102 protein-coding genes, 2 pseudogenes and 1 riboswitch (1 of these 105 running past the window's edge) are annotated in these 115,343 nt (G+C 36.0%); of the genes and pseudogenes, 31 read left to right on the top strand and 73 right to left on the bottom strand.

Annotation, left to right across the window (positions count from 1 at the left end; genetic code table 11):
* Positions 1 to 23: 23 nt before the first annotated feature.
* The 3 genes and pseudogenes from tnpA to CQZ94_RS12825 all read right to left on the bottom strand — a co-directional run bounded on the left by tnpA (position 24) and on the right by CQZ94_RS12825 (position 1,181).
* The gene (gene tnpA / locus CQZ94_RS12815) at positions 24 to 344 is read right to left on the bottom strand and encodes an IS66 family insertion sequence element accessory protein TnpA (RefSeq protein ID WP_105585688.1); all 321 of its coding nucleotides are present in this window, start codon (positions 342 to 344) and stop codon (positions 24 to 26) included.
* Between the two features lie 85 nt (positions 345 to 429).
* Positions 430 to 633: pseudogene (locus tag CQZ94_RS12820) on the bottom strand (PspA/IM30 family protein); the annotation flags it as partial.
* Positions 634 to 635: 2 nt separating this feature from the next.
* Positions 636 to 1,181, bottom strand: a complete 546-nt coding sequence (locus tag CQZ94_RS12825) for a hypothetical protein (protein ID WP_105585859.1) — start codon at positions 1,179 to 1,181, stop codon at positions 636 to 638.
* 389 nt (positions 1,182 to 1,570) lie between these two features.
* Between CQZ94_RS12825 and CQZ94_RS12830 the strand changes: the two genes are divergently transcribed.
* Positions 1,571 to 2,458: a DMT family transporter gene (locus tag CQZ94_RS12830; RefSeq protein WP_105585689.1), complete on the top strand. Its 888-nt coding sequence runs from the start codon at positions 1,571 to 1,573 to the stop codon at positions 2,456 to 2,458.
* Positions 2,459 to 2,592: 134 nt separating this feature from the next.
* Here the strand turns inward: CQZ94_RS12830 and CQZ94_RS12835 are convergent, their stop codons facing one another.
* The 10 genes from CQZ94_RS12835 to dcm form a co-directional block, all read right to left on the bottom strand.
* Positions 2,593 to 2,937: a DUF4064 domain-containing protein gene (locus CQZ94_RS12835; protein ID WP_105585690.1), complete on the bottom strand. Its 345-nt coding sequence runs from the start codon at positions 2,935 to 2,937 to the stop codon at positions 2,593 to 2,595.
* Positions 2,938 to 3,328: 391 nt separating this feature from the next.
* Positions 3,329 to 3,496: a MerR family transcriptional regulator gene (locus tag CQZ94_RS31205; protein WP_105585691.1), complete on the bottom strand. Its 168-nt coding sequence runs from the start codon at positions 3,494 to 3,496 to the stop codon at positions 3,329 to 3,331.
* A 36-nt stretch (positions 3,497 to 3,532) separates the two neighbouring features.
* Entirely contained in the window at positions 3,533 to 4,828 is a 1,296-nt protein-coding gene (gene dnaB, locus CQZ94_RS12845; protein ID WP_142395825.1) for a replicative DNA helicase, read from the bottom strand.
* Positions 4,825 to 5,682: a DnaD domain-containing protein gene (locus CQZ94_RS12850; RefSeq protein WP_105585693.1), complete on the bottom strand. Its 858-nt coding sequence runs from the start codon at positions 5,680 to 5,682 to the stop codon at positions 4,825 to 4,827. Before CQZ94_RS12850 ends, dnaB begins: the two co-directional genes overlap by 4 nt.
* 455 nt (positions 5,683 to 6,137) lie before the next feature.
* On the bottom strand, positions 6,138 to 8,408 hold the full coding sequence (locus tag CQZ94_RS12855; protein ID WP_105585694.1) for a PDDEXK family nuclease: 2,271 nt from the start codon (positions 8,406 to 8,408) through the stop codon (positions 6,138 to 6,140).
* A complete protein-coding gene (locus CQZ94_RS12860; protein WP_258166018.1) occupies positions 8,384 to 9,430 on the bottom strand; it encodes an FRG domain-containing protein in 1,047 nt (348 codons plus the stop codon). The genes CQZ94_RS12855 and CQZ94_RS12860 overlap by 25 nt, the downstream gene beginning before the upstream one ends.
* A gap of 465 nt (positions 9,431 to 9,895) precedes the next feature.
* Positions 9,896 to 14,983 carry a DNA phosphorothioation-dependent restriction protein DptH gene (gene dptH / locus CQZ94_RS12865; protein WP_105585696.1) on the bottom strand — a complete coding sequence of 1,696 codons (5,088 nt, stop codon included), beginning with the start codon at positions 14,981 to 14,983 and terminating at the stop codon, positions 9,896 to 9,898.
* Positions 14,964 to 16,349, bottom strand: a complete 1,386-nt coding sequence (gene dptG / locus CQZ94_RS12870) for a DNA phosphorothioation-dependent restriction protein DptG (RefSeq protein ID WP_105585697.1) — start codon at positions 16,347 to 16,349, stop codon at positions 14,964 to 14,966. The genes dptH and dptG overlap by 20 nt, the downstream gene beginning before the upstream one ends.
* A 3-nt stretch (positions 16,350 to 16,352) precedes the next feature.
* Positions 16,353 to 18,719 (bottom strand): DNA phosphorothioation-dependent restriction protein DptF, encoded by a 2,367-nt coding sequence (gene dptF, locus CQZ94_RS12875; protein ID WP_105585698.1) that lies wholly within the window; start codon positions 18,717 to 18,719, stop codon positions 16,353 to 16,355.
* A 258-nt stretch (positions 18,720 to 18,977) separates the two neighbouring features.
* A complete protein-coding gene (gene dcm / locus CQZ94_RS12880) occupies positions 18,978 to 20,261 on the bottom strand; it encodes a DNA (cytosine-5-)-methyltransferase (RefSeq protein WP_105585699.1) in 1,284 nt (427 codons plus the stop codon).
* A gap of 273 nt (positions 20,262 to 20,534) precedes the next feature.
* On the opposite strand from dcm, the gene CQZ94_RS12885 reads away from it, so the two are divergent.
* A complete protein-coding gene (locus tag CQZ94_RS12885; protein ID WP_105585700.1) occupies positions 20,535 to 21,932 on the top strand; it encodes a Sau3AI family type II restriction endonuclease in 1,398 nt (465 codons plus the stop codon).
* A 131-nt stretch (positions 21,933 to 22,063) separates the two neighbouring features.
* Here CQZ94_RS12885 and CQZ94_RS12890 read toward each other — a convergent pair whose 3' ends face one another.
* From CQZ94_RS12890 to CQZ94_RS12900, 3 genes are read right to left on the bottom strand one after another with little or no spacing between them, the layout of a single operon-like run.
* The gene (locus CQZ94_RS12890) at positions 22,064 to 23,038 is read right to left on the bottom strand and encodes a tripartite tricarboxylate transporter substrate binding protein (protein ID WP_142395826.1); all 975 of its coding nucleotides are present in this window, start codon (positions 23,036 to 23,038) and stop codon (positions 22,064 to 22,066) included.
* Positions 23,035 to 23,712, bottom strand: a complete 678-nt coding sequence (locus CQZ94_RS12895; protein ID WP_105585702.1) for a response regulator — start codon at positions 23,710 to 23,712, stop codon at positions 23,035 to 23,037. Before CQZ94_RS12895 ends, CQZ94_RS12890 begins: the two co-directional genes overlap by 4 nt.
* Positions 23,713 to 23,731: 19 nt before the next feature.
* Entirely contained in the window at positions 23,732 to 25,321 is a 1,590-nt protein-coding gene (locus CQZ94_RS12900; protein WP_105585703.1) for an ATP-binding protein, read from the bottom strand.
* 224 nt (positions 25,322 to 25,545) lie between these two features.
* Between CQZ94_RS12900 and CQZ94_RS12905 the strand changes: the two genes are divergently transcribed.
* Both CQZ94_RS12905 and blaIII read left to right on the top strand, forming a co-directional pair.
* Entirely contained in the window at positions 25,546 to 26,868 is a 1,323-nt protein-coding gene (locus CQZ94_RS12905; protein ID WP_105585704.1) for an MFS transporter, read from the top strand.
* Between the two features lie 563 nt (positions 26,869 to 27,431).
* Positions 27,432 to 28,379 carry a class A beta-lactamase BlaIII gene (gene blaIII, locus CQZ94_RS12915; RefSeq protein WP_105585706.1) on the top strand — a complete coding sequence of 316 codons (948 nt, stop codon included), beginning with the start codon at positions 27,432 to 27,434 and terminating at the stop codon, positions 28,377 to 28,379.
* Between the two features lie 218 nt (positions 28,380 to 28,597).
* On the opposite strand, the gene CQZ94_RS31210 is transcribed toward blaIII, so the two are convergent.
* The 8 genes from CQZ94_RS31210 to CQZ94_RS12945 form a co-directional block, all read right to left on the bottom strand.
* Positions 28,598 to 28,756, bottom strand: a complete 159-nt coding sequence (locus tag CQZ94_RS31210; RefSeq protein ID WP_000548946.1) for a hypothetical protein — start codon at positions 28,754 to 28,756, stop codon at positions 28,598 to 28,600.
* Positions 28,757 to 28,887: 131 nt separating this feature from the next.
* Entirely contained in the window at positions 28,888 to 29,049 is a 162-nt protein-coding gene (locus CQZ94_RS31215; protein WP_181149493.1) for a hypothetical protein, read from the bottom strand.
* 288 nt (positions 29,050 to 29,337) lie between these two features.
* Positions 29,338 to 29,742: an alpha-ketoglutarate permease gene (locus CQZ94_RS12920; RefSeq protein WP_105585707.1), complete on the bottom strand. Its 405-nt coding sequence runs from the start codon at positions 29,740 to 29,742 to the stop codon at positions 29,338 to 29,340.
* Between the two features lie 598 nt (positions 29,743 to 30,340).
* The gene (locus CQZ94_RS12925) at positions 30,341 to 31,312 is read right to left on the bottom strand and encodes an ABC transporter ATP-binding protein (protein WP_142395827.1); all 972 of its coding nucleotides are present in this window, start codon (positions 31,310 to 31,312) and stop codon (positions 30,341 to 30,343) included.
* A complete protein-coding gene (locus tag CQZ94_RS12930; protein ID WP_105585709.1) occupies positions 31,305 to 32,297 on the bottom strand; it encodes an ABC transporter ATP-binding protein in 993 nt (330 codons plus the stop codon). Before CQZ94_RS12930 ends, CQZ94_RS12925 begins: the two co-directional genes overlap by 8 nt.
* Positions 32,298 to 32,323: 26 nt before the next feature.
* Positions 32,324 to 33,175, bottom strand: a complete 852-nt coding sequence (locus tag CQZ94_RS12935) for an ABC transporter permease (RefSeq protein WP_105585710.1) — start codon at positions 33,173 to 33,175, stop codon at positions 32,324 to 32,326.
* A gap of 6 nt (positions 33,176 to 33,181) precedes the next feature.
* Positions 33,182 to 34,132: an ABC transporter permease gene (locus tag CQZ94_RS12940; RefSeq protein WP_105585711.1), complete on the bottom strand. Its 951-nt coding sequence runs from the start codon at positions 34,130 to 34,132 to the stop codon at positions 33,182 to 33,184.
* A 208-nt stretch (positions 34,133 to 34,340) separates the two neighbouring features.
* Entirely contained in the window at positions 34,341 to 35,930 is a 1,590-nt protein-coding gene (locus CQZ94_RS12945) for an ABC transporter substrate-binding protein (RefSeq protein ID WP_105585712.1), read from the bottom strand.
* 318 nt (positions 35,931 to 36,248) lie between these two features.
* Here CQZ94_RS12945 and CQZ94_RS12950 point away from each other — a divergent pair, with 318 nt between their 5' ends.
* Complete coding sequence (locus CQZ94_RS12950) at positions 36,249 to 36,587, top strand: hypothetical protein (RefSeq protein ID WP_105585713.1); 339 nt, start codon at positions 36,249 to 36,251, stop codon at positions 36,585 to 36,587.
* Positions 36,588 to 36,949: 362 nt separating this feature from the next.
* Here the strand turns inward: CQZ94_RS12950 and CQZ94_RS12955 are convergent, their stop codons facing one another.
* Genes CQZ94_RS12955 through CQZ94_RS30890 form a run of 4 tightly spaced genes read right to left on the bottom strand, consistent with a single transcriptional unit; the run spans position 36,950 to position 40,418 of the window.
* Positions 36,950 to 37,927 carry an ornithine cyclodeaminase family protein gene (locus CQZ94_RS12955; RefSeq protein WP_105585714.1) on the bottom strand — a complete coding sequence of 326 codons (978 nt, stop codon included), beginning with the start codon at positions 37,925 to 37,927 and terminating at the stop codon, positions 36,950 to 36,952.
* Positions 37,921 to 39,156, bottom strand: a complete 1,236-nt coding sequence (locus CQZ94_RS12960) for a dicarboxylate/amino acid:cation symporter (RefSeq protein ID WP_105585715.1) — start codon at positions 39,154 to 39,156, stop codon at positions 37,921 to 37,923. The genes CQZ94_RS12955 and CQZ94_RS12960 overlap by 7 nt, the downstream gene beginning before the upstream one ends.
* A 26-nt stretch (positions 39,157 to 39,182) precedes the next feature.
* Positions 39,183 to 40,187: a proline racemase family protein gene (locus CQZ94_RS12965; RefSeq protein ID WP_105585716.1), complete on the bottom strand. Its 1,005-nt coding sequence runs from the start codon at positions 40,185 to 40,187 to the stop codon at positions 39,183 to 39,185.
* Between the two features lie 21 nt (positions 40,188 to 40,208).
* Positions 40,209 to 40,418, bottom strand: coding sequence for a hypothetical protein (locus CQZ94_RS30890; protein WP_142395828.1), 210 nt, complete (start codon positions 40,416 to 40,418; stop codon positions 40,209 to 40,211).
* Positions 40,419 to 40,501: 83 nt separating this feature from the next.
* On the opposite strand from CQZ94_RS30890, the gene CQZ94_RS12970 reads away from it, so the two are divergent.
* The 7 genes from CQZ94_RS12970 (at position 40,502) to CQZ94_RS13000 (ending at position 45,734) form a co-directional block, all read left to right on the top strand.
* Positions 40,502 to 41,881 carry a sigma-54 interaction domain-containing protein gene (locus tag CQZ94_RS12970; RefSeq protein WP_105585717.1) on the top strand — a complete coding sequence of 460 codons (1,380 nt, stop codon included), beginning with the start codon at positions 40,502 to 40,504 and terminating at the stop codon, positions 41,879 to 41,881.
* 193 nt (positions 41,882 to 42,074) lie between these two features.
* Complete coding sequence (locus tag CQZ94_RS31725; RefSeq protein WP_258166019.1) at positions 42,075 to 42,320, top strand: hypothetical protein; 246 nt, start codon at positions 42,075 to 42,077, stop codon at positions 42,318 to 42,320.
* A 148-nt stretch (positions 42,321 to 42,468) separates the two neighbouring features.
* A complete protein-coding gene (locus tag CQZ94_RS12980) occupies positions 42,469 to 42,951 on the top strand; it encodes a DUF2975 domain-containing protein (protein WP_105585718.1) in 483 nt (160 codons plus the stop codon).
* 11 nt (positions 42,952 to 42,962) lie between these two features.
* Entirely contained in the window at positions 42,963 to 43,178 is a 216-nt protein-coding gene (locus CQZ94_RS12985; RefSeq protein ID WP_105585719.1) for a helix-turn-helix domain-containing protein, read from the top strand.
* Between the two features lie 47 nt (positions 43,179 to 43,225).
* Positions 43,226 to 44,473: a DUF4153 domain-containing protein gene (locus tag CQZ94_RS12990; protein WP_142395829.1), complete on the top strand. Its 1,248-nt coding sequence runs from the start codon at positions 43,226 to 43,228 to the stop codon at positions 44,471 to 44,473.
* 301 nt (positions 44,474 to 44,774) lie between these two features.
* Entirely contained in the window at positions 44,775 to 45,269 is a 495-nt protein-coding gene (locus CQZ94_RS12995; protein ID WP_105585721.1) for a DinB family protein, read from the top strand.
* Positions 45,270 to 45,488: 219 nt separating this feature from the next.
* Positions 45,489 to 45,734, top strand: a complete 246-nt coding sequence (locus tag CQZ94_RS13000; protein WP_105585722.1) for a glycine zipper domain-containing protein — start codon at positions 45,489 to 45,491, stop codon at positions 45,732 to 45,734.
* A gap of 952 nt (positions 45,735 to 46,686) precedes the next feature.
* On the opposite strand, the gene lhgO is transcribed toward CQZ94_RS13000, so the two are convergent.
* From lhgO to CQZ94_RS13035, 7 genes are all read right to left on the bottom strand, one after another.
* The gene (gene lhgO, locus CQZ94_RS13010) at positions 46,687 to 47,889 is read right to left on the bottom strand and encodes an L-2-hydroxyglutarate oxidase (protein WP_105585724.1); all 1,203 of its coding nucleotides are present in this window, start codon (positions 47,887 to 47,889) and stop codon (positions 46,687 to 46,689) included.
* A gap of 57 nt (positions 47,890 to 47,946) precedes the next feature.
* A complete protein-coding gene (glaH, locus tag CQZ94_RS13015; RefSeq protein ID WP_105585725.1) occupies positions 47,947 to 48,885 on the bottom strand; it encodes a glutarate dioxygenase GlaH in 939 nt (312 codons plus the stop codon).
* A gap of 309 nt (positions 48,886 to 49,194) precedes the next feature.
* Positions 49,195 to 49,323, bottom strand: coding sequence for a hypothetical protein (locus CQZ94_RS31730; protein WP_258166020.1), 129 nt, complete (start codon positions 49,321 to 49,323; stop codon positions 49,195 to 49,197).
* 90 nt (positions 49,324 to 49,413) lie between these two features.
* Positions 49,414 to 49,767, bottom strand: coding sequence for a DUF3870 domain-containing protein (locus tag CQZ94_RS13020; RefSeq protein ID WP_002134650.1), 354 nt, complete (start codon positions 49,765 to 49,767; stop codon positions 49,414 to 49,416).
* Between the two features lie 32 nt (positions 49,768 to 49,799).
* Positions 49,800 to 51,242: an aldehyde dehydrogenase family protein gene (locus tag CQZ94_RS13025; RefSeq protein WP_105585726.1), complete on the bottom strand. Its 1,443-nt coding sequence runs from the start codon at positions 51,240 to 51,242 to the stop codon at positions 49,800 to 49,802.
* A 19-nt stretch (positions 51,243 to 51,261) separates the two neighbouring features.
* Positions 51,262 to 52,590 carry a 4-aminobutyrate--2-oxoglutarate transaminase gene (gene gabT, locus CQZ94_RS13030; RefSeq protein ID WP_105585727.1) on the bottom strand — a complete coding sequence of 443 codons (1,329 nt, stop codon included), beginning with the start codon at positions 52,588 to 52,590 and terminating at the stop codon, positions 51,262 to 51,264.
* Positions 52,591 to 52,607: 17 nt separating this feature from the next.
* Positions 52,608 to 54,032, bottom strand: coding sequence for an amino acid permease (locus CQZ94_RS13035; RefSeq protein ID WP_105585728.1), 1,425 nt, complete (start codon positions 54,030 to 54,032; stop codon positions 52,608 to 52,610).
* Positions 54,033 to 54,340: 308 nt separating this feature from the next.
* Here CQZ94_RS13035 and CQZ94_RS13040 point away from each other — a divergent pair.
* A pseudogene (locus tag CQZ94_RS13040) lies at positions 54,341 to 54,557 on the top strand (YflJ family protein).
* A 219-nt stretch (positions 54,558 to 54,776) separates the two neighbouring features.
* Here the strand turns inward: CQZ94_RS13040 and CQZ94_RS13045 are convergent.
* The 6 genes from CQZ94_RS13045 to CQZ94_RS13070 all read right to left on the bottom strand — a co-directional run bounded on the left by CQZ94_RS13045 (position 54,777) and on the right by CQZ94_RS13070 (position 60,828).
* Entirely contained in the window at positions 54,777 to 55,730 is a 954-nt protein-coding gene (locus tag CQZ94_RS13045; protein ID WP_105585729.1) for a TRM11 family SAM-dependent methyltransferase, read from the bottom strand.
* 350 nt (positions 55,731 to 56,080) lie between these two features.
* Positions 56,081 to 57,655, bottom strand: coding sequence for an N-acetylmuramoyl-L-alanine amidase (locus tag CQZ94_RS13050; RefSeq protein WP_105585730.1), 1,575 nt, complete (start codon positions 57,653 to 57,655; stop codon positions 56,081 to 56,083).
* 219 nt (positions 57,656 to 57,874) lie between these two features.
* The gene (locus CQZ94_RS13055; RefSeq protein ID WP_105585731.1) at positions 57,875 to 58,924 is read right to left on the bottom strand and encodes a M42 family metallopeptidase; all 1,050 of its coding nucleotides are present in this window, start codon (positions 58,922 to 58,924) and stop codon (positions 57,875 to 57,877) included.
* 314 nt (positions 58,925 to 59,238) lie between these two features.
* Complete coding sequence (locus CQZ94_RS13060; RefSeq protein WP_105585732.1) at positions 59,239 to 59,565, bottom strand: nucleoside triphosphate pyrophosphohydrolase; 327 nt, start codon at positions 59,563 to 59,565, stop codon at positions 59,239 to 59,241.
* Between the two features lie 16 nt (positions 59,566 to 59,581).
* Positions 59,582 to 59,902, bottom strand: coding sequence for a hypothetical protein (locus CQZ94_RS13065; RefSeq protein ID WP_016103859.1), 321 nt, complete (start codon positions 59,900 to 59,902; stop codon positions 59,582 to 59,584).
* 137 nt (positions 59,903 to 60,039) lie between these two features.
* Positions 60,040 to 60,828, bottom strand: coding sequence for an enoyl-CoA hydratase (locus CQZ94_RS13070; RefSeq protein WP_105585733.1), 789 nt, complete (start codon positions 60,826 to 60,828; stop codon positions 60,040 to 60,042).
* 328 nt (positions 60,829 to 61,156) lie between these two features.
* Here CQZ94_RS13070 and CQZ94_RS13075 point away from each other — a divergent pair, with 328 nt between their 5' ends.
* On the top strand, positions 61,157 to 62,551 hold the full coding sequence (locus tag CQZ94_RS13075) for an O-antigen ligase family protein (RefSeq protein WP_105585734.1): 1,395 nt from the start codon (positions 61,157 to 61,159) through the stop codon (positions 62,549 to 62,551).
* 163 nt (positions 62,552 to 62,714) lie between these two features.
* Here CQZ94_RS13075 and CQZ94_RS13080 read toward each other — a convergent pair whose 3' ends face one another.
* Both CQZ94_RS13080 and CQZ94_RS13085 read right to left on the bottom strand, forming a co-directional pair.
* A complete protein-coding gene (locus tag CQZ94_RS13080) occupies positions 62,715 to 63,746 on the bottom strand; it encodes a hypothetical protein (protein ID WP_105585735.1) in 1,032 nt (343 codons plus the stop codon).
* 9 nt (positions 63,747 to 63,755) lie between these two features.
* Positions 63,756 to 65,213: an MBOAT family O-acyltransferase gene (locus CQZ94_RS13085; protein ID WP_105585736.1), complete on the bottom strand. Its 1,458-nt coding sequence runs from the start codon at positions 65,211 to 65,213 to the stop codon at positions 63,756 to 63,758.
* A 226-nt stretch (positions 65,214 to 65,439) separates the two neighbouring features.
* Here CQZ94_RS13085 and CQZ94_RS13090 point away from each other — a divergent pair, with 226 nt between their 5' ends.
* Together CQZ94_RS13090 and patB1 are read left to right on the top strand one after the other, a co-directional pair.
* Positions 65,440 to 66,855 (top strand): MBOAT family O-acyltransferase, encoded by a 1,416-nt coding sequence (locus CQZ94_RS13090; RefSeq protein WP_105585737.1) that lies wholly within the window; start codon positions 65,440 to 65,442, stop codon positions 66,853 to 66,855.
* A 24-nt stretch (positions 66,856 to 66,879) separates the two neighbouring features.
* Positions 66,880 to 68,070, top strand: coding sequence for a secondary cell wall polysaccharide O-acetyltransferase PatB1 (gene patB1, locus CQZ94_RS13095; protein ID WP_105585738.1), 1,191 nt, complete (start codon positions 66,880 to 66,882; stop codon positions 68,068 to 68,070).
* Between the two features lie 196 nt (positions 68,071 to 68,266).
* Here patB1 and csaB read toward each other — a convergent pair whose 3' ends face one another.
* The 3 genes from csaB to CQZ94_RS13110 all read right to left on the bottom strand — a co-directional run bounded on the left by csaB (position 68,267) and on the right by CQZ94_RS13110 (position 73,088).
* Positions 68,267 to 69,364, bottom strand: coding sequence for a polysaccharide pyruvyl transferase CsaB (csaB, locus tag CQZ94_RS13100; RefSeq protein WP_105585739.1), 1,098 nt, complete (start codon positions 69,362 to 69,364; stop codon positions 68,267 to 68,269).
* Positions 69,365 to 69,529: 165 nt separating this feature from the next.
* A complete protein-coding gene (locus tag CQZ94_RS13105; RefSeq protein WP_105585740.1) occupies positions 69,530 to 71,050 on the bottom strand; it encodes a putative polysaccharide biosynthesis protein in 1,521 nt (506 codons plus the stop codon).
* Positions 71,051 to 71,609: 559 nt separating this feature from the next.
* Complete coding sequence (locus tag CQZ94_RS13110) at positions 71,610 to 73,088, bottom strand: SulP family inorganic anion transporter (protein WP_105585741.1); 1,479 nt, start codon at positions 73,086 to 73,088, stop codon at positions 71,610 to 71,612.
* Positions 73,089 to 73,321: 233 nt separating this feature from the next.
* On the opposite strand from CQZ94_RS13110, the gene CQZ94_RS13115 reads away from it, so the two are divergent.
* Positions 73,322 to 73,792 carry a hypothetical protein gene (locus CQZ94_RS13115; RefSeq protein ID WP_016119669.1) on the top strand — a complete coding sequence of 157 codons (471 nt, stop codon included), beginning with the start codon at positions 73,322 to 73,324 and terminating at the stop codon, positions 73,790 to 73,792.
* Positions 73,793 to 73,984: 192 nt separating this feature from the next.
* On the opposite strand, the gene CQZ94_RS13120 is transcribed toward CQZ94_RS13115, so the two are convergent.
* Positions 73,985 to 74,803, bottom strand: coding sequence for a MerR family transcriptional regulator (locus CQZ94_RS13120; protein WP_105585742.1), 819 nt, complete (start codon positions 74,801 to 74,803; stop codon positions 73,985 to 73,987).
* Between the two features lie 108 nt (positions 74,804 to 74,911).
* Between CQZ94_RS13120 and CQZ94_RS13125 the strand changes: the two genes are divergently transcribed.
* Both CQZ94_RS13125 and CQZ94_RS13130 read left to right on the top strand, forming a co-directional pair.
* The gene (locus tag CQZ94_RS13125; RefSeq protein WP_105585743.1) at positions 74,912 to 75,544 is read left to right on the top strand and encodes a GNAT family N-acetyltransferase; all 633 of its coding nucleotides are present in this window, start codon (positions 74,912 to 74,914) and stop codon (positions 75,542 to 75,544) included.
* A gap of 199 nt (positions 75,545 to 75,743) precedes the next feature.
* Positions 75,744 to 76,349 (top strand): DedA family protein, encoded by a 606-nt coding sequence (locus tag CQZ94_RS13130; RefSeq protein WP_105585744.1) that lies wholly within the window; start codon positions 75,744 to 75,746, stop codon positions 76,347 to 76,349.
* A gap of 109 nt (positions 76,350 to 76,458) precedes the next feature.
* Here the strand turns inward: CQZ94_RS13130 and CQZ94_RS31735 are convergent, their stop codons facing one another.
* From CQZ94_RS31735 to CQZ94_RS13165, 7 genes are all read right to left on the bottom strand, one after another.
* A complete protein-coding gene (locus CQZ94_RS31735; RefSeq protein ID WP_105585745.1) occupies positions 76,459 to 76,725 on the bottom strand; it encodes an LPXTG cell wall anchor domain-containing protein in 267 nt (88 codons plus the stop codon).
* 18 nt (positions 76,726 to 76,743) lie between these two features.
* Positions 76,744 to 77,886 carry a Cna B-type domain-containing protein gene (locus tag CQZ94_RS31740; RefSeq protein WP_105585746.1) on the bottom strand — a complete coding sequence of 381 codons (1,143 nt, stop codon included), beginning with the start codon at positions 77,884 to 77,886 and terminating at the stop codon, positions 76,744 to 76,746.
* Positions 77,887 to 77,891: 5 nt separating this feature from the next.
* Positions 77,892 to 78,548, bottom strand: a complete 657-nt coding sequence (locus CQZ94_RS31745; RefSeq protein ID WP_258166021.1) for a prealbumin-like fold domain-containing protein — start codon at positions 78,546 to 78,548, stop codon at positions 77,892 to 77,894.
* Between the two features lie 37 nt (positions 78,549 to 78,585).
* Complete coding sequence (locus tag CQZ94_RS31750) at positions 78,586 to 79,053, bottom strand: Ig-like domain-containing protein (RefSeq protein ID WP_258166022.1); 468 nt, start codon at positions 79,051 to 79,053, stop codon at positions 78,586 to 78,588.
* A gap of 720 nt (positions 79,054 to 79,773) precedes the next feature.
* Positions 79,774 to 81,330 (bottom strand): fatty acid--CoA ligase, encoded by a 1,557-nt coding sequence (locus tag CQZ94_RS13155; protein ID WP_105585749.1) that lies wholly within the window; start codon positions 81,328 to 81,330, stop codon positions 79,774 to 79,776.
* A gap of 246 nt (positions 81,331 to 81,576) precedes the next feature.
* A complete protein-coding gene (locus CQZ94_RS13160) occupies positions 81,577 to 83,067 on the bottom strand; it encodes a coproporphyrinogen III oxidase (protein WP_142395830.1) in 1,491 nt (496 codons plus the stop codon).
* A 177-nt stretch (positions 83,068 to 83,244) separates the two neighbouring features.
* Positions 83,245 to 84,114, bottom strand: coding sequence for a Cof-type HAD-IIB family hydrolase (locus tag CQZ94_RS13165; RefSeq protein WP_105585751.1), 870 nt, complete (start codon positions 84,112 to 84,114; stop codon positions 83,245 to 83,247).
* 134 nt (positions 84,115 to 84,248) lie between these two features.
* On the opposite strand from CQZ94_RS13165, the gene CQZ94_RS13170 reads away from it, so the two are divergent.
* Both CQZ94_RS13170 and CQZ94_RS13175 read left to right on the top strand, forming a co-directional pair.
* The gene (locus tag CQZ94_RS13170; protein ID WP_105585752.1) at positions 84,249 to 84,863 is read left to right on the top strand and encodes a DNA-3-methyladenine glycosylase; all 615 of its coding nucleotides are present in this window, start codon (positions 84,249 to 84,251) and stop codon (positions 84,861 to 84,863) included.
* A 24-nt stretch (positions 84,864 to 84,887) separates the two neighbouring features.
* Positions 84,888 to 85,241, top strand: coding sequence for a hypothetical protein (locus CQZ94_RS13175; RefSeq protein WP_105585753.1), 354 nt, complete (start codon positions 84,888 to 84,890; stop codon positions 85,239 to 85,241).
* 37 nt (positions 85,242 to 85,278) lie between these two features.
* Here the strand turns inward: CQZ94_RS13175 and alsD are convergent, their stop codons facing one another.
* From alsD to CQZ94_RS13195, 4 genes are all read right to left on the bottom strand, one after another.
* The gene (gene alsD / locus CQZ94_RS13180) at positions 85,279 to 86,037 is read right to left on the bottom strand and encodes an alpha-acetolactate decarboxylase (protein ID WP_105585860.1); all 759 of its coding nucleotides are present in this window, start codon (positions 86,035 to 86,037) and stop codon (positions 85,279 to 85,281) included.
* 16 nt (positions 86,038 to 86,053) lie between these two features.
* Complete coding sequence (gene alsS, locus CQZ94_RS13185) at positions 86,054 to 87,742, bottom strand: acetolactate synthase AlsS (protein ID WP_105585754.1); 1,689 nt, start codon at positions 87,740 to 87,742, stop codon at positions 86,054 to 86,056.
* Between the two features lie 212 nt (positions 87,743 to 87,954).
* On the bottom strand, positions 87,955 to 88,311 hold the full coding sequence (locus CQZ94_RS13190; protein WP_105585755.1) for a YlbF/YmcA family competence regulator: 357 nt from the start codon (positions 88,309 to 88,311) through the stop codon (positions 87,955 to 87,957).
* Positions 88,312 to 88,453: 142 nt separating this feature from the next.
* A complete protein-coding gene (locus CQZ94_RS13195) occupies positions 88,454 to 89,599 on the bottom strand; it encodes a DUF445 domain-containing protein (protein WP_105585756.1) in 1,146 nt (381 codons plus the stop codon).
* Positions 89,600 to 89,724: 125 nt separating this feature from the next.
* On the opposite strand from CQZ94_RS13195, the gene CQZ94_RS13200 reads away from it, so the two are divergent.
* Together CQZ94_RS13200 and CQZ94_RS13205 are read left to right on the top strand one after the other, a co-directional pair.
* Positions 89,725 to 90,777, top strand: a complete 1,053-nt coding sequence (locus tag CQZ94_RS13200; RefSeq protein ID WP_142395831.1) for a YheC/YheD family protein — start codon at positions 89,725 to 89,727, stop codon at positions 90,775 to 90,777.
* A 19-nt stretch (positions 90,778 to 90,796) separates the two neighbouring features.
* A complete protein-coding gene (locus tag CQZ94_RS13205) occupies positions 90,797 to 92,257 on the top strand; it encodes a YheC/YheD family endospore coat-associated protein (RefSeq protein WP_105585758.1) in 1,461 nt (486 codons plus the stop codon).
* A 16-nt stretch (positions 92,258 to 92,273) separates the two neighbouring features.
* Here the strand turns inward: CQZ94_RS13205 and CQZ94_RS13210 are convergent, their stop codons facing one another.
* Positions 92,274 to 92,519 carry a hypothetical protein gene (locus CQZ94_RS13210; RefSeq protein ID WP_002159132.1) on the bottom strand — a complete coding sequence of 82 codons (246 nt, stop codon included), beginning with the start codon at positions 92,517 to 92,519 and terminating at the stop codon, positions 92,274 to 92,276.
* 750 nt (positions 92,520 to 93,269) lie between these two features.
* Here CQZ94_RS13210 and sasP point away from each other — a divergent pair.
* Complete coding sequence (sasP, locus tag CQZ94_RS13215) at positions 93,270 to 93,473, top strand: small acid-soluble spore protein, SasP family (protein WP_000013349.1); 204 nt, start codon at positions 93,270 to 93,272, stop codon at positions 93,471 to 93,473.
* Between the two features lie 51 nt (positions 93,474 to 93,524).
* Here the strand turns inward: sasP and CQZ94_RS13220 are convergent, their stop codons facing one another.
* The 5 genes from CQZ94_RS13220 to CQZ94_RS13240 form a co-directional block, all read right to left on the bottom strand.
* Positions 93,525 to 94,259, bottom strand: a complete 735-nt coding sequence (locus tag CQZ94_RS13220) for an amino acid ABC transporter ATP-binding protein (RefSeq protein WP_105585759.1) — start codon at positions 94,257 to 94,259, stop codon at positions 93,525 to 93,527.
* A 28-nt stretch (positions 94,260 to 94,287) separates the two neighbouring features.
* Positions 94,288 to 94,986, bottom strand: coding sequence for an amino acid ABC transporter permease (locus tag CQZ94_RS13225; protein WP_002116512.1), 699 nt, complete (start codon positions 94,984 to 94,986; stop codon positions 94,288 to 94,290).
* Positions 94,973 to 95,770, bottom strand: a complete 798-nt coding sequence (locus tag CQZ94_RS13230; RefSeq protein WP_105585760.1) for an amino acid ABC transporter substrate-binding protein — start codon at positions 95,768 to 95,770, stop codon at positions 94,973 to 94,975. The genes CQZ94_RS13225 and CQZ94_RS13230 overlap by 14 nt, the downstream gene beginning before the upstream one ends.
* A gap of 303 nt (positions 95,771 to 96,073) precedes the next feature.
* The gene (locus tag CQZ94_RS13235) at positions 96,074 to 98,074 is read right to left on the bottom strand and encodes an ABC transporter ATP-binding protein (protein ID WP_105585761.1); all 2,001 of its coding nucleotides are present in this window, start codon (positions 98,072 to 98,074) and stop codon (positions 96,074 to 96,076) included.
* On the bottom strand, positions 98,071 to 99,831 hold the full coding sequence (locus CQZ94_RS13240; RefSeq protein ID WP_105585762.1) for an ABC transporter ATP-binding protein: 1,761 nt from the start codon (positions 99,829 to 99,831) through the stop codon (positions 98,071 to 98,073). The genes CQZ94_RS13235 and CQZ94_RS13240 overlap by 4 nt, the downstream gene beginning before the upstream one ends.
* Before the next feature lie 636 nt (positions 99,832 to 100,467).
* Here CQZ94_RS13240 and gapN point away from each other — a divergent pair.
* The 3 genes from gapN (at position 100,468) to CQZ94_RS13270 (ending at position 105,128) form a co-directional block, all read left to right on the top strand.
* Positions 100,468 to 101,907 (top strand): NADP-dependent glyceraldehyde-3-phosphate dehydrogenase, encoded by a 1,440-nt coding sequence (gapN, locus tag CQZ94_RS13260; RefSeq protein WP_105585763.1) that lies wholly within the window; start codon positions 100,468 to 100,470, stop codon positions 101,905 to 101,907.
* A 208-nt stretch (positions 101,908 to 102,115) separates the two neighbouring features.
* A riboswitch (Lysine riboswitch) is annotated at positions 102,116 to 102,297 on the top strand.
* Between the two features lie 146 nt (positions 102,298 to 102,443).
* Complete coding sequence (locus CQZ94_RS13265; RefSeq protein ID WP_002201634.1) at positions 102,444 to 103,868, top strand: amino acid permease; 1,425 nt, start codon at positions 102,444 to 102,446, stop codon at positions 103,866 to 103,868.
* A 60-nt stretch (positions 103,869 to 103,928) separates the two neighbouring features.
* Positions 103,929 to 105,128: an ABC transporter permease gene (locus tag CQZ94_RS13270; RefSeq protein ID WP_105585764.1), complete on the top strand. Its 1,200-nt coding sequence runs from the start codon at positions 103,929 to 103,931 to the stop codon at positions 105,126 to 105,128.
* A gap of 197 nt (positions 105,129 to 105,325) precedes the next feature.
* Here CQZ94_RS13270 and CQZ94_RS31220 read toward each other — a convergent pair whose 3' ends face one another.
* Positions 105,326 to 105,490 carry a hypothetical protein gene (locus CQZ94_RS31220; RefSeq protein ID WP_181149497.1) on the bottom strand — a complete coding sequence of 55 codons (165 nt, stop codon included), beginning with the start codon at positions 105,488 to 105,490 and terminating at the stop codon, positions 105,326 to 105,328.
* Positions 105,491 to 106,028: 538 nt separating this feature from the next.
* Here CQZ94_RS31220 and CQZ94_RS13275 point away from each other — a divergent pair.
* Positions 106,029 to 106,232, top strand: a complete 204-nt coding sequence (locus tag CQZ94_RS13275; RefSeq protein ID WP_105585765.1) for a hypothetical protein — start codon at positions 106,029 to 106,031, stop codon at positions 106,230 to 106,232.
* Positions 106,233 to 106,284: 52 nt separating this feature from the next.
* Here the strand turns inward: CQZ94_RS13275 and CQZ94_RS13280 are convergent, their stop codons facing one another.
* Positions 106,285 to 107,547 (bottom strand): MDR family MFS transporter, encoded by a 1,263-nt coding sequence (locus CQZ94_RS13280; protein WP_105585766.1) that lies wholly within the window; start codon positions 107,545 to 107,547, stop codon positions 106,285 to 106,287.
* Between the two features lie 261 nt (positions 107,548 to 107,808).
* On the opposite strand from CQZ94_RS13280, the gene CQZ94_RS13290 reads away from it, so the two are divergent.
* Both CQZ94_RS13290 and CQZ94_RS13295 read left to right on the top strand, forming a co-directional pair.
* Positions 107,809 to 109,548: an SgrR family transcriptional regulator gene (locus tag CQZ94_RS13290; RefSeq protein WP_105585767.1), complete on the top strand. Its 1,740-nt coding sequence runs from the start codon at positions 107,809 to 107,811 to the stop codon at positions 109,546 to 109,548.
* A gap of 30 nt (positions 109,549 to 109,578) precedes the next feature.
* Positions 109,579 to 110,097, top strand: coding sequence for a general stress protein (locus CQZ94_RS13295; protein WP_105585768.1), 519 nt, complete (start codon positions 109,579 to 109,581; stop codon positions 110,095 to 110,097).
* 296 nt (positions 110,098 to 110,393) lie between these two features.
* Here the strand turns inward: CQZ94_RS13295 and CQZ94_RS13300 are convergent, their stop codons facing one another.
* Both CQZ94_RS13300 and CQZ94_RS13305 read right to left on the bottom strand, forming a co-directional pair.
* Positions 110,394 to 110,942 carry an NAD(P)H-dependent oxidoreductase gene (locus CQZ94_RS13300; protein ID WP_105585769.1) on the bottom strand — a complete coding sequence of 183 codons (549 nt, stop codon included), beginning with the start codon at positions 110,940 to 110,942 and terminating at the stop codon, positions 110,394 to 110,396.
* 23 nt (positions 110,943 to 110,965) lie between these two features.
* Positions 110,966 to 111,505: an ester cyclase gene (locus tag CQZ94_RS13305; protein WP_142395837.1), complete on the bottom strand. Its 540-nt coding sequence runs from the start codon at positions 111,503 to 111,505 to the stop codon at positions 110,966 to 110,968.
* Positions 111,506 to 111,674: 169 nt separating this feature from the next.
* On the opposite strand from CQZ94_RS13305, the gene CQZ94_RS13310 reads away from it, so the two are divergent.
* Positions 111,675 to 112,013, top strand: coding sequence for a winged helix-turn-helix transcriptional regulator (locus CQZ94_RS13310; RefSeq protein ID WP_002114903.1), 339 nt, complete (start codon positions 111,675 to 111,677; stop codon positions 112,011 to 112,013).
* Between the two features lie 33 nt (positions 112,014 to 112,046).
* Here CQZ94_RS13310 and CQZ94_RS13315 read toward each other — a convergent pair whose 3' ends face one another.
* The 5 genes from CQZ94_RS13315 to CQZ94_RS13335 form a co-directional block, all read right to left on the bottom strand.
* The gene (locus tag CQZ94_RS13315; RefSeq protein WP_105585771.1) at positions 112,047 to 113,249 is read right to left on the bottom strand and encodes an MFS transporter; all 1,203 of its coding nucleotides are present in this window, start codon (positions 113,247 to 113,249) and stop codon (positions 112,047 to 112,049) included.
* 217 nt (positions 113,250 to 113,466) lie between these two features.
* On the bottom strand, positions 113,467 to 114,045 hold the full coding sequence (locus CQZ94_RS13320) for a TetR/AcrR family transcriptional regulator (RefSeq protein ID WP_105585772.1): 579 nt from the start codon (positions 114,043 to 114,045) through the stop codon (positions 113,467 to 113,469).
* Between the two features lie 138 nt (positions 114,046 to 114,183).
* Positions 114,184 to 114,498: a DMT family transporter gene (locus tag CQZ94_RS13325; RefSeq protein ID WP_105585773.1), complete on the bottom strand. Its 315-nt coding sequence runs from the start codon at positions 114,496 to 114,498 to the stop codon at positions 114,184 to 114,186.
* Positions 114,499 to 114,500: 2 nt separating this feature from the next.
* A complete protein-coding gene (locus CQZ94_RS13330) occupies positions 114,501 to 114,857 on the bottom strand; it encodes a DMT family transporter (protein WP_105585774.1) in 357 nt (118 codons plus the stop codon).
* A 469-nt stretch (positions 114,858 to 115,326) separates the two neighbouring features.
* A protein-coding gene (locus CQZ94_RS13335; RefSeq protein WP_105585775.1) for a MerR family transcriptional regulator crosses the window boundary here: on the bottom strand, positions 115,327 to 115,343 show its 3' end. Its footprint extends 343 nt past the window's final position; the window shows 17 of its 360 coding nt (coding positions 344-360); its start codon lies off the right edge, out of view — the gene reads right to left on this strand; it ends in the stop codon at positions 115,327 to 115,329.

The raw sequence follows: 115,343 nt of genomic DNA on the forward strand, positions 1-115,343 counted from the left end.
TTTTTCAATTGCGATTTCTGACATCATTGTTGTTTCACCGCCTGCATCACTTGTAAGAGCACTTGCGGAGTAAAAGGCACATCTAATTCAATGGTTGCTTCTTGCATGTGAATTCGAATCGTAGCATGTATGTTTTCTTCTACGTCAGGGACATTCATAGAAAGCCAATTCACACGCCCATTTACATTTTGCTCTTCCGTTTCAGGCGATAATTTTTGCAGCCAGTAATATAGGCGATGAACCGGTAGGTTCTGTTTTTGACACCAGGCAACTTTTGATAATCCACTGTTTTTATAGTCTTGAATATAAGTTTCCCATTCTTTCTTTAATCGGTGTCTTTCCATAAAAAAACCTCCACATATAGTATGTAAGGAGATTATCTCATGGGTTATTTACAAATAGTAGGTGGGGAATATTTGACGCTTACACAATAAGAGCATCCGTTTCTGAAATTAATGCTTCATATTTCTTTTCTAAATAATATTGATGAGAAAGTGCTTTTTCAGCCTTCGTAATTTGCTGTTCTGTTTCACGAAGATAGTGCTTTAACATGTTAATAGGTTTTTCTATCTTATCTAACGTTTGATGCACATCCGCCACTACAATATTTTTAATACGTTTTAAAATACCCATTACTACTTCTCCTCCTTACGAATATTGCGTTCCCATTGATCTAAAATATCTACTTGTTTTTGTACTTGAAAGTCGCTGTATACATCTATATCAGTTGCCGTTCTTTTTTCTTTTAATTTTTTATATGCCCAAACAATCATTGCAACAAATGCAATCATCGGAAGGACTGGTAATAAACCAATAACTAGGAGCAATATGCCTGTCCATTTTTTAACCGTATTCCCTTCAGACTTACGAATCATGAACCAGCCGAAAAGAACAAGTCCAAACGCTAAGAGGAATGGTATAAAGAATAAACCTTCAAACTCTTTTTCATGGTGTTTTTCATGATGCTGATTTCGCTCAAAGTTATTAACCTTTTCTTTTTGTGTAACGAAAGCTTCCCTTTCTTTATCGTGAGAAACAGTATACGCCGCTTGCTTATGCTTCTCATGATCCCACCTTTCAAACTTCATACTATGTAATCCAAACAATAGTAATGCCAGAAGTAACGGCAGGATCAAAATCCATTTTAACCAACGCAATTTTTTAAGTTTATTCTTTTTCATCTGTTCACCACCATCTATCATTCGTTTTGAGATAAGTAAAAAATGTATTACCTCCCTTTACCTTTGATACATATGAGTGTAAAACTTAGACGTGAGAAGAGGATGAAAGAAACATGATGAATATATGAGAAATATCTAAAAATTTTCTCATAATTATTCCAAAACGAAAGAACCCAACTTCTCCATATAAAATAGAGAAATTGGGTTCTTTTTTCATTATTTCTATTCACTTTAGAAACTCACATACCAATCTTCTTCAAATCCGAACTTTCAATAATTGAATGGAGAAAAAAGCGTCGATAAATTTTTGTTCCAAATATTCAGAATTAATATTAAAATAAACAATGGAGCTACGGGTATTACAAATTATACATAACGAGGGACTAGAAATGAAAATACAATTAAAAGCTGATTTAATGCTACTACTAGTTACATTTTTTTGGGGTGCATCCATCTTACTTACAAAGGTTGGACTTGATGACATAGAAGAATATAATTTAATCGCATTACGATTTATTATTGCCTTTCTTTTATCAGGTTTAATATTTTACAAACACTTATTCAAAATTGATTTTAAAACTGTAAAATATTCTTTTATACTAGCTTCCGTTTTATTTATCGTCTATATTTTCGCGACTTTCGGTACAAAGTATACAAGTGTGTCTAATGCCGGTTTCTTACTATGTCTCACAGTCATTTTCATTCCGATATTATCAGCTATATTTTTAAAACACATTCCTGAAAAGAAAGTTATATTAGGAATTGTGTTAACGATAATAGGAATCGGATTACTAACATTAACTAGTGAATTCAAGATCGGTAACGGCGATATATTTTGCATACTGTCTGCCCTATTTTATGCGATTCACGTCATCATTACTGGAAGCGTAACAAAACATGTGAATTCAATTGCACTTGGGGTAGTACAACTCGGTTTTGTCGGCCTATTTAGTCTTATTTTTTCATTAGTTATGGAAAACCCAAAACTTCCTGGTACTACTGGCTCATGGCTAATCATCTTAGCCTTAAGCATATTTTGCACAGCGGTCGCATTCATTGTTCAAGTTATCGCCCAGCAATACACTACGCCCACACATACAGGTCTTATCTTTTCATTAGAACCTGTCTTTTCAGCAGGTTTTGCCTTCTTTTTCACAGGTGAAACGCTCACAGGGAAAGGATACTTAGGGGCGACGCTTATATTAGTAAGTGTGTTGATTGCTGAGGTGGATTTTAAGGGGTTGTTGAGGCCTAATTATAAAAAGAATGTGGAATAGGTAACTACAAACATCTGCGGTTCATTAGAAAAAACAAATACCCGACTATTATTCCATATAATAGTCGGGCATTTAGATTTTCAACCTATTGTTTTACATAGACTAGATGAACTGCATGTAACAGTTCCCCTTCATTATGCGGAAACTAGCTTTTTCTCTTTACGCAAAATTCCCATTAGCCCGCCGATTAATAGGAGAACGGCCGGTAAAATATAAAAGAAAGAAATACAAATTAATCCACCAACTGCAGCGATTGTCATCATCGCACCGCCAAGCTTTGCTCTACTCTTCACTACAACAGATCCACAAATCCCTACTATAGAGAGAAGAACACTTCCCCATCCTAAACCGATAAGTGTATTCGCTCCATCCGCATCTAAAGCAGAACCAAGTCCACCAATAAATAACGCAATAAACGCGCATAAAATACCGAAAATACCACCAATAAGTCCTAATACAAATTCTGTTGTACGTTTCATTTTGAATATCCGCTCCTTACTTCATTCCTATTTGTGTTTTACCTACAGCAAATTTCCGGCGACATTATCCCATATACTTGCTCCAAAGTCTCCGTTGCTATTTTTATCCAACTAGCGACAATCAGTTTCATACTCCAAACGCCGCAACCGTATACTCGTATGTATCCCCGCCTTTCCCTGTTACAGAATCACCTGTCTTACTATGACAGACTACTAAACTGAATACCACAGCACTCCCTCAAACAAGTGTCCTTACCTTTTTTATATTCAACTACCTTCCATTACATATAAAGTAAGATTCCCAAGCCAATCTTAACAAAGCTCCGGCTCAAATTTTGTCGCATTATGTCACAAGAAATAAAAAAGGAGCAACACTAAATATCGCTCCCTTTTAATGGGATAAACGCTTCTCCCACTCTTTCACCTTTTCAATTGTTACACCTAATTTCTTAGCTACTTCTTCTATACTCATTCCCTTAAAGAGCATTCCAGCTGCTGAAAGAGCTTTATCTATTTCTTCTTGCTTCTCTTGCTCATATAAACGACCCACTTTTGTCATCCGTAACCATCCCTTTACCTTTTTATATGCCTTCTTCTATTCTATCATCCAACTTTCCACAAACCGCCCAATCTCCTTCAAAAATCTCAGCTTAAAACTGCCCACAGGTCCATTCCGATGCTTCGCCACATGGATCTCCGTCATCTCTTTCTGCATCGTTTCTTTATCGTAATAATCCTCTCGATACATAAGCATAATAACATCCGCATCTTGCTCAATTTGTCCTGTCTCTCTCAAATCTGATAAAAGTGGGCGCTTATCTTGACGTGACTCTACGGAACGAGACAATTGCGATAATGCTACTATACAAACATTTAAATCACGCGCTAACAACTTAAGCTTACGAGAAATTTCACTAATCTCTTGAAATCGATTACCCTTATGCTTCGGATCGCCCGTAATAAGCTGCAAATAATCTACAATAACTAAAAGCTTTTTATCCCCATGCTTCCGCTTTAACTTACGAGTTTGCATCCAAATATCCTGCATTGTAACACCGGCCTTATCATAAATCTCAAGCGGTAACTCACCAATCTCCGCAAACGCCTTACTCACCTTTTTCCAGTCCTCTATCGTAAAACGATGCTTCGGATTTTTCAGCCTACCTCCTGACACTTCGCCCGCGCAAGACGCCATCCTTTTTAACAATTGCTTACTACTCATCTCTAATGAAAACAACCCAACCGCCGCTCCAGACTTCGCCGCATGCAGTCCAACATTTAACGCAAACGCAGTCTTCCCCATAGAAGGACGTGCACCAAGAACAACAAAATCACCTTCCTGCAATCCGCACGTCATTTTATTTAACGACTTATAACCAGTATCAATACCAGTATTCTCTTTCGCATCTTGATGAAGCTCCTCATACAACCCAACTAACGCATCCTTCAAATCAAACTCACATACACAGTCCTTTTCCTCTAACTCACAAAGTGCCGTAATCGTCTCACCAATAATTTTCTCGTCCTTCTCCGCAATAAGACGCTCTCCCATCTTGTGCCCGAGAACCCCCGCCTGATACATTTTCCAGGCACCTCGAACAAGCCCCTCATAATAAGAGAAGTTGGCAGTTGTAGGCACACCATCCATTAATCCTATAAAATACTCCATTCCCCCGATCCCCTTCAAAAAATTCGGATCTATCCTAGAAATGAACGTCACAAGATCAATCGGTTGCCCCTCTTCTTCCATTTTTCGCATTAACTGAAATATAGACTTGTGCACCGGCATAGAAAAATAATGCTCCGTCAAACGGCACTCCTTAATAAGCTCTCCATCAATTAATAGAGAACCTAACACCGTCTTTTCCGCCTCCACATTTTGAATACTCATGGACGCCACCCGCGTTCCGCTAAAAAGCGCTGCAACTCTTCCTCTGACAGCGCATTCTTCTCCCACTCCTCGCACCTCGTCAAAAACTCCTCCGTCTCCCCAGTACTAACAGACGACTCTTTCTTTCGAAAATTCGCCGTATCTGCCTCAACCTCAGACACTTTCGTAAATCCTTTCCCGTGCCATCCCCTCAAAATCCCCTTCACATAAGCAACCGTCCGCTTATTATTCTCATACGCAATTTGAAGAGCCTTCAGCACAAGCTCCTCTGACAAATCAACCATCCACGCACTCAGTTCCTCTACCGTATGAGGAGACAAACTACCAAAATGTTGCTCGTAAAAAGAAAACACGCGACTTCCCGTCTCTTCCTCTATAACCTCTTCTTCCGCCTCTTCACAAATCGGATCAACATCATGAACGGCCAAATCACCCGGCATACCGAAATGAGCTAAAAGCATTGGAACATTCAGCTCCTCCTCCGCACACTTCTGAAGAAACATATGTACAAACTCCTTATTCTTCACACCCTTAAGCTCACGAAGCACACACTTCTCCACATTCGTATTCGTCACAGGATTATAACGAAGCCAATTTAAAATAAATAACTCCCTTGTCTCCGCATCATAAAGAATCTTTCCATAATCAATAAAACGCTGCACCAACTTATCAACAGTCTCCCTGTTATAACCAGTCTCCATCTCAGCTAACCGCTTCGGAAACGGAAAAATCCCGCACTGCGTCGTCTTTGAACAAGTTAACAAATACACATAAAAATACCGCTCCTCCGGCGTCAAATCCAAAACAAAATCATCCTGCCAAAAATTCACCTGCACATTACGATACACCGCCATCCCAATTCCTCCCGTCCTCATTCAAAAATAAAAATCCCTCTATGTACTATATATAGGAAGGAGGACCGGGTTTTTGGCGTGTTATTTTAAAATTTTTTTTGACTACTACTACGGTGTTTGTTCTTGTAGTTGTTTTTGTTTTGTTTTTTCTTAGTGATTTATTACTTGGTAGGGGCTTGGGAGGGGTATGGAAGGGGCTGTACAAATAATATCTGTATATTATAAGGATTTTCTCCAGAAAAAAATCAAACCATATAAATTTTAATACACCAGAACAATATTCATGCTCAAAATACTATACTATTACGTATTCTTCTCTCTATTATGTAACTGTAATAAACTAATTTACTATAATTATAATTTTACACTAATCACTAACATATTTAGTAAAATAAACACAAGACTACTTCACGAAACATCTTGTGTTTATCCATTAGATAAATTACAAACTATAATTAACCTACCAATTCCTTTTCCCTAATCCCTTCTTGAATATAAGGATTTATAAGATTAATTAATGCTGTCCTATTTATCCAAAACGTCCTTTTCACTTGTTGGCTACCATCTGTAAAAGCAAAAGTATCATTTCCATCTTTCGCCTTAGTTCTAATATGCAAATCCATATCATTTGACTGGGTAGCAAATAATTCTACATCTCCCTTTTCAAAAGCATTTATAGTATTTTGATACACATTTTCTGCACTTACAGCGAGTTCTGAAAAACTAAAATTAGAAACGACTTCTATTTTTACAATTTTACCCATATAATCTTCAATAAAAACAAATAGGAAGAAATTCTTTTCAATCTCCTTTTTTAAATAAGATTCTTCAAAAACAATCGGGTTATTTTCGCTTTCAGAATCATATATTTCAGGATATCCTTTCACTTCGTAAAATTGACTAAATGTTTTACTTGGTAAAGGAAATGCTTCTTTTAAAACGTTCCCTTCTTCTGTCTTAGTAACTGTAATCGTCCTAAAATCTATTGTTATCTCTTTCTCTTCCAATTCTTTTTTTATAAACATACTACGATTAGATTTAGATTGATTATTTTCTTTATATTTTTCATATTTATAAGGTAGTTCCGATATCCTTTTTAAAAATTCATCTATCTTACCTTGACTACCTTGTAACCTTTTGCGATTATCTAAATACAATTTATATAAGTCATCTCTTTTTAATAAATTCGAAGTTATTTCTTCAGATGTTAATTGAATAAAGTTTTTTACAAATTGATCATATATTTCCTGTAAATACTCATCCTTATCATTTTCATCTTCAGCGTCATTATAAATATCTTTACTATAGGACTTAAAATAAAATTTCCCATTACTAGCAAGACCTTTATAACTATTTTCACTCACGTCTTCAGGCTTCTGTCTTTTCCGCCACCATTTATCTATGTGCTCAAACACTTCTATACTCTTTAAGAACTCATCAACTTCATCAGACTTGTTAGCTAAAAATACCTCTATTTGTTTTAGATATTTTTCCAAGTCTTTTTTATTAAGATTTCTTGCCGTTCCTGGTTTATCCTGAAACATTAAATAAGATTTAATAAAATCTAATAAATAAAACCCTCCATACAATCCTTCTTCTCCCTTCCTACAAATTCGTTTATTTTTTTCCCCTAGTGCTTCATTAATACGTTCTACTTGTTTAGTATTTGTTTCTATATCTTCAATATTTACAGGGATTTGTGAATTTAATCCTAATGTTATAGAACGCTTTAATTGGGAATCAACAGAAATAAATATAGTTTTTATCCTAATTTTACACATCAATTTATCTAGTAATTCATCAATACATGTATTCATTTCTTCTCTGTCATGTCCAACTAATTTCTTTAAATTTTTTCTAATCTCTCGGATAATGTCAGCGCAGTGTGTTAATGTTTGTGCACCATTAATTACACTTACATTTAATGGATCAAAAATAATTTTATCCTCTTTTATTTGAAAATTTCTTGATGAATATATTGTAATTCCATTATGGTGAAACCAAAAGCCTTCCAGTGCAACCTCATGCCCCTCAAAATCTTCTGAACCAGTACTCTCCTTAATATAATCGTTTAATAGGTCCTTAAACTCCTGAGTTGTATTATATGAGGTATTCAAATTGTATAATCCTAATAAAAAACTTGTCTTAAAATTATTTCTTAGTCGTTCTGATTGAGCGTTTACAATTTTGACCCTAACATTATCTTTAAATAGCTCAACACCAGTTCTATTATACAAAGAATATAATTCTTTTAGCGACATATTATAAACTAATCCCTTATCCTCATTAAAATTTCCATTTGAGATTTTATACTCTAAATAATTTAGCCCCTCTTCTTCTAGGGTCATCTCAATTTCATCATCTTGACTCCAATAACAAAGTTTTGAGTTTTTGAAAAAGTCCTTCACTTCTCTTTTCTGCCTACTCAATCCTAGATTCGCTTCTATTCCTTCACGATAGTCTTGTCCAGCTTCCCAAGATTCAAATAGCATTAATGACTGCATTTCTATGTTAGTAACTTTATATCGCTCGTAATTATCCCTAAATTCGTTAAATTCAATATTATGTTTGCTATTTTCACAAAAATCTCCAACATAATATTCTATGGTGTCTCCGTTATCATTAGTTATTTCTAAAATATTCAAATTCTCCTTAAAATCCATCTCTTCTTCCTTAATACCTAATAATCGAGATAATTTTTTCAAATCTCTACTTGGTATGAACATTTCTCCAGCTCCCTTTTAACATATGCACGTAAATTCTCAAAGTCGTGACGTGCCTTTCTTTTAACATCTAACAATCTAGACGTTCCTTCTTTTTCTATCTTTTCTTCTAATTGATCCAAAGCAAAAAATAAATCTTGTTCATATTTCCTTAACCTTCTCATAACGTATTTTTTTAACTCTTGTGTTAATTCTCGTTTATATACATAAGAATTAATTTCATATACTAGGTTTTCAAAGTACGAATTCAATTCAGATTCTATACTATTTTCAGTATTTTCTAATCCAAAATCTTTTTTTATACCTTCAAATATTACATCACTTAATTTGTCTTTTTCGGGAAATAAAGTTGACTCATAAACCGCAAAATAATCTGCCAACTGCTTTCTTATCAACTCTTTATTTCTTCCCTCTATTTTGATCCTCCTATAAAAACATGAAGGTATTCTAGTAATATTACTTGCAGGGAAGAAGATAAATCCCCCTTTCTGCAATTTTATCCTCTCATTGAAACATCCGTGAGTAACTACTTTAAAATTTTTCTTTAAAATTAATTCATTCCTATTCTCCTTCAACATATCGTCATAATATTTTTCTATATATTCAGAGCTAGGCGAGAAATGCTGAGGTAAACAAAATATATACAAATAACCGTCTTTATATTGCTTTTCTTTCTCGTAAGAGGTAGCAAAATATATAGCAACTAAAGCGTTAAATGTAATATCGAGCAATCTACTAGTTGCTAAATAATGTTGTGCTGCTATTGCTTTTTGTAAATTTGTTTTTTCCTCTCTACCTATTACATTATAATCATTTAACAAATCAAATAACTTGATCTCTTGTTGTACAGTTAATTTTTGTCGATATAGAGATGGTAATAACTTTGTTCCTTCATAATCCCGTGGTTCTCCTCGAAATGCAATAATACTTTTCGGGTTAGAAATTCGTAAGGATTTTCTTAATTCCTTAGTCTCTTTTTCAATTTCTAGCAATAAATTAAATAAAGAATCATCTTTTTGCTCCATTTCGTTTCTCCTCATAGAAATTTTATATAAATTTATTATTTACACCCTGTTACATCGGATAAAAAACAATATACAAATATAATAATATTCATCCATTAAATCTATTTATATGAAATAAATTCCAAAATCATTATACCATATCCAAATTAAAGTAATTATTTAAATAACCCACTTAAAAATATGTCCACGATAAAAGTTACGCAATTAAGACTGTTATTCTAAACCTACAGGTATTTTTTATTTATCTTATAAAACACTAAAATCATTCCTGAAATATTTTTTCAATAATCCTATCACCTTAAATACAAATATTCATATAAAAAAAATCATCCTTTCCCATAACTATAAACATTTTCTAATAGCAAAATAGCCCTTAAAATTCAATAATTTATTGAATTTTAAGGGCTATTTAATAGTTTTGAATTCACTACAATAATAAATTTTCTCTGTTTATAAAATGTCTTCTCACTTAAGAAACCTATGAGTTAAAGGACTAATATTAATAATCACAGGACTACTCGACTTCAACGTATTATCCCTCTGTAACATTGGTCCCGAAGTAATACATTGACCTTTCTTCAATGTTGCAAGTCGTTTTTCCCACTCTTTACGCACAGCAGAATCTTGAGCAAGGTTTGATGCAATAGCACTAATTTCATTTTCAGGTGGCATGAAATACACTTTTTGACTTGAGTTCTGTAATCGTGAAATTTCATCCGTTGTAAATTGCCCTTTTAATGATTGTGTTGCATACCAACCTGACCAGCCAAATTTTCTTCCTTCAGTTAAAATTTTGGCACTTGGTGATTTTTCTCTATGATCAAGATTTTGCGCTTCGTCTAAAATAACTGGGAATGGTTTATTTTTATCCCCGTGGTGCAATTGATAGTTCCAAATATCCCACAGGATAAATTCTGTAATCATAAGCTGTACATCGCGATTAAACCCTGTTAATTGTACAATAAATACTTTACCTTTTTGGCTCAGTATGTCTCCCCAATCATATACAGCACTATGATTAAATGGATTTTTATCAATGAATGGTTTAATTTGTGACCTTGCTGTTTTAGCTGGACCAGAAGTATCTTCTTCTAACTCTGCTAATAAAGAATTTAAATTCATATTCTCGCCATATTTATCTAAACCACGCATTACCGCTTCATATATAGCGTTTTGTTGCTGAATGCCTAAATCTTTATATACAGCTGAAAATACACTTTTAATTCTTTCAGCAACATCTGTATTATCTTCATCGATATAAATTCCTTCATCCAATTCTTTTTGATTTCGTTTAAATGGATTTACTGGAAATCTGTCTTTTGCTACCAAAAATTGTTCAATATTATCTTGAAGCTTCTCTTTAAATTCCGGTTCTAACTTAGAATTCTTGAATCCATCTGTATAGTCAAATATCATACTAGAAATTCCGTTTTGTGCCAGTTCAAGAAGTAAACATTGAATGAAATAGCTTTTACCTTGCCCTGATTTACCCGAAATTAAAATATGTCTATTTGCTAGCTCTGGGTTTCCGAATTCCCAATATATTTCTTGAGTCGATCCCTCTACTGTTCCTAACAAGACGCGGATGTCTTTTAACCCCTTTGTTTCCTTTTCTTTTACCGTCTCTTGAGAATGAGGTATAGCTGAAACTACTTTATTGCTAGGATCTTTTAACTCTTGATTGGAGTCATGATTCTTATTCAATAATCTATCTGGATTAATATCAGTTCCACCCGAATGGATTTTCGTTTTGATTGCCTCAATTTCTTCTACTACCCCTTCATATCCATCCTCTTCTGTTAATTCCACTAATAGAATATCTTCTTCTATTTTAATTGATCTCCATGCTTGTTCTTTTTTGAATGATAAAATTGCACCTTTCCCAATTTTACTATCCAAATTTCCGCTCATTTCATAATCATCATTTAATAATTTTTTCTTTAGTTTTTCAATTTTCTCATAAGATTTTTCTGGCCAAATGTTATTTGCAATAAATTTCTTTGCATTCGCTAGCAATAACTGTACAAAGAAGTTTCGGAAAAACTTATGTTTAAATACATGTAAACCATCTTCACTTACTTTAGAAAGTTGCGTATCAAACAATTGCTTAGTAGCATTAATTTGCTCCTTCGCTTTTGCAATAGCACTGTCTTGATTTAAACCAATTTTCACTTCCACTGGATAATAATGCACTGATAATTTATCATCTTGTATTTCTACTCCGATTAACAGTAAATCGTCACTATGTGCACCTTTTCCGCCTAGATTTTTCGCAGAAAATACCCCTTCACTTTTCGTTAACTTTACCGCTCCAGCAACACGCAATATTTCTTCTAATGAGATAGGAACCCATAAAATATTCTCATGATCTAACGCACTTAATATATATTTCACAGCCGAAATAATACTTAACTTTTCTCTTGAGAATTGTCCCTTACTTCCTATAATTCGTAGCAACCACTCACCATTTAAACTATTGAAAGCTCTAATAGCTGTATTGATTTTTTCAGGTGTCGATACAATTTCTTTTTCTGCCAAATACTGTTCGATAACTGTTCGATACTGTCTTGCTTTATCCGTTACTGTAATTGCATCATACTGGCTTGATGAAGAATATTGATCACTATAGTGGATGACCAATAAATTACGTGATGACTCTTGGAAGAAATCTAAACCAACATTAGGCTCAATAAATGTTACCCAATAAGAAGACTCATATAAATGTTCTAGAACTTGTTCATCATAAGTAGATGTTCTCGTAACAATTGTTTCATTCTTACGGTAAGGGTTTGTACCATCGTTATTTAAATTACTTCCTAATTCGTTCATTCTTCTAGCAGTTTGAATTAACAAATGTTCATCATTCAATACATTTTTCAATCCAAAGCCTGTACGATAATCTATTTCTGTACTAATAGATGATAGAGATGATAACATTCCATTTAAAGATAATCCTGTTTCAATATCTTCCATTGTACTTTTCGCATGCTTCTCATTTGAAATCATTTTATAGAATGAAATATGAGCGTAACCATATTCTTTCGTACCTATAAGTTTATAGTAGAAAACATTTTCTCGAATCAGCCTTAATACGTCTACAGCATCAAGATTCTTTGATGCTAGCGATAATTCAAAGAACTCCTCGAATTTTTGAACATCATCATATATAGAAAACTTTTCAAAGGCACTTAATATATTATTCTCATGATATAAAGCAACCTCTACTGGTATAATTTTTAATGGTCCTTTTTTATCTATCTGCTTCTTAATAAAATGCACTAACCCTCTTACGACTTCTTTATCATTATTTATATTAATAACATTGATTCGTATTGGAGACTTAGATTCTTGTAAAAATAAGTATTGGAAATGCTCCACAAATTGTTGAAGCTTTTCTTCAACTACATTAGCTAAAAATGCATTAGATTCTCCAATCGCCACCTTATGAAGTGGTTCATAAACAATCCATTCAGGTGCTTCATTTTGAGCAACTGGTCGATACAATTCATCATTCTGTCCATATATATATGGCAATAGATTGTTAGGATGCAGACGATTTAAAATATGCATTTCAACTACTTCATTTTTAATTTCATCATTAATACTTAACTGGTAGGCAACATTAAGAGGATGCAACGGTGTTAGTATAACTCTTTGTTCCTCCTCAATAACTCCCAATTTAAACAGATTCTTTTCTTCTTCTTTTAGCATTACATTTTCTGGTATATGAGCAATGCTTTCGTTAAAAGCTTTCAAGTATCTTATAGATACCTCTCTTAATTGATCATCCACAAAACAAAGACTAGGAACCGTATTATTAAATTTATAGTAATTTAATAATTCTTGGTACGCATCTCTCAATGATGGATTAATTGATAATTCAACCTTATTTAGACCTGATACTCCTCTAACTGCAAAAGCAATTTCATTTTCAATCCATACTCTCTCGTCTTGCAAATAATTTCGAAATCCTTCTCGTGCTGAAAATTCCCTTGCACTCTGTTTTAATTTATTTGTATCAAGGTTATATTCGAAACTTTCTTGATGTTCTCTTTTTAATTTCCATACCCTTTCTCCTGATACCGGAACAGTCTTTGCAACTTGCTCTCTAATAAGAATAGGGATTAAAGTTGTTTCAATTTGAACAGAAAAGGATAAGCTATCATCATTCCATGCAGGGGAAGATTCAGAGACTTCAAAACTTCCTCCTTGCCAATTTATAATCTGTGCATCTTCTTCAATAAATAATTCTTCTGGTTCACTAGAAATATCCCCAAAAACAATACATTCTTCGGCTTTATTCATAACTATATTTTTCTTATTCATATTCACTTCATAAATTGTTTGGAGAGATTGTAAAAACGCGGCTTCACATTCTACAACAGCAATATGAAACTCATATTTCGACTTAGATTGCATCTTATGTGTATATGCAACTTTATGGAATGAAGTCACATTTTGCTTATGCACTAAACTTACAGTTAGCTTTTTCCCAGATACCACACAAAAATCCTGTGAATTTTTATGAATGTATTCCTTCTTCACCTTTTCTTCAAATTCAAAGTTTATGTTGATATTTTCTACCTGTGTAGGATTAAAAACAATAATATGGCGTTTACGTCTCCCAGCCTTTGTCTCAGCTTGTGCTTTTTCCCAATATAACAGGCCTTCTTTTGAATATTTCTTTGCTGATTCAATATATTCTAATGGACAATCTATTTCAGTCATTTTGTCGTAAGAATCTTTAACAAGAACATAATCCGCTTGCTGCCAATCTTCCTTCTTTAGACGAGAAACACCTTTCTCATCGAATAATTTTTCTAATTGACTCTCTAAATGCTCATACTCGTGCATATGTTGTACTTTCTCAAAGAATGAAGCATTTTCTTCTAGCCTTTTTTTCATTTGAGCTGAAGTAAATTGATTTAAATTTTCATCATAGAAAATACCTAGATTAGAATAATCTTCTCTCGCAATCTCTTGTTTTGATAAAAACCCAAGAATTTCTTCATAATCCCAAAGAGATGGTCGCACAATTGTATCATCTAATTTTTTACGTAAATAAAATGATAGCACTTCCTTCTCTTCTTTGTTTAGAGAAGAAGTTTCAATTTCTTCTTTTAATGTTTTTAAAATTGATTTTACATTAAATGGCATACCTTCTTTTTGTAAATCACTGCTACCACCCTTAATACTGTCCAGTGTCTCATGACATACACTAAGTAAAGCTGTTTTCTCCCAAACATCCTTTTGTTCACCGACTTCATTACGAAGTGTTACTAAAAAGTCAGGAGTCACATTAGCTGATGTTGTCGCAACAACTACCTTCATTTCCTCTGAAACCTTAATAGCAATTGTTTCGTATGGAGTTCCTTGCTTATGCTGATAATAAAACGCCTGCGATAAATCTTGTTCTTTTAATGTGTCATAAAACGCTTTTACTTGTTCATGATTATCAAATTGAAGATAAAATCGCTCTCCACCTCTAAGATTTTCCGCTTCTAAATAATTTATTAGTTTATCTGAAAGATAATTATAAAATTGGTTTAACATACTGTGCATCACCGCTATCACTTTTTTTGTCTATTAAATTCAGCTTATCAAATAACTGTACAATTTCTTCTTTTGAGTACCGATCAAAGAATAAACCTCTAGCCTCTAAATCTATAAATACTTGCTTCAAAGGTTTTCTTTCCTTTTTCAAACTCAATGCTGTTAGTAGCAATAACATATCTTGACTAATATTAAGCATATAACCAAGTGAACCTCGAGTTTTTAAGAAATATTTTTTTCCAACCTCTTCTATTGATAAAGAATATCTATGTCGAGGTCCTTGCATCGTATCTTTTTCATAAGCTTCTTCTATACTACGGAATAAAGATTGTACAAGCGTATCATATTCTAATTCTAATTTTTCTTCATAAACCCCAAGACCTACATGTCTTCTATATTCCATAACCCAATCACAAAGCATCTCTAAAAATACTTTTTTATCCTCATCGGATAATTGCTGATATGTTTCCTTTAATTCAGGATAGCCACATGCTTTTTCTACTCCCATTAAGAAATTTAAATGTTCTAAGCAATTAATATGAAGTAGTAAATGTCTACCTGTATCTTTAATCATTTGATAGCCATGAGTATAACCTTTTCTATTCTTACTCGTAGACTCCCAGTCAAGTGTAAAATAAACTTCGTTGTTCTCACTAAAGTTCGCTTTCCCAACTTGTGAAAGCTTTAAAGTCAATTGAGTAATATATAAGAAGTAATAATAGCTAAGAAACAAGTGATAATGGGTTCTAAAATAATCTTTATGCTCCGCTAAAAATTGAAAATCTTCTTTGAATATCTTCGAAATAAATGGAATTTGATTAACATAACGGCGTTCTTTCTCGTCTTTCTCTAAATGATTTAATTGCTTTAACACAAGACGCGACATTAAATCTGTTGAATCACTTTTTCCAAAAATCTCTTTTACTGTTTCTTCCTCACCTAATAAGACATCTAAAAGAAACCTAGCAATATCTTGTTCTCCTTTTTTATCTGCACTTTCACTTAACGGTAAATATTGAAATAAATGCAAATGAAAAATTTTAATTGTATTGTCACTATCTTGTAAAAAGGTACGTAATATTTGTTCAAAGTGCGACTTATCTTGCTTTGATACATCAACAGATTTACTAATCTCCCCAATAAGTTCTTCTAGGTTAACTTCCATTTTCAACTTATTTCCGCTGACAAGACGCGTGAATTCTCCTAATACTCCCTGAAACCCTTTTACGAATTTTGCCCGCTCTGTTCCTCGTGTAGAGAAGGGGAACAGAGGAGCTTTTTTATTTATTGTATGTTTTAATCCTAATTTTTCCTGCTTAATACTCAGCGAACTTTTCAAATCCTCTAAATTCTCTCTTACAATCATTTTCTAATCCCTTCTAAACGTAAATTCTTCAAAATCTTCGTCGTATGTTAGTTTAAACATTCCATTCTCATTAGATTGAACAAACAGTAATTCTTTTTCTCTATTTCCTAATTTCATTATCTTATCCACAAATTCAACGAACTGAATACAATCTTCTTTATCCTTTTTATTCGGGCGATAACCTTTTGAAAGTTTAACCATCATTTCATATAACGGATAATCAAGTTCTAAATATACAGGAGCTACTTTATCTTCATTGGAAAAAGCAAGTAATATATTTAATTTAAATCGATTTAAAACCTCTGGTTCTACCCCTTTCAAATGTCCTACAAACGGCTTGATTTTAAGAGACTGTGCAACCTGAGTAGTATCATTTGAATAATCCATAAATACATAATCCGACTTCGGACTTCCGTTCCATAAGAAAATTGATTTTCTCGCTAAATTATACATATCTTTTAAATCAGATCGATTTCCCTTATTAAAAGCATATAAATATTCCATATATTTTTTATAATTTTCATCCGCGAACATTTCATTTAAAACTGGAGATAAAAAGAATGACATACGTATTAACGTTTTATTGAATACCTGTCTAGATGAATCACTTAACTCAAAGAAAGGCCCCATCTCTTCTAGCCCTTCTATCCATCCATCAAGTCCATGTAAATCTAAATGTTTTTGGAAAGTATTCTTCATATTTACTGAGTTGTTTAGCTCAATTAGCATTTGATCTACACTATTTGATCGAAGATGAATAGGATCCATTTTAGCAATAACTGCTAGTAGATTTGATTTTTCTTGACCATCAAATAATAAATTCGGCAATAAAGCTTCTGTTTTTTCCATCATACCTGCCCCAAGAAAATCTTCATTCCCATGAGAAGGTACTAAAATATCATAAATAAAATTAAGCATGGAGCGTGTCGAAATAATCATCTTATGCTTAACTATTGCTTCAATTAATATGCTTAAAACACCATCTCGTATCTGTTGCTGTTGCAATAACTCATAATTCACCATAAAGAATCCATTTATACCACGTTTCTTATCCTTCAAATAAGCTTGATAGAATGGATTTCTTTCTGACTCAACTACAATTCGCTTAAAAATAGATGAAAAGTAATCCGATTTTGGCCCTTCGCTAGTTAATTCAAAAGGTTGATAATCACTAAAGCTAATCAAGTGAAAATTACCGCTTTGTTGATTAGTAGCAACTTCATTTGCCTCGAATATTCCTGATTCCTCAATAAACTTTGTTAAAGTTTGATAATGCTTTTTTGCATAATCTGATTCAATAAAGTTATGCAGCACCCCTAAGTTAATAGCTAAAATTAACTTATATCCAGAACCGTCAATCTCACTATCACTATACGGCTTTAATACTTCCGCTAATGTATCAAGAGAACTCTTTTGTGGATCAAAACTTTCCGTAGCATCATTATGAACCGAAAATTCTTCCATCAATTCAGGATATTTATTTTTCACATACGATAATAAATGTGATTTCCCATCTCCAACGCTACCACACAAGAAAATTAATTGACTTGTATTTTTCCCTGCTGCTGTTGTTAGAGCAGACATCATATCGTTCTGTATCGTTCTTTCAACATGTAAATAATCCTTGAAAGAACTAAATTCATTAGGATTTTCGATAGCCTCTTGAGATGATTCTTTCAGCTTCGAGATTTCTGCTAGTAAATAGCTCTCTCCTTCTCCTAAAATAAAGTCATGGTACTCCAAGATTTCATCTGTTTCTTCATTATTAACCACAGATTGTCTATCTTCAATTTCTAATCCCACTGCAATCTCAGAGTTATTTATCTCTATTAATTCCTCAGGTTGATTAGGCATATTTTGTTTACTTGCAACCTCAATTAGTAATTTTAGCTTTTCTTCTAAACTAGCAGATATCTTTTCTTCCAATCTCTCTACAATATGCAAACTACTCTTCGGCTGTGGGTGTTTATATTTCGGCGCAACAAATTTATAACTCCCGTATACTTCCATAAACCACACTGCAATTTGGAATAGATTTTTATGCATTTTAAAGGCACTCTCTACTCCACTTTCAATATGTTCATGCGCCGCTTTATTTCCTAAATAGCGAACTGTATCAAATGAACGTGAAATTTCTTTTGATAAAATATCTTCTCTTTCTAATTTTTGAATACGATCTACTTGCTTTAAATATTGAATATCGTACAATTCATGTTCTTCTGCAATGCGTTTTGATAATAACTCCGAGAATACTCTTCCCTTAATTAAAACCGCTTGGGGATCTTGATAAAAAATATTTTCAATATCCCTGCCAATTTCCACTAACTCAGGGAATATATCTTGTAGAAAATCAAATGTATATTTCTCCAATGATGTAACACCTCTTAGTATAAAAATACGTTTCGAATATATTCCATATTATACAATATCTATAGAAGAATTGTTGGTATTAAGAAAAAAGGAAATTAGTGGATTATTCATTCATGATAAAATTAATTATTTCCCACTACTCCATTCTTCATTTTAAAAAATCACATAAAAAATAACCTGAGTCTATAACTATAGAACCCAGGTTATCCAACGCTTTATACTTTTAAAATTCTCACAAACATATGCTATATTAATTTTCTAAAATAAACTTAACTGTATAACACTATCCATCTTCTCTTCTTCTTTATTAATCTCTAAAATCCTTTGACCCATTCGCTCCACCAAATCAACCACTAAAGCATTTCCCATACAAAAGTATCTGTTTCTTTGTGGCATACCTGTATTTGTCCAGTTCATTGGGAATCCATTTAACAACTCACATTCAGCTGGTGTTAAATATCTTAATTTTTTTGTATAAGGATCTTCAATTACATGTGAACTTCTATTACATGTTCCTTCACTTGTTAACATGGTACGTCCAGGCTTATCTAAATCGTCAGGGAAAGCCATTCCTCCCTCAGCGTAGAAGTATTTATGCCCCGTCGCCTTTGATACTCTTTCTTCTTTTTTAGGACCTTTAAGATACTTTAGTTCCTCAAATTCCGTTCTTCCCTTTTTGTTAACCTTATCCATTTTCAAATAATATGATTCATCTGCAGGACCAAATTTATCATATGCTTTCTGAACAATCTCACCTAAAGTCTTTGGATTTTCAGTTACTGGAACTACTTCTTCAGTATATACTTGTCCATCTATCATCACGCCAGAATTATAGTATTCCTCTTTAAATGTATCGGAAACCTCAACAATATCGACCGGCAACACAAATTGCCCTCTTTTTTTGTTTTCCACAGGTGCTTCATGCACTTTAAAAATCGGAGCGAAAAATCCATTTTCACACAATATCTCTAATGACTTCATTTCACTTTGAACAGACGCGAAATGAGATTCTTTTAAGTATGCAAAAATAAATACTCTTCGTCTTCTTTGTGAGTTTCCATAATCCGCAGCGTTAATAACTCTCCATTCAACTGCATATCCTGCATCTCTAAAGCTCGCCAGCATAATAGAAAAATCACGACCTCTTTGTTTTGCTGGTGACTTCAATAATCTATCTACATTCTCTAACAAAACAAATCTTGGCTTGCGAGAATTAACTATGTTTATTATCTCCCAAAAAAGAACACCCTTTTTTCCTTGTATTCCTTTTTCATTTGAGATAGTACGTGCTACTGAATAATCTTGACATGGAAAGCCACCTACCAATAAATCATGCTCAGGTATCTCTGGCCAAACCTCTGCTATATCTTTATTTTCATGTATTCCTCTATTTTCAAATTGAGTGGCATAACAATTAAATGCATGTTGCGCTTTAGTTAAAGGCTCCCACTGATTTCCCCAAATAATCTCAAAATTCCCGTTCGCTTCAAGTCCTAACCTAAAACCCCCCACTCCCGCAAAAAGTTCTACTACTTTCACCATAAATACACGAACATCCTTTCGGTATTTTATTTCTTTATGCTTCATTATAATAAAAAGTAAGGAAAAGATCAATCCCTATATTATGAGAGTACATACTTCCGTTCCATAATATAGATTTTTGATTTCCATATCTTATTTAATAAGAAATCCTCTGCTTTTCCTTTACATAGTTTTTATCTCTACAAAATTGAAACAGCTTTTTATTATATCATAACTTTTCATTTAAAGGTTTCTAAGCAAACCAATTAATATAGATAACGAAAGGGGATTACTATGGTTACATACACTACACTAGATGAACTAATGTTAAAAGCAAAAAAAGCTGAAGGACAAAAATTTAGTGAAATCAATCCAACAAATAAACTCGCAACAGCAAATTCAAAAGGTGAACTTGGTCAGTTAGTCAAAGAGGGCTTTTTTGGGTATGAAAGCTCCTCAGATGCGGACATTAACTTCAAAAACCTTGGAGTCAAACTAAAAGTAACACCTTTTAAGCAAAATAAAAATGGATCCTTATCCGCTAAAGAACGCTTAGTTTTAAATATCATTAACTACATGGAGGAAGTTAATACATCTTTCGAAGAGTCTAGTTTCTGGGGAAAGAACAAAAAATTATTACTTATGTTTTACGAATGGAAAGCAGATTTAAATCGTCAAGACTTCCATATCACAAAAAGTGTTCTATTTTCATATCCTGAAGCTGATTTAGAAATAATAAAGCAAGATTGGGAAACAATCGTATCTAAGATTCGCTCTGGAAAAGCACATGAGTTATCTGAAGGTGATACAAATTATTTAGGAGCTTGTACAAAAGGAGCTAATAAAAACTCAATTCGTTCACAACCATTTTCAGAAATACCAGCGATGCAACGAGCATTTTCATTAAAACCTTCCTATATGACTACATTAGTTCGTAGATATATCAAAAATGAAGAGTTAATAAGCTTCACAACAGCCAACGACTTAAAAGGAAAATCATTAGAAGAATTTCTTCATTCCAAATTCGAACCTTATATAGGATTAACAGATAAAGAGATTGCCCAATCACTAGAAATAGATTCTAAACCTACTGCAAAAAATTTCGTTCCATCATTGGTAAGTTCTTTACTAGGTATAAAAAATACACGCCTTACTAATATTGAAGAATTCGCAAAAGCCAATATAGAATTTAAAACAATTCGCCTAGAGCCAAATGGAAAACCTGAACAGAGCATGTCATTTGAAACTATTGATTTTCATCAGTGGACAAACGAATCATGGGAAGAAAGCGAAATCCGCGAACGCTTCTATCAAACCAAATTTTTATTTGTAATCTTTGAATTTAAACAAACAAAAAAAGAAAATCTAAACCGTGAGCTCTACTTTAAAGGTATTAAAATTTGGAACATGCCTACTCCTACAATAGAAAAAGAAATACGAGGACTTTGGAAAGAAGTAAATACAGTGGTAAATGACGGCGTTCAACTTGAATATAAAACACATGGGGGTAAAATCGTTGAAGTAAATAACCTACCAAAAATGAATTTCAACGGTGTTGCGCACATTAGACCAAAAGCTCGCAATGGCTCTGACAAAGTAACTTTACCTGATGGTCAGCAAATTACAAAGCAGTGTTATTGGTTGAATAATTCTTATATTGCTTCTGTTATTGCCAATAACGTTAACGAGTAATTTAGTTTAATCTACAATCTTTATACCGCACAAAAAAACACCTTCTCACTTCACATGATTAGTACATACAGTGAGAAGGTGTTGTTTCTATAAGAGATTTACATAGCTTATTGTAGGAGTACTACCTCTCATTATTTCAAGCCAATTCCCCCTATCAACTCACCATATCCTAAACTACTCTCCTCCAAAAACACCCTCGTCTCCCCACTATTCTTATAAAAGTAATTCCAACCCCTCTCCCTCAAAATCCCCTTCCAACTATCACTCTCAACCATCCTCTTAATAATACTATCCCAATAAGCAACCTCTTCCTCCGTCATATCTTTCGGCCCCATAATTCCTTTCCAATGCTGAAATATGACGTCAATCCCTTGTTCTTTCCACGTTGGGATTTCTGGTAATCGGTCTAGTCGTTTTGGTGCTGATACGGCTAGTATTTTTATTTTGCCGGCTTTGTATTGTTTTTCGGCTTCGGATAGGGTCATTGTTGCGGCGTTGATTTGTTTGTTCGTTAGGGCATTTATGATTTTTTCTTTGTTTTCGTAGACGAAGAATTCTAGTTCGGCAGGGTTTATGCCGAATGCTTTGCTTACTTGTACGAAGGATAGGTGATCGTCGTTTCCTAAGCCTGGAGCCACGCCGATTTTGAAGTTTTTCTTATCTTGTTTTAGTTGTTCCATTAGTTGTTTTGCGTTTTCTATGTTTGAGTCTTTTGATACGACAACAACTTCCCAGTCTGACGCTAGTGTTGCGAGCGGTGTGAAATCTTTATATGTTAGTTTACTGTGGCCTAGTAGGTTATTCGTTATGAGTAAGCTTGAATTAATCGCAAGTACGTGACCGCCTTTTTGTTTCGTATATTTCCATCCGACATCACCGCTGCCGCCTACTTTATTTGTGACTGTGATTGGTTTTGTGAAGATTTTTTCTTCTGTCAGTGTTTTTTGCATCGCTCGTGCCGTTAAGTCCCATCCAGCGCCTTGAACGTTCGGTGCAACGATTTCTACTTCTTCTATGTTCACTTTATTTGTGTGAGTTTTTTCCGAGGAACAACCAGCTATTACTCCTGTCATGATCCATATACATAGTAATAATCGTTTTTTCATAATCCTCGTCCTATTCGATATTTTCGTTCTTGTCGCCCGATAATACCGTATGTATACTCTACTGTGCATTCGTTTGTCGCTACTAAGTATTCTAAATATCTTCTTGCGGTTGTTCTGGAGGCCCCCATTTGTTCTCCCATTTCTTCTATTGTAATTCCCTCTTGGAATCCTTTTATAATTCCTTTCACTTTTTGCAGTGTTAACGGATCAACACCGGTCGGTAAGTTTTTCATATCTTGTGTTTGCGAAGTACCGAAGAAGTTATCGATTAGTGCTTGATTTACTTCATTGTTACTATGTAATAATTGCTTCTTTCTTTTATAGTCTTCAATGGTGCGAACAAACTTTTCTAACGTGACCGGTTTTATAAGGTAGTTGCTTACGCCATTTCGAATTGCTTTTTCTAGCATATGATTTTCGTTCGCCGCTGTAACCATAATGACGTCAACGGTTGGAAAGTCAGCATGGATTTTCGGCAATAAGTCTGTACCAATTCCATCTGGTAAGTAAATATCTAATAGAAGCAAATCAATTTCTTCTTTTTGTAGTAGTTCCATCGTTTCTTTTGCGTTCAATGCTTTTCCGATCACTTTTACGTCCTTTATTTTTGATAAAAACTCCTCTTGAATTTGCGCTACGCGGAAATCATCTTCTGCAATTGCAACCTTCAACATATGTCCGTCCCCCTGTTTGTCATTTACTTTCTTTCAATGTTTTCGGAAGGTAAATTGTAAAAATAGCTCCCCCATTTTTCTCGTTCTGAATTTCAATTGTTCCTTGTAGTACGTCTACCATTTCTTTCACGTTTGCTAGTCCGTAACCACGATTATTTCCTTTCGTCGAAAATCCTTTTTGAAAAATGGTACTTATTTTTTCTGCTGGTACTCCTATCCCGCTATCTATCACTTCAAAAACAATATCGTGCCCAATGTCAGTAACAAAGAAGGAAACACTCTTTTCCTCTTGCCCACTCACCGTATCAAACGCATTATCGATAATGTTTCCAAGGATCGTAATAAGGTGCGAAACTTTTATATGATCTGGTAGCGGATGAAGTGCACTATCTCCTTCAATATGAAAATCGATTTTCTTCTCAGACGCTGTTCCAAGTTTCCCCAATAAAATAGCTTGTACTTTCGCATCATGAATTTGATGGAATAAAATATGGTTTTGGCTTTGATGAATATTAGATTCTTGTTGGATAAATTCAATTGCTTCTCTGTAGTGCCCTAACTGCAATAAACCTGATAAGACGAAAAGTTTATTTGTAAATTCATGTGTTTGAGCGCGTAAGTCCTCTGAATACTTTCTTACCTCAGATATTGTGTTAACAAGGTTTTGCAATTCGGTTTTATCTCTAAAACTACATACAACACCTACCGTACTGTTATTTTCGAGTATTGGTGTCATGTTTAAAATAAACACTTTATCTTGAAACGCTATTTCTTGATCGTTTTCTAGCACTCTCCCCATATTAAAATTCGGTAAAACTTTTGAAATGTGCTGATGCACATAATCATCATTTACATGCAACATCTCTTCTGCCGAAGTGTTCATCATTGTAATAAAACCGTTTTGATCAATGGCAATAATCCCTTCTTTTATAGATAGTAGTATCGCGCTTCGTTCCCGGTATAACGCTGCGATTTCATTCGGTTCCAAACCTAATGTATCTTTCCTAATACTACGTGCTAAAAGTATCCCGCCAACAATTCCAACTAGTAATACCGCTAAGGAAAAGAGTATAATTTCTTTCGTTCTGCTCAATATGTTAGATTCAATACCTTTTATTAAAAACTCTACTGTGACAACGCCTACTACTTGATCGTAATCTCCGTTATGAATAATAATAGGTGCCTTCGCCATTAAAGCAGGATCGCTTACTCCCTTTCCTTCAAGCGTATAATATCCTCCAAAAGTAAGTGCTTCATAGTTATATGGATTGTTACTCTTTGTACCAATCAACTCCGAATTAGAATGTGAATACATAACCCCATAGCGATCTTCCACAATTACATAATCTGCACCAGCTTGCTCGCGAACTTGTTCCGCAATGGATTGAATGGTACTTTTATGCTCGTTATATTGAAAAGCCTCTTTTATAGCTGGCATAAAAGAAAGAGATTTAGCCGTTTGCAGTGCTAACTGTTCCACTTGACGCTTCGTATCAACGGACTGAATGTAAACAAATATCCCCGCTAACAGGAGAACGACAAATAAAATTAATGTAATAATTAAGCCTAGTATTTTCGTTTGTAATGACACTTTACGTGATTTTTTCATACTTCATATCCCTTGATAAAATATTCAAAAATATCAATCTCCTTTTTCTATTATTATGACAAAACTAAAAATGAAGCAACTATTAAAAATATCCATGTACATAAAGTACAAAAAGAATAAAATTGTCATAATATTGAGATTTCGGATACAAAACAGTACAATTCAACTGCATTGAACACGCTTTCATATTTAACTTTTATTTATAAGCAAGAGGAGGAATTATTATGGCTCAAGCAAAATCTAACCGAGTGGCCGGCAATATCTTCAAAGGTTCAGTCGGCAATTTAATTGAATGGTATGACTGGTATGTTTACTCTGCTTTCGCTGTTTATTTTTCAGCAGAGTTCTTTCCTAAAGGAGATCCAACGAGCCAGTTACTGAACACAGCAGCTATTTTCGCAGTTGGATTTTTAATGCGCCCTATTGGAAGTTTATTAATGGGACGTTATGCAGATCGGCACGGACGCCGGGCAGCATTAACGCTTTCCATTACGGTTATGGCCGGTGGTTCTTTAATTATTGCCTGTACACCTAGTTACGAAAGCATCGGTATTATGGCACCAATTATTTTAGTTCTTGCCCGTTTACTGCAAGGATTATCACTCGGCGGAGAGTACGGAACTTCCGCAACGTATTTATCTGAAATGGCTAGTAGTGGCCGCCGTGGTTTTTATTCAAGCTTCCAATATGTAACGCTCGTTGCTGGACAGATGGTTGCGTTAGGCGTTCAAATTGTTCTTCAGCAATTACTGAGTGAACCAGATATGAAAGCTTGGGGATGGCGTATTCCATTCATTATTGGAGCGATGGGCGCAGTAGCTGTATTATGGCTTCGCCGCACGATGGATGAATCGGAGCAATTCTCAAAAATGGAATCTAAAAACCGCGAAAACGCAGGAACCGTTCGCGCTCTTATGAAGCATCCGAAAGCAGTATTAACAGTAGTCGGCCTAACACTAGGAGGCACTGTTGCATTCTATACGTACACAACATATTTACAAAAGTTCATGGTAAACACAGTCGGTCTTCCGAAAGAAGTTGTAAGTTGGATTAATTTTGTCGCACTACTTATATTCGTTGTACTTCAACCAATTGCGGGGCTACTATCCGATAAAATTGGACGCCGCCCACTATTAATGGCTTTCGGTATTCTCGGAACGTTACTAACAGCACCAATCTTCTTCTTTATGGAAAAAACGACAGAACCAATGGTAGCATTTTTACTCATGATGGTCGGCCTTATTATCGTTACTGGTTACACTTCCATTAACGCAATTGTAAAAGCAGAACTCTTCCCAACTGAAATTCGCGCACTTGGCGTAGGCTTACCATATGCACTAACAGTTGCGATATTCGGCGGGACTGCAGAGTTCATCGCATTATGGCTAAAGAGTATTGGAATGGAATCACTATTCTACTTCTATGTAGCTGGATGTATCGCGATAAGCTTTATTACGTATTGGCGTATGGATGAGTCATCGAAGACTTCGCAGATTGAGGCGGAGCTTGGTGGTGGAGATAAACTAGCTAATAATAAATCTAGTTAAAATTACGTATTCTATGTTCTTCGTTTACCTGAACTCGATTTGCTTTATCTAAAAAAGCATAATTCATTAATATACAATTTAAAAACCTCTACTTATATGTAGAGGTTTTTGTATGACGAAAAAACAAGTAGTTCCATTGTTATTTTACAAACCCCAAATTCTTCCTCATCTTAAAGTGGAACAAATTTATTACTTAGAGTGTCTAATAAGTGTATTTCTAATATTAGTTGTCCAGATTGGATACAACATATCCCGTTTGACATCTATTTTTATGTATTACAAAAAAAAGAAAGGACTTATTATTCCCAAAAGTAAAAAATATGTATTGTAATACTACGGTTAAGTATTACAAGTTTAATACTTTCACAGGTGAACCATTACAAGTGAAAACAAAAAAGAAATAACCCAAACCGTGACTTATCAATCATATAAACGTTTTGGATGTCCTTTAACCTGTGAAATTTTAGCTGCAGTAGTATTGTTACCCTATGCCATCTTTAATTGCATTGGTATTTAGAATACCTAGACAAAATCCATATATTCTTGAAAGAGGTTGAAAATTTATGTTCGTTTTAAACAAGTTCTTTAACATTTTACATTACAAAAAGATTGTGCCTGTAGTATTACTTTCATGTGTATCACTTATAGGCTGTTCCAATAGTAACACTCAATCTGAACCACCTAAACAAACTAATCAAGCTAATCAAATTAAACAAGAAAATACAGGTAATCAATCTTTCGCTAAACTTGAAAAAGAATATGATGCTAAGCTTGGTATTTATGCACTGGACACAGGTACAAATCAAACTGTTGCTTATCATTCAGATGATCGTTTTGCATTTGCATCTACATCTAAATCATTAGCTGTGGGCGCTCTTTTACGCAAGAACTCATTAGAGGCTCTTGATCAAAGGATTACGTATACTCATGAAGATCTTTCTAATTATAATCCGATTACTGAAAAGCATGTTGATACAGGAATGACGTTAAAAGAACTTGCAGATGCTTCTGTTCGATATAGTGACAGCACAGCACATAATTTGATTCTTAAACAGTTAGGGGGGCCCTCTGAATTTGAAAAAATCTTGAGAGAAATGGGAGATACTGTTACTACTTCAGAACGATTTGAACCTGAATTAAATGAAGTGCATCCAGGAGAAACACATGATACCAGTACACCAGAAGCGATAGCTAAGACACTTCAATCATTTACATTAGGAACTGCACTTCCAATAGAAAAACGTGAACTATTAGTAGATTGGATGAAGAGAAATACAACTGGAGATAAATTGATTCGTGCGGGCGTACCAAAAGGATGGGAAGTAGCTGATAAAACAGGCGCGGGATTTTACGGAACAAGAAATGATATCGCAATTATTTGGCCACCAAATAAAAAGCCGATTGTTCTTGCTATACTTTCTAATCATGATAAAGAAGATGCTAAATACGATGATAAACTTATTGCAGACGCAACCAAAGTCGTGTTAAATACCTTAAAAGCTACGGAATAAATGATAATAGGTTAAAAGTTTTCTATTTTAGGCGGGTGTTTTCATCAACTAAAAATTTAATAGTGTCCCAAAAACAAAATTTGGTGCTAACTTGTAATAAAAAGCTCATTTTTATTGTTTGGCGATAAATCGTTCTTTAAGCTTGATGGCGATTTGGTGCTACCCCTAAAACATCTGGACTGTAATAGCCAATTAAAAAGATGCAAACAAAACGACCTTTAATCAGTCGTTTTGTTTGCATTTCCTTTTTCTAAAACCACAGAAAAGATAAGTACTATAGTTAACAGCATAATAAACCTTACTTCACTTCCATCACTTACAAAAAATGAATACAAAGTATAAATTAAAATTAATATTCCATAAATAATTTTGTGCAATGTACTCCCCCCTTTTTGCCGTATATATTTTAGTATAAAAGTTTGATTCAAGTCCTATATCCAAATAAAAATAAAAATCACCTGTGATATACATAAAGTACTTTTCTCTTGTTAATTTATCTATTTTCTTTTTATAACTCAAACTTCTTCGAATCGTACTTTTCTAGAATTTGCTGCAATTCATTTTGTTCATATGGAATATGCTTATCTGTCTGTACATCTTCAACATTTGCTCCACCTGCTAATAATCTCCTGTACTTAAAAGAGTGCCCTGTTAATACTGTTTTAATCATTTTGTATTGCCCTCCTTTTGTTTGATTACTTGTATCATAAAACAAGTATCTGAAGTTGATATGTAGTCTATCTAGAGTGTATGTAAATTTAGAAAATCTCTAATAAAATGTTTGTATTGTAACTTTACCACCAAAACTATTGCTCCAAACACCATGATTTGAAGAGATAGTTCCCCATGTTCTAGCCTCAATTCCTCCTACAGTTCTATATTCAGTAAAACTAGTTAATCCCTATAATATAAAAAGAGCACCACTTTTTGGATGCTCCTCGTTATAACTATATATTATTTAATTTCCTTCTTTTGCTGGTACCATTTTTCCTTCTTGAGAATCTGTACCTTCTGTTCTTTCAACAGTTTTTGCATATTCTGATTTCTCAGATGATCCAATTTCAAATCCAGGTTGAGAATCTGTACCTTCTTTTGTTGGTACCATTTTTCCTTCTTGAGAACCTGTACCTTCTGTTCTTTCAACAGTTTTTACATCTTCTTTAAAAGTTGCTGGCACTGCATCTTTAGGTAAATCAAAGTTTTGTGAGAAAGACGTTGTTCCATCTGCACTTTGTGTAATTACTTGATTTGAACTATCTTCATTTAACTTTAAATTGTCCATTTTCGCATCATCTGCACCTACTGCACCTCCCGCTACCAATCCTGTACTTAAAAGTGCTCCTGCTAATAATGTTTTAATCATTTTTCATTACCTCCTTGTTTTGTTTGGAACTACATTTAGCATAAGACAAGAATCTATAGTTGATATGGACTGTATCTGGAGATTATGTAAAGAAAAATAGATGATCAATTGTATATCCTAATGGATGCTTAGACAAGATTGAAACTTTATATGAGTTTGAACAATTGAGTTCCCCTTTGTTTTTGGGTGTGAGGTTTTTAGCTGGAGTGGAGTGAAGTGAGGGACTAACCTTTTCTAATTTGAAAGCAAACTTTTTATTATTAGTTTACATTCAAAACACTGTAAATAAAGATGTTAAAAATCCGTGAACAAAAAACCACATCTCATTGATGTCCACCCCATCAGAAGTATGGAAGGGAATTAAATATAATCCTTCCCTGTCTTTATGCATTAAGATAGAAAAAATTATAAATATAGACTTAAATATTTTTTTGAAAGGATATTGTTTAACAAACATAAAAAAGAGCTAAGTCTGTATGAGAACCTTAGCTCTTTTTTTATATTTATTGTTTATTATATAAATTATTTAGCGCTACAAGCCATACCAGCTATCATATTACCAACTGAAATACCACCAGGTTCCCCCGATGCTTTCTCTCTAAAACAAATGACAAGCCACCTCATGCCCCTTCGCAATCTCCACCATCTTCGGTACTTCCTGTGCACATTTTTCAGTAGCGAATTTGCACCTCGTTCTGAATTTGCAGCCGGATGGTGAGTTTAGTGGGCTTGGTACTTCTCCCTCTAGGATGATCCGTTCTTTGCCTGTATTTGTTGGATCTGGTTCTGGCATGGAGGAGAGTAGTGCTTGTGTGTATGGATGTGCCGGTTTTGTGTATAGGTCTTCGCTGTCGGCAATTTCTACTATGTTTCCTAAGTACATGACTCCGATTCGGTCTGATATGTGTCTTACCATGGATAGGTCATGTGCGATGAATAAGTATGTGACTCCTGTTTCTTCTTGAATGTCTTGCAGCATGTTTACGACTTGTGCTTGGACTGAGACGTCTAGTGCTGAGATTGGTTCGTCACATAGGATGAAGTCTGGTTTTACAGATAGTGCGCGCGCGATGCTGATGCGCTGTCTTTGGCCTCCACTAAATTCGTGCAGGTAGCGATATAGGTGTTCTTCTTTTAAGCCTACTTTTTTGAGAAGGTCTAGAATGATTTCTTTTCTTTCTTCCGCTGTGTAAGAGCCGTGAATGTTCATCGGTTCGCTAATAATTTGGAATACGTTCATTGTCGGGTTTAATGATGCATATGGGTCTTGGAAAATGATTTGCATTCGTTTTCGATATTCTTTTAGTTCACTTTCTTTTAAATTCGCGATATCTTGTCCGTCGAATAAAACGTTCCCTGAAGTAACGTCGTGTAAACGAATGATGCTTCTTCCTGTCGTTGATTTTCCGCAGCCGGATTCTCCTACTAATCCGAATGTTTCACCCTTTTTAATTGTAAAGCTTAGGTCATCGACTGCTTTTAATTGCTCTGTTTTTCTGCCAAATAGTCCTTTTTTAATAGGAAAATACTTTTTTAAGTTCCGAACTTCAATTAAGTTTTCTTCATTCATGGGAATCACCTACTGTTTCATCGTTTAACCAGCACATGGAACGTCTTTCGTTTCCGATTTCAAAATATGGTGGACGTTCTTTTTCACAAATCCCCATTTTATGCGGGCAACGCTCTGCGAATGGGCAACCTTTCGGCGGATGTAGTAAGTTTGGCGTTACACCTTGAATTGGTGCTAGTCTTTCTTTTACTCCGTTCGATATTTTTGGCAGAGAGTTTAATAGCCCTTTCGTGTATGGATGATTCGGTGATTGGAAAATATTAAGTACAGGTCCTTCTTCCATAATAAGCCCGCCGTACATAACGATAACGCGTGTACAGTTTTGCGCAACAATTCCTAAGTCATGCGTAATAAGAAGTAACGACATATTTGTTTCGTTTTTTAAGTTTTTCATTAAGTCTAGTATTTGTGCTTGTATCGTTACATCAAGCGCGGTTGTCGGTTCGTCCGCAATGAGAAGGTCTGGGTTACAAGACATTGCCATCGCAATCATAACCCGTTGTTTCATTCCACCACTTAATTCATGCGGATATTGTTTCATCCTTTCTTCTGGTGAAGAAAGACCGACTTGTTTTAACAAGTTAACCGCGATGTGCTCTGCTTCTTTCTTTTTCACTTTTTGATGCCGTATAATTACTTCCATCATTTGCTTCCCAATTTTCACAACCGGATTTAGCGCAGACATTGGATCTTGAGAGATAAGTGAAATTTGATTTCCTCTAATAGAGCGTAATTCTTTCTCCGATTTAGAAAGTACGTTTTCATTTTGAAAAAGAATCTCTCCTTCTTTCACTTTCCCTGGCGACGTAACGAGAGCCATAACGGATTTCGCCATAACGCTCTTTCCGCTTCCCGACTCGCCAACAATCCCAACGACTTCACCCTTTTTCAAACTAAATGAAACACCGCGAACAGCTTCTACTTCGCCGTCTTCTATGAAAAAAGAAGTCTTTAAATTTTTCACTTCTAATAGTTTTTCAGACACGCTTCTCACTCCTTTCACTTAACACTTTAGTTCTCATTCCCAGCTCCTTTTGGCGCGAAAGCTTTTTTCAACGCTTCACCGATTACGTTAAAACTTAATACTGTTAGAAGGATAAGGAACCCTGGGAAGAGTGTTAAATACCAAGCTTCACCTATGTATCCTTGCGCATTATTTAACATGCTGCCCCAAGAAGAATCTGGTTCTCTAATACCTAACCCCAAGAAGCTAAGTGATGATTCCATTAAAATCGATGTCGCAATTGTTAATGTCGCTGCGATTATAATGGTTGATAAAATGTTAGGAATGATGTGTCTTACAATAATCATGAGTGATTTTTGTCCCGATACTTTCGCGTATAACACGTACTCACGCTCTTTTACTGATAACGTTTCTGCCCTTACGATACGCGCGGTATCCATCCACGTTAATAATCCGATAATAAGAACAAGCGTTGTAATTCCTGGTTTTAAATAAGCATTTAATAACAACATTAAAAAGAAAGAAGGAATCGACATAAGAACCTCGACAACTCGCATTAAGAGGTTGTCTAACTTTCCGCCAAAATATCCGCTAATTGTTCCTACTGCGGTTCCGATTGTAATGGAAACAACCATCGCTAGAAAACCAACAGCAAGGGAAACCCTTCCGCCATATAACGCCCTCGTTAAGTAATCCCTTCCGTAATCATCTGTACCGAACGGATGACTCATACTCGGTTCTTGTAAACGATCTGGAATAGACATTTTGCTAGGATCGTACGGTGATACGAATGCGAAAAGAGACGCTATTGTTAAAACACTAAGTATAATAACTCCCATTACTACAAACTTATTTTTTGTAAAACTACTTTTTATCGTTTGAAATCTCCTATTGTTCATTCCAAATCACCCCCTCATTCGAATGCGCGGATCTACTACGCCATATAAAATATCAGCAATTAAGTTACCGAGAATTAACATGAATGATGATAGTAATGTAATTGCCATAATAATTGGATAATCAAATCTAAAAATAGCATTCACCCCGAGTGAACCAAGTCCCGGCCATGAGAATACTGTTTCCGTAATGAACGCTCCGCCTACTAAACTTGGAATGGATAATCCGAAAATTGTAATGATCGGTATTAATACGTTTCGAAGTACGTGATTAAATAAAACTGTTTTCTTTGAAGCACCGTACGCATATTGAATTTGTACGTAATCTTCCTCTAATTGCTGGATTGTGCTTGAGCGAATATATCTCATATAGACAGAGATGTTTTGGAACGCTAGCACTATGCAAGGTAAAATGCCGTGCTGGACAATATCCCAGAAGGAATCTTGACCGACCGTGCGCATACCCATACTCGGAAGCAGGTTCAACTTTAAAGAGAATAAGTAGATTAATAGTAACGCGAACCAAAAGACTGGCATTGAGATTCCCACATAGGAAATGAAGTTCACAATGCGGTCAAAGATAGAGTTCTTTTTCACCCCTGTAAATAGTCCAAGTGGTATTGCGATTACGAATGAGACGAGTAAAGAGGATCCCATTAAGCCGATTGTTGCAGGTAATCTTTCTGTGATAAGTTCTAAAACAGGACGGTGATTTTGAAGTGAGTATCCAAAATTCCCTGTTAAAATATTTTTCAACCATAAAATATATTGCATGTAAATTGGTTGATCTAGTCCTAAACTTTTGCGAATACGCTCGACGTCAATCGGACTCATATTCGGCGTTACAAAGTTTCGAACTGGATCGCCCGGCGCTAGTTTTATTAATAGAAAAGAAATAATAGAAATAACAAATAAAAGCGGAATTGCATTTAAAAGCCTCTTTGCAATTACTTTATACACAAACTTCCCCCCTCAAGATAAAGTGAAACTTTAATCAGTGGGGGTTTTGTCCATCCCCCACTGATTATTAGCCCGCACCAATCGGGCTTTAACGGGCAGCCCGACTCCCACCTAACTTCCTCGCATTCGCCGAATTTTGAGGTGGGAGTCTTACTGCCCGTTAAAGCGGGATAAAGAAGCTGATTTCCACCAGCTTCTTTACTGTTTCTTATTTCACTTCATAAATTTTCGATAGATCTTCAAACATTGTGACAGGAATTGCTTTTGCTTCTTTTAATCCATCAAACTTTTTATCTACTGCAATAACTGCTTTCGGATATGCGATTGGAAGATAAGGTAAGTCTTCTCTCGCTGTATCTTGAATTTTATGGTATAGCTCAGCTCGTTTCGTTTTATCTGTTTCAACTGCAGCTTCTTCCCATAACTTATCGAAGTCAGCATTTTTATAACGTGCATAATTGTATTCTGCATTACTTAAGAATAAGCTCTTATATGAATCTGGCTCAGGTCCCATTATGTAACCACCGAATGTAATGTCATATTCTTTATTTTCTTTATCTAAGCCTTTTTCACTTGCTGCACTTGCATCTAATGCATTTAGTTCAACTTGTAAGCCAACTTCTTGTAATTTTTGCTGCGTATATAGCGCTAAACTTTCCATGATTTTATTATTCGTTACATACATAACGCGTACTTTTTCTTTATCTTTCACACCAGCTTTTGCTAATAAATCTTTCGCTTCTTTTTGATTATACTTATACTCTTTTATATCTTTCGCATAATACATAGCGTCTGGCGTTAAGATTGAATTTGCTGGTTCTGCAAATTGACTAGAAACGAATGCTGAGTTAATCATTTCTTTCTTATCTAATGCATGTGCAATTGCTTGGCGCACTTCTTTTTTCTTCATAAGGTCTGTATTAAAGTTATAAGCTAAGTAGAATAATCTACCTTCAGGGAATGTCACCATTGAGAAGTTCCCAGTGCTATCTAATTTCTTAAAGTCTTGCGGCTCAATCATCTTCATATTGATTTGACCATTTTGCAGTGAAACATTTGCCGTATTACGGTCTTTTACAACTCGGTACACAATAGAATCTAATTTCGCTTTACCAGCAAAATAATCATCGAATCGCTCTAAAGCAACATATTCATCTGACTTAAACTCTTTTAATTTAAATGGACCTGATCCTACAGGCTGTAAGTTTTTCTTACTCTTCACTAAATCTGCTTCACCTTCAAATACATGTTTCGGAATTGGGAAGAAGTCATTCATAACCCCTTCGAAAGATGCACTTACTTGTGGTAATACAAATTGAGTCGTTAGCTCATCCACTTTTTTCACCTCAAGCGGCTTTCCTTTAAAAATAAAGTTTTCACGGCTTGAACTATTTTGCTTCTCATCTAAAATAGATTGGAATGTAAATGCTATATCGTCAGATGTAATTTTCTTACCATCATGCCATTTCAAATTATCCTTTAGTTTTAAAGTCCATGTTAATTGATCCTCTGAAGGCGTAAAGCTCTCAGCAAGAACAAACTTTTTCTTACCGTCTTCCATATGATACAGCGGTGCATATAAAGCTTGCTGTATCGTTAATGACACACGATCATTCGCATAAAGCGGATTCATCGTATCCGGATTATCACTAACACCAACTGTTAACGTCCCTCCATCTTTCGGAGTCCCTGACGTACTAGTTCCTGCCTGCTTCGAAGAATCTTTCTCCCCAGAACAAGCCGCTAATGCAATAAGTAATATTAGGACAAATGGTAATGTAAACAACTTCTTTTTCATATTTCGACCCCTCTCGACTATTTACACCTATAAGAAAACTCGGAATTAATACCGAGTTTTCTTATAGGTTTTAAATTACCACTACCCGTATGTATTGTCAAACTTTTTCGCAAAGGTAGAAAGTTTGAAATCTATTAATGAATTCTTGCGATAAAATATATTTATGTGGATGATAAAACAAAAAGACCACGAAAAGGTAGCCTCGCAAAATGAGTTAAAAAACTAATAGCCTACAGGAAATTCCTCTAAAATGGTTGTTATATATAATTGAAAATGTAGAATGGGATTAAAGATAAAAAACATTTTTAGGAGGTTATCATGACGTTTGATGAATTGAAAAAAAACAAACCCACAACCCCATGGATTGAGAATGATGAAGATGGGGAGTTTTTCACTGAAGAAAATATAAGTGCAACAAATAAAGTTCTTGACACTTACATTAACAATTTAGAGCTATTGGGGGAGAATCCAACCGAAGTCGAAATAATGCAAGTCGTTAAAGAAGTAGTTGTTAAAATAAATGAATTAAATGACGAACATGACTATTTTATCGAAACAATGGAAAGAGAAGATCTCTATGAATTTATCGATACAGCAGCACGAATAGCTGGCTTAGAATCCGAAGAAGACATAACAGAAGAATGGAGAGAATGGTAAACAAAACAGAGAAAAATTTAAACTGCACCTCTAATGGTTAGAGGTGCAGCTTTTTTCATACGCCAATTGAATTAATGAGTTGATATCTGCATAGGATTCACATGTTCCAACATAATATCAATTTAATTTTTATCACGAGGATTTAATTATAAATAAATATTGGCACTTGCTTTAATCAAATAAAAAAATCTCGTCTCTTCTTTTAACTGGCACATAGAGAGAACCTTCACTATTGTCTTATTTCACATTATGTAAGATACAACAAATAATAATCTCTCAATACACTTTCATATACAAAAATATATGAAGCACCAAATAGAGTAACTTATAACCCAAATTAAAAAGACCACCAAAAGGCAGCCTCACAACTGAATCGTAGTACCCATCCCACGCTCCATCGCTTTTTCATATAAGTATTTCGCAACGATAATATCTACTACCGCTAAACCTACTGATTTGAAAATAGTAATCTCTTCATTGTTCTCCCTACCAGCTTTTTCCCCGCTAATAATTTGACCAAGTTCGGCGTGTATGTCACTTGCCTCAAATAAGCCTTCTTTTATTGGAACTTGAAGGTCACCAGTTTCTTCTAGCGCTGCTTCTTTTGATTCAACTACTACTTTATTTGCGTTCGCGATGGCATGGGATGGTAGTTCTTGCATGCTCGGTCTGAATGAACCGACGGCGTTTACGTGGACGCCTTTTTGCAATGTTTCTGTGAAGACTGGTATAGATGCATTCGTTGTTGTGACGATGATGTCTGCTTCACTTATTGCTTCATCTGGATCCCTGTAGACGTATGCAGGTTTATTGAATTTCTCTTGTATATATTGTGCAAATACATACGCTTTTTCTTCTGTTCGATTGTATAGTATGACTTTTTCGATATCTCTAACCGCGAATACAGCTTCTGCAATTCCTTTCGCTTGTTCCCCTGTGCCGATGATGCATAAGTTTTTTGCGTTATGACGAGCTAAATGTTTTGTCGCTACACCTGATAAGGCGCCTGTTCGGATCATTGTTAAATAAGAACCTTCTAAAAGTGCGAGCGGTTCTCCTGTTTGAAAGTCTGATAGCATCACAATCCCGTTTATCGTTTTCTTTCCGAGCTTCTTATTATGAGGGGCTACCGTTACTATTTTTACTCCAAGCGCCTCAAGTCCTTCCGCGACTGAAGGCATAATTAACGCGGTATTTTGTTCACTCGCAAATGGTAATGAGCCGCGAATTGGTGTGATCGTTCTTTCTGCGGAAAATTCTTTTAAAGCAAGCGCCGCATATTCAATGACTTCCTTCATATTTACTAAGTTTTTTTGTTCGTTCGCGCTTATGACTAGCATATTTGTTCACCCTTTTCTAAATTCTTCTCTTCACTAGATGCAATATTTTCGTTTACGACCTGTGCTCCTACTAAATCACCCGTAATATTTACAACTGTGTGGCCCATATCAACGAGCGGAGAAACAGCTGCGATGATCGGGATAATTGTTAGCGGAAGCCCTAGTGTAGAGAGTAAAATGGTCGCGGTAATAACGTCCGCACCTTTTACTCCGGCACAGCCGGCTGCAAGGACAATTCCTAAAAATACAGTTTGCATAATAAGCCCAAATGTAATCGGAATTCCATATACATTTAATGCGAAGACCGCTAAAACACCGAGTGCTGCGGATAGTCCATTCATATTAACAGTAGCCCCAAGCGGAATGGTGAAACCAGCTACCGATTCAGGGATACGAAGTCTTTTTTGCGCAACTTCCATCGTTACCGGAAGAGTAGCGCTACTTGATGTCGTACTAGCAGCTACGAGCATAGCTGGACTCACTTGTTTGTAGAAGTGAAGTGGGCTTATCCTCCCGAAAATTTTCAGTACAATTGGGTACATAATAAATACAATGAGTAGCAATGATAAATAATCAGCTACGACATAGCTAACGACAGCAGTAAGCATGTCAGCTCCAAATGTGCCAACTACATGAGCAATTAACGCCATAATTCCGTACGGAGCAAATCCAATAATGATTTCTGCAATTTTAATCATTATTTTTGATCCTTCATGAACTAATTTACGAGTTCCTTTCGCTTGATCGCCAAGAAGAATAAGTGCCATGCCGACAAAAATAGCAAAGATAATAATTTGAAGCATACTTGTTTCTGCAGCCGCTTGAATGACGTTAGAAGGAAACCATTGTACGATATTATCTATAAAACTAAACTTCTCTTCTTTAAAGTTCTGTCCATTCGCAAGAAGACCTTCTACTCCTTTACCAGGGTTGATAATAAAAGCGATTACTACGCCAATACTTGTCGCTAATACAGCTGTCATTGCATAGTAAATGAAAATTCTTCCGCCAATTGCCCTTAACATTTTCGGATTTTCAAGTTGTGCGATACCTGAGACGATACTTAAAAAAGTTAACGGCACGATAATCATTTGTAATAAACGAATAAATATATCCCCAATCGGTTTTAAAACAGCTACTTTCGGTCCAAATACTACCCCTAACGCAATACCGATTAATGCCCCTATCAAAATTTTCACAGGTAAATTTAATTTTCGCCACCACTTCATCCAAAGGTCCCTCCCTTAAGAAAACATTAAGCTAACAAAAACCCCCGATTCAAAACATCTCTCGGATTTACAACAAACTGATGAAATCCTGTAATAAACGCCTGCCCCGTCACTTTCGGAACGACTGCTTCATATTGATCTACCTCTGTTACGGATAATACTTCTCCCTCAAATTGGCCGTCAGTGATACATTCGTGGACGAAAGTTTCTCCCTTTTGTAAGGCATCTTTTTCAAAAAGGGTTGCGATTCTTGCGGAAGTTCCTGTGCCGCAAGGGGAACGGTCTACTTGCCCGTCAGCAAAGATCGTTACATTTCGTAAAGTAGCGTCTTTTCCTTTCGGTTCATCTGAGAAAATAACGCCGTATATTCCTTTTAAACCTTCTTCAAGTGGATGTTTTACTTCCATTTGACTCTCAATGTAGTGCTTAATTTTACCGCCCCACGTTTGAATAGCAGGTAAATCTTTGAAATCGACTTTCAAACCAAATTCTTTACAGTCTACAACAGCGTAGAATGCTCCGCCAAATGCAATATCTACTTGAAATTCATAGTCATCTATTTTGATAGGAACGTCTTTCTTATATACAAACGAAGGAACGTTTTCAAATGATACGGACTCTACTTCGCTCCCGTTAAATTTTGCGTACGCAATGACTTCCCCAGCAGGGCTATCAATAATGAATTTTTGTTTTTCACCTGTCACTTCAAACATACCAGTTTCAATTCCTACTGTAATAACAGCGATAATTCCGTGACCACACATCGTACTCCAGCCTTCATTGTGCATAAATAACACGCCAAAATCAGCATGAGGACTTGCGGGCGGAGTAATAATACAACCGTACATTCCGTGATGTCCTCTCGGTTCATACATAAGAATCTCACGAAGATGATCCAAATGTTCCATGCAGTACGCGCGTCTTTCTAATTGCGTTTCTCCCTTTATCACTGGTACTCCGCCCGTAATGATTCGAAGTGGTTCCCCAGCTACGTGAGCATCAATTGTTGTGTATATTTTACTAACCTTCATTTCTATCTCTCCTTCATACTTTTATACTCTTTTCATTGCAAATACCATGCCAAAGTGCAGAGCGTTAATTTGTTTACATTTTTCTGAAAAAGGTGTATCCTTTTGGCAACAAATCTGTATACCACTGTCTACTTTTTTATAAAGTGAAACTTTAATCAGTAGGGATCTTTTCCATCCCCACTGATTATTAGCCCACACCAATCGGACTTTTACGGGCAGTTGCTCTCCCACCTACCTTCCTCGCATTCGCTGAATTTTGAGGTGGGAATCTTACTGTCCACAAATAGCGGGATAAAATCTTTGGAGGATACACTATGAAACAATTCGATAACTTTGCAGTTCCAACGTTACATACACTCCTTTCTTACGTGGAAGAAGCGATTTCTATCGTAAATACGAAGGGCGTTATGTTGTACTGGAATGAGGCAGCAGAAAAAATGTATGACATAAGAAAAGAAGATATTATCGGTAGAAATGTGCAAGAGTTTTTTTCAAAGGAAGATATTATGAATTTGAAAGTTCTTGAGAGCGGGCAACCGGTCCGGGATATTTATCATCTTCCTCGGCCAGATAAGCACGTATTAATTAGTACGACTCCTATTTATGACGAAAGCAATGAATTAATTGGTTCTATGTCTGTAGAAAGAGATATTACCGTAACGATTAAGTTAAATGAAAAATTATCCTCCACTTCTGAAGAATTACAGCAATTAAAGCAAATGATTCAACATCAGCAAGATGACCCCTTCAGCACGATTAAAGGAAATAATGCAACACTTCAGCACATTATCCACAACATGAAAAAGGTAGCGAAAACTGATGCGACGATTTTAATTACAGGAGAAAGCGGTGTTGGAAAAGAGCTATTTGCCCAGGCCATTCATGAAGCGAGCCTTAGAAACAAGCAACCTTTTATCCCGATTAATTGCGGTGCTATCCCTGCCGCTCTCTTTGAAAGTGAGCTATTTGGTTATGAATCCGGAGCATACACGGGAGCCGCTAAGGGCGGCAAAGCAGGAAAGCTAGAATTAGCAAGTGGCGGTACATTATTTTTAGATGAAGTAGGAGAACTCCCACTTGATATGCAAGTGAAACTACTTCGTGCTTTACAAGAAAAAGAGATTTACCGAATTGGTGGGCAAGCTCCGAAAAAGATAAACGTAAGAGTGATCGCCGCAACGAATCGTATTTTAGAAGATATGGTGCTCAGCGGGACATTTCGATCTGATTTATTTTATAGACTAAATGTTTTCACAGCTCACATCCCGCCGCTAAGAGAGCGAATAGATGATATTTCTTTTTTAGTGCATCATTTCTTAAAGGAATTTTCTTTTAAATATAACAAGCCCGCTCCTTTCGTTCATCAAGAAGCAATGAATCGACTGCATACATATTTTTGGCCGGGTAATATTCGTGAACTACGCAATATAATAGAAAGATTAATTGTCCTTCATGAAGGTAAAGAAATACGTGAATCAAACATTTCGCAACTATTACCTTCGCAAAAATCCGTCTATCATACAGAGCGTTCACTCACTGATGCGAAAAAGAACTTGGAGAAAACTAGAATTATACAAGCTCTCGAAGACACGTACGGAAATAAAAGCATTGCTGCGAAAAAGCTGGGCATGTCCCGGGCTAATTTATATAAGAAGCTGAAGAAGTATGGGATTACCTATGAAGTAGAGCGATAATCAGCGGTGTGTGTATGTTCATAAGCCAATAAAAAAAGTCATTTATTCATAGTGTGTAAGATTCATTGTGGAATTTAAGCCACATATTCGTTCTTGGAAGATGCTTCAATAAGATGATACATATGATTTTTTACTTACTTTGAATCCTAAAAATAGAGAGATTGTCAGGAAAGATTTATTGGTGTTGCTTAAGTTGGCAAAGCGAAAAAAATTTATAACACATGTGCCTTTAACGAAAGAGAAATCAAGAGCTTTACCTCCAACTACTACCCCTTTAACCATAGAGGAACAAAAGGCTGTAGAAAAAGCAATTAAACAAAATATGTTAAATTCCCCTGAAGAATTGTTGTTAGTATCTTTATGTTTTTATCATGGACTTAGCACATCAGATATAAAGAATAGCTGTAAAAGTTATAAATTTAGTGGTTTAAAATTATAGAGCATTTCTTTGAATGAGGAATGCTTTTTATTTTTCCTTAAAACAAAAACTCACAATAAAAATTTCATTCAAATTAATAAAATTTTATTGTAAAACGATAAAATATATATTAAAATCAAAATCAGAATAAATAAGCGAGGTGCTTTTTATGGAAAAAGGAACAACGTTATTTTTAAAAGTAGCTGTTATTCTTTTAGGAATCCCAGTTCTTGCTCTGTGCATCTTTTTTGTGCCTGAGATGGCGAATCTTGCAGCAAAATTGCTTCCAGAGTTTTCTTTTATAAAATATCTCGTTTTCATCGCTTTTGATGCATCGGCGATACCTTTTTACTTTGCTTTGTATCAGGCTTTCAAACTCTTACGCTATATTGACAAAAATAAAGCTTTCTCCGATTTATCTGTAAAAGCTTTAAAGAAAATCAAATACTGTGCCATCACAATCAGTATTTTTCATTTGCTAGTTTGGCCGCTCTTCTATATCTTTGCGGAAGTAGACGACGCACCAGGAGTTATCTTTGTCGGATTGGTTGTTCCTTTTGCTTCGATGGTTATCGCAGTCTTTGCGGCTGTTCTCCAAAAACTTTTACAAGAAGCAATTAATATCAAATCAGAAAATGATTTAACGGTCTGAGGTGAATAACAATGGCAATTATAATCAATATTGATGTGATGTTAGCAAAAAGGAAAATGAGCGTAACAGAACTTTCGGAGAAGGTTGGAATAACAATGGCGAACCTTTCTATATTGAAAAATGGAAAGGCAAAAGCGATTCGACTATCCACTTTAGAGACAATTTGTAAGGCTTTAGAATGTCAGCCTGGAGATATTTTAGAATACAAAAGTGACGAAGACAGTTAAACATATTGAGGAGACTTAATGTAACAATTATTAGAGGAGGTATAACTATGGACATTAACAATTTGATTGTTGAAAATATTGCTAACCCTCATGAGCTGGAGAGAATGTATAGAAAAGACCCGAAAACTTTTAAAAAGTCATTCTCACACGCATGGGAACAAAATCCTGATTCTCAGGTTCTTGGCGTTTGGTATGAAAGATTGCATTTCAATGAGACGGCAAATACAGAAAAATCTTCCTTGCTTCAAAAAGGTTTCTTATTCATGGGCATTTTAGCCATTCTGGCCGGGATAAGCACCAGAATCATTTTCCATTTTGTCGAACAGGAAGCAATTGCTCCAATTAACCTGGCTTTTGGTATAATTCCCTTTATTGCTGCCTATTTTGTTTACAATAATACTCCGAAAAAAAGTGTTATTTATTCCCTTGCAGCGTGTTTCCTAATTTCCGGGATTTATCTTAATATGCTGCCATTAAATTATAAAGACAGTATTATCCTTGCTTATTTACACCTTCCCATATTCTTATGGGTATTGGTAGGGCTTGCATTTACAGGAAATGAACATTCAAAAGGCAGTACAAGATTAGCCTATATTAAATTTAATTTGGAATATTGTATTCTCTACGCCAGCATGGCAGTTAGCGGAATGATACTAGCAGCATTAACCATGCAGTTATTTAGCTTTGTTGACTTGGATATAGAAGACTTTTATTTTAGTAATGTCGTTTTATTTGGTGCCGCCGCTCTAGCTATTGTGGCTGCATATCTAGTATCAATGAATCTTAAACTTGCTAAGAATATTACACCATATATAGCTAAAATTTTCAGTCCTCTTGTCCTGGTCACATTGTTGGTCTATCTTATAACGGTTATATGGGCCGGAAAAAATCCATTCTTGGACCGCAATTTCCTGATAGCCTTCAACGGAATACTCCTTGGTGTATTGGCCGTTACCATATTTTCCATTACCGAGAGCGACTCAGACGAGAAAAAGAACATTTCAGATTATATAAATTTCGCCTTAATTGTTCTTACGCTTATCATTGACAGTGTGGCTTTGTCAGCCATCGTGTTCAGACTTTCTTCTTATGGGATTACGCCTAATAGACTTGCTGTTTTAGGAGTAAACATACTTATCTGGGCAAATCTAATTTGGATTATGCTCTCCTATATGCGTTTTCTACAAAACAAATCTGGACCTTCAACTATCCAAGATGCCGTTACTAAGTATTTGCCAGTCTACGGAATTTGGGCAGCTTTCGTTACATTTACTTTTCCTATAATTTTTAATTAGAAAGGCTCTGTTAATGTAACAAAAAGCTAATCTTCTATAACGTATAAAATCCTTAGAGCCGATATTATGCAGCTTTTTATACAAAGTTGCATAATATCGGCTTATTTTCATTACTAAAGTTAAAAAGAGGATATTCAAACTAGAAGACATAATATATTGTTGCAACTGGATTCTTTAAAAAATGAATCCGTTTTGATCAATCTTTTTTCAAAACGGGTTCTATTAATTTAACGTAAAATATGGGTTTGCGCGGTATTTTTGATCAAACTTTATTATAAAGCTACAATTAGGAGTGTTGGTTATGGCTCATGCAAAAGATGTTTTATCGGATCAGTTGTTGGCAAATGCTAATGACCCAAGTTGGTACCTACCATTTTCAGATTCAGTAGAAAGATTGTCTGAGGAACATGCATTTTGGACGCCAAACGAAGAAAGTAATAGTATTGCTGAAATTGTGCAGCATCTACTATATTGGAATCAAACATGGCAAACAAGGTACCAAAAATCTCACGTTGATGCTGTGCCTTCAATAGGAAATAATAATAACAGCTTTATTATTCCTGAAAATCATACTTTTGCTGCCTTAAAAAAACAACTATTAGAGGTGCTTTTACGTTGGCAAGAGTTATTATCTGAAGAAAAAGTTGAGAGAGAAGTTAATGGTTATCCTGGACACGTGAAATGGTGGGCAATACTTGGAAATGTGTCAACTCATAACGCATATCATATTGGCCAGATCATTTATATCCGGAAGTTGCAAAATAGCTGGAAAATAGATGCAGGAGTAGATGAATAAATAAAAGTTGCACTAGTACTACTTGAACTAAAGGTTGCAATAGTTTAAGATCTAGCTGTCATTATGGCAGCTTTTCTTATTGTACAACGTGAAGGATAGTGAAAATTGCAAAGTTTTAAGAACAGATTTAAACTTCGCATAAATCTGTCCTTATAGGGAAAAATATGTAAGGTATTGTGCTGGAAAGCACTTGCCTATTCTAAATAAGGGGTGAGATGAATGGCTGATAAAAACGAACGTAACCGTGTCGATAATGATGCTGGCGAAGCGGTAGGAACTGGTGTCGATAATGATGCTGGCGAAGCGGTAGGAACTGGTGTCGGTGCTGTCGCTGGAGCTGCTTTGGGTTCTGTTCTTGGTCCACTTGGTACCGTTGCAGGAGCTGTTGCAGGAGGAGCGATGGGTAACAAAGTAGGCGAAGGTGCCGATGAGGCTAATGACAGTGTTGCGAACCGAGAAGATTAGACTTTAACCAAAGTGACACTGAATGAATTGGATTCCCAAAAAGGGAGTCCTTTTTTTATTAAGTTAATTCAGCTTTTTTAGGTAAATTCCCAGTAAGATTGTGAATCAATTCACTTAAAGTAACGGGTGTGTTAGTTCAACAAGCTATAAGCAGCAATCATAATCATTTTCTTGATCTTCCGCAATCGGGCGCTTTAATTGAGCAAGGATCACAAAAATTATCAAACTTTTTTATAAAAGGATGATTCAATTGAATATAGAAAAAGCGTGTTTTGATCAAACTTTTTTCAAAGCACGCTTTTTCTATTTGTTCTTTTATCAAGGTTTATTAAGTTAATTTAATCAAACTGTTGCTTTAAAACAAAGTTTGTTCAAAAGTACTTACCAAGCCCTTATTTTGTGGTAATTAAAGATAATCCATTTTGAAAAAAGAATAATCAAAATGGATTTCTATCAAACAGATTTAATTTTTCATTTTATAAAAAAGTTTAAACAAACTTACTTGGAATTTTTGGATTGCAGGAATAAAGCATCGCATCTTTTTTAGAAACGTCACAACTTTCTTCAAAACTTCGCGTCTTTTTTATAAACATCGTAACTTTATTTCAAATTCACACAAACTTTATTCAAAAGCTACACCGAAATTGTGTAAAGGAATTATTAAATTGAATTTTATTTTTAAAAATGGTAATTATTATTTAGGTATTAACGAACATTAATGGTAGAAACATACGCATTTCCAACCTACAACCAACCCCACACTCTACAAAAATATATCAACGATTATTCAATTATATCGACCGCAACTCCGAATATATCGGCGATTCGACACAACTTATCTACAATTTCCTCGTTTTCACACCCCATATTCGCCAACCACTCCCGCACCCGGCCCCGGCCGATGCCCAAAAGGACCCAACAAAAAAAATCCCCCAAAAACTCGAGGGACCCATCAAATCCTAACCGCCACCACATCCGGCACTTGCTTAGCAATCTCCTCACCAATCTTTATACTTGCTGTTGCGGCTGGAGATGGTGCGTTGCAAATATGCAGAGAATTGATGCCAGGGATAATGCAGAAGTCATCAACCATATTTCCGTTCGATAAAATGGCTTGTGCCCTTACACCTGCATGGGTTGGCACGATATCTTTTTCTGTAAGTTCTGGTATTAGGCGCTGCAAGCTTTTTAAGAATGATTGTTTACTAAATGAGCGCACCATTTCTTTTATGCCTTCTTTCATATTTGGCATCGCCATTTTCCAAAATCCTGTGTATGTCATTGTTTCCATGAAGTCTTTTATGTTGAAGTCTGTTTTCGTATAGCCTTCGCGTTTGAAGCTTAATACGGCATTTGGTCCTGCATGTACGTCTCCGTTTATCATTCTTGTAAAATGAACACCTAAAAACGGAAATTCTGGATTTGGAACTGGATAGATTAAATGTTTTACAAGATGGCGTTTTTCTGGGACAAGTTCATAATATTCACCGCGGAACGGAACGATTTTCATATCCGTTAATATTCCTGTCTTTTTCGCAATACGGTCGCTATGTAATCCAGCGCAGTTAATAAGAAATTTCGTTTTAAATACACCTTGATTTGTCTCAATTGTTACAGCGTCTTTCTTCTCAGTAATACGCTCCGCCGCTGTTCCTAAATGTACTTCTCCCCCGCTTTCTTGAATTAAGCGAGCAAACGCATAACTTACTCCTCTATAATCAGCAATCCCGCAAGAAGGAACACGGATTGCCCCAAGTCCCTTTACATGAGGTTCAATTTCAGCTAATTCTTCCTTATCTATTTTTGAAATATGTAAATCGTTTTGTAAGCCTCTTTCATATAAGTTATGTAAAAGAGGAAGTTCGTCCTTTTCTGTAGCGACAATTACTTTTCCACACATGTCATAAGCGATGTCATTTTCTTTACAAAATTGAACCATAGCTGCGTTTCCTTCTTTGGCAAACTTCGCTTTATAACTCCCTGGTTTATAGTAAATTCCAGAATGAATTACTCCGCTATTATGTCCAGTTTGATGATGTGCAAGTTCCTTTTCTTTTTCAATGATCGCGATTTTCGCACGAGGGAATTTTTTCGTTAAAGCCATCCCAGTTGAAAGGCCAACAATTCCTCCGCCAATAATTATAAAGTCATACATCCTACTTCCCCCTTAATATGATGAAAGGCAGGCCTTTTTTAAGACCCGCCGTACATATTATTTAGAAAAACAACCGCGCTGACGCATTAGTTCTCTATATAAATCTTTATTTTTCTCAAACGCAGCTCTTCCGTGCATCCAAAATAAGTTGTTTAAAAGAACTAAGTCACCAATTGGTAATTTTAATGCATGTGTTGCTGGTGAGTTTTCAACAGAATATGATAAGTCTTTCAGATAGTTTGCTTGTTCAATATTATCTGGATAAGCGAACTGATCAATAAAACAAATACATGGTGCGTTATTTACATCAAAAAATGTTTCACGATAGACGATTTCTTGCGCATTTTTACTTGGTGGTGCTTTATACGTAACCTTAACAGATGCGAGCGAATGAGCTCTAAACTTCTGAAGATCTTCCCAATCGTCTAAATGTAGTAAACGGGATTCTCCCCCTACTGCATTTTGTTCTTCAATTTTCATCATAAGAAGCCAATCTGTCGGTTCATCAACGAATGTACCGTCTGTATGAAGTGTAAACAATCGGTACGCTTGACGAAGGTAAGAATCACTACTATCCGTATCTTTCACATTAAATCTAGCATAGTACGTTCCTGTCATTGCATCAAAGTTTGGCTCCCCGATTAAATGTGTTAATGCTGTTGCAAATTTCACGTAGTCTGCTGGATCTGACGTTTCACCTTGTACCCCAATTGTAAATCCGCCTGTTTCACGGTCATGAACAATGCCGCGAATGTTATCCATAAATGATTGCCCAAAAATCTTTCTCATTCCATCAGCAAGATTAAATCGAGAATATGGAATGTATTGTAATGATTGCTCTGAATGCTCTTTTACCTCTTCAAAAAACTGCTTAAGCAATTGCTGATTTAACACAATATGGTATAAACGCTTATGCTCTGGATGAGGAACAATCTCATATCCCTCATATTTCTTTGCAAATTTCATCTTCGTACTTTGTTCTGTAATAATCGACATTTCAATTCCTCCCTAATTTAAATATGAAGAACTTATTGACGCTTTTTACAGACAGTTATCCTTATCTTCTTATGCTGAGATTCGGTCTTACTGCCCTAACATCGAAAAAGCCAGTCATACGCATCCACGACATAAAATCGTAGAAACGTACAACTGGCTCATAATTACGAGTGTTCTTTAATCTCTTAAAGTACAATAATAATAGACAGTTTGTATGAAAATATTTGTAAAATAGGAAAGCAAGATCGAATATAGAGAAGGCTAATTTCTCGTATGGATCTTATTAATTAAATAATAATTCATAATATTCTAACTGTCAATTCGTTTTTTATTATTTTCTCGACATACTTTACACATTTTACAAATCCTCTTACTTTCCGCACATCCTCTTTTTTTCGTCTCTTGTTTTACAGCTTGAACTTCATTTAACTTTTTCATAGTTCTTGCCTCCTCAATAAAATAAGCCAGTCGTATCTCTTTAAAAGAAATACAACTGGCTCTCGTTTATGGTTGTAAACTAGACAGTTTTTATGGTGTTGTTTCCTCGTACTCTCCCCTGGGCTGTTCATCATTTAAATAACTTACGTATTGGCGATGTAAATCTTTTACCGCACTGACGATAGCATTTTGCGCTTTTCCTTGATAATGGTCCATAATATCTTGAACGATTTCTTCAATACCATCTTGCAAACTATGTCCTCTCAACATTTGAGCGACGAAGTCCCTACCATGCTCTGTCGCAAGCGTACATGACGCTTCAATAATGACATGATATTTATGATCTGCCTCAATTGTAATTGTTAGTGTCTCGTACATACTACGCACAGCCATTCCTTTCGGAAGTCTCGAGTGTCCTGCCATAAAAAAAGTCCCTTTACGCATATTTCATCCTCCGTTACTATGTTTTTTGTCGCTTATACTTGATCTACGTATACTGTCTTTATTCTCGTGTAAAATTCTTTCGCCGCTTTTCCTTGTTCACGTGGTCCAGCACTAGAGTTTTTCATTCCGCCAAACGGAACTTGTGGTTCTGCTCCGGCAGTTTCTGAATTCACATGAACCATTCCTACTTCCATATCATCAATAAACCTTTGCGATAAACTTAAATTATTCGTACAAATCGATGCACTTAGTCCGTATTCTGTATCGTTCGCTAAAGAAACTGCTTCTTCATAACTATTCACTTTAAATAAACATATAACTGGGCCGAAAATCTCTTCTTTTGCAATCCGTGCATCTTTATCGACATTTTCAAAAATGGTCGGTAAAACATAGCACCCTCGCTGCAGTTCAGCTTCGTCCGGCACGCTGCCTCCATAAAGTAAAGAAGCCTCTCCTTTTCCTACTTCAATCATTGATAAAATAGATTGCTGCTGACCCTTGGAAACACATGGCCCCATAAATGTATCCGGTTCTAGCGGGTTCCCAACTGTAAGAGCTTCCGTACGTTGCAACAGTCGACCCTTGAACGCTTCATAAATGTCCTCTTCGACTATTACTCTACTTGTTGCGGTACATTTTTGCCCTGTTGACATAAACGCACCTTTTATCGCAATATTTACCGCCTTTTCAATATCGGCATCTTTTAATACAACTAACGGATTTTTTCCGCCCATTTCTAATTGGACTTTTTTCCTAGTTTCAATCGCTGCTTTCTGAATAATATTTCCAACGTGATTAGAACCAGTAAAGGATACCGCTTTTATATCCGGATTTCCCGTTAATTCAGCTCCAACTTCAGAGCCTTTGCCGAACACACAATTTATAACACCTGCTGGAATGCCAGCCTCATGAAAAGCATTTACAAGATGGTACACAGATTTTGGCGTAACTTCAGCCGGCTTAATGACAATCGTATTTCCGTAAATCAGTGCCGGCGCCATTTTCCACGCTGGAATCGCAATTGGAAAGTTCCATGGCGTAATTAATCCAACTGGTCCTACTGCTACACGTTTACTGTAAAGCATTGTACTTTCATTAGCAGACGGGATGAGCTCTCCGATCGGCTGATTTGCTTCCCCGGCATAATATTCAAGAATGCTAATCGCTCGCTTCGTCTCTCCTATTCCTTCCGCAATCGTCTTTCCTTCTTCGCTTGTTACATCTAGACCAATTTCATTTACCTTTTCTTTTAAAATAGCTGCCGCTCTCCATAAATAGCTTGCTCTTTCTTGAAACGATAACTTTTGCCATTTATGAAAAGCTTCTTTCGCTGATGCAATTGCTACTCGTGTATCTTCTACTGAACTAAACGGGAATTCACCTAGCACTTCCCCGTTATGCGGATTATAATTTTTAACGTATGCATTCGTAGAAGGTTCTCTCCACTCACCGTTTATATAATTGAAAAACCTCATTCCCCTGCCCCCACCATTTTTATTTTGATAGTTTAGCAATAGCAGCTTCTAAAATAGTAAGCCCTTCTTCAAGCTGTTCATCTGTTATAACGAGAGGCGGCAAGAAGCGAAGTACATTACTATAAATACCAGCGCTTATCGTAATGACCCCTTTACTATGCGTTTCCTTCATAATCGCTTTAACCTCTTCCGCTGCTGGCTCTTTCGTCTCTTTATCCTTCACAAGCTCAATTGCAGTCATAGCGCCAAGGCCTCTAACATCGCCAATTAGTTCATATTTATCTTTCCAGCTATTAAACACTTCCATCATGCGTGCACCAATTTCTACAGCACGATTTACTAAATTCTCTTCTTCGATTACATCTAAACCAGCTAATGCAGCCACGCAAGCAGCCGGGCTTCCTGAAAAAGTACCGCCTAATTGACCTGGCCCGGGTGCATCCATCAAATCCGCTCTTCCTGTTATTGCGCTAAGCGGCATTCCAGCAGCGATAGATTTTGAAAATGTCATTAAATCAGGAGCTACGCCGAAATGATCCATTGCAAATAAGCTTCCTGTACGAGCAAAACCAGTTTGAATTTCATCCGCAATCATAATGATTCCATACTTATCACAAATATTTCGGACACCTCGCATGAACGTAGTCGTCGGAACGATAAATCCGCCTTCTCCTTGAAGTGGCTCCAAAATAATTGCAGCGATATTATCACTTGCTACTCCCTCTAACATAAAGCGTTCGAAATACGCTAAAATCTGCGAGTCTACCTCTTCTTGCGTTAGTCCTTCATCAGCACGGTAATAGTACGGATATGGTAATTTGTATACTTCTGATGCAAACGGTCCAAATCCATGCTTGTACGGTTTCACTTTACTTGTCAGTGACATCGTCAAAAGTGTACGCCCGTGATATGCACGCTCAAACGAAACAATCGCGCTTCTTCCCGTTGCTTTTCTAGCAATCTTCACCGCATTTTCTACTGCTTCAGCACCGCTATTCGCAAACATCGTTTTTTTCTTAAAATCTCCTGGTGTTAACTCATTCAGTCTTTCAGCTAATGCAATATAACTTTCATACGGCGCTACGTGAAAACAACTATGAATAGAAGATTCCACTTGATCTTGAATCGCCTTTACTACTTTCGGATGACAATGCCCGACGTTTTGCATACCAATTCCGCCCGCAAAGTCGATTAACTCATTGCCATCCACATCTGTAATAATCGCGCCCTTTGCTGATTGCACATACAACTCTGTAATATTGTAAGGCCCTTCTGGCACCGCATTTTTTCTTCTTTCATGTAATATGCTAGATTTTGTAGTTGTAATATCTTTCTTCTCTTTCAACATGGAACATACCCCTTTTCTTATTCTTTCTCTATGCTAACTTCCGAATCTTTTATAATCGTAAAACCATTCAACTTTTGCTTATCGAACTTTCTAACTCTTAGAAAATAACTTATTATTACTAGGGCCGTAGCTAGTAATGTCATGTAAAACTGCATACGCATATCGGCTATAAATGCTTGTGAAACAAATATCGTGATAATCATTAAAAGCGTTGCATATGTGAGATAAGGGAATAACCACATTTTCACTTTCAGCTTTCCAGCCCCTTCTCTTTCCCTTTCTCGTCTTAACCTGACATGTGAAACGGCAACGAACATATACATCAGCATCGTTACCCCGCCTGAACTATTCGCTAAAAACGCAAACAGTTTATCAGGAGATATAAATTTCAACATCGCGCAAATAAATGCAAATACGATACTTGCATATATCGCTACAACCGGTGTTCCTCTACTATTTAACCGTGAGAAACTAGCCGGAGCATCGCCTTTTTTAGCAAGTGAAAATAACATACGCGAACTCGTATATATACCTGAATTCATAACGGAAAGTAGTGATAGAAATACAACACCATTCATAATTTCTGCAGCTGCAGGTACTCCTGCCATATTAAATAAACTTGCATACGGAAGCTTTAATAACTCCTTATCCGTCCACGGAATAAACATAACTAAAATTGTTACCGACCCTACGAAGAAAAGCATAAGTCGCCATACTACACTATTAATAGCTCTTATAACATTCTTCTCTGGATTTTCCGATTCCCCGGCTGCAATAGCGGCTACTTCGCTTCCCGATAAAGAGAAAGAAATAAACACAACGCTCAGTAAGACAGGGACAATTCCATTCGGGAAGAACCCACCGTGTTCCGTAATAATAGCAAGACTCGGTCTCTCCACTCCTGGAACAAGTCCAAAAAACATAGAAATTCCTAAAATTAAAAATGCAACAATCGCAATAACTTTAATAAATGCTAACCAATATTCAAACTCACCGTACAATTTTACTGAATATACATTCGTCATCGTCATTAAAAGGACCATACATAAACTCGCCAGCCATGCTGGAACCGAAGGGAACCAATTGTTAATCATCACGCCTAAAAGCACCGCTTCGATTGCGATAATAATGACCCAGTTAAACCAATATAACCAACCAATCGTATACCCTGCCCACGGCCCAATTGCTTTGTTCGCATACGTTGCGAAAGAACCGCTATCAGGATTTTCTGCTGCCATCTCTCCTAACATCCGCATCACGAGCACAACCATTAAAGCGCCGATAATATAGGACAAAATCGCTGCTGGACCCGTCGATTGAATAATCGTTCCACTTCCTACAAACAAACCGCCCCCGATAACCCCGCCAATCGAAATCATTGTTATATGCCGAGTTTTTAAATCCTTCTGTAACTCCTTTTTCTCTTTAGCCAAACAATTCACCAGCCCCTCCATTAGCGTGGACGTGCACCATACTCCATTGATAACGCTTTCTAAAAATCCCCTCCTACTTCTCAAGAAAAAATAAAAAGAGCCAGAAAAACAACGCATACAACTGCATTGAATTTTACTGCCCCTATCCTTATGGCTCGTCCTCCTGCTAAGGAAGTTCAAGTGGAAAGAAGTGTTGTTCCTCTATTCATTTTCAAAAAGGCATTCGGGCTTACAGAGAGGCTAATCACTGTCATCCGATAATAAGTTAATCATAATACAAGTAGACTGAATATTCAATGTTCACTTTCGCAAATTTCATGAATAAAAAAAGAAAATTCTCCCGCCCCGGCACATATACTGTTCAAAAGAAAAAAAGGAAGTGGTCTCATGTATTACGGAACAAAGGGCTGGTACGTAGCTGAATTAAAAAAATTAGGTGTTCGTTATTTGGAAGGACGGAAGCTAGAAAGCTACCGCGGACACGTCTTGCGCAATTTACTAACCGAGCATCAAGAGAAAATCAAAGAAAAGTAATTCACTAACAAAATGATATTGACCGATTCTCTTAATATATCAACGATTTTTCAAATATATCGCCTTACCGACAAATCACAACAAACCAGCCCCCTATTCAACCAACTAAATGAATAGTCAAAGCTGAATCTACCAATCCATTCCACACCATAAAATTGTACACATAGTGATGCAAACCACAAATCAAAAAAGGTCACCCAAACGGGTGACCTTTCTTTCTTATTCACAAACAAGAATTTGTCTAGAAAATGATCCTTTTCTTGTGATACAGCGGTCTGTAATTTCAAATCCCGCTTCATGAATCATGTCGTCCATTGTTTCCATCGTGACAACGACTACTTTTTTTGCGATACGGCGCGCACTTGAAAGAATCGAGAGTTGATCTTCTGGTGTTGCGTGCGTAAATAGGTCGTACGGCATATCGATAATTGCGACATCGTAGTTCTCAGTAATTTCTTCAATTGGGCCTTTTGTTACTGTTCCTTCAAACCCGAAATGTGCGATGTTTTTTCTCGTTCCAAGAACCACAAGTGGATTTATATCTCTACCAACGATGTTAATCCCCATAGAAAGTGCTTCTACTACTACTGTTCCAATGCCGCAGCACGGGTCAATTGCTCGCACTCCATCTGGGTTTGGCACAGCAATATTTGCGACAGCTCTAGCAACACGTGTGCTCAGTGATGTCGAATAGCTATGCGGTTTTTTTATGTGATGATACCAAACCGGATCACTTTCTACATAGTGTCCGAAGTACCAGCGTCCTCCAAGAGGAACAATCCCGAATACACGCTCTGGATTACGCACGTCTGCTTCTCCTTCAATATGCATGCCTAGGTCTCGTTCAATAAGGCGTCTTTCCCCATATTCAATCTTATTTTCTTTACTAAGATCATTGATTTTAACGAAGATAACTTTGAATGTCGCTCCCGCTAAATCAATTTGTTCCACTTGTTCCAAAATGCTTTCTAAGTCGTCCCCTTCATACATAACCTCAACGCGCTCTTTAATAAACGGACTTCTACTCGGAGCAATCTTGACTTCACTTTTCAAAATATTAACGTGAGACTCCATCCCAAAGAACGAGCGCATTTCCAAGTAACATAAAGCACGCTCCTCTTCGCGAAACGCATACGTATATATACATGCAGGTGTTTTACTATGATTATTCAATCTATGATCATCCTTTATCATTTTAAATTGTTATGATTACAATTACTCGAATACTATTTATATAAAATTAAATGATATCACATGCCCGAAATAAAGAGAAACCTTTATAATTCATTTATTGAACTACCCCATTTACCTTCTAGACAAACTTATTCTGTTACCTCGTAGCAAATCTTTAACAAGAAGAACCTTTAGGATTCTGCCTAACCGCCATTCATCTCTCACCTACTCATCGAACCATGTCCTATCCATTCCTTGAGGTGGGAGTCTTCTGTCAGGAACTGATAAATTAAAAGAGACTGCCTCTCGGCAATCTCTTTCATATTTACATTCTAAAGTTATCTCTATTATTAACGGTAAGAAGATACGTCTTTACCTTGCCATTCATAGTAATCTAGAATGCCAGCATAAATTGCTTCTGCTGCGCGTTGTCTCCATTTTTCTGAAGATAGTTTTTCACCTTCGCCTTTCGCATCGATGAAACCTAATTCAGTTAAAATAGCAGGCATTGTATTATATTTAACTACATAGAAGTCATCTGTTTTTACACCTCTATCATTTGATTGAAGTGCGTTCACTAGACGTTTTTGTACTTTTTCTGCTAGTACACGGCTTTCTTCTGAGTTTGGATTTGGTGCTGATCTATAGTAGTATGTTTCCGTTCCTTCTACTTGGTTATTGTAGCCATTTGCATGGATACTTACGAAAATATCACCGTTATTTTCTTGCGCAAATTCTACACGTTTCTTTAAAGAATCACTAGCAGTATTTCCCGGTCTTGTATCATTGTTACGTGTTAATAAAACAGTGAATGGAGTCTTTTGTTCAAATAATTTTTGCACGCGTAAAGATGTATCTAGTACAATAGCACTTTCATCCATGTTTACACCACCATGTCCAGGATCAACCCCACCATGACCTGGATCAATAATAATCGCTTTACCTTCTAAGAAATTACCTTGTTTCACTGGGTTTAATTGATTTTTATCAACCCATTGGAAACCAGCGCCCATGCGGATACGAATCCAGCTATCTTTTTCTTCGATAATCGTTACTTTTTGTGCATTATATGTACCTAGCACTTTAGACCCATGTGAAGCTTGTTCGTATGCAGTAAATCCTTCATTAATCACATCTGTTTTCTCTGTTAAAGGTGTCCACTTGTCACCTTTACTTGTTGCAATCTTCATCCATCCATCCGCTCTTTGCTCTTTCACTTCAATCATTTGTGGTTGATGTTGAGTGTCAGTAATACCAGATGATAATGATGCTTGATGATATGTAATAAAGTTTCTATTCATATACATTCTTTTCGATGTATTTGTTTTATTTTTATCTGCCATTGCGATAAACTGAGCTGCTTCAGCACGGCTTACAGTACCATCAGGATTCCAGCCATTTCCTGTACCCATTGAAATTTCTAAAGCTACTAAAATATTAGCTTTTTCCTTACCCCAATGCTTTTCCAAATCTTTAAATTGTGTTGGAAGTTCTCCAATAATTTTCTTATCTAATGAATATGCTTGTACAAGCATAGCCGCCATAGATGCACGGTCAATTTGGCTTGATGGCTTGAAATTCCCAGTACCATCTCCACTAACTACACCTGCTTTTTCTACTGCAGCAATATATGGTGCTGCCCAATGATTTTGTGAATCTTTAAAAGATGGTTTCGCTTTTGGATCAATTTGTAAACCAAGAACGGTCGCCAATAACTTTGCAGCTGACCCTCTGTCTACTGCTTCAAATGGAGCGAATGTTCCATCTGGTTTTCCATCAAGCGCATTTTTCCCTACTAAATAATCAACTGATTCTTGCGCCCATGTAGGAACATCCGAAAACTTCTTCGCTGCTGCGAAACTACTAACTGGAGACGATAATAAACTTGCGGCTAAAATACCTGCCGCGACTGCACGATACTTCATAAATAATAATACTCCTCTCGAAAATCAACGTTCAAAACGCGAAATCTTAATATATAAATTATAGCAAAAGCGAACAAAAAAAATTAGTGCGCCTCTATCATTTTATAATACTAGAATTCTGTAGTAAACCTACTTTCTTAATATTGTAAAATAAAATGCAATTAAATTATTTTTTATGCACAAAAAAATGGTTGATTCTATGAATCAACCACCCTCTCACTATTCTACTATCATTTTTGATAATACATATGCATAAACAAGCGCTTCTGTATGTGCAATCGAGCTTTCATGCGTACGTTCAAATGCATGAGAAGAGTCAATACCAGCTCCAATTAATGCATGTTTCACATCAAATCCAGCGTGAATCGCAGCTGATGCATCTGATCCGTAATATGGATAAATATCCACTTTATATTCAATAGCGTTCGCTTTCGCCAGTTCAACTAAATGTTTACGTAAAGCGTAATGGTATGGACCACTAGAGTCTTTCGCACAGATGGATACTGTATATTCATCAGATGCTTGCCCATCACCTAACGCTCCCATATCAACTGCTAAATATTCTACCGTTTCTTCTGGAATATTTGAGTTTCCACCGTACCCAATTTCTTCATTATTAGAAATTAAGAAATGTGTTGTATATGGTAATGTTACCTTTTCATCTTGCAATCTTTTAATTAATTTCAATAGAATTGCTACACTTACTTTATCGTCTAAATGACGTGATTTTATGTATCCACTCTCTGTAATTTGAACGCGTGGATCAAATGAAACGAAGTCTCCTACTTCAATTCCTAACTCACGTACTTCATCTGCTGAAAAGACACGCTCATCAATACGAACTTCAATATTTTTCTCATCGCGCTTCGCTTCTCCTGCATCTTTGTACACATGGACAGAAGTTTGATGCATTAAAATTGTACCTGTATACTTCTTACCACTTGACGTTTCAATTTCGCAATATTCCCCTTCTACAGAGTTCCAGCGAAATCCACCAATCATAGATAGACGAAGACGACCGTCAGGCTTAATTTCTTTCACCATCGCACCTAACGTATCAACGTGTGCAGTTAATAAACGATGCTGCTCATCGTTCTTCCCTTTAACCGTTAAAATAAGAGCACCTTTATTATTACGCTTCGTCTCTACATTCCACTCACTTACATAGTTTTCAATAAAATTAATAATTTTCGCCGTGTTTCCAGATGGACTTGGAATAGAGACAAGCTCTTTAATTAATTCCATCGTTTCTTTTGCATGATGTACCATTGTCGTTTTCCTCCTCATTCTCTCTACTATTCAGTATACAAAATTTACTATAAAACCTCTACTAATATAGTTTAATTTTCTAAATTGCAATAAAATTCACTTTACCATAATCTTAATGACAAAAAAAGCACAGCATTAACGCTGTGCTTTTTCTATAAAGTGAAACTTTAATCAGTGGGGGTTTTGTCCATCCCCCACTGATTATTAGCCTTCACCAATCGGGTGTTTACGGGCAGCAGGGCTCCCACCTAACTCCCTCGCATTCGCCGAATTTTGAGGTGGGGGTCTTAATGCCCACAAATAGCGGGATAAAACTACTCTTCCGAAACGTCCATCAAATAAATCCCTCTTGTAAACCCGCCTCGCTCTTCTTCTTTCTGCTTACGGAGACGCTCTACATCTTCAATTGTTGCACCTTCTGCACGTGCTAATGAAATAATAACTTCAAGGGCATCTGCAAGTGAATCTAATGCATGCTCACGCTCTTTCATCGAAGCAAATTCACGAATTTCTTCTGTACCAATTTTCGCTAACGCTTGTATGTAAGCTTGTCCTGTTAATTTTTGTGCTGTATATGTTTTTCCAGACATTAAAATTTTCTCCGGGACACGATCTCTTACTAACTTGTTATAAGTTGACATCACTTACCTCCTATTTTTAATAACACCCGAGCTCTGCTTTATAGAAAAACCACTCTTTTTTCACACAAGCACTTAACATATCAATTCCTGATCCGTGCGCTCTTACTACCGGAAAGAAGTAATGCTCTGGTTCTTCTTTCTTATCGCCGTACAAGGTTTGATACTCATCAGGAATCGCCTCTTTTTTCACATCCCGTTCTTTCTTTACTTCACCAGAGAAAGCAACAGTTGGATGTCCCTCAAAGAATAATGCAGTCCGTACCGCAAGAGATGGTGTACTATGCAAAGCATAATATGTAAGTAAAATAATAACGATAACGCCGATAATTTTCTTCATTTATTACTCCTAAAAAAAGCGCTAACACAATTATACTAAAATGTGTTAGCACTTTCTTCACTTTATCTCGAATTAACGGGCAGTAAAACTAATAATCCGCGGATGATAAACAAAACCCCACGGATTAAAGTTTGACTTTATTCCCCTTTAAATGCTGGTAAACGTTTTTCTAGAAAAGCAGCAATACCTTCTTTATGATCCGCTGTTTGTCTCATCGCATATTGACCACGTTTTTCGAGCTGAAGCGTTTGTTCTAAATTAGAACGATTTACTTCACATAAAATTTGTTTCGTTTGAATCATCGCCTTGATTGGTTTTTGTAACCATTCATTAATTTTTTGCTTCACAGCCGTTTGGAAATCCTCACCGATTACTTCATCAATTAAACCGATATCTAGTGCTTCTGTCGCTGATAATTTCTTCCCTTCCCAAATGATTTGCTTCGTCATATTTTCACCGACGCGCTTTTGAAGGAAGAAATGGCCACCACCATCTGGAATTAAAGCGATTCCAATAAAGTTCATCGCAATAACTGATGATATATCTGCCATGACATAATCAGCTGTTAATGCAATACTTAATCCAAGTCCAGCAGTTGGCCCATGAATTGCACTAATAACAAGCTTTGGCATCGTATATAACGTCACAACGATTTCAGAAATTGTATTCATGATGCCTTCAAACTTACTTTCATCATTACTTGAAAGCATCGATTTAATATCTCCGCCCGCAGAAAAACCACGGCCACTTCCGCATAACACAACAACGTGAACAGAACTTTCCGCCACTTCTTTCAACTTTTGTAATAACTCTTTTAACGTTGGTTCATCTAATGCATTTAAAACCTCTGGGCGATTGACCATAACCGTTGCTACACGCCCTTCATATTTCACAACAACAGATTCTGTTTTACTTGTTACTTCCATTATATATCCCCCTCTTTTCACATAAAGATTATACTTATATAATTATAGAAAGCATATTAAAAACCCTTCTTTTTTCTTAATTTTCTGTCTAATAACCTCATAATTTGTATATATCTCCGTATAAAACATACAATTTCGTTAAAAAATATAGAAATTAAAGTCGGTTTATCCATGCTTTTCATCTATTTACCATTACAATGAAATGGTGTATTCTTAAGTTTGATGCAAAAAAACAAATATTGAAATTCATTCGCCTTATTATGTAAATAAGGCTTTTATCCCCATCTCTTGGGTATTGAACTAAAGGAATGAAGAAATGGAGGAATATATGGTTAATAAGTTGAAACAAACGGATAACTACTTCCCGCATTTCCTATTGCTATTCATCGTGTTTCAACCAATTTTAGATTTATTAACGTCTTTTTCAATCTATGTATTACACATGAGCGCAACAGTTGGAATCGTAGTCCGTTTCGCCTTTATGCTTCTTGCATTAGGTTATCTACTTCTTCATAGAAAACAACATGGGGCGAAAAAGTACATTCTCTATTTATGCCTACTCGGGATCGTACTAGCAATTGGTCTTGCAAATAATATGATGATTAAATCTCCAGTTTCATTTGGCGAAGAAGTGAAATTTATTTTAAAGAGCATATATCCAATTGTGCTACTGTTTGGATATATTATCGTCTTTAAAGAATTAAAAAATAAAGAATATACGTTTCATAAAATCATTACATATTTCTTATATGCAACTTTAATTTTAAGCATCACACTGATTGTTGCCATGCAAACTGGTACAGATTTCCCAAGCTACCCTCACTCAAAGATTGGTTCAAGAGGTTGGTTCTTTGCTGGAAATGATTTAAGTTCTATTTTTGCAATTATGTTCCCAATCGTAGTGCTCTATTCGATTCATAAAACAACTTCTTTCTCGAAAATCTATTACTGGATTCCAACAATACTCGCGATGTATGCAAGTATTATGGTCGGAACGAAAGTAGGGTATGGTGCAATTGTTCTAACGCTTGGCGTAGCACTTTTATTCTCATTCATTGAATATATGATTCATCGCAAAAAAGAAGGAAAAGGATTCACATATCTCATAAATACAGTTGTTGTCGCTATTGTACTAGGAGGTTTAATTGCCCTTACACCGCATACTCCTATCGCAAAAAATATGGGCATCCACATGCAAATATACGAATACAAAAAATCAGTACAAGAAGAAAAGGATAGAAAAGAAGGAAAAGTAATTAAAGAAGATCCAGACGCAGAGAAAAGACACGCAAAAGGTGAACTAACAGACTCTGAGGTCAAAAGTTTAATTTACAGTGATCGCGATAAGTTTTTAAAAGTATACAAACAATACTATAAAGACGCACCACTATCACAAAAATTATTCGGAATGGGCTATGCTGGTAACTATACGGTTAAAATTAAATTAATCGAAATGGACTTCCACGATCTATTCTTTGCATTCGGAATCGTCGGTTTCCTTATTTACTTAATACCGCTTCTATACTTCGGTATTAAATTATTCATTCGCATCATAACAAACTTCAAGAAAATATTAACTGTGAAATATATGCTATTAGCTAGCACCATTGTACTATCGCTTGGAATCGGCTTTATGTCCGGCCACGTATTAACAGCGCCGTCCGTTAGTATTTTCTTCGTTGTTATACTCGCTTACTTAATTGTTGATTTAGAGGTAGAATAAAGAGAAGCAGCATCCATTTGGATGCTGCTTCTCTTTTTGAAAGTAGTACATAAAATTATAGTAACGATTCTACAGAAGATATCGATTTACCGACAAAGTTTGATAAAGCAGCAATCTATAAAAAAAGACTAGATCACATATGATCTAGCCTTTCAAGCTTCCCCTATTGAAAAGATGCATGAATCTGCTCCAACACCTCATCAATATTATCCTTCGTAATGACAATACCGAAATCTTTCGGGACATTACTATCCTCTTCATTCACAACTTTATGCGCAATCATCTGCCCGACTTCCGGTCTGAAATGATGCCCATCCATATAATTATCTAAATTCTTTGTAACGGAATTGAGATACATGAAATGATGAACTTCCCCAAATACATCTACCGCGTCATGAAGCCACCTTTTATAATCTTCCCATCGCCCTGATTGAATCATCGTACGGAACAGAGGCTCTGAAACTGGCGTTGTAAAAATATAAAACTTCGTATTCGGATTATGAGCCTTTACTGTTCCTAATATTTCTTTCATATTTTGATACTCATAATTCCCGCCGTAAATCTCTCTACTAAACTTATCTACTTGCGATGCTACTTGTGCATCGCGTTCTTCTTTCGTATAATCACGCATCGATTTTATATTCTCTCGGTTGTACCGATCAATAGCCGTATTATGATGGATAGAGTTTTCAATTGTATTCTTTGAATAAGTAATCCCGTCCATACTCACATACGATTTGACCGGATACAATAAACTTTGTGCCTGATTAATATACACTTCCGGTTTATCAAAGCCGATTTCTCTATTTTTGTTCGTTCCAAGGAAATCTAAACCAAGTACAATAGACTCTAATTCACTACCTTTTTGTTCTTTTGCATATTCAATATATGCATCATACTCACGCGGATCTGTACTGCTGACCGCATAATTAAATGCGTTTAACCCGGTGAAGTCATTCTCGTTAATAAAAGTCGTTCTACTACTTCCAAGTATAACTCCATCATATGTAAACGGACGGTATGTTATATAATTTGTTTTCTGCTGTCTCTCGTTAAACCCGTACTGAACATCATTCCACTTATTTTTATGCGGGAATAACCAAAGAGAATCTATATAGCTATTAAATATCCCGACACCTGCCAGAGGAACAAAAACACATACAAAAACGACAATAAGCCAATGTTTGTTTTTCATATTCTCCACCTAGAAATTAAAGTATAAAAACTCACTAATACTCGTTAAATGTAACACGCTATATACGAGCAATACTGCAGTAAATAAAGCAGTCCATACATTCGGACGGAATGAGTCTTTTAACTGAATTGAATTTTTTAAGAAGAAACTAATACATAGCGCTCCGAAAATATACGCTACCATTTTCGGATCTAATAAAGAGACATGATACCCTTCTGTAAATGAAACACCGTACTCTTTTAAAAATTGCAGCTTCTCTATTATAAATACCGGGAATACACTATTTGCTAATTCGATTCCATTTAGTCCGAACATTCCTTTTAACACTTTCACCGCATCATGCATCGATGTTGCCCTAAAGAATACCCACGTTATATTAATGAAGAAAAACGTAACGAGCCAACCAGCAAAAACTGGCATGCGCCCTCCTGCTTTACTCCATAAGCGATGAATAACAGAAGCCGCGCCGTGCAAGAATCCCCAAAAAACAAATGTCCAACCAGCTCCATGCCAAAGTCCACTTATTAAAAATACAATCATAATATTTACGTATGTACGCGTAATTCCTTTTCGATTTCCTCCTAGAGAAATGTATACGTACTTCGTTAAAAACTGGCTAAGCGTCATATGCCAACGACGCCAAAAATCTTGTATATTCACTGCTTTATACGGTGAATTAAAGTTTTGAGGTAATTTAATATTAAACATTAAAGCGATTCCAATTGCCATATCACTATATCCACTAAAATCAAAATACAATTGGAACGTAAACGCTAACGACGAAAGCCATGCTTCGACAAATGTTAATGATTGCTGCACATCAAACCCTTCATGTACAAGGGGTGATAATACATCTGCAATACCTACCTTTTTGAAAATACCAACTGCAAATACGAATATACCAAGAACGATATACTTCGATTGCCAGCGCTTTTTACTACTATCCGCAAATTGCGGCATAATTTGCGCATGATGCACAATCGGCCCTGCAATAAGCTGCGGGAAAAACGTTACAAACAATGCGTAATCAAGAAAATGACATGCCTTCGTTTCCCCGCGATACGTATCTACTAAAAATGCGATCTTTTGAAACGTATAGAAACTAATCGCGAGCGGTAACGTTAATGATAATAATGTAAAATGAGTTCCAATCAATGCATTAACATTTTGTAAGAAAAAATCATAATACTTGAAATAACTAAGCATCCCAATATTAAATATTAATCCTACTGTTAAAAGAAATTTACTCTTATGTTTTACGAGCCTCATTCCGATAAAGTAGTTCACAATGAGCGACACTAACATAAGCGGTAAATATTTCACATTCCAATAACTATAGAAAAATAAAGAGGCCGCAACGAGCCAAGCTTTCGCTAATGTAGCATGTCCAAATTTATTTAATAGAAAATATAAAAGAAATGCTATCGGTAAAAATAAAAAAATAAACTCAAATGAGTTAAATAACACACCATCTCTTCCTTTCTAAACAAATCACACCTTATTCATCTTATCTTATCCAAATAGTGAGTGTCAAAAGGATTCCGCTCCCCTTTTCTTCTATTATATAGGATAATCATTTCAATCGAATTATTAACATGCTAAAATATTAAAGGTGCTTTTATACAAAAAAATATATAATAGATATGTCGGTTTTTTGCACGAAATGTATTTTGAAAAAAGTGAGGAGAGTCCTTTGGTATTTAGTAGTTCTGTTTTCTTATTTATCTTTTTACCTCTCGTATTATTTTTCTATTTTATAGTGCGTGCCGAGCTACGTAATTTCGTATTACTTGCATTTAGTTTAATTTTCTATGCATGGGGAGAACCACGATTCGTTCTCTTAATGCTCTTTTCTATTCTCTTAAACTACTGCTTCGGCCTACTCGTGCATCATTATGATAAACGAAAAAATATGAAAGTCACATTTTTAATTATGGCTGTGGCCGGAAATATTTTATTACTTTCTTATTTTAAATATATTTCCTTTTTCACAGACATTTTAAATCAAACTTTGCATTTATCTATTCATGTGGATCCTATTCCACTACCAATTGGAATTTCATTCTATACGTTCCAAGCGATGTCATATGTCATCGATATATACCGTAAAGATGGAGATGTTCAAAAGAATCCACTTAACTTAGCGTTATATATATCAATTTTCCCGCAGCTCATTGCCGGACCAATCGTTCGTTACAATATCGTTGCTGAACAAATTAAAACGCGCATCCATTCTTTTGAGCGATTTACAGAAGGTATCCAAATTTTCGTTTTAGGATTAGCGAAAAAAATATTAATTGCCAACCAAGTTGGATTTGTCGCCGATAAAATCTTCGCCTTACCAACGTCTGAAATAAGCGTTGGAACGGCTTGGATCGGTATTATCGCCTATACTCTTCAAATCTATTTTGATTTCTCAGGGTACTCTGATATGGCAATTGGACTTGGAAAAATGTTCGGATTTGATTTCCCGAAAAACTTCAATTATCCGTATATCTCGAAATCCATTTCAGAATTTTGGAGAAGATGGCACATTACACTAGGCTCTTGGTTCCGCGACTATATATACATTCCGCTCGGCGGAAACCGTGTTTCAAAACTAGCAAATTACCGTAACCTCTTCATCGTATGGGGATTAACCGGTTTATGGCACGGAGCAAGCTGGACATTTATCGCCTGGGGCTTATATTACGGCTTTATTATTTCCATTGAAAAAGCTGGATTTGAGAAAATATTAAATAAGCTATGGAAGCCGCTGCAACACGCATATGTACTAATCATCGTTATGATTGGTTGGGTCTTCTTCCGAGCTGATAACTTCGCCTACTCGTTCCAATATTTAAAAGCGATGTTTGGTATGCAAGGGCAATCTTTCATCGATGACAACACAATGCTATATATACATGAATACATTATCGTATTTATCATTGCCTTTATCGCAGCGACACCAATTTTGAAACGTGTTAAAAACATATTAGAACTTGCACCCAAAACGTACATGTTCACGATGCAAGTTGTACGTCCTATATTATTACTATCATTATTTATGATTTCGATTATGTATTTAATTAATTCGACGTACAATCCATTTATTTACTTCAGGTTTTAACTTATGTAGGAAGGAAAAGTTATTATGAAAAAATTGGGGAACATCGTCCTATTTATCGGTTTTCTCACCATTATCTTTTCATTTGGCATATTATCGCTTCTCAAAACTGACCGAGCAGTTTCGCCCGTTGAAAATCGTCCGCTCGCTCAAAAACCAGCTCTTACGAAAGAAGCTCTCGCAAATGGTAGTTTCTTTAAAGACTTTGAGACATATACAAACGATCAATTAATCGGAAGAGATGATCTCATAAAAAACTATACACTTACCCAAATTAAAATGGGCAAGTCTCTCATTAACGATATTATTCTAACTGATGATAAATGGCTTCTAAAAAACCCTGCTTGGACTACAAAATATAATGAGATTGACCAAGCTATGCCAGCTGTAAAAGACTTATCTCAGTTTTTAAAAGAACAAAATATTGAGTTTTACTTTGCCTTACCACCGTCCAAAACGAATGCATTATCATTTAAATTGCCTTCTCATATTCACACATATGCACAGGAAAATTTAAATTATTTTCTAAATAAACTTCCAGCGGACGTAAAGCCAATTAAACTCATGGAACATTTCAAGAAAAACTATACAAATGAAGAAATACAAAGTATGTACTTCAAAACAGACCATCACTGGAATATGGATGGTGCCTTCTTAGGCTATCAATATATAATGAACACAATCGCGCAACAATCTTCTATATATAAAGGAAAAGAAATAAAAAAAGAAGATTACACTCGTACGTGTGCTCCTAATAAACATCTAGTCGGAAGCTTTAACAACCAGCTATACCAACTAATCGATGCGACTGGAGAAAAACTATGCTACTACACACCGAAAGACGGTTTCAACTTTACGAGCTTAGCCGCAAAAGATGTAAACGGCACCGTATGTCGCACATTAGATGAACTATATGGCGTAGGAAAACAAAAAGACACAACATCATACGCAGGCTACTACACAAACGACTATCCAGAAATCGTCATCGAAAATAACAATGCACCAAATGATGTACGAGCTTTAGTCCTAAAAGACTCATTCGCAAACGCAATCGTGCCTCACTTAGCACAAAGCTTCAAACACACATCCATCCTCGACCTTCGTCACTATCACGAAAAGGATGTATATCAATACATTAAAGACAACAATATTAACATGGTATTGTTTGTGTATAGTGATTCGAACTTGAGTGGTGAGATGTTTAAGTTTAAACAATAAAAGAAGCCTCTTGTAAACAATTTACAAGAGGCTTCTTCTTATTTATTCCGCTATTTGTGGGAAATAATAAATTAAACTATTATGGGTTTCGACATTGTTATTATTTCACTTGTACCTTCTCTTTTTTTATCACTACCTTCAACTACAAAAAGGAGAAAGAGCTAGGAAATTTCCCTCTACCTCTCTAAAACTAAGATTACATCCCTCTTTTTATAGACTCTTTTGCATGTAAGTCACTAATAATATGTTTGGATGCTCTTGAAATTTGTTCTCGTAATTCCTCTACCCTTTGCCCTAAAGTTTCTTGCATATCTTCTTTTTGTTCTATTTGGTTGATTGCCATGCTATATAGTGTCCCTGGCGTCCAACCTCCATCTACACTCCCAATACTTGGTTGGTTTACTTGTTGTACAAACGAATCAATCTTTGGATCATATGAAATGCCAATCATAGGAGTATTAGCAACTGCCGCTAATATAAGAGCATGGAGTCTCATTCCGATTAGCAAGGAGCATTCTGATAAAATAGAGATTTTTTCATGAATATCCATTTTATAAGGGAGCATGTGTGCTTCTTCTCCCATCAAATTAATGATTTCCCTTGATGCATTTTGATCAAATGGACCATGCATCGGTACAAATAAAATATGATATCCCTCTTGCTTAAGTCTTTTTAGCGTGCCTGCTAACTTCTTCATATAATTTTCTTTTGCATCCCAGTACCGTACACTAACCGCAACAACTTTCCCTTGTAAAGAATGTTTTTGCAGCCAATTGGTCTTCTTTTTTTCTGGTATACAAGCTAATACTGGATCTGGAACAAGTTCGATGTCTTTCTTAATACCAATTTCTTTTAAGTACAAAAAAGAGTCTTCATCACGCACTGATATATATTCAGACTTCGATATATGCCATTTCACCAATAAACGATTTCGCTTCTTCGTAATAGGCCCGATTCCTTGGGCATAAATATAATACGGCTTTTTCAACAAAAGAGCCAACCGCATAATACCTGTATAATATAGAATACTTCTTATACTCGTCTTATCTTGCAAGAGGCTACCGCCTCCACTAATTAAACCATTACTTTTCTTTATTTCTCGGTAAATCGCTCTTATATCCCAACGATTTACCGCCTCTACACCGTACATTTCCCTTGTATAGTCGGGGTCATTAGAAAGTACAACAAGCTCAAGAGTAGGATCCTCTTCATGCAGCGCTTTAATAATTGATTGTAAAATTGCTTCGTCCCCAACATTATAAAAACCATAATATCCTGATAAAACTAACCGCACTCTTAGCCTCCTCCAACATTTCATAATCAACTCTTTTTGTAATTAAACAAATTGCTATTAATTCCTTACCGAGAAAGGTTTGATAACTTCAAATTGAATTCTTTTAAAAACATATAACAAACCATACTTATTTATAATGCTGTTCATTTTCTATAATAATCGAATTTATTTACGTAAAAACGGAATTTGTTCTTTCGATATCCAGTTTAATTTCAACGCACATACGCCATATAACAAGGAAGCTATCCCTAGCGCTACAGCACTATATATCATTGCAAAAAGTCTAGAATCTGTCACATTGATAAGTGTAGACACAAAGTATAATGCTGCCCCTAAAATACTAGATACTACAATCACCGCTATAAATTTCCCTATATGTATTGGATAGGAAAGGTCTTTTCTAATATAAATGTAATTCGCAATACAAATCAGTATATATATGATTAGAGTACTATACGCTACTCCATTTATACCAACTTGTTTTACTAGCGTTATATTTAAAATAATTTTTACGAAACTCGCACCAATGATAATCCATGCCGCTTGCATTGAACGCTTAATCCCTTGCAAAATTCCTATTGATAATACCGTAAGTGATGTGAAATACGAACTACCAATTAAAATGGCTAGCATGCCACTTCCTTTTGTGTCTGTAAATAATCCAACATTAAGCGGTACTGCGAGCGCCATAAGCCATATCGTTAGCGGCATTGTTAAAACATGCGCAAACTCATTTGTGCGCTTTACTGTCAATTTAGCCAGAGCTATATCTTTTTTTGTTAAAGCAGCTGTTAATAATGGAATTAATGGAAATACCATTGCGCTTGCAAGTACAACAATTAATTGCGTAAATGCAAAACCACGGCTATATATACCGAATTGCTCTTGAATAGTTGCAGAAGATTCATGTAGTACATGTGGAATTGTTACGGAATCAACTAAATTTAAAACCGGCATAGATAACGCTCCAATGGCAATGGGAATTGAAACACGGAGTATTTTTTTCGCGTTTTTCTTAAAGTCTTGTAACGAATACGTTTTACTCTTATAACGATACGTGCTTCTCACATATTTTACTCGTAAATATATAAGTGACGTAATAACGCCAAAGCAAGAACCAATCATCGCTCCACCTGTTATGATATCACTACTTTTATTCCAATATACAAATACATAAGCAATCGTTAGCATAAAGAACACGCGAATCAACTGCTCAATTACTTGTGATACGCCCGTAGGTATCATATCTCCAAATCCTTGGAAATATCCACGATACACTGCCATGTATGGTGCGATTAACAAGGCAAATGAAGTAACAATTAATGGTAGCCTCGTCTCTTGTCCACCAAGCATATTTGCAATGCTACTCGATCCAATGATAATAATTAAAAATCCGAATATCCCACATATAACACCGATAATAGATGCGGACGTAAACAATTTAGCAATTCCGTCCCAATCATTTTTTTCATGAAGTTCAGCAATTAGCTGGGATATTGCTAGCGGAACCCCCGCTACTGATAAAGTTAAGGCTATCATATATACAGGAAAAACGAGGCGAAAAATCCCAAGTACTTCATCTCCCGCTATATTTTGCAATGGAATTTGAAAAAAACTCCCCACCACTTTCGATAGGAACGTTGTAATGGTTAAAATTGCAGCGCCTTTTACAAACTTTTTATTCATCTTCTATCTCTTTTCTTTCAAATATGATCTAAATAAATATCAAGTCAGTATTCTTGCTTAATCTAGAGAAACTTCACTCTATTTCATTTAGTTATCATACCAAATTTCTTATATATTGAATACTCTCATTCCAAATATAATATGTACAATATAAGATTATTCCTATCCCGTTTTCCCTTAAATTTACTACTTTTACTTATTCAAGATAAACCTGTAATATACTGTATCTCTTGTCAGTAAGAGGATTGTTGCAACACGCTAAATTAAGTGAAATAATTCTTAAATTTCCCTTTTCAAGAAGAAGTTGAGCAATCCGAAAAAACAGACGAAATGTGGCTTATTCAATCATCTTAAGTTTATATTTTCGTTAACCGTACACAATTAATTTGTGAAGGTAGCCATTTCTCAAATCCTGAATATAATTTGAAGCTAGATGATCTAATTGATGCTCAACAGATTTATAAAATCCAGACATAAGGATTCTCCACATAAACAACACATGTCTAAATAATAAGAACCCCCACACTCTACAACGCAACTCGTGTGAAGGTTCTTATTATTATATTGCCTCAGCTTTCAAAAACTGTAATTTTTCTTTTTGCTCATCATTCGCCATCATCACTATCGTCTTTTCAACATGCGGATGTACATGTTCAAGTGTCACACTCGCTCCTACTTTATCCGATTGCTCAACAAAGTTTAATAACGCCATAGCTCCTGATACGTCCATATAGCGTACATCTTTCATACGTAAACTAACTGGTGACTTCACATCTTGTAAAGAAGCAAAAATACGATCTACTGATAGAAATGAAAGTGGTCCCTGAATCGTATACGTCGCTTCTTTTTCTTTTATAATAGAAGCTTTACGTTCTTTACACTTCACCATGTATATAATGAAAGAAAGAATAATGCCCAACGCAACAGCAACCATTAAATCGAATTTCACTGTCACAACCATCGTCACGAACATAACAATCACATCACCCTTTGGGGCTACATGTGCTTTCCTCATGCTTTCCCAATCGAACATACCTATGCCAGTTAAAATTAAAATACCTGATAATACAGCAAGCGGAATATATTGTACCACTGAACCGAGTCCCATAATGAAAATGAATAAGATGACACTATGCATACAAGCTGAAAGTGCCGTCTTCCCCCCGCTTCTTATATTGACGATGGATCTAACAGTTGCACCTGCTCCTGCTAATCCGCCGAACAAACCGCTCGCAATATTACCAATACCTTGTCCGATTAACTCTTTATTACTTTTATGACGTGTCCCCGTCACATTATCCATTACGACAGACGTTAATAATGAGTCAATTGATCCTAGTAAAGCAATACTAAGTGCTGGTAATACAAGTGCTAACATGCCATTTGCGTCTAAATTCGGTACGTGAAGAGATGGCATCGCCTCTGGAATTGCACCAATCTTTTCAATCATCTTATTTAAAGAAAGAGTTCCTACAACTGGTAAGTTTACCGTAATTCCTTGTAGCATAGAAGAAAATAATGGCAACGTTACTGTAACACCTACTAATGCTACTAAACTTGATGGAATGGCCTTAATCCATTTTCCAGAAACAATCATTACGATGATCGTTAATAACACAAGTAAAAAGCTATTTTGTACGTGCTTCATTTCACCTAAAATAATGATTAGTGCAATCCCATTCATAAACCCTGAAACAACAGGATACGGAATATAACGAACATAAGAACCGAGCTTACATACACCAAATAAGATTTGAAATAACCCTGCCATCATAAATGCAATAAAACTTGCTTCTAATCCGTGAGTTGCAATAACGCCTGTTGCAATAACTGTAATCGGCCCAGTAGGACCCGTTACTTGCCCCGGTGTACCGCCAAATAACGCCGCAAACAAACCTGCAAAAATCGCACCATACAATCCGACTAGCGCTCCTTCAGACGTTCCCGTTGCGGCAATACCAAATGCAATTGCTAGCGGCAAAGCAACAATCGCAACAGTAAACCCTGCTAAACATTCCTTTGCTATTTTTTGAAACATAAAAATAACCACCTTCGTATAAAGTCCACGTTCCATTGTACACCTAAAAATACTCATTCGTTAGCCAGTTTATAAAAAACTCTTTACAGTCTCGTGAAGTAAACGTCTACATTTATAAATAACCTTCCCAAGTCAAACTAAAAAACAGCAATATGACGAATCTATCTTTGGAAACAAACCTGACTATGCTATAATGAACAAATTAAATCTTTTACTATATACTTGGAGGCACTATGCTAACTTTTGAAGAAAAATTATCAATTATTGAATCTTTCCCGGAATTAGAAAGAAAGAACGTATCATTAAAACGCGTAAACTTTCACTTTGAAGAAAGTCGTTTAGATAAAAAGAACGTTGTATATCATTTACACCCAAATGGAAACGGATTTGTATATGCAAACTTCATTAAAGGTTATAAAACAGATGATAAAGGCATGATTAACATCCGTGAGTTTTCAGAAGAAGAACTGCGTTCATTAATTGAAAAAGTAATTGAACGTCTATCACAGGAGCAAGAGGAAATTGTAGCACCAATGGAACCTGCTGCCGAAGAAGAATGGCGTAACGAAGACGGTCATATCCTAACTCTTATTCAAGAGGATGACATGTGGAACGTTTACGCTGGCGTAAACTTAGACGGTACATTCAACTCTTATCCAGAAGCTGCGGAATACCTTGATGAAGAAGGTTTCTCACGTAAATAATACGTTCGTTCCTTACTACTCATGAGGCCGTCCCAATTTTTTTGGGACGGCCCTCTTTTTATTAATAGGTAGGCTATTATTGTCTTATTTTGTATTTAAGTCAATATATGTAAAGTTGTGTTCGATATAATTTCATGCACTGTTGCAATTTCCCCCAATAAGAACCTAACTCCATTCCATAAAATTATGGAATCAAAACTTCTTATTCTCACTATCCCCTATAAAAATTTGAATTTGACAACTATAAGACTCCGTATTAAAAAAATCATTAACTAACTCTACTTCAATAAAACTCTCCACTTCTATATTATTTTCTTCTGTATATTTAATTATAGTATTTCGACGTTCTTCTTCATTTTCTTTACTATACGCTAATGTTACATAGTTCCCGCTCGGTAATACTTTTATATTTTGCATCTCTTCCATATGTACATGATCTTGCACCTTATTAAAAACATACTTTGGCTCTACATCCCACTTTTCATTGATATTGTATAGAATACCCATTTCCATTGACATCTTATCTTCATAATCTTGAATGATTTTCTCTAAATTAGAATAGTACAGTAACTCCTGTAAACTCCCCACTTCTTTGCATGGCGCTACAATCACATTCCGCTGCTCAAAGAACTGAATACATACTTCATCACTTTTTAATATTTCCTGTGAACTCCCTACTTTCTCATTTAACCCATCAATCGTTTCAATTACCTCTTTCATTTTCTTTATATGCTCTTCCGCTTCCGCTCTCTTTAATTGTAAAAATTGCAACAACTTGTCCGTATTACATTCCTTAAAAATCTCTTGAAGTTCTACTATACTAGTGTTCAACTCTCTACAGCTTTTTATAATATCAATGTGAATGAATTGATCTATAGAATAATATCTATATCCTGTTGATTCATCAATATGTTTTGGAATAAGAATTCCCACCTTATGATAGTACCTTAACGCCTTTATCGTAATATCCTTTATTTTTGCAACTTCTCCAATAGAAAATAATGTTTTCACATGAATCTCTTCCTTTTTATTTTTATCCTACTACTATTGACTCTCCCCTTAGAGGAGACCTTACTATTTATAATAAGTCATTTACATTGATAAAGGGAGTATACAATTATGAACACAGTAAAATATAGAAGTCTAGTTAAGGAGGACTATGAGCCTATAAAACATTTAATTGGCGAGGCATTTGGATTTAATGAATTCATTACAGATAAAAAATTTTTAAATTCAATATTAAACTTCTACCTACACAGTTGTATTTTAGGAAGTTCCTTTAGTAAGGTAGCTGAAAAAGATAATAAAATTATCGGTGTCATTTTAGGCGATTCCGAAAAAGATAAAAACCGTTTAAAGAAATTCCATAATAGTTTTAGCTTTGCCTTTAACACGCTGAAACTATTCATGACGAATAAAGAGAATAGAGGATTTTTAAAAGCATTTATAAAAGTTCAAAAAACATATAAAGAACTAATTCAAGGAAAAGAAGATCATTTTCAAGGCTGCATACAATTATTCATCGTATCCGAAGAATCTAGAGGTCTTGGAGTTGGGAAATCTTTACTAAACGACCTATTCCACTATATGACAAAAGAAGATGTAACATCTTTATATTTATATACAGATAACGAATGCAACTATGGATTTTATGACAAACAAAACTTCCAACGTATACAAGAAAAAGCAGTTAATTTCGGACCAAAAGAAGAAGACTTTAACATATTTTTATACCGCTATGACTTTAACTAATAGTAACATTTGCACTTCAATGCTCTTTGCTAATTAGCAAAGAGCTATATTAAGTATGATATCACTCGCGAGTGGTTGTCAAAAAATCATACTAACTTAAATCCTCCAGCCAAACTCTTCTACTACTATTGTTTCAGTTCGATTAGTGCGAAAAAGAGGAAGATGTGTAACAACTTCAATTTAAAAAGGAGCGCACAACATGGAATGGATTCACGAATTATTTCAGGAATATGGGTATTATGTAGTACTTATTGGATTACTTTTAGAATATATTGCTCTTCCGTTTCCAGGAGAGCCAACATTAGCCTATGCAGGATTTTTATCACATCAAGGTGATTTAAGTTTACCAATTTTAATTATTTTATCCTTTATTGGGACAAGCGTAGGTATGACATTCCAATACTTTTTAGGAAATAAACTTGGCATGCCTTTCATTCAGAAATACGGGAAATATGTATTTTTAACAGAACGAAAAATTAATTTAACGAAAATGTGGTTTGATAAATACGGATATTTTCTAATCTTTATCGTCTTTTTCATTCCAGGCGTCCGCCACTTTACAGGATACTTTGCAGGAATTATCAACTTACCGTTTCGCCGCTTTGCGATGACAATTTATTCAGGCGCCCTATTTTGGGTATCCTTCTTCTTAATCGGTGGTTACTGGTTAGGGGAAAACTTAGAAGATATATTCATGGTACTTGAACAACACATTTGGAAAATCATCTTTGGCATTATTATCATTACGCTAATCACCCGATTTCGCAAAAAATTAAAGCATGTGGTTTTAAAACGTATAAATTAAAACAATAAGTAGCATCCCACTTAGCTATGTACAAAAATAATAAAAAGCGGAGACCCATAGTCTCCGCTTTTTCACATACATTTTGTTTCCGAACTAACTCTCACGCTCATTAATTTTTTTTACGTCTAAACAACATCGCTCCAAAAATTAATGCGAACATACCTGCAATAATAGAAGTAGATTCAGTTGATGCTCCCCCTGTTTGAGGAAGTAACTTTGATTGCTTATTATTTTCTTTACTAGATGGTACTTCAGATTTATTTTGTACATCTTGTTTGCTTTGTGCTTCTACTTTACCTTGTACCTCTTGTTTGTTTTGTACTTCCGGTTTTTCTGTTATCTCTGGTTTCTCTAACACATTTGGCTCTTCTGTCACCTTTGGTATTTCCGATTTTCATGGCTCTTCTATTTCTATTGTTGTTTCTTCTTTATTTTGCTCTTCTTCTGGTATTACTAAGATCTCCGGTTTTTCTGTTACCTCTGGCTTCTCTAATACATTTGGTTCCTCTGTTACCTTCGGTGTTTCCGGTTTTAATGACTCTTCTATTTCTTCTGTTGTTTCTTCTTTACTTTCTTCTTCAATCGGTTTTACCCAGATTTCCGGTTTTTCTAACACATTCGGTTCTTCTGTCACCTTTGGTTCTTCCGGTTTTTCTTCTGTTAACTCTTCTGTTGTTTCTTCTTTATTTTGCTCTTCTTCTGGTGTTACTAAGATCTCCTGTTTTTCTGTTACCTCTGGCTTATCTAGCTCATTCGGCTCTTCTGTCACCTTTGGTTCTTCCGGTTTTTCTTCTTTTAACTCTTCTATTGTTTCTTCTTCCACTTGTTCTTCTTCTGGTTTTACCCAGATTTCCGGTTTGTCTGTTACCTCTGGCTTATCTAGCTTATTCGGCTCTTCTGTCACCTTTGGTTCTTCCGGTTTTTCTTCTCTCAACTCTTCTGTTGTTTCAACTTGTTCTTGCTCTTCTGTTGGTTTTATCGACACTCCCGGCTTTTCTTTCACCTCTGGCTTCTCAAGCACATTTGGCTCCTCTGTCACCTTTGGTTCTTCTGGTTTTTCTTCTTTCAAGTCTTCTGTTGTTTCAACTTGTTCTTGCTCTTCTGTTGGTTTTACCGACACTTCCGGCTTTTCTTTCACCTCTGGCTTCTCAAGCACATTCGGCTCCTCTGTCACCTTTGGTTCTTCCGGTTTTTCTTCTTTCAACTCTTCTGTTGTTTCCAACTTACCTTCTTCTTCTACTTCTGTTGCTTCCTGTATCTTTATATTCGTAATATCATATCCATTAACTTTCGATTGATATACCGCTACTGGATGCTCTTTTACTGTGTACGTATAGGCATTACCGTCATTATCATATGCAGGTATATTTGCAAATGTATAATTCCAACCGTTTGCTGCTGTCACGTCTTGTGTCTGGATTACGTCACCATTTTTCAGTAAGTCTACTTGAATCGTGCTCGGACGATCTGTTGCATTGTTATCATTCCAAGTCTTCGTTCCTGAAATGGATGTCGTTTTCACCTTATTCGGAATCATCAACTTTACACCTTTTTGAGCAGTTGCATCAACTGTAAAGTCGAATTTTTTTGAGGATCAAAATCCACATATTCTGGAGCTTTAATCTCTGTTACATAGTAATTTCCTGGGTCTAAATTAGAAATTTCAACAATACCTTCTGCACCCGTTGTATACGTATCGCCAATTTGTTCACCCGATTCCTTATACAACTTAAACGTAACATCTGGGATGAATTTTGTATTATCTCCTTCAATGTGCTTCACAATTCTTAGCGTACCTTTAGGTGGTAAATCACCTTGTGCACCGCCACCTGCGTTTATATTTTTAACCCATGCATTCTTTGAAACAGTTACTGGCGGCTGATTAAAAATCTGGTAATCAATTGTATAATCATTATAAAACTCATCTTGATTCATTCCGCTATCAGTTATAATCGAGCTATATCGAATACTGATACCCTTACCACTTACCTGATCCTTATAACCTCTAAGGGAAAAAGAGTTACCGTTAAGCGTAATCGTACCATAACCTTGATCGATAAATTGTTGCGGAGTTACACCCGTATTTCCGACTATTATAATAAACCCTTCCTGCTTCAGCGTTTGATATGATTGTAAAGTATCAGTCAAAACAATATCAGCACCTAACTGTTCCTTGTTACTACTAGTGTTTACATTCAACTCCCATTTCACCTCATTGGGAGCGTCTGGGTAAATTTCACCTGTTTTGTAGATAAATGATGATGGACCCGTCGATTCTGTGGGGCCCTTTAATTGTTACCCTTTGAGTTGCTAAACTTGTGCCTAAATTTGTATCAACTGGTATCGTTTGATTCATTCCTACATTACTAGTTGCTTTAAATTCAAAATACAAATAACCTCTAATATTTTGAAGTTTCTCAACCATATCATTAAATGTACATACCACATTCGTTGATGTTACTTGGCAAGTACCAAAGCTAACACCTGTATCATTCTGTAAATCAATCGTTTTACTATATCCTGCTAATTCTGCCGGTAGCGTTAATGTTACTGTGTCTCCAGCCTTCATTTGATTTCCAGATTTATCACTAAAATCTACTCTTATTCCCGATCGTTCTCCATAATTTAATTCCGTTTTGTTGAATGTAAAACGATCAACAAATCCTGTTGTGTTTAATTCTTGAGCACTTCCTATAATAGGCATAAAAACTTGTCCAATAATAACAGTAAAAATAAAACAGATTACAGATATTCTTTTTAAATATGTACTCATAAAGCCTCCAATTCTAATTCTCACATTTTTCTGTTGTGGAATCTTTCCCACCTTAAAAAAGGTTACAACTAAAGAATATTTGCAGCATCAAACTATCTTTAATCATGCAAAACAAAGCAGTAAACAACACGATTCATTAACCATATTGTTCCTTTCTACTTCTTGTTTTGGCAGCCAACAATAAATATTAGTACTTATAAAAATACATTACAAGACTGTTCATTTATATATTAATTTATTACTATATTCATACTACCAAAATATACTAAATCACCATTTTAGTCAAAGGGTCATCTGATGACTGGGTGTTTTTCTCTTTCGAATATTATCCAGTACCATTCTCTCCTAATAACTTTATTCCACTCGCACTGAAGCACGAACATATTCCGAAATTACACACCTATATTTACTATTTTAATATTTCTCATCCACTTCAAAATCCTACCTATTTAAAACAGGTAATATGATTTTAAAATCAAATCATTAAACAAAAATATATTCTACTATAATAATAGGAAGTAATTATAAATAGAAGGTACATACAAATTTTTTAGCCTGCGATCTCCCCATCTTTAATAATTTTACAATAATAAGGCTACCTTTCTTTATTAAGAAAGATAGCCTCATTTGTATAGACGACTGCTCTATCGCCTAGTTTTTCGCGCCTTTCAACGACTCTCTCAGCACAAATTTTTGTAATTTTCCACTCGCATTACGCGGAAGTTCATCCACAAATAAATAATGACGTGGACGTTTATAGTCTGCTAATTCATCACTTTCTTTACAATATGTTTCTAAATCAACTTCTGAAATATTTTCATCTTTCTTTACAACGACCGCAACGACACGCTCTCCCCATAGTTCATCTGGCTCACCAAGTACTGCAACATCTAATACACCAGGGTGACTATGAAGGAAATCTTCAATTTCACGAGGATAAATATTTACACCACCGCTAATTACCATATCATCAACGCGATCTGCAACGAATAAATAGCCGTCTTTATCGAAGTATCCTAAATCACCAGAATGATACCAGCCTTTATACATCGATTTTACATTTGCTTCTTCTCGATTATGATATCCAGCCATCATAGTTGGGCCGCGCAAAATAATTTCCCCTACTTCATACGGAGGCAACATATCATCTGGCTCTGCCGGTGCATCTTCGTTCGGTTTGACGATTCGAATTTCATGGCTAAAGCATGGTGTTCCTGCTGAACCAGCTTTCGTAATTTGATCCTCTTCTACAAGAAACGCAACAACCGGTCCCATTTCTGTCATTCCGTAAATTTGGACAAGATCAATATAAAGACGCTCTTTACATTCCTTCACTAGCGCTGGAGCCATCGCAGCCCCGCCATATACACCGATCTTCATCGAAGTTAAATCATACTTAGTTAGATCTTTTTGCAGTAACATATTCCACATCGTTGGTGCTGCAAAAAACGTCGTAATCTTCTCTTCTTGAATGGTATGTAATACTCTATCCGTATCAAAATGATGTAAAATAACATTCTTTCCGCCAACTTGAATGCGCGGTATTATTCCAGCATTTAACTCGCCGCAATGATATAAAGGTGCTACCACAAGCCCGGCGCTATCCCTGTTATATTTTATGAAATACGTACAAATCATACTATGCTCAGCCATATCACGATGGCGATGTAGTACGCCTTTCGGATGACCCGTCGTACCACTCGTATAAAGCATAGAGCAATAATCCATTTCATCGACTACAATATCTACTTTTTCAGCTGATGCTTCATTTACTTTTTCATGGTAAGAACTAGCATAGGAAGGTGTATCGTCTTCTACATACCAAAAAGACGAATTTGGAAAATCTCGTTCAATCATAGCAACTGTTGATTCGACTGCTTTTTCAAAGACAACTACTTTCGAGGCTGCATCTTGGAGGATATACGATAATTCTTTTGCTTTTAAGCGGAAATTAATTGGATTGAAGATCGCGCCAATTTTCGCACAGGCTAAGTAAACGTTTACAAATTCACGACAGTTATATAAGTAAACAGATACACAATCTCCCTTTCTTACTCCTTCTTTCAATAGAGCTTGCGCCGTTTTATTTATTTGCTCATCCCACTGTTTATATGTCCAACGAATATTTTTTTCTGGTTCTACTAACGCCTCTTTATTCGGATACTTGCCAACTGCCAAATCAAAAATTCTCCCTATCGTCATGTACATGCCAACAATTTCCCCCTTTTCTCTTTCATAAATCTATCATTTCGTCTATAAGTAGACATTGTCCTCTAATAATTTGACTAATTTTTCTGATTATTATCGACATAGTTTTACAAACAGTGCGGCATCTTGGTAAATGAAATTATATCGGCTATTTTTAAGATATATCGAGTTACCGACAAAAACTGACGACAATAGTCCCCTATATTAAAAAGAAGCCATCCCAAAATTGGGACAGCCTTCTTCTCCTTACACGAATAGCTCTTCTAAAATTTTCAGTTTATCTTCTGTATATTTCACGAAGCCATCGTTATATGATTTTGGATCTTTCGGATTCGCAAAGTGTGTAATTGCTCCTGTTTGTGGGTGAACAAATTTACTTGATGCCCCGCAACCAAGTCCGATAATCGATTGTACTTCTTCCATAATAACAATATTATAGATACTTTCTTGCGTCGGCATTGCATAACCAACGTTTTCTAAGTTACCTAAAATATTTTTTTGACGATATAAATAGTATGGTACGTAATTATGGTTCTTCGTCCACTCTTCCGCCTCATGCATCATCGCAGTAATTTCTTCGCGACCAGCTACTTTATATTTACGTTTGTTTTGCGTCATTTCAGAAGCACGTTTAAATGATAACGTATGAACTGTTAACGATTCTGGCATTAACGTTTCTGTTTCATCTAACGTGTGCTTGAAAATGTCTAATCCTTCACCAGGAAGACCAATAATTAAATCCATGTTAATATTGTTCATTCCCATTTCACGTGCTAAATGATACTTCTCAATCGTTTCTTCTACAGTGTGATGACGTCCAATTGCTTTTAGTGTTTCTTGATGGTATGACTGCGGATTAATACTAATACGGTCAATGTTCCATTTATTTAACACTTCTAGCTTTGCTGGTGTGATCGTATCTGGGCGACCTGCCTCAACTGTTACTTCACGTACATCTTTCACATCTGGGAATGCTTCGTACATCTCTTCATAAAGCATATCCATCTCTTCTGCTGTAATACTCGTCGGTGTACCGCCGCCGTAATAAATCGTCGTAACTGTAACACCTTTTTCTTTTAAAAACTTACCAATTTCACGAACTTCATAATGTAACCCGCCTAAGAACGAATCAACTGATCCTTGGCGTCCGTTAATTGCATAAGCCGGGAACGTACAGTACGCACATTTTGTAGGACAAAACGGAATACCGATGTAAATACTTACTTCTTCTTTCAAACGGTATAAATCCGGAACAACCGCTAATTGGCAATCAACAATACGCTGAAGAAGTTCAATTTTCTCTTCATGAATTAAATAACTTTCACGAAGTTCTTTATGCGCTTCTTCTTTTGACATACCATTTTGAAGCAGTTTGTGAAGAAGTTTCGTTGGGCGTACCCCAGTTAATATTCCCCAGCTCTGTTCAAGTCCAGTTAGCTGTTGAAGTACAGAAAGATATACGTAAGAAACAACATGTTTCACTTGCTTCATACGTTCTTTTTCTTCTGTGAAAGCAGATAAATCTTTAGAGAATGTTTCTTCATATACATTTCCAGTCGCAACATCTGTTAAACGAGCCGATGCTGTCACATTACCTTCTATCTGTATATCAACGATAAGATTTGCTTCTTCTTTATCAAACCCTATCGTGCTCTCTTCAAAAAATAAACCGCCAATATTTTGTAGCGGACGTAAAAAACGATCGTCTTGTAACGTTTTAATTGAAATTAACAACATTATCACCTTTTCATTTGCAAACTCTCTTTAGTTTACTTGAAGGGCGTTTGCAGGTCAATACAGAAGGTTTTACCTTATTTTTTATATCCTATTTACAACTCGCTGAATATTGATTTTTCACGTATTGAAGCTTAAACAAGAAAAAAACGTAGCGAAAACGCTACGTTTTTTCTTTCTTCATTTCCGCAAATGCTTATGATTTTTCAAAAACGGAAGCGGGAATTGCTTACGGAAGTGTTCTTTAATCATATACTCTACGCCGTTCTCAGTATTAGAACGTGTAATCCAGTCTGCGGCTTGCTTTAATTCTACAGGCGCGTTCCCCATTGCTACCCCAAGCCCAACATTTTCAATTACATCTAAGTCTTCTGTGCTATCTCCAATCGCAACCATTTCACTAAGGTTAATATTTAAATGCTCCCCAAGTAATTGTAAACCACGTAGTTTTGATACATTTTGAGGGAGAATTTCTATACGTCTCTCATCACACTCGACGTACTCTACATCTTGAAATGCCTTTCTTAACGTATTCATCCCTCTTTCTTTTTCACCTTTCGTATGAAAAACGATATCAATTTTTGGTGCACCTACTGGATGATCACGCAGTGCATCCCCTAGCGAATCTACAAATTGAACCGGATAAAATAATGGATCTGCGCTTGATAATACAGTACGCGCAATTAAGTTTGGTGTATTTCTCTCACGATTCCCAATTGAATATCGTTCATGAGAAATGCGAACATTACAATCAAAATGCTCTAACACTTGCACGATATTAAAGGTTTTCTCTTCAGATAATCTCCTTTGAACGAACGGCTTATCTAACGTTGCTGAAATGAAAGCACCACCGTGTGTAACTAATATAGAATCTAATTTTAACGCCTTCGCTATTTTATGAGCAGATTGAAAATTACGATTCGTAAATAATGTAACGTATACATCTTTTCTTTTCACAAAGTCAATTGTCTCCCGTAACCCTTTGGCAATTTTTCCGTTGTTGTATAGTAGCGTCCCATCTATATTAAGAGCTAGTAAGCGATAAATCATGTCGCACTCCCCCTCTTCGCTGTTGTACTCTATCCATAATTTATGAAATAAATGTAGTAAATAGAACGAGTTAGAATTACTACTCAAAATTTGGTTTACTATATACATATACGACTGGCAAAGGAGATAGTACAATGCAGGCACCACCTTCTTTTTATGAAGGCGATACTTTAGAGGTCGCAAAGAAGTTACTCGGACATAAACTCGTTCATATTGTAGACGACATAAAGCGAAGCGGAATTATTGTAGAAGTAGAAGCATACAAAGGTCCAGATGATAAGGCCGCTCATAGTTACGGAGGCAGACGGACTAATCGAACAGAAGTAATGTTCGGCGCACCAGGACATGCTTACGTATATTTAATTTACGGTATGTATCATTGCTTTAACGTAATTACAGCACCAATCGGCACCCCGCAAGGAGTTCTTATTCGTGCTCTTGAACCTGTAGACGGAATCGAAGACATGACACTAGCGCGCTACAACAAAACCGACATTACGAAAACTCAGTATAAAAACTTAACAAATGGCCCTGGAAAACTATGCCGCGCACTCGGAATCACTTTAGAAGAGCGCGGAGTATCACTTCAAAGCGATACGTTACATATTGAATTAGTTCCTGAAGAAGGCCATTTATCATCCGCACATAACATAATAGCTGGTCCTCGTATTAATATTGATTATGCAGAAGAAGCTGTGCATTATCCGTGGCGGTTTTATTATGAGGGGCATCCGTTTGTTTCAAAGTAATAAGCATATACAAAGGGAGAGACTATGAGAGGCAAACCTGAATTAAAAATAAAAGCAGAAAAATTATATAAAACTAAGAAAAACCCTAAAGGAATGTTTGTGGCGAGAATACTACAAGTTCCGAAAGAAGATAAGTTAGACTTTGTTCTTATTGTGCAAAACAGAAAAACGAAAAAAATTACTTATAAAAAAGTTTCAGTCACAACAGATAACGACTACTATTCTTTCCGACTCGCTCGCGGGAATATTGAATGGTCATCCTTATATACTCTTACAGTGTGGGATGGGCTTGGGCATCAATTGGTAGAAGTATCAGCCGTAACAGGTAAAGAAAATTATTTCATTTCTGATGAGCATTGTTCAGCATATCGGAAGTAATCCAAAAATAAAAGAGAAGCCAAATCGGCTTCTCTTTTTACTCCGCGCCTTCCGCGGTCGCAATATCATTCTCTAAGTTTTCTCTCGATAATTCCGCCGCCATAAAATCAGCTGTTTCCGGAAGTGCTAAATGCATATGCGCTTTTTGACAAATTTGGATCGCACAGTTTTCTACAACATAATCGAAAACATGTCCGCCCCCGCTTCTTTCATCATCAATATAATGTAAGTGAAACCCCGCTACACCGATACCTTGTGCGTAATCTGGTGTCCAAAATCCAGCCAACGTACCTTCTGTATTTTCAAATGAAAAGATCGGTTGTGATTTCGTCACTTCAACGAGCGGTGTATATGGTTTTTCTTGTCTTGGAACTGTTCTCGTTCTTACTTCACGGAACGTACCGTCCATTCGAATCGCATAAAATAAGTTTTTACTTGGCATCAATTCATGTAGTAACGCTTCAACTTCTTCACGATTCATCGGACGCTCTACCCGATAACTCATTTCTTTTTCAAAAAACGTTACAGTCGCAAACGGTGTTGTTTCTTCCGGTTCTACTTTTTCTGCGGAGCCGTCTGAACGTAAATGGTAAAATTCGTTATCAAACGCAATCATTTCACCATCTAATTGATCAAATGTGCCGATGCCGAAATCACCACGTTCTTTCAATTCTTCAAAATTAATAACACCATCATATATACCATCTAATAACGCAAGCATTGTTGAAGTTTGATATACTTCATTATTCGTTTTCGTTCTTTTTGCATCAATATCAATTACTTGTGCAACACTCATCTCACTCACGCCCATCTTAATTTAATTGATTTGGTAATAGTTTTTCACTTAACTTAATGTTGTCACGGTAATCGATTGGAATATCAACAATGACAGGGCCTTCTGCTTCTAACGCTTCTCTCAATACACCTTCTAATTCGTCTGGTGTATTGACACGAAGACCTATTGCACCGAAACTTTCTGCATATTTCACAAGATCAACATCGCCAAATTCTGTAGCTGATGTTCTACCGTATTTCATCATTTGTTGGAATGCAACCATATCATACGTACCGTCTCTCCATACAAGATGTACAATCGGTGCATTTAAACGTACCGCTGTTTCTAACTCCATCGCTGAGAATAAGAAACCACCGTCACCTGATACGGAAACTACTTTTTTACCTGGTTCTACTAAAGTAGCAGCAATTGCCCAAGGAAGTGCGACACCTAATGTTTGCATACCGTTACTAAATAATAGTCTACGTGGTTCATAAGAACGGAAACATCTTGCCATCCAAATGTAATGGGAACCGATGTCACACGTAACAGTTGTATCGTCATCAATTAAAGAGCGAAGTGTACGAATAACTTGAAGTGGATGCGTAACACCTTCTGACGCACGGTTTGGAACTTCTGCTTGTTCTGATAATTTCATGCGTAATCGTTCTAAAACTGCTTCTGATTTCGTATTTAATACAAGTTTCGGTAATCTCTCTGCGATACTATTTACAGTTAAGGCAATATCGCCAATTAATTCACGCTCTGGTTGATAATCATGGTCGATATCTGCTTGATGGTCATCAAGATGAATAATCGTTCTGTCTCCAAGTTTATTCCAGAATTTCGGATCATACTCAATTGGATCATAACCGATAGAAATAACAAGATCCGCTTCTTCTAGTAAAATATCACCTGGTTGGTTACGGAATAATCCAACGCGGCCGAAGAAATGATCTTCTAACTCACGTGAAATCGCACCAGCTGCTTGATATGTTTCAACGACAGGAAGTTCTGTATCCGCAATTAATTCGCGAACGGCTTTCGTCACTTCATTTGTGCTCGCTCTCATACCGAGTAAAATAACTGGTAATTTCGCTGATTTTATTTTTTCTACTACATATGTAATTTCATGTGTGGGAGCGATTCCAAGCTGTGGCTTAGAAAGCGCACCGATAGACTCTACAGTCGTTTCCGCCGTCATAACGTCTTGCGGAAGGCTTACTAAAGTTGCTCCTGGATTTGTGGAAGTAGCACTTCGAAATGCATTACTTAATGCTTCTGGCACATTATCTGGATGCTCTACTTCTACGCTATATTTTGTGATTGGTTCGAATAGTGCTGCATTATCCATAGATTGATGCGTACGTTTTAAGCGATCAGTACGCGGAACTGCACCAGCTAAAGCAACAACGGGATCACTCTCCGCATTCGCAGTAACAAGACCTGTCGCTAAATTTGATGTCCCTGGTCCTGAAGTTACAAGACATACGCCTGGTTTCCCTGTTAATCTACCAATAGCAGCTGCCATAAATGCTGCGTTTTGTTCATGACGACAAACAATTAACTCTGGTCCTCTTTCTTGCAGTACATCAAATACAGAGTCAATCTTCGCTCCTGGAATACCGAAAACATGTGTAACACCTTGTTTAATTAAACAATCAACAACAAGATCTGCTCCTTTTGTTTTTGTTTTCACGTCGTTTGCTTTTACATCTGTACTCAAACTAATCATTCCTTTGTTTCATAATGTGTGTAATAAAGATTTTAACTTCACCTAGTTAATTAATGTGGTGAATTATTATTTATTATTATAGTACAAATGCATTATTTTTCCAACGATATGAATTTGACAGTATTTTGACAAACAAAAGGAAAACCCTTACATTTTTCTACAATAAAAAAGACGCCCCGATATTCCAGGAGCGTCTTCTCTCATTAAGCTTGTTGTTGCGCGCTATATAATTCTTCAAGTGGCTGCATAATGATTTTGTTAACGTCAGTGATAACGATGTTTAAACGTTGCTCAGTTTCCATTAACTTTGTGATTTTAGCATCTTGTTGAATGCGAGATACAACTTCTTGTGCTTTTTGGTTGTCTTCTTCAGTGATTTCTTGGCCTTGCATCATTTTTTGTTGTAAACCAAGTTGCATCGTGCGGAACTCTTCGAATAAGTTCTTTGACTCTGCATCTCCTTGTACTGCTGCGTAGCTTGCTTTTAATGTTTGGAAATCTTCGTTTTCAGCGATTGCTTTTTGTAACTCATATGCAACATCATGAATGTTTTTTGTCATTTTATTTTCCTCCTTTAGAAGGCTAGCGCTTTTCATGCGCACTGCCTTTTAAGTGCATTTACATCGGCACCTCTTCTTACCATATCAAACTATGCAAGAGATGTGAAGAATTTTCACTTTTATTTCTATGTACCCATCTTTATTACTTAAGGAACAAGAGCAACAATCCTTGAATAAACCCAATCGTTCCTCCTAATAATGCCCCTAAATATGTAATCATTTTTAACTCGTTTTTTGTGATGGATAATACGAGATTTTCGAGTCTCTCTGTTGAAAATGTAGATACTTCTTGCTGGACAATTTCTGCAAGGTGTAAATTTTTCAATACACTCTCCACGTTTTCTGTCCCCCACTTCAAACCTTTCTCTACTGCGCTAGGGACCACTTTTCCAACTATTGTTTCTCGAACTGGCTCACATACTTGCTGAACAGATTGATTTAAAAATCTGTTCACTGTTTCCTCTACTTGAACCGCTGACAATATGGAGCTTACAATCACTTCTTTCTCTACAAACGTTTCTAATTCTTGTACGTCTCTTCCTTTTAACTTTTCCCACTCTTTTTGCAGTACATCAGTTAAAAGCCGCTCTGTTCCATCTTGTCCTAAAAACTTAATCACTTCCGGCTGCACACGATCCACTAAACTTACATTCCCTAAAAACATACCGACTAAATTAAGCATCGTTCCGCGAGAAGCAAAGAAGTCATCAATCATTTTTGAAAGGCGTGCCTTTCCTTCTTCACTTTCAAAAAAGCTAATTCCTCTTTTCAAAATAAAAGATGCTACATTCGGAATCGCATTCTCTACTTTTTCATGAACAGAATGAGGTAAAGCCTGTTCCCATGTATATGTATAGTACTCTGCTAAAAATGCATGAATTTTTTCTGTAATAACATGTTCGATTTTTTGAGTCGCCTCTTCTTCTACATGTTCTAAATTCCATTTTTCTAACATATCCCGTAACGACTGTTCATTTGTAATTACTTTATCAACTTCCACTTGTGCCCAGCGAATTAAACTTTTTTGAAACTCTTCATTTGTTAATTTCTTTCCGATTCCTTCTGGTGTTAACAAATGTTCTACAACCATTTTCCCTAATTGAACAGCAAGCTCATCGCGGCGCTTCGGAATTAACCCTGGCGTAAATGGAACTTGAAACTTCCCAATATAAATAGAACGATGAGGACGAAATAACATTTTTATTGCTAAATGATTCGTGTACCCTCCAATAATCGCCCCGAGTCCTGTCGTTGTTAACATATTTAACCATATATTCATCACAATCAACCTTTCACTTCTCCAAAACTATAGCATATCATCATACGGACAAAAGTATAATGGTATAAAAACGTATTTGCAATATATAGCTTCGCCTATTATGCAAACATCTTGTTAATAAAGGAGTGATTTCGTTGGTTCTTGGTCTTTTAACTTCTCAACTCCATCACGAGCAAACGTATTACACCGAAATCGCCAAGCGCGCTCGTCTCTATCATAACGTCGTCGCCCAATTCACACCGTTTAGCATTGATTCAAAGACAGATCTTGTTTCCGGTCTTATTTACGATACAGATACAGGAAATTGGATAAATCAAACCTTTCCCATTCCTTCATATATATATGATCGTTGTCATTTCAAAGAGGATGAGGAATTCCAACAAGCAAATGCGATTATTCATTCATTACACAAACGTTCTTCCACTACTTTTTTAAACAACACACTTATTAATCCAAGCGATTTGCACAATCTTTTTCTTACTAATAAACGTCTTTCTCCTTACGTACCAAAAATAAAAAAAGGAACAGTACAAGGAATTTTTAAATTACTACTAGAAACAAGAGATATTATTATAAGACCAATCAATATACATTCCAATGAAAATTTATATCGGGCCACTTACAAAAATAAAACATTTCATATCGATACAGTAAATGAACAGCAGCATACTTCTACTCAATTCAAACGAACAGATGAATTTATATCATGGTGCAAATCGAACGTACACTCATCCCGTTATATGATTCATCCAATGTTACAACCTCCAAATCAACTATCATATCCGATTCATATTCGAACCATTATGCAAAAAAATAAAGAACAGACTTGGAACGTTCTCGGTCAATTTATACAAAAATCTTCATTCCCAGCACAATTTTTACTTTCAGCAACAGAACGTTCTAAGTTACATCCGTTTTCTAAAATTAAATATTTACTTTCTCCAACTGGCGTTCAATTATTGAAAGATGCTTTACATGATGTTGTAAGTGAAGTGTTTAAAACGCTCGATCAGTCCTATTCGTCATTATTTGAATTAGAGCTTTCTACCATTATGGATCAAAAAGGTGCCATTTGGCTTATGTACGTCAATACGATGCCGTCTTACGAAGTTTATACTAGGTACAACGACGAACTGGCTGAACAAATTTTTCATGGTCCATTAAAGTTTAGCCGATTTACACCATAACGAAAGGAGGAAACCCCCGTTGAAAGAGCACATATATACATTAAGTATTTCAGATGAGAATCCAAATAGTATTACTTTACCTTACGTTTTTTCTATTACACCACCAATTACATCCCTTTCCTTTGGCTTACGTTATATTACATGCGAGAATATTAAAATTCATTATTCATTCACTCGAGAAATCATTATTGGAGAACAAATTGCAACTAAACTTTTACTACCACATTCAGCAACAATCCATGCCTTCATACAAAATCAAACAATTGTTTTCGGTCCATTAATCGGGATTTTCACAACTGGCTTTAACGATGATTCTAATTCTCCTTTAGGAAATCGTTCTACTTCTCTCAGTGAGTTACTAACACCACCATTCACATTGCAGCCATTTGTATTTGTCTTTGGCATTCAACATATAAACTGGGAAGGGGAAACCATTGAAGGGTACTTCTTTCAAGAAAGCAAATGGGTAAAAAACAAAGTCCCTTTACCAAATGTCATTTACGACCGTTTACCAAATCGGCAAGCAGAAAATTACAAACCTATCGTAAGAGCAAAGAAAAGATTAGAAAGCGACTATGCGATTCCGTGGTTTAATCCAGGGTTTTTTAACAAATGGGAAGTGCATCAACTTTTAATGAAAGAAGATTCGATTAAACAATTCTTACCAAAAACAGAGGCATTTCAGCATTTTGAACAAGTAGAACGACTTCTTGGTACGTATAAGTATATTTATATGAAACCAATACACGGTAGCTTCGGGAGAAATATTCATCAAATACTCTATTCTCAAACTGATAATCGTTACTATTGTCGTTATCGTGAAAATGAACAAAATAAACTAAGAAAGTATCAATCATTAGAAGCACTTCTTAACCATGTGTTAAGAGGACATGATTTAAAAAAGTTTATCGTACAACAAGGTATCTCACTGCTCCGCTTCGAAGGGCAACCCGTCGATTTTCGCATTCATACAAATAAAAACCATTTTGGTAATTGGGTAGTCAGTGCAATCGTCGCAAAAATCGCCGGCAAAGGTAGCTTAACAACTCATGTAAATAGCGGTGGTGATACGAAATTACTTCAGGAACTGTTTCCTGATTCAACAAAGCAAGTTCAAATTGAAAATAAACTAAAACAAACAGCCTTACAAATCAGTTATGCACTCGACCAACAAGTAACCGGGAATATTGGAGAAATTGGTTTTGACATTGGTTTAGACACCGCGGAAAATCCGTGGCTATTTGAAGCAAATTCTAAACCGGGGCGAACTGTATTCCAAGATGAAAAGTTAAAAGAACAAAGTGAACTTACGCGCCAATTATTTTATGAATATGCCATCTATTTAACTGAACATTCTTTGTGCGGTCCGAAAGAAAAAACATCTCAAATACAATCAGATCCTGCACCTGACAACGGAAATATCCCGTCCCCTATGATTAACTCACAAATACAAAAACAAAAACTTCCACCTCACTCATAAGGTGGAAGTTTTCTATTTATACAAACTTTACTACAACTTCCGTTTCCACATTACATACTCCGCAATAAAAAATATGATTGCAGTACTCATTTGAATTATTATGTGTTAAACCGTCTACCGCACTTAATAATTCCTGATCCATATATGCACTGTAATCATCTATGTAATCTACAGCTTTCCCATAATCTTGGAGTATTCCTTGGCAATTTTGACAAGAATATGTTTGTGATTCTAGCGCGTTGCAAAGCGGGCAAATCCCCATCGTTATTCCTCCATACGTTATCGTTTAAAAACAATTAAAAAGCCTCTATTTTAGATTGAAGAGAGCATCTAGCCGTGCGTAGACGCGGTCAGTACCTTTTTCTGCCCCACCCTGGGTTAAAATAGAAATATGCCGTTGATACCATTTTAGGTTTTATATTACTAAGCTTTAATTTATCTCACTTTAATTACATTTTCGTTTAAAAGCCTCTCTTTTTTAAATGGAAGAGAGCATCTAGCCTTGCATAGGAGCAGTTAGTTCCTTTTCCTGCCCCATCCCGGGTTAAAACAGAAATACGAAGTTGATACCATTTTCATTTTTGTTTCTCTAATCTTTTTAATAACATCAAGCTAAAAAAACGTCAGCCTTGCATAGGAGCAGTTAGTTCCTTTTCCTGCCCCATCCCGGATTAAAACAGAAATACACAGTTGATGCCGATTTAATTTTTATTTTACTAAGCTTTAAGCACAGCTGATTATACACAGAAAATTAACGCATATGATTTCGCTCTTAGTTTAGCCTTCTTTCTTAAAAATACAACGATTACTCTTATTTCATACTTTACGAAATGATGAAACGTTTTTTACAAAATTTACAAATTATTATTTTGTATATCTTTCTAGGTAACATCCATACTATGAGTACAAACTTAATTACCGATGGATTAGCGCCAAACGGGGCGATAATCTGGTTCAAATCCAGCTAGTCCAACCAAAAAAACTTTTATAACTCTAAGGAGGATATATTCCTATGGCAAACCAAAGTTCTTACAATCAATTAGTAGTACCAGGTGCAACAGCAGCAATCGATCAAATGAAGTACGAAATCGCTCAAGAATTTGGTGTACAATTAGGAGCAGATTCTACGGCTCGCGCTAACGGTTCTGTTGGGGGAGAAATTACAAAACGTTTAGTTGCAATGGCTGAGCAAAGCCTTGGCGGATTCCAAAAATAAATATATATGGCAAAAAGGTCTCAGGGCATATGCCCTGAGACCTTCCTTAATTTACTGCAACATTTGTAAAAACTTCTTCGTTCGTTCTTCTTTTGGATTTGTAAATACATCTTCCGGTGTACCTTGTTCGACAACGACACCGCCATCCATGAAAATAACACGGTTCGCAATTTGATGAGCAAAGCGCATTTCATGCGTTACAATGACCATCGTCATTCCTTCTTTAGCAAGTTCTTTCATAACCTTTAAAACTTCTTGAACTAGCTCAGGATCAAGTGCTGAAGTTGGCTCATCAAATAGTAAAACTTCCGGCTCCATCGCAAGCGCACGAGCGATTCCAACACGCTGTTGTTGTCCACCTGATAATTGGAACGGATATAAGTCTACTTTATCCGCAAGACCAACTTTTTCAAGGAAATAGTTTGCTTTTTTCTTCGCTTCTTCTTTCCCCATCTTTTTCACTGTAACGAGCCCTTCCATTACATTTTGAAGTGCTGTTAAATGCGGGAATAGATTATGGTGCTGGAATACCATACCTGTTTGTGTACGAAGATTTACAATATCTTTCTTCAATACTTTTTTAGAAAAATCGAGCTCTTTATTACCGATGCGAATGTTACCAGCGTTCGGTGTTTCTAGCACGTTGAGGCAACGTAGAAACGTCGTTTTACCAGATCCAGATGGCCCGATAATAACAACAACTTCGCCCTTCTCAACTGATAAATCCATATGTTTTAGTACGGTATTATCTCCGAAACTTTTTTGTAAATGTTGAATTGAAATCATAAAAACAAAAACTCCTTTTATGAAAGGGTTATTTTAGAGTGTAACGTTCTGAACGTTTTTCTAATATTTGTTGCACGATAGATAATAAGAAGCAAATTACCCAATAAATTAGACCTGCTTCGAAATAAACAATTAAAAACTCATAGTTCATTGCCGCAATTTCCTGCGCTTTTCGGAACATTTCTGTTACTAAAATTAACGATGCTAATGAAGTATCCTTCACTAAACTAATAAATGTATTCGAAAGCGGCGGAATAGATACACGCGTTGCTTGCGGTAAAATAACACGTTTTAATGCTTGCGGATATGTCATCCCAATTGTGTAAGCTGCTTCCCACTGTCCTTTCGGAATAGAAAGAATAGAAGCACGAATAATTTCAGATGCATATGCACCGACATTTAATGAAAAACCAACAATTGCTGCTGTATATGGCTCAACCTCAATATTAAGAGTTGGAAGGCCATAGAAAATAATAAATAACTGTACAAGAAGTGGCGTTCCGCGAATGATAGATACATAGATACGAGCAATCCATTGTAAAATACGACTACCTGAAATACGCGCGAGCGCTGTTAACGTCGCAAGTATAATACCGATAATAAATGTAATAAGCGTTAACGGAATTGTCGTAAAGACAGCTTCCTTCAGCATAGGCGAGAAGGAAGTCTGCATAATATCTATCCATGTAGACAATCGATCTGAGACCACTGCACTACTTAGAAACATTTTCACCGAACCATTTTTTCGTTATTTTATCGTACGTACCATCTTTTTTCATATCTTCTAACGCTTTATTTACCTCTTGTACAAGTTTGTCGCTACCTTTACGGAATAAGAATCCACTTTGTGATGCTTCTTTTTCTGTGTCTACAATTTTAATTTTCGCATCTTTTTTCGTTTCTAAATAGTTTAACACTGATAATTTATCATTGATTGTGAAATCAACGCGGCCAGAATTTAACAATTCAGCTGCTTGGCTAAATCCTTCCACACCCTCGATTTCTGCACCATTTTTCTTAGCGATATCTGCATAGTTACTCGTTAAAGATTGTGCCCCTTTTAACCCTTTCACATCAGCAAAAGTAGCAGGTTTATCTTTATCTTTCGCAATAACTAATGCTGCTGAAGAAGAAATGTATGGACTAGAGAAATCATATTTCTTTTGACGATCTTCACGAATACCAACTTCGTTCGCCACCATGTCGAAACGTTTCGCATCTACTCCTGCAAGTAAGCTATCCCATTGTGTTTCTTTAAATACAGGTTTTACACCTAAACGTTTTGCAACTTCTTCTGCTAATTCAACGTCAAATCCAGTTAATTTATTACTTGAATCGTGGAACGTAAATGGTGGATATGTACCTTCTGTACCAATTACAAGCTCACCGCTTTGTTTTATCTTCTGTAACGCATCTTGACTAGCTGTATCTTTTTTCTCTTCTTTGCCGCAGCCCGCTACAATCCCAATCGCTAATGTAGTTACTGCAAGCACTGAAAATAATTTTTTCATGATAGTAGTCCTCCAAGTATTCTGATAGGAATTTAAAAACTATATTGATTGTATGCAATTTCGAACAATTTTTCAATGAAAATGTTCTTATTTAGTTTATCCTTTTTCTTCATAATCAAACAAAATGGCAAAATACTGCTACATACAAAAAATAAGTAACATTTTTAAATATAGCATTTATAAAGAAAAAGGTAAAACAATACTTACTTATTTATAAGTTTTTCTACCGGTGAAATATATTAACTGCTCAACGGACAATCCAATCAAAAAAGAACTTGCGAAAATCGCAAGTTCTTCTAAAAATTAAGCGCTCTGGTTTCCTTCCATTTGCGTTTTGTACATATCGTAATAACGCCCGCGCTTTTTCATTAATTCATCATGGGAACCTTTTTCCAAAATCGTTCCTCTATCGAGCACAATAATTTGATTAGCGCTTTTAATTGTTGAAAGACGATGAGCGATAATAAACGTCGTTCGTCCTTTTTTCACAACTTCTAGCGCTTGTTGAATCATCGCTTCTGTTTCTGTATCAATACTGGAAGTCGCTTCATCTAAAATTAAAATCGCCGGATCAAAAGCAAGTGCCCTAGCAAACGATATAAGCTGACGTTCTCCGGTTGAAAGTGTACTTCCTTTCTCCGTAATTTCTTCATCTAAATTGTTTGCAAACCTTTCAGCACCAACATCACGTAACGCCTTTACGATGCGATCTTTTGAAATTCCTTCATTTTCTAAGCTTACATTGGATGCCACTGTCCCGCTAAATAAAAACGGATCTTGCAATACAATTCCCATATGTTCACGTGTTGCTTGTTTCGGCATCTCTGTTACATCGTGACCATCAATCGTAAGCTTCCCTTTTTGAAATTCATAAAATTGAAAGAGCACATTCATAATGGAACTTTTTCCTGATCCAGTATGGCCAACAAGTGCCACTGTCTCCCCTTGTTTCGCTTCAAAAGAAATATTTTTTAACACTTCATCTTTTCCATTGTAAGAAAACGAAACATTATCGAATTTCACATTTCCGGTTAAGCGAGGCATACGTTCTTCTTCTACTGCCTCTCCCTTTTCCTCTAGCAATTCAAAGACACGCTCTGATGCAACACGCGATTGCTCTAAGTTAGCAAGTTGGTTCACCATATTCGTAATTGGCGAGAATAGCCTCGTTAAATAATCGACGAAAGCATAAAGTATCCCGAGTGAAACGATGCCCGAAGCGCTTAATGAAGCACCACCGAAATACCAAATTACACCTGTAAAAGCGATGTTTCTTAATACAGACACTAAATTATGCGAAGTTGCTGCATTTAAATTTAAAATTTTATTTTGATATTTAAAATAATCGCCATTGAGCTCTTCAAATTCCTTCTTCGTTTCACGCTCTTGACGAAATGCTTGAATAATTGGCATCCCTTGAATCGATTCATTCACTGTTCCGTTAATATCCGATAAACGCGAACGCATTTTATGATTGTATACAGACGCATACTTTCTATACATAATCGCCCAAACAATTAAAATCGGGATAATTAATAAACAGAACATCGCGAGTTTCACATCGAGTAAGAATAGAGCAGCGAAAATCCCGATAATATAAATAATGCTAGAGACGAATGTCGCAAGTACTGTTACATATAAGTCACGAATCGCCTCTGTATCATTCGTTACACGCGAAACAATTTTCCCTGCTGGTAAATGGTCAAAATAACGAATTGGCAACGTTTGAATATGGGAAAAGACGTCTTCCCTCATAATTTGAATAATTTTGTTTGCCGCCTTCTGTAAGAAGAACTGCTTTCCGTATGCAAATAATGATACGACTACTAATAAAGCGAAATAACCACCGCCAAGTAATAGTAAACGATTTATTTCCGGTTTATAAAACGCAAATACTTCTTCTTTCGTTAAGGCTTTCACTTTATACACTTGCACTGCCTTACCACTTTTTACTGTAACTACATCACCCTTAACAGTACGAGTTCCTTCAAGCGTTATTTTATTCGGCACAAAATAGTACTGAAAACCAACTTGAATCACTCGGACTTCTTTCCCTTTTTTCTCACCTTGTTCAAAGCGATCACTTCGCTTATAAAAGGCGCCATTATATGAAACTGCATCCTCACTCTTTTCTGTTTCATACCAAGGTCTCTCTATTCCAACGATATGCTCATCAATCATCGTTTTTGCGACGAAAGGACCCGCGAGTTCTGCAATAACAAAAACAAATAGCATCGCCATCGCTGCAAAGATCGGCCCCTTCACTTTCATCGCATATTGAAACACTCGTTTTGAAACACTCATATTTTCACCCCGCTATCCGCACTTTCACTTTCACCTTGTTGTCTGTCGAACTGCTCAGCATACCAGCCCCCATTTCGAACGAGCGCTTCATGCGAACCTTCTTCAATAACCTCACCGTTATCCATAACGAGAATCCAATCAGCATGCTGCACCGCTGATAAACGATGCGTCGTTATAATTGTCGTCTTCCCGCTTCTTTCTGTTCGTATATTTTCAATAATTGCTGCTTCTGTGCGAGCATCAACAGCTGATAAAGAATCGTCCAAAATTAAAATTTCCGGATTTTGAATAACAGCCCTCGCAATAGAAATCCTTTGCTTTTGCCCACCTGATAAAGAAACACCTTTCTCCCCAACAAGCGTTTCTAAACCTTCTGGTAAAAACTCTAAATCTTTTTTAAACGCAGCTATTTCAATCGCTTTTTCAAGTTCTTCTTCAGTCGCTTCTCTGTTTCCAAATAAAATATTTTCTTTCGCTGTTTTTGAGAACAAAATGTGTTCCTGAGGTACATACCCAATCCAGCCAAGTACGTTATCATTCGTAATTTTATCTAGCTTCACATCAGAAACCGCAATATCACCTTCCCCAAGTGGGTATTGACGAAGAAGTTGACGAACGAGCGTCGTTTTCCCGCTTCCTGTTTTCCCAACAACTCCAAGTGTGTCTCCTTGTTTTAATGAGAACGAAACATTTTTTAAATTTGTTTCAATTGATGAAGGATATGAAAAAGTAACGTTATCAAACTGAATGTAATCTGGCTCTTGTACAACCTTTGGATTTTTCGGATTCTTTACATCTGGCTCATAAGCTAACGTTTCATTTACACGATCTAACGAAGCATTTCCTCTTTGCATAACATTAATCAATTCACCAATTGCAAACATCGGCCAAATCATCATCCCTAAATAGACGTTAAAAGAAACGAGCTCACCGAGTGTCACTGTTGATTGAAATACGAGATATGCACCGTACACTAAACCAATTAAATAACTAAGACCGACGAGCATTTTCACAGTTGGCTGGAATAATGCATCGATTCTTGCTACTCTCATATTTTTCTCGTATACGTCATCTCCTAAATGATGAAACCTTTCTTGATCAGCGTTCTCCTGTACGTACGCACGAATAACGCGTACACCCGCAATTGATTCAAGCACTTTATCGTTCATATCCCCGAACGCATCTTGCGCGACTGTAAATCTTTCATGCAATTTCTTTCCGTATATATTCATTGCAAACGCCATAATCGGAAGCGGTATAAGCGCAGCAAATGTTAGCTGCCAACTAATTGAAAAGCCCATCATACAAACGATTGTAAGCATATATAGACTAGAATCAACGAGCGTTAATATACCAAATCCAGCTGTCATGGAGATTGCTTTTAAATCATTTGTCGCTCTCGCCATTAAATCGCCAGTACGATTTTTTTGATAAAACGTCGGTGTCATCTTAAGTAAATGCCCCATAAATTTTGAACGCATCGTTTTCTCAAGTACGAATGCACCGCCAAATAGTTGGTGCTGCCAAATGAAAGTAAGCACGTACCCACCAATCGTTACCCCAAGTAAAATAAAAATATATTGCATAATCGCCTCGTTCGTTAAGGCTCCTGTTTTAATATTATCAATTGTAATTCCTAACACTTTCGGAGGAATTACCTCTATCACGTTTACAATTAAAAGTACCCCAATTGCGATACTATACCTTTTCCAATGCTCCCTAAAAAACCAGCTTAACTTTAGTAATACTGAAAACAATGTAACCTCTCCTTTCTCGTTCTCATTTGACCCTCATTTTTTATCCGCTATCCAAATCCATCACATTTACATTTCGTAAGCCATACAATTTCTTCACATTTTTCCACCTTCCAAATTCTGATTTTTTATAGTAACTACGAAAACAAGGAAGATAAACAAAAAAAAGCATACCGCCGCTTGACGATATGCAATAGAATGCATAAAAGCGTACGTTACGATATACGCAACGTACGCTTCTCATAAGACACAAAGGTCCTATATATCCGCACGGGTTGCGTAATGATATGAATGTTTTCCGCCATTTAACAGAGCTAAGCCCATTACATTTACGATTACAATCATTACGCACACCCCCTTCATTTATTTTCCATTTATAATCTTACAACTTTATTGAGTATTCTGTCAATTGTTTTTTTCCCTTTAGAATAAAATAATCTTTTATCACAAAAAATGAAAGTGATGCATTCTACTTATAATTCAGTTTGAAATAAGGGAATCTTCTGTAAGAAAGGGCATACAAAATAAAAAAATGGTAAGAAATCGTTTTCACAAACATTTCATTTGAAAAATATTATCAAACCACCTACAATCACCTTATACTCACTCTTACAAGTTGCTATTTTAGGAGGACTAATCATGACAACTAGCAATACGTACAAATTTTATTTAAACGGAGAATGGAGAGAAAGCTCTTCTGGTCAAACAATCGACATTCCATCTCCATACTTACACGAAGTAATTGGGCAAGTACAAGCAATTACTCGCGGAGAAGTGGATGAAGCAATTGCATCTGCAAAAGAAGCTCAAAAATCATGGGCTGAAGCTTCTCTACAAGATCGTGCAAAATATTTATATAAATGGGCTGATGAGCTCGTAAATATGCAAGATGAAATTGCCGATATCATTATGAAAGAAGTCGGTAAAGGATATAAAGATGCGCAAAAAGAAGTCGTTCGTACAGCTGACTTAATTCGTTACACAGTTGACGAAGCACTTCACATGCACGGTGAAAGCATGATGGGTGATAGCTTCCCTGGTGGATCTAAATCTAAACTTGCGATTATCCAACGCGCACCACTTGGTGTTGTATTAGCAATCGCACCGTTTAACTACCCAGTAAACTTATCTGCTGCAAAACTTGCACCAGCACTTATTATGGGTAACGCTGTTATCTTCAAACCAGCAACTCAAGGTGCTATTAGCGGTATTAAAATGGTTGAAGCACTTCATAAAGCGGGCCTTCCAAAAGGTCTTGTAAACGTAGCTACAGGACGCGGTTCTGTAATTGGTGACTACTTAGTAGAACATCCTGGCGTAAATATGGTATCGTTCACAGGTGGTACAAATACAGGTAAACATTTAGCGAAAAAAGCTGCGATGATTCCACTTGTATTAGAACTTGGTGGTAAAGATCCTGGTATCGTTTGTGAAGATGCAGACTTACAAGAAGCTGCAAAGCATATCGTAAGCGGTGCATTCTCTTACTCAGGTCAACGTTGTACAGCTATTAAACGTGTACTTGTACACGAAAATGTAGCAGACGAACTAGCTGGCTTATTAAAAGAGCAAGTGGCTGAACTATCAGTTGGATCTCCAGAACAAAACAGCACAATCGTTCCATTAATCGACGACAAATCTGCTGACTTCGTTCAAGGTTTAATTGACGATGCTGCTGAAAAAGGTGCAACAATCGTTATCGGTAACAAGCGTGAGCGTAACTTAATTTACCCAACATTAATCGACAACGTAACAGAAGAAATGAAAGTTGCTTGGGAAGAGCCATTTGGCCCAATCCTTCCAATCATCCGTGTTTCTTCTGACGAACAAGCGATTGAAATTGCTAACAAATCAGAGTTTGGCTTGCAAGCAAGTGTCTTCACGAAAGACATTAACAAAGCATTTGCAATTGCTAACAAAATCGACACTGGTTCTGTTCAAATTAACGGACGCACAGAGCGCGGTCCTGACCACTTCCCATTCATCGGTGTAAAAGGTTCAGGTATGGGCGCACAAGGTATTCGTAAGAGCCTTGAGTCTATGACTCGTCAAAAAGTAACTGTATTAAACTTAGTTTAATCTTATATTCAGCAGCTGATCTAATATTTAGGTCAGCTGCTTTTTAAATTTCCGAAACACTTGTGTATTATGAAGCGGCTTAAATCCTACAGGACCTAATAACGAACTCTTCTCTATAATCTGATTATTACTATATCCATTGACGTATAAAAATACATTTGTTACTCTTAAACATGTTAATTTAATACATAAATCCTCATTCGTATCTCGGTGAGGTAGAGGTTGCAATCATTAAGAGTATCATTTCAGGAGATGTAGTGGCATTGATGAATGAATGAGAAAGGAATGGTTGCCGAAGTAAGACGTGCCCACCATGCGCGCTTGCTGGGTCTGCATTTAATAAGTGCAGAACTGTCACAAACGTTTCGTTTGTGGAGAGCTATCGAGAGGTATGTCGTGGGTTTCTTATAAGATAGAAAGCATGTAGCGGCAAATTACGTGCTTTTTTTGTTTTGTTTGGAACTTCTCTTCCCTAGCAGGAAGACATACATATCTCCTCGCTTGACTTGGTTATACTAACTTTGGAGGTATTTTCTATGCAACAAAAAAAATGGGGCTTTTGGGTACTAACAGCTTTCGTTGTCGGTAACATGGTTGGCGCTGGTATTTTCATGGTGCCAAGTACGTTGGCACAAACAGCTAGCCCTCTCGGTGTCACTTTAGCTTGGTTAACAACAGGGTTTGGTGTTTTAATGCTAGCTCTTGTTTTCGGTAATTTAGCAATTCGTCGTCCTGATTTAACGACAGGACCACAAAGTCATGCATATGCTTTATTCTCATCACCAAAAAAGAAAAAAATGGCTGGTTTCAGCATGGTGTGGGGATATTGGGTAGCAAATTGGGCAAGTAACGTTGCCATTATCACATCTTTCGCGGGATATTTATCACTCTTCTTCCCAATTATGAAAGATACGCGTCTATTGTTTTCAATTGGCTCTTTCAATATAGAAGTTGGAAAACTAATTACATTTACTATTTGTTCTGTCTTACTATGGGGCACACATTTAATTTTAACAAACGGTGTAAGCGGAGCTGGGAAGCTAAACTTCTTAGCAACAACAACGAAAGTGACTGGATTCCTTCTATTCATCGTCGTTACTTTATTTGCATTCGAAGCTTCAAAGTTTGGACAATGGTACACACCAATGATCGATAAAGAAGGCGTATCACACGGCCTCCTTTCACAAGTAAATTTAGCGGCTCTTACAACGCTTTGGGCATTTATCGGGATTGAATCAGCCGTTCTTTTATCAAACCGAGCTACCTCCCCAAAAACGGTAAAACGCGCCACTGTTGCAGGATTACTTATCACAGTTGCAATTTACTTAGGAATTACAATTTTAACAATGGGTGTACTTCACGTTGATAAATTACAAGCTTCTGAACGTCCATTAGCAGACGCATTAAACGCTGCAATGGGTCACGGCGGCGGGAAACTTATGGCATTACTTGCTCTTACTTCCCTATTCGGTTCAATATTAGGCTGGATTTTATTAAGCTCAGAAGTACCTTATCAAGCAGCCAAAGAAGGTTTCTTCCCTTCCTTCTTTACAAAAACAAATAAAAAAGGAAGTCCAATTTACTCATTACGATTAACAAACATTATGTCGCAAGTATTCTTATTCTCAACACTATCTGGAACCATTGCGGAAGCTTATACATTCGTTATTACAGTATCAACTTTAGCCTACCTCATTCCATATCTCGTTTCACCAATCTTCCAGTTAAAGCTGGTCGCAACTGGTGAAACTTATAAAAATGAGTTACGGGCAAGAATTATAGATGGTGTGGTCGCAGTCATTGCAATTTGCTATGCTTTATGGGTTATTAAAACAGGCGCGTCCGATATAAAAACATTCCTTCTCGGAATTGGTTTATTCGTAATCGGCTTTGCCTTCTATCCATTAATGAATCGTGATCAGAAAAAAAATAACGAAAAGAAAGACGAGCAAATTGCGTAACGCAATTTGCTCGTTTTTTGCTTAATAAAACATATATAATAGAAAAAAGAGGTGAAAAACATGTCAATCGAATCACTATGGAGCTCTCGCTTTCAACAACATATTCAAAATGCCATCACATACTTTGCACGTATGATTAACGGTTTGCTATATAGCTTCATCTTCGTCTCATGTGTAGGTGCATATTATTACGCAAAGTTTCTTAAAACGGATCCTTCTAAAGGAATATCTTTATTACTCATCACGATCGTACTTACACTCATTATAACGAGATGCCAAGTTCGCACATTTATTCAAAAACCTGACGCTGTCTATTTACTAGCACTAGAAGAGAAATTAACATCTTATTTCAAAAAATCTCTTCTATATAATTACATCATTCAGCTTTTCCCGCTTGTATTTACGTTCCTTATTATCGTACCGCTTGCTATGCAATCATTACAATTGACTGTACCTTTCTTATGTACAATCTTTATCGTTTTAATGATTTTAAAGGGCTGGAACATATACATACATTGGATATGGCGTGATAGTCATGAAAAAAACATATGGCTTATAGTGCGCATTACTTGTAATGCACTTATCATTTACATGCTATTTTCTGTTGCAAATATTATTGTGCTAGGCGGCTTACTATTACTTCTTTCCTTCCTACTTCTATATACAAAAAAACAGCCTACAAAGCGCATACCGTGGGAATACATAATCGAACAAGAAGAAAAAATGGACATACGCTTTTATCAATTCGCTAGCATCTTCACCGATGTTCCGCAGCTAAAAAAACAAGTAAACGGCAGAAAATGGCTTACAAATTGGATCGAACCTTTACTACATAAAAAACAAGCTACTTTCTTCTATTTACATACACTATCGTTTTTACGTGGGAATGATTATTTCGGTATATATATTCGCTTAGGGTTAATCGGTTCTTTCATCCTATATTTCGTACCGAATATATACGTAAAAGGCGCTATCGCTTACTGCGTCCTATATATGATCTCTATGCAGCTTCGTTCGCTGTGGAAGTATTTTTCGGGAAATATTATCGTGGCATTGTATCCGATTGCCACTGAAGAAAGAATGAATCAATTTCTTAGCTTAATTTTCACATTACTAAGTATTCAACTCATTGTATTTTCAGTTGTTATACTCATTGCTACAGGACAATTACTACATAGTTTGATCATTGCAGTCATTGGGATGCTCTGGATTAAATTTATTATCGTACCGAAAACGAAGAAGAGGATTTCTTCTTTATAGTTCAAATATCTGTTCACTATAACATGTTTTCTTTTTGGCCATATAGTGCCGGTTGATTTTTCATATCTGCTTGTTATACTATAAGTATAGAAATTGATTACAAGTATTATATCGCTTTATTTCGTATAAAATAAAAGAAGAGATGCGCTAACATCTCTTCCAGTAACTGTTACCGCAAGGTGGTCGGTTGCTAAAATTTATTTCTTTCGTTTAGAACCGCCCTTACGCTTGCAGGCCTTAGGGGCGGTTCTTTTGTTAGATTTATTGCTAATTTTTTTGACTAGCTCATTTGCACAAGCAGCCGCTAACACCGTAAAAAATACTTTTACAGCATCGTGCAATAAAAGAAGTAAAGAATCCATTCGGTCACCTCCTTTCTCTCTAAAATTAGAGAAAGGATTGCAACCTTCCGCCCTCACAATATACAGTTACTTTTATTTTATCATGTCCATATAAACCTACCAATAGAAAAAACTTCACTATTAAAATGTTAATAATTGATTATAAATAGCCTCATTTACATATATTTAAACTTACAAGTAATTCCCTTAAAATATCGCATCAATTTAGAAGTAACTTAATATTACTTTAAATCCACATCAAAAAGAGGCTGCGCACAACAGCCTCTTTTCTCGCCCTAAAATTTCTTATCACTTTTCGTAGGCATTTCTCATATAGTGAAAATGACTATACGATTCCTATCCATAAGTTAAATAATGATTTCGCACATATAAAGTGAAACTTTAATCGGTGGGGGTTTTGTCCATCCCCCACTGATTATTAGCCTTCACCAATCGGGCAGTTATCTCCCACCTAACTTCCTCGCATTCGCCGAATTTTGAGGTGGGAGTCTTACTGCCCGCAAATAGCGGGATAAATAAAAAAGATGGGAGCTCTATTATGAACAACAATCCGCCTTCAACGCCCCAAAACAACTCAGAAGAAAATAGCCGTGACATTAAATTGCAAACATTACGGGTCATTGGACTCATCGTCCTTATTAGTGATTATATCCTTGTCGCTCTCTCAGAAGTAGGTGAGCTGAAAAACTTATTAACAAATCCAATTGCCACTCCAAATTTAGCTGAAATTGATCCGTTTTAGAAGCTATCTAAAAAGCGAGTCCCAGCATAACCGGTTCGCTTTTTAGATAACTTTATCCAATCTGAGAAACTCCTTTCTCATCCTCATACTTCTCTTTTCCGATCGCCTTCATAAATAATAAAATACTGCTCATACCAACGATAAAATACAGCGCACTCATTCCCCAAGAGGCAATAAATGAACCTAACATAATCCCTAATGCACCGTTCATTTTCGCCATTTGAAAGACCATTCCGTTAATCGCCATATATGAACCTCTCGCCTCATTTGGCACCATATCCGCCATAATAGATTGGCGAACCGGTACATACATCATCTCTCCTGCTGTTTGGAAAAGCCCCGCAATTAATAAAATCCATAAGCTATTGCTCGTTCCAAGTATGGTAAATCCAATTGTATAAATAAATAAGCCTACATATAAGATCTTTAAATCGTTGAAGCTCTTCAACATTTTAATAACAAGCGCCGAAAATAATACAATTAAAATTGTATTCTCTGTAGATATCCAGCTCAGCATTCGAATACCTGTTAAATCAAACGTAAAACCATTTCCAAAGAAAAAGTGAATCGTTTCAAATTCCTTCTGTAAACGTACCCCTAAATAATTATTAATTTGAAATTCTAACGATAATGTACATATACTTGCTGCACAAAAAATTAAAAACGCTCGGTCTTTCATCACAACTTTATAACTATCCGCCATATCTTTTAATACATTTTTCTTCTCTACTGTTTTTCGAGAAACATACACTTCTTCCATATATACAGCCATCACATATAAAGTAATGATCGCAACAGTCGTTAATACGATAAACAATTGTAAGCGATAGTTTTCAAATAGTAATCCGCCAAATATTGCTCCAATCGCAATCGATAAGTTAATAGCCCAGTAGTTAATGCTGTACATCACCTTTCGATTTTCAGGTGTACTCACATCTATTAACATCGCCTCGGTCGCTGGATTCATAAGTCCAGATCCTAAACTGTTCACGAGCATAAACAAAAACGTTAACCACGGTGAATCTACATAGTCTGAGTTCGCAATTCCCATACAAGCAATGGAAATGACTTGTATACTTTGGCCGATAATCATCACCTTTTTACGACCGAGTCGATCTCCAACATACCCACCGTATAAACCAATTATTAATGAAGCTATTACATTAATTAGTAGTAAAGCACCAGCAACCGCACTACCTAACTTTATTGAAAAATAAATTGCCATAAATGGAAAAATCATCGTTGATACAGCTCTTGTTAAAAATGATGTTATAATTCTAATTTTTATATTTCGATGCATACTCCAAAACCCCATCGTTTTCCCCCTCCTTATGCTTACTCATTTTACTTTGAAAAAGAGGAAGAAAAAGGTTAGAATATTCTAAAGAGTTTCCCCTTTTATCCCGCTATTTGCGGGCAGTAAGACCCCTACCTCAAAATTCAGCGAAAGCAAAGAAGTTAGGCGGGGGTCGGGCTGCCCGTAAAAGCCCGATTGGTGAAGGCTAATAATCAGTGGGGGATGAAGAAAACCCCCACTGATTAAAGCTTCACTTTATAAAGAAGGAAGTGTACACGTATGAAGATTATGGACTATTACATTCGTTTAAGGTTACATTCACAAGATCAGCAACATATGCGAAATAGCTTACAAGAATTAGCAGATATTTTATATTGCAGTACGAAAAACGTTAAAATTTTATTAAAGAAAATGAGTGAGGAGCAATTAATTCGCTGGACTCCAGGGCGAGGCCGCGGGAATAAAACTGAAATTATATTTGTACATAGTTTCGTAGAAGCAATTGAATCCTATACAGATGAACTGTTAGCGCAAGAAAAATTAAAAGATGTCTTTCTTCTTTTAAAAGAGCCCCTTCCTCTTGCACTTCAAAAAAAGATAGAAAATAAACTACTTCATCATTTCGGCTATGAACCTTCAAGTGATATGTATGACATATTAAAGATCCCTATATCAAGAAAGATATTTCCATTAGACCCGGCTTTTACGGCTGTAACAACAGAGGGTCATCTTATTAGCCAAATTTTTGATACATTAGTCATTTATAACGATATTACAGAAAAAATGGAACCGCACATTGCTCATACGTGGGAATTAAGTCAGGATCAACTTACGTGGACGTTTTATTTACGAAAAGATATACATTTTCATAATGAAACTCTTTTAACTTCTAAAGATGTTCAATTTTCATTTGAAAGATTGCAGCAAGTTCATTCTCCTTACGCATGGTTAACAGAAGAAATTGTCCAAATTGAAACACCGTCACCACTACAAGTACGATTTCATTTAGCAAAACCCAACGTTTTTTTCTTACATTATATGAGTTCCATGCAACTCGCGATTTTACCACATGATGCGAGTATCCAAAATCATCACTACATAGGAACGGGACCTTTTAAACTTGCTCATTACTCTGAAGACAATATCATACTTGAAGCTTTCACCCATTATTTTAAAGAGCGAGCTCTACTAGACCGTATTGAGTTTTGGCGTATTCCAGACCACGTGAAAATAGATTCTGATTATGAACTACCAAATGAAAAGGAAAACGAAAGACACGATATACAAATAGAAGAAATAGGTTGCATTTATGCTGGCTTCAACTTTAAGAAAACCGGTCCCCATCACGATATTTACTTTCGTAAAGCTTGGAGAGAAATATATGATGTTGAAACAATACTTCGTAACATAGAAGGAAGACGAACAATTGCTGCATCAAGCTTTTTCCCTGAAAGAAGCCGCCAAGCTCAGGGAAGATCCTATTCTTTAGAAAAGGCAAAAGAGTATTTAAAAAAGAGCACATACAATGGAGAAACGATACATATTTACTTCTTCGCATTTAAAGATAGTGCAAATGACGCAGTCTTCCTAAAGAAACGTTGCAACCGTTTAGGCATACAAGTAGAGCTTCATCCATTTCTTGTTTCAGATTATATGGACTGTTCTATTGATAAACATGCCGATATCATTTTAACGGGAGAAGTGTTTGCCGCCGAGCATGAAATTGCATTCTTAAATGTATTTAAAAATAAAAGTTGTTTTATAAGTCGATTCATGGATCCGCACTATGAAAAACAAATTAATTGTTTGCTAGATACATTTTTATTAGAAGAAAATAAAGAAAAGCGCTATGAGCTCATGTATGAAATTGAAGAGTTTTTACAAGCCGAACACATCATTTTATTTAACTATCACGTTTTAAAAAGAAAAACATATCCTTCTTCTTTAAAAAACGTAACAATTGATTCATTCGGTTGGGCAAATTTTGCGAAGTTATGGATACAGCCATCCCCGCATTAAAATGTAATGGGAGATAAAAGGAGAAGAACTATGAGAAGAAACATAGAAAGAAGGCTTTCCTATTTATACACAGGTGAGTTATTTTCAGTCATTACTTTTATTTTTACAAGTTACTTAATTAATTATGCTTATCCTACATTATATTTATATTCCCTATATTCTTTTTGGGTCTCATTTCTTCTTTTAGAGTTTCTCTTACTACAAGGAACGGTTTACTGGTATGTAAAGTGGAAAAGACTAAAAAAAGAAAAAACATCTGTTACGCCTATTTGGATCATTCAATATTTAAAAAGACTAAAAAAGATAAATATAGGATTGATTATCACAGGACTTGGTATGTTTATTATTGATTTTTTAATTTGGTATCCCCATTTACCTTTAGGCGGGCTATCATTCGCCCTATTTATTTATATTTTTGCATTATTTGAGTATATTAACTATTATCATATTCAGCTTTCATATGATAACACCTCTGATATTAAATATTTGATAAAATCAAAAAAACTAAAACAGTCCTGTATGAGTAAAGATTTTCAACGTATTTCATAAAGTGAAACTATAATCAGTGGGGATTTTCTTCATCCCCCACTGATTATTAGCCTTCACCAATCGGGCGTTTACGGGCAGCCCGACTCCCACCTAACCTCTTTGCTCCAGCCGAATTTTGAGGTGGGAGTTTTACTGCCCACAAATAGCGGGATAAAATATTAGATTTCACTTATGAAGACTTTAAGCCAATAAGAATTAAGTAATTTTTATGAATGCAAGAGAAGGTACTACATCCCTAGTAGTACCTTCTTTTACATGTTTAAAGATGAACCCTCTACGCATAGAGATGCAAACTATTATTTAATTACTTCATCCAAATGATCTTTCAAGTTCAATAAATACTGCTCAATATCCGGATTCTTCACCACATCATAGCAAGCAAAACTCTTTAGCGGGCTCATACCGAGAAACTTCTGCACACGATGTAAATGACTAAGCGCTGATTCTAAACTTTCTCCTTCAAAGAACTTCGTCTTATCTCCGAATGCTTTTTCAGGTGCGTTCCAAGTTGTAGAAAACATATACTGCTTCTCTTTTAGTAAACCACCTGTTCCATATTCATCCGCACCTTTAAAGAACAAGCCATATTTATATACTTCATCCATATACGTTTTAAATAATCCAGGAACACTAAACCAGTAAATTGGTGTTTGATAAATTACAACATCGGCCCATAAAAACTTATCTTGTTCTTCTTTAATATTGTATCCATCTTGAATCGTTATTGTTTTCACATGATGATTCTCGCTTAATACAGTTACCATATAATCAACTAACGTCCTATTTAATCGTCCTTCTTTCGTACCGTATTTTTCATGTCCATTTATAATAAAAATATTTCCCATCGCTTTTCTCTCCCCTATATGATCTACTCTTCAGCTATTAAGCCCAGTTGCTGCTTCAGCGTAAGATTATCTTCTAAATGCCAATCTTCCATTATCTTTCCGTCTTTCACATGCAAAATATCAATTGCAAAAAAACTAATTTTTTTATCATTATGAGTTCCTGTAAAAGAAAGACGAGCTGTTACTTTATCACCAACCACTAATAAATCTTCAACTTCACAATGTATGTCTGGAACTACTTTACGAAAGTTTCGCGCCGCAAGCTTTAATCCTTCAGTGCCTTGTGGTCGACCTTTCGGCAGTGTGTTATCGAAAAAATTTTCAGTAACCGTCTGCGGAATAAGTTCCTCTCTACCTGTATCCCAAAATGCATAAAAGCGCTGGGCTGCATGAACCATTTCTGTCGCTTCTTTTTTTCTTAGCGAAGGATCGATTGTCATTGTTTTTGGCTTCGGCATTTCCTTCAATAATTGGATTTCGGTTTTTTGTTCCCCACTACACGCTACAAGCACAATACAAATGACAAAAAAACTAAGTAACGCAAATAACCTTTTCATACCTATGGAAATCACCTCCTCCTCATACAAACCCTTTGTATTTCGTATTGCTATTGTATATGCATTAACTTCCTTTATGGAAGTAGTGATATTTTTTTCATATAGTTACCAAAAAGATAGTTTTGTGATACTATAAAGCAAATTCATTCAAAAAATTTTTATGGAGGCTATTTCCATGACCAATATAGATCCAGTTATATTAACGAAAGGTTTACCTGGCATCCCATGTCCTATCGCTAAAACTCTTGACGTAATTAGTACAAAATGGACATTTTTAATCATTCGCGACCTTCTTATCGAAGGAACATTACGTTTTAGTGATTTACAAAAATCAATGGACGGGATTAGTCCGAAAACATTATCACTTCGACTAAAAGAATTAGAAGCACAAGGCATAATAACGAGAAAAGTGTATCCAGAAGTTCCGCCTCGTGTAGAGTACACATTAACGGATAAAGGAAAGCAATTAGAGGGGATATTTATTGAATTAAAGCGGTTTGGATTAAGTTTGTAAAACAAAAACCCCTTACAATGGTAAGGGGTTTTATTACTTCGCGAAACTTTCAGCTAACTGTTTCTCTCTCCACATAAATGTAATGCCGAGGCCAACTATTAAAACAACACCTGAGAAAGCATATGGATAATGAATATTTATATCAAATAATATTCCGCCCATCGCTGGTCCTGCGATATTTCCTAAACTCGTATACGTTGAGTTCATACCAGCAACAAACCCTTGCTCTTTCCCAGCTGCTTTTGATAAAAACGTCGTTAAAGCTGGACGAAGTAAGTCAAATGCTAGGAAAATAAAACAAGTAACAAGAAGCACGCTCCAATAATTAAAGACGATAGTTGAAACAAACGCTAACACAGCTCCTACAATTAAACATAATTGAATTAACACTTTCTCACCTAATATGTCTACCAATTTCCCAAACATAAATACTTGTACAACTACTCCAAAAATTGAGCTAATCGTAATAATTGCAGCAATATCTTTCGGTGTGAAACCAAATTTATGATCAGAAAACAGACTAAACACAGTTTCATATGCCGATAAACCGAAAGCGAGTACAAATACGATGATAAATGCTATAGCGTACATTGGATTTAAAGATTTCTTTAAATCTCCGATAAAACTCGATTCTTTCGTATTAGTAGCAATCTCTGCAAGCTCCTCTTTCGTTAACGGCTCTTTCAAAATAAAGACGGAAATCACACACGCTATAAAGGCAATAACTGCCGCTACAAAGAACGGTACACGTATACCATATTCTGCAATAAACCCGCCGATTCCAGGCCCTATAATAAATCCGGTACTAATAGCCGCTGAAAGATATCCCATCGCCTTTGGACGTTCTTGAATAGAGGTAATATCAGCAACATATGCCGTAACACCCGGCATAATAAACGCAGCACTAATTCCGCCTAACACCCTCGCTGCATAAAGCATCCACACATCTTTTCCTAATCCAAAAAGAAGCTCTGAAACACCAAAAATAAATAATCCAATGATTATCATTTTCTTCCTACCGTAAAGATCGACCCAACGACCCGTAATAGGTGAAGTAATAAGCTGAGCCATTGCAAATACTGCAACTAGATAGCCCATCGTCTTTCCTGTTAAATTCATATCATTCATAAAGGATGGCATAACCGGAATGATTAATCCAATCCCTAAAAAAGCGATAAATATATTACTCAAAAGAATGATCAATACCATCTTTTGTTCTTTTATCGGTTTCTTCAATTTTTAACACCTCTTCCCGTAAGTTCCTCTCAAAAATAATGCCCAAGAAGCTTTCTCTTCATCCCGCCATTCGTGGGCTCATAATGAGTGAAGATGTCCCCACTCATTAAAAGTTTCACTCTATCCTTCAACACATGCATAAGTACAAAGTGAATGATTATCATTCACTTTTTCACAGAAATGAACCTACCTTTTTCAGACAGGTTCACCTAACTGTTTATATTTTTATATGTAGTGCATGTGTTAAAAAATCTAGTACTTCTGCCTTTTGTAGCTCGACTTGCTCATCATCTTTATGATCATATAAATAAACTTGTTCCGCTGCTGATTCAACAAGAGCGATAAATAACTTTGCTGTTCTTTCTGCGTGAACCGAATCGCGAATTTCACCATCTTCTTTTGCAGCACTTAAAAATTCACTTAGCCATATATAAAGAGGCTCATATACAGCTTCCCATTCTTTTATATGTTCAGTAGATGCAAGGCCCGCATACATTAATGCTTGTATTTCACGATATTCAGCTATAAAGTTAAACACTGCATCTATTACCTGCTCAACTTTACTTGAAAAAGGTGCATCGTTCTGTACTTTTTCTTTCACTGCAAGTATCATCTTCTCAACCATCACTTCTGCTATTGCAGGCATAACAGATAACTTAGAAGGAAAATATAAATAGAAAGTTCCTTGCGCAATGCCAGCCAATTTCACGATATCAGAAATCTTCGTTTTTTCAACGCCCTTTTCCTGAAATACTTCAATAGCTGCATAGACAATTTTTTCTTTTTTATTCATCATCTAAACCCTTTCACACGCGTATTGAATGACTGTCACTCATTTTATAAAATAACTAGCTGTACTGTCAATTATAGTGCACTTTTCATAATAAAAATCTCCCAACAAATCGTTAGGAGATTCAACTTTAATATCATTTTCTTATGAAAGAGCCTTTAATCCCGTCACTCCACATACGATAAGAGCTACACTAATAATACGAGCTTTACTTTTCGATTCTCCAAACAGGAACATGTTTAATAACACTGCTCCTGCAGTCCCAATGCCAATCCAAACCGCATAAGCCACACTTACTTGTAAGAACAAGAAAGATGTGTATAAAAATGCGAAGGAAGTTGCAAATCCACCTATATAAATCGTTCCATTTGCTAACGTCTTATCTTTACTATACATTTTAAGGCCTATCACACCGACTATTTCACTAATTGCAGCACAAAATACGAAAATCCAACCCATTTTTAAGCAGCTCCTTCCATAGTTTCTTCCACAGTTTCTTCTTTATTATCAGCCAATTTTAAACCGATAACGCCCGCTACGACCATCACGATAAAGAATAGTTTTCCTACACTGAAACTGCCGCCGAAAAGGAATACATCCATTAGGAAAGTACCTACCGTACCAGCTCCGGCAAACACAGCATATACAGTCCCTGTTGCAAGATGTTCGCACGCTTTAGAAAGAAAATGAAAATCAACAGCGATAACTCCTACAATAATGGCCCAATGCCACCAAGTATGAGCTGTATTAAAACCAAACACCCAAAAGACTTCAAAAATACATGTTAATATGACATATAACCAAGCTTTATTTTTCATATCTCTCACCTTTTGTTACTGACTGACCGTCAGTCATTTTTAATTCAAAAAATATAATCTCACGCTAACTACTATTTTAAAAAACAATATCATCCTCATTTATCCTTATATTTGTTCCGTTATTAAGCTAACTACATATAAAAGTTGCTTATCTACACCCTTCCACAGAAAAAAATGACTGAATGTCATTCATAAATATTCTACATGACCAATTGATAAAGTGTCAACACCCGGATTCTATTAACCCAAAAATATTTTAAATTTCTTAAATCCACATGTATATTTCTTAATAATCTGGCAATAATGGTAGTAACAAAATATTTTCTCCATTCCCCCTTGGAGAGATCCCTTAAAAAGAGCAGTTAGCTTTTGCTAGCTGCTCTTTTTAATTTGTCCGCACACTATGATGAAATACTCATAGATCAAATCCATTTTTCATCACGTAATAAGAAACGGAGGATTTTTTAATCTATTTATTTTCCAACG

The organism is Bacillus sp. MYb209 (assembly GCF_002975175.1).
Classification (GTDB): domain Bacteria; phylum Bacillota; class Bacilli; order Bacillales; family Bacillaceae_G; genus Bacillus_A.

Excerpts from the sequence above, each read along its gene's own strand:
- CQZ94_RS12830 (WP_105585689.1), top strand. The coding sequence starts at position 1,571 with ATGAAAATACAATTAAAAGCTGATTTAATGCTACTACTAGTTACATTT.
- CQZ94_RS13055 (WP_105585731.1), bottom strand. The coding sequence starts at position 58,924 with ATGGTACATCATGCAAAAGAAACGATGGAATTAATTAAAGAGCTTGTC.
- CQZ94_RS12965 (WP_105585716.1), bottom strand. The coding sequence starts at position 40,187 with ATGAAGGTTAGTAAAATATACACAACAATTGATGCTCACGTAGCTGGG.
- dcm (WP_105585699.1), bottom strand. The coding sequence starts at position 20,261 with ATGGTGAAAGTAGTAGAACTTTTTGCGGGAGTGGGGGGTTTTAGGTTA.
- CQZ94_RS12945 (WP_105585712.1), bottom strand. The coding sequence starts at position 35,930 with ATGAAAAAGAAGTTGTTTACATTACCATTTGTCCTAATATTACTTATT.
- alsD (WP_105585860.1), bottom strand. The coding sequence starts at position 86,037 with ATGAGTGTTGCACAAGTAATTGATATTGATGCAAAAAGAACGAAAACG.
- CQZ94_RS13000 (WP_105585722.1), top strand. The coding sequence starts at position 45,489 with ATGGCTGATAAAAACGAACGTAACCGTGTCGATAATGATGCTGGCGAA.
- CQZ94_RS12885 (WP_105585700.1), top strand. The coding sequence starts at position 20,535 with ATGGTTACATACACTACACTAGATGAACTAATGTTAAAAGCAAAAAAA.
- CQZ94_RS12955 (WP_105585714.1), bottom strand. The coding sequence starts at position 37,927 with ATGCTAGTCATAAGCGCGAACGAACAAAAAAACTTAGTAAATATGAAG.
- CQZ94_RS13105 (WP_105585740.1), bottom strand. The coding sequence starts at position 71,050 with ATGAATAAAAAGTTTGTAAAAGGCGCTGCAATTTTAACCATTACAACG.
- CQZ94_RS12905 (WP_105585704.1), top strand. The coding sequence starts at position 25,546 with ATGGCTCAAGCAAAATCTAACCGAGTGGCCGGCAATATCTTCAAAGGT.
- CQZ94_RS12990 (WP_142395829.1), top strand. The coding sequence starts at position 43,226 with ATGGACATTAACAATTTGATTGTTGAAAATATTGCTAACCCTCATGAG.
- CQZ94_RS13130 (WP_105585744.1), top strand. The coding sequence starts at position 75,744 with ATGGAATGGATTCACGAATTATTTCAGGAATATGGGTATTATGTAGTA.
- CQZ94_RS12850 (WP_105585693.1), bottom strand. The coding sequence starts at position 5,682 with ATGGCGGTGTATCGTAATGTGCAGGTGAATTTTTGGCAGGATGATTTT.
- CQZ94_RS12935 (WP_105585710.1), bottom strand. The coding sequence starts at position 33,175 with ATGAACAATAGGAGATTTCAAACGATAAAAAGTAGTTTTACAAAAAAT.
- CQZ94_RS13050 (WP_105585730.1), bottom strand. The coding sequence starts at position 57,655 with ATGAAGTATCGTGCAGTCGCGGCAGGTATTTTAGCCGCAAGTTTATTA.
- CQZ94_RS12985 (WP_105585719.1), top strand. The coding sequence starts at position 42,963 with ATGGCAATTATAATCAATATTGATGTGATGTTAGCAAAAAGGAAAATG.
- CQZ94_RS12835 (WP_105585690.1), bottom strand. The coding sequence starts at position 2,937 with ATGAAACGTACAACAGAATTTGTATTAGGACTTATTGGTGGTATTTTC.
- CQZ94_RS13275 (WP_105585765.1), top strand. The coding sequence starts at position 106,029 with ATGAACAACAATCCGCCTTCAACGCCCCAAAACAACTCAGAAGAAAAT.
- CQZ94_RS13235 (WP_105585761.1), bottom strand. The coding sequence starts at position 98,074 with ATGAGTGTTTCAAAACGAGTGTTTCAATATGCGATGAAAGTGAAGGGG.
- CQZ94_RS12890 (WP_142395826.1), bottom strand. The coding sequence starts at position 23,038 with ATGAAAAAACGATTATTACTATGTATATGGATCATGACAGGAGTAATA.
- CQZ94_RS13020 (WP_002134650.1), bottom strand. The coding sequence starts at position 49,767 with ATGCGTAAAGGGACTTTTTTTATGGCAGGACACTCGAGACTTCCGAAA.
- CQZ94_RS12895 (WP_105585702.1), bottom strand. The coding sequence starts at position 23,712 with ATGTTGAAGGTTGCAATTGCAGAAGATGATTTCCGCGTAGCGCAAATT.
- lhgO (WP_105585724.1), bottom strand. The coding sequence starts at position 47,889 with ATGTATGACTTTATAATTATTGGCGGAGGAATTGTTGGCCTTTCAACT.
- CQZ94_RS13160 (WP_142395830.1), bottom strand. The coding sequence starts at position 83,067 with ATGTTGTTAATTTCAATTAAAACGTTACAAGACGATCGTTTTTTACGT.
- CQZ94_RS13175 (WP_105585753.1), top strand. The coding sequence starts at position 84,888 with ATGAGAGGCAAACCTGAATTAAAAATAAAAGCAGAAAAATTATATAAA.
- dnaB (WP_142395825.1), bottom strand. The coding sequence starts at position 4,828 with ATGAGTATTCAAAATGTGGAGGCGGAAAAGACGGTGTTAGGTTCTCTA.
- CQZ94_RS31205 (WP_105585691.1), bottom strand. The coding sequence starts at position 3,496 with ATGACAAAAGTGGGTCGTTTATATGAGCAAGAGAAGCAAGAAGAAATA.
- CQZ94_RS31740 (WP_105585746.1), bottom strand. The coding sequence starts at position 77,886 with ATGATTCCGAATAAGGTGAAAACGACATCCATTTCAGGAACGAAGACT.
- CQZ94_RS12925 (WP_142395827.1), bottom strand. The coding sequence starts at position 31,312 with ATGAATGAAGAAAACTTAATTGAAGTTCGGAACTTAAAAAAGTATTTT.
- CQZ94_RS13330 (WP_105585774.1), bottom strand. The coding sequence starts at position 114,857 with ATGAAAAATAAAGCTTGGTTATATGTCATATTAACATGTATTTTTGAA.
- CQZ94_RS13230 (WP_105585760.1), bottom strand. The coding sequence starts at position 95,770 with ATGAAAAAATTATTTTCAGTGCTTGCAGTAACTACATTAGCGATTGGG.
- CQZ94_RS13325 (WP_105585773.1), bottom strand. The coding sequence starts at position 114,498 with ATGGGTTGGATTTTCGTATTTTGTGCTGCAATTAGTGAAATAGTCGGT.
- CQZ94_RS13265 (WP_002201634.1), top strand. The coding sequence starts at position 102,444 with ATGCAACAAAAAAAATGGGGCTTTTGGGTACTAACAGCTTTCGTTGTC.
- glaH (WP_105585725.1), bottom strand. The coding sequence starts at position 48,885 with ATGTCGATTATTACAGAACAAAGTACGAAGATGAAATTTGCAAAGAAA.
- dptG (WP_105585697.1), bottom strand. The coding sequence starts at position 16,349 with ATGATTGTAAGAGAGAATTTAGAGGATTTGAAAAGTTCGCTGAGTATT.
- CQZ94_RS12855 (WP_105585694.1), bottom strand. The coding sequence starts at position 8,408 with ATGTTCATACCAAGTAGAGATTTGAAAAAATTATCTCGATTATTAGGT.
- CQZ94_RS13165 (WP_105585751.1), bottom strand. The coding sequence starts at position 84,114 with ATGATTTATCGCTTACTAGCTCTTAATATAGATGGGACGCTACTATAC.
- CQZ94_RS12980 (WP_105585718.1), top strand. The coding sequence starts at position 42,469 with ATGGAAAAAGGAACAACGTTATTTTTAAAAGTAGCTGTTATTCTTTTA.
- CQZ94_RS13070 (WP_105585733.1), bottom strand. The coding sequence starts at position 60,828 with ATGGAAGTAACAAGTAAAACAGAATCTGTTGTTGTGAAATATGAAGGG.
- CQZ94_RS13115 (WP_016119669.1), top strand. The coding sequence starts at position 73,322 with ATGCTAACTTTTGAAGAAAAATTATCAATTATTGAATCTTTCCCGGAA.
- CQZ94_RS31730 (WP_258166020.1), bottom strand. The coding sequence starts at position 49,323 with ATGAAAAAGTTAAATGAAGTTCAAGCTGTAAAACAAGAGACGAAAAAA.
- CQZ94_RS13270 (WP_105585764.1), top strand. The coding sequence starts at position 103,929 with ATGTCAATCGAATCACTATGGAGCTCTCGCTTTCAACAACATATTCAA.
- tnpA (WP_105585688.1), bottom strand. The coding sequence starts at position 344 with ATGGAAAGACACCGATTAAAGAAAGAATGGGAAACTTATATTCAAGAC.
- CQZ94_RS12960 (WP_105585715.1), bottom strand. The coding sequence starts at position 39,156 with ATGAAGTGGTGGCGAAAATTAAATTTACCTGTGAAAATTTTGATAGGG.
- CQZ94_RS13310 (WP_002114903.1), top strand. The coding sequence starts at position 111,675 with ATGACCAATATAGATCCAGTTATATTAACGAAAGGTTTACCTGGCATC.
- CQZ94_RS13280 (WP_105585766.1), bottom strand. The coding sequence starts at position 107,547 with ATGGGGTTTTGGAGTATGCATCGAAATATAAAAATTAGAATTATAACA.
- CQZ94_RS13170 (WP_105585752.1), top strand. The coding sequence starts at position 84,249 with ATGCAGGCACCACCTTCTTTTTATGAAGGCGATACTTTAGAGGTCGCA.
- CQZ94_RS13110 (WP_105585741.1), bottom strand. The coding sequence starts at position 73,088 with ATGTTTCAAAAAATAGCAAAGGAATGTTTAGCAGGGTTTACTGTTGCG.
- CQZ94_RS13080 (WP_105585735.1), bottom strand. The coding sequence starts at position 63,746 with ATGAAAAACAAACATTGGCTTATTGTCGTTTTTGTATGTGTTTTTGTT.
- CQZ94_RS31220 (WP_181149497.1), bottom strand. The coding sequence starts at position 105,490 with ATGGATTCTTTACTTCTTTTATTGCACGATGCTGTAAAAGTATTTTTT.
- gabT (WP_105585727.1), bottom strand. The coding sequence starts at position 52,590 with ATGTTGAAAGAGAAGAAAGATATTACAACTACAAAATCTAGCATATTA.
- patB1 (WP_105585738.1), top strand. The coding sequence starts at position 66,880 with ATGAAAAAATTGGGGAACATCGTCCTATTTATCGGTTTTCTCACCATT.
- CQZ94_RS13190 (WP_105585755.1), bottom strand. The coding sequence starts at position 88,311 with ATGACAAAAAACATTCATGATGTTGCATATGAGTTACAAAAAGCAATC.
- CQZ94_RS12900 (WP_105585703.1), bottom strand. The coding sequence starts at position 25,321 with ATGAAAAAATCACGTAAAGTGTCATTACAAACGAAAATACTAGGCTTA.
- CQZ94_RS13060 (WP_105585732.1), bottom strand. The coding sequence starts at position 59,565 with ATGTCAACTTATAACAAGTTAGTAAGAGATCGTGTCCCGGAGAAAATT.
- CQZ94_RS31215 (WP_181149493.1), bottom strand. The coding sequence starts at position 29,049 with ATGATTAAAACAGTATTAACAGGGCACTCTTTTAAGTACAGGAGATTA.
- CQZ94_RS13210 (WP_002159132.1), bottom strand. The coding sequence starts at position 92,519 with ATGGGGATTTGCCCGCTTTGCAACGCGCTAGAATCACAAACATATTCT.
- CQZ94_RS13320 (WP_105585772.1), bottom strand. The coding sequence starts at position 114,045 with ATGATGAATAAAAAAGAAAAAATTGTCTATGCAGCTATTGAAGTATTT.
- CQZ94_RS31750 (WP_258166022.1), bottom strand. The coding sequence starts at position 79,053 with ATGCCTATTATAGGAAGTGCTCAAGAATTAAACACAACAGGATTTGTT.
- CQZ94_RS12860 (WP_258166018.1), bottom strand. The coding sequence starts at position 9,430 with ATGGAGCAAAAAGATGATTCTTTATTTAATTTATTGCTAGAAATTGAA.
- CQZ94_RS12920 (WP_105585707.1), bottom strand. The coding sequence starts at position 29,742 with ATGATTAAAACATTATTAGCAGGAGCACTTTTAAGTACAGGATTGGTA.
- gapN (WP_105585763.1), top strand. The coding sequence starts at position 100,468 with ATGACAACTAGCAATACGTACAAATTTTATTTAAACGGAGAATGGAGA.
- CQZ94_RS12995 (WP_105585721.1), top strand. The coding sequence starts at position 44,775 with ATGGCTCATGCAAAAGATGTTTTATCGGATCAGTTGTTGGCAAATGCT.
- CQZ94_RS13075 (WP_105585734.1), top strand. The coding sequence starts at position 61,157 with ATGGTTAATAAGTTGAAACAAACGGATAACTACTTCCCGCATTTCCTA.
- CQZ94_RS13300 (WP_105585769.1), bottom strand. The coding sequence starts at position 110,942 with ATGGGAAATATTTTTATTATAAATGGACATGAAAAATACGGTACGAAA.
- blaIII (WP_105585706.1), top strand. The coding sequence starts at position 27,432 with ATGTTCGTTTTAAACAAGTTCTTTAACATTTTACATTACAAAAAGATT.
- CQZ94_RS13065 (WP_016103859.1), bottom strand. The coding sequence starts at position 59,902 with ATGAAGAAAATTATCGGCGTTATCGTTATTATTTTACTTACATATTAT.
- dptH (WP_105585696.1), bottom strand. The coding sequence starts at position 14,983 with ATGTTAAACCAATTTTATAATTATCTTTCAGATAAACTAATAAATTAT.
- sasP (WP_000013349.1), top strand. The coding sequence starts at position 93,270 with ATGGCAAACCAAAGTTCTTACAATCAATTAGTAGTACCAGGTGCAACA.
- CQZ94_RS13225 (WP_002116512.1), bottom strand. The coding sequence starts at position 94,986 with ATGTTTCTAAGTAGTGCAGTGGTCTCAGATCGATTGTCTACATGGATA.
- CQZ94_RS13125 (WP_105585743.1), top strand. The coding sequence starts at position 74,912 with ATGAACACAGTAAAATATAGAAGTCTAGTTAAGGAGGACTATGAGCCT.
- CQZ94_RS12950 (WP_105585713.1), top strand. The coding sequence starts at position 36,249 with ATGACGTTTGATGAATTGAAAAAAAACAAACCCACAACCCCATGGATT.
- CQZ94_RS13155 (WP_105585749.1), bottom strand. The coding sequence starts at position 81,330 with ATGTACATGACGATAGGGAGAATTTTTGATTTGGCAGTTGGCAAGTAT.
- CQZ94_RS13295 (WP_105585768.1), top strand. The coding sequence starts at position 109,579 with ATGAGAAGAAACATAGAAAGAAGGCTTTCCTATTTATACACAGGTGAG.
- CQZ94_RS12970 (WP_105585717.1), top strand. The coding sequence starts at position 40,502 with ATGAAACAATTCGATAACTTTGCAGTTCCAACGTTACATACACTCCTT.
- CQZ94_RS13290 (WP_105585767.1), top strand. The coding sequence starts at position 107,809 with ATGAAGATTATGGACTATTACATTCGTTTAAGGTTACATTCACAAGAT.
- CQZ94_RS13025 (WP_105585726.1), bottom strand. The coding sequence starts at position 51,242 with ATGAGGTTTTTCAATTATATAAACGGTGAGTGGAGAGAACCTTCTACG.
- CQZ94_RS13220 (WP_105585759.1), bottom strand. The coding sequence starts at position 94,259 with ATGATTTCAATTCAACATTTACAAAAAAGTTTCGGAGATAATACCGTA.
- CQZ94_RS12825 (WP_105585859.1), bottom strand. The coding sequence starts at position 1,181 with ATGAAAAAGAATAAACTTAAAAAATTGCGTTGGTTAAAATGGATTTTG.